This is a genomic window from Spirosoma terrae, from assembly GCF_010435915.1.
GTDB lineage: Bacteria > Bacteroidota > Bacteroidia > Cytophagales > Spirosomataceae > Spirosoma > Spirosoma terrae.
The window spans coordinates 1-115,343 of sequence record NZ_JAAFZH010000003.1 but is presented as its reverse complement, the minus strand read 5'-3'; the positions used below and the strand labels follow the sequence as shown (position 1 = coordinate 115,343).

At 48.3% G+C, this 115,343-nt stretch carries 90 protein-coding genes (1 of these 90 running past the window's edge); 61 read left to right on the top strand and 29 right to left on the bottom strand.

Annotated elements, in window-relative coordinates; all coding sequences use genetic code 11:
- Positions 1–480, bottom strand: partial view of an IclR family transcriptional regulator gene (locus GK108_RS08430; RefSeq protein ID WP_163945787.1) — the 5' portion only. The gene continues 261 nt to the left of window position 1, outside the view; 480 of the gene's 741 nt are visible here — the first part of the coding sequence; the start codon lies at positions 478–480; its stop codon lies off the left edge, out of view.
- 414 nt (positions 481–894) lie between these two features.
- Between GK108_RS08430 and GK108_RS08425 the strand changes: the two genes are divergently transcribed.
- From GK108_RS08425 to GK108_RS08335, 19 genes are all read left to right on the top strand, one after another.
- Positions 895–4,035, top strand: coding sequence for a SusC/RagA family TonB-linked outer membrane protein (locus GK108_RS08425; RefSeq protein WP_163945784.1), 3,141 nt, complete (start codon positions 895–897; stop codon positions 4,033–4,035).
- 14 nt (positions 4,036–4,049) lie between these two features.
- Positions 4,050–5,462: a RagB/SusD family nutrient uptake outer membrane protein gene (locus tag GK108_RS08420; RefSeq protein ID WP_163945781.1), complete on the top strand. Its 1,413-nt coding sequence runs from the start codon at positions 4,050–4,052 to the stop codon at positions 5,460–5,462.
- Between the two features lie 6 nt (positions 5,463–5,468).
- Positions 5,469–6,968 (top strand): glycoside hydrolase family 88 protein, encoded by a 1,500-nt coding sequence (locus GK108_RS08415; protein WP_163945778.1) that lies wholly within the window; start codon positions 5,469–5,471, stop codon positions 6,966–6,968.
- A gap of 3 nt (positions 6,969–6,971) precedes the next feature.
- Positions 6,972–7,667: an SGNH/GDSL hydrolase family protein gene (locus GK108_RS08410; protein ID WP_163945775.1), complete on the top strand. Its 696-nt coding sequence runs from the start codon at positions 6,972–6,974 to the stop codon at positions 7,665–7,667.
- The gene (locus tag GK108_RS08405) at positions 7,664–10,456 is read left to right on the top strand and encodes a GH39 family glycosyl hydrolase (RefSeq protein ID WP_163945772.1); all 2,793 of its coding nucleotides are present in this window, start codon (positions 7,664–7,666) and stop codon (positions 10,454–10,456) included. Before GK108_RS08410 ends, GK108_RS08405 begins: the two co-directional genes overlap by 4 nt.
- A 13-nt stretch (positions 10,457–10,469) precedes the next feature.
- Entirely contained in the window at positions 10,470–11,402 is a 933-nt protein-coding gene (locus GK108_RS08400) for an alpha/beta hydrolase (RefSeq protein ID WP_212592758.1), read from the top strand.
- Positions 11,403–11,448: 46 nt separating this feature from the next.
- Positions 11,449–12,600, top strand: coding sequence for a hypothetical protein (locus tag GK108_RS08395; RefSeq protein ID WP_163945769.1), 1,152 nt, complete (start codon positions 11,449–11,451; stop codon positions 12,598–12,600).
- A gap of 7 nt (positions 12,601–12,607) precedes the next feature.
- Positions 12,608–14,128, top strand: a complete 1,521-nt coding sequence (locus GK108_RS08390; RefSeq protein ID WP_163945767.1) for a GH39 family glycosyl hydrolase — start codon at positions 12,608–12,610, stop codon at positions 14,126–14,128.
- A gap of 21 nt (positions 14,129–14,149) precedes the next feature.
- On the top strand, positions 14,150–15,673 hold the full coding sequence (locus GK108_RS08385) for a GH39 family glycosyl hydrolase (RefSeq protein WP_163945762.1): 1,524 nt from the start codon (positions 14,150–14,152) through the stop codon (positions 15,671–15,673).
- 11 nt (positions 15,674–15,684) lie between these two features.
- Entirely contained in the window at positions 15,685–17,319 is a 1,635-nt protein-coding gene (locus GK108_RS08380; protein ID WP_163945759.1) for a glycoside hydrolase family 28 protein, read from the top strand.
- Between the two features lie 21 nt (positions 17,320–17,340).
- A complete protein-coding gene (locus GK108_RS08375; protein WP_163945756.1) occupies positions 17,341–18,852 on the top strand; it encodes a glycoside hydrolase family 28 protein in 1,512 nt (503 codons plus the stop codon).
- 2 nt (positions 18,853–18,854) lie between these two features.
- Positions 18,855–20,573 (top strand): sodium:solute symporter family protein, encoded by a 1,719-nt coding sequence (locus GK108_RS08370; RefSeq protein ID WP_163945753.1) that lies wholly within the window; start codon positions 18,855–18,857, stop codon positions 20,571–20,573.
- A 31-nt stretch (positions 20,574–20,604) separates the two neighbouring features.
- Positions 20,605–21,306: an SDR family oxidoreductase gene (locus GK108_RS08365; protein ID WP_163945750.1), complete on the top strand. Its 702-nt coding sequence runs from the start codon at positions 20,605–20,607 to the stop codon at positions 21,304–21,306.
- A gap of 77 nt (positions 21,307–21,383) precedes the next feature.
- Positions 21,384–22,013 carry an RraA family protein gene (locus GK108_RS08360; protein ID WP_246224757.1) on the top strand — a complete coding sequence of 210 codons (630 nt, stop codon included), beginning with the start codon at positions 21,384–21,386 and terminating at the stop codon, positions 22,011–22,013.
- Positions 22,013–24,112, top strand: coding sequence for a heparinase II/III domain-containing protein (locus tag GK108_RS08355; protein ID WP_163945744.1), 2,100 nt, complete (start codon positions 22,013–22,015; stop codon positions 24,110–24,112). Before GK108_RS08360 ends, GK108_RS08355 begins: the two co-directional genes overlap by 1 nt.
- A 39-nt stretch (positions 24,113–24,151) precedes the next feature.
- Positions 24,152–24,562, top strand: coding sequence for a VOC family protein (locus GK108_RS08350; protein ID WP_163945741.1), 411 nt, complete (start codon positions 24,152–24,154; stop codon positions 24,560–24,562).
- A 36-nt stretch (positions 24,563–24,598) separates the two neighbouring features.
- Positions 24,599–25,615 carry a zinc-dependent alcohol dehydrogenase gene (locus GK108_RS08345; RefSeq protein ID WP_163945738.1) on the top strand — a complete coding sequence of 339 codons (1,017 nt, stop codon included), beginning with the start codon at positions 24,599–24,601 and terminating at the stop codon, positions 25,613–25,615.
- A gap of 441 nt (positions 25,616–26,056) precedes the next feature.
- Complete coding sequence (locus tag GK108_RS08340) at positions 26,057–27,034, top strand: GlxA family transcriptional regulator (protein ID WP_163945735.1); 978 nt, start codon at positions 26,057–26,059, stop codon at positions 27,032–27,034.
- A 97-nt stretch (positions 27,035–27,131) separates the two neighbouring features.
- Complete coding sequence (locus GK108_RS08335; protein WP_163945733.1) at positions 27,132–28,016, top strand: phosphoenolpyruvate carboxykinase (ATP); 885 nt, start codon at positions 27,132–27,134, stop codon at positions 28,014–28,016.
- A gap of 3 nt (positions 28,017–28,019) precedes the next feature.
- Here GK108_RS08335 and GK108_RS08330 read toward each other — a convergent pair whose 3' ends face one another.
- Positions 28,020–28,994: a zinc dependent phospholipase C family protein gene (locus GK108_RS08330; protein ID WP_394366274.1), complete on the bottom strand. Its 975-nt coding sequence runs from the start codon at positions 28,992–28,994 to the stop codon at positions 28,020–28,022.
- A 217-nt stretch (positions 28,995–29,211) separates the two neighbouring features.
- Here GK108_RS08330 and GK108_RS08325 point away from each other — a divergent pair, with 217 nt between their 5' ends.
- From GK108_RS08325 to radC, 3 genes are all read left to right on the top strand, one after another.
- Positions 29,212–29,610, top strand: coding sequence for a Dabb family protein (locus GK108_RS08325; protein WP_163945727.1), 399 nt, complete (start codon positions 29,212–29,214; stop codon positions 29,608–29,610).
- A gap of 105 nt (positions 29,611–29,715) precedes the next feature.
- The gene (gene rpsT / locus GK108_RS08320; protein WP_163945724.1) at positions 29,716–29,982 is read left to right on the top strand and encodes a 30S ribosomal protein S20; all 267 of its coding nucleotides are present in this window, start codon (positions 29,716–29,718) and stop codon (positions 29,980–29,982) included.
- 123 nt (positions 29,983–30,105) lie between these two features.
- Positions 30,106–30,801, top strand: a complete 696-nt coding sequence (gene radC, locus GK108_RS08315) for a RadC family protein (protein ID WP_163945721.1) — start codon at positions 30,106–30,108, stop codon at positions 30,799–30,801.
- On the opposite strand, the gene GK108_RS08310 is transcribed toward radC, so the two are convergent.
- The 4 genes from GK108_RS08310 to GK108_RS08295 form a co-directional block, all read right to left on the bottom strand.
- Positions 30,802–31,953 carry a site-2 protease family protein gene (locus tag GK108_RS08310; protein ID WP_163945717.1) on the bottom strand — a complete coding sequence of 384 codons (1,152 nt, stop codon included), beginning with the start codon at positions 31,951–31,953 and terminating at the stop codon, positions 30,802–30,804.
- An 86-nt stretch (positions 31,954–32,039) separates the two neighbouring features.
- The gene (locus tag GK108_RS08305; protein ID WP_163945715.1) at positions 32,040–32,654 is read right to left on the bottom strand and encodes an HAD family hydrolase; all 615 of its coding nucleotides are present in this window, start codon (positions 32,652–32,654) and stop codon (positions 32,040–32,042) included.
- A 79-nt stretch (positions 32,655–32,733) separates the two neighbouring features.
- Positions 32,734–33,687, bottom strand: coding sequence for an acetyl-CoA carboxylase carboxyltransferase subunit alpha (locus GK108_RS08300; RefSeq protein ID WP_163945712.1), 954 nt, complete (start codon positions 33,685–33,687; stop codon positions 32,734–32,736).
- Positions 33,688–33,775: 88 nt separating this feature from the next.
- Positions 33,776–35,221, bottom strand: a complete 1,446-nt coding sequence (locus tag GK108_RS08295; protein ID WP_163945709.1) for an MBL fold metallo-hydrolase RNA specificity domain-containing protein — start codon at positions 35,219–35,221, stop codon at positions 33,776–33,778.
- Between the two features lie 143 nt (positions 35,222–35,364).
- Between GK108_RS08295 and dacB the strand changes: the two genes are divergently transcribed.
- Positions 35,365–36,900 (top strand): D-alanyl-D-alanine carboxypeptidase/D-alanyl-D-alanine endopeptidase, encoded by a 1,536-nt coding sequence (dacB, locus tag GK108_RS08290; protein WP_246224756.1) that lies wholly within the window; start codon positions 35,365–35,367, stop codon positions 36,898–36,900.
- A 53-nt stretch (positions 36,901–36,953) separates the two neighbouring features.
- Here the strand turns inward: dacB and GK108_RS08285 are convergent, their stop codons facing one another.
- The 4 genes from GK108_RS08285 to GK108_RS08270 all read right to left on the bottom strand — a co-directional run bounded on the left by GK108_RS08285 (position 36,954) and on the right by GK108_RS08270 (position 40,068).
- Positions 36,954–37,418, bottom strand: coding sequence for a response regulator (locus GK108_RS08285; protein ID WP_163945707.1), 465 nt, complete (start codon positions 37,416–37,418; stop codon positions 36,954–36,956).
- Positions 37,372–38,853 (bottom strand): sensor histidine kinase, encoded by a 1,482-nt coding sequence (locus GK108_RS08280; RefSeq protein WP_246224755.1) that lies wholly within the window; start codon positions 38,851–38,853, stop codon positions 37,372–37,374. Before GK108_RS08280 ends, GK108_RS08285 begins: the two co-directional genes overlap by 47 nt.
- Before the next feature lie 94 nt (positions 38,854–38,947).
- On the bottom strand, positions 38,948–39,487 hold the full coding sequence (gene hslV, locus GK108_RS08275) for an ATP-dependent protease subunit HslV (protein WP_163945704.1): 540 nt from the start codon (positions 39,485–39,487) through the stop codon (positions 38,948–38,950).
- Between the two features lie 101 nt (positions 39,488–39,588).
- On the bottom strand, positions 39,589–40,068 hold the full coding sequence (locus GK108_RS08270) for an Lrp/AsnC ligand binding domain-containing protein (RefSeq protein ID WP_163945701.1): 480 nt from the start codon (positions 40,066–40,068) through the stop codon (positions 39,589–39,591).
- A gap of 556 nt (positions 40,069–40,624) precedes the next feature.
- On the opposite strand from GK108_RS08270, the gene lepA reads away from it, so the two are divergent.
- The 6 genes from lepA (at position 40,625) to GK108_RS08240 (ending at position 47,217) form a co-directional block, all read left to right on the top strand.
- Entirely contained in the window at positions 40,625–42,412 is a 1,788-nt protein-coding gene (lepA, locus tag GK108_RS08265; protein WP_163945698.1) for a translation elongation factor 4, read from the top strand.
- Between the two features lie 145 nt (positions 42,413–42,557).
- Positions 42,558–42,995 carry a nuclear transport factor 2 family protein gene (locus GK108_RS08260; RefSeq protein WP_394366273.1) on the top strand — a complete coding sequence of 146 codons (438 nt, stop codon included), beginning with the start codon at positions 42,558–42,560 and terminating at the stop codon, positions 42,993–42,995.
- A 133-nt stretch (positions 42,996–43,128) separates the two neighbouring features.
- Positions 43,129–43,860 (top strand): OmpA family protein, encoded by a 732-nt coding sequence (locus GK108_RS08255; RefSeq protein WP_163945695.1) that lies wholly within the window; start codon positions 43,129–43,131, stop codon positions 43,858–43,860.
- A 26-nt stretch (positions 43,861–43,886) separates the two neighbouring features.
- Positions 43,887–44,648 (top strand): oxygenase MpaB family protein, encoded by a 762-nt coding sequence (locus GK108_RS08250; RefSeq protein ID WP_163945681.1) that lies wholly within the window; start codon positions 43,887–43,889, stop codon positions 44,646–44,648.
- Between the two features lie 49 nt (positions 44,649–44,697).
- Positions 44,698–46,080: an L-serine ammonia-lyase gene (locus GK108_RS08245; RefSeq protein WP_163945678.1), complete on the top strand. Its 1,383-nt coding sequence runs from the start codon at positions 44,698–44,700 to the stop codon at positions 46,078–46,080.
- Between the two features lie 60 nt (positions 46,081–46,140).
- Positions 46,141–47,217, top strand: coding sequence for an AI-2E family transporter (locus GK108_RS08240; protein WP_163945675.1), 1,077 nt, complete (start codon positions 46,141–46,143; stop codon positions 47,215–47,217).
- Positions 47,218–47,364: 147 nt separating this feature from the next.
- Here the strand turns inward: GK108_RS08240 and GK108_RS08235 are convergent, their stop codons facing one another.
- The 3 genes from GK108_RS08235 to GK108_RS08225 form a co-directional block, all read right to left on the bottom strand.
- Complete coding sequence (locus GK108_RS08235; RefSeq protein WP_163945672.1) at positions 47,365–47,922, bottom strand: hypothetical protein; 558 nt, start codon at positions 47,920–47,922, stop codon at positions 47,365–47,367.
- Positions 47,923–48,087: 165 nt separating this feature from the next.
- On the bottom strand, positions 48,088–50,610 hold the full coding sequence (locus tag GK108_RS08230) for a PspC domain-containing protein (RefSeq protein WP_163945669.1): 2,523 nt from the start codon (positions 50,608–50,610) through the stop codon (positions 48,088–48,090).
- A gap of 21 nt (positions 50,611–50,631) precedes the next feature.
- Positions 50,632–51,039: a PadR family transcriptional regulator gene (locus GK108_RS08225; protein WP_163945666.1), complete on the bottom strand. Its 408-nt coding sequence runs from the start codon at positions 51,037–51,039 to the stop codon at positions 50,632–50,634.
- Positions 51,040–51,711: 672 nt separating this feature from the next.
- On the opposite strand from GK108_RS08225, the gene GK108_RS08220 reads away from it, so the two are divergent.
- The 8 genes from GK108_RS08220 to GK108_RS08185 all read left to right on the top strand — a co-directional run bounded on the left by GK108_RS08220 (position 51,712) and on the right by GK108_RS08185 (position 61,586).
- Positions 51,712–52,107 (top strand): (R)-mandelonitrile lyase, encoded by a 396-nt coding sequence (locus GK108_RS08220; protein WP_163945663.1) that lies wholly within the window; start codon positions 51,712–51,714, stop codon positions 52,105–52,107.
- Between the two features lie 22 nt (positions 52,108–52,129).
- Positions 52,130–52,723, top strand: coding sequence for a sugar O-acetyltransferase (locus GK108_RS08215; RefSeq protein WP_163945660.1), 594 nt, complete (start codon positions 52,130–52,132; stop codon positions 52,721–52,723).
- Positions 52,724–52,972: 249 nt separating this feature from the next.
- Entirely contained in the window at positions 52,973–53,644 is a 672-nt protein-coding gene (locus GK108_RS08210; protein WP_163945658.1) for a response regulator, read from the top strand.
- 86 nt (positions 53,645–53,730) lie between these two features.
- The gene (locus GK108_RS08205; protein ID WP_163945654.1) at positions 53,731–55,089 is read left to right on the top strand and encodes a sensor histidine kinase; all 1,359 of its coding nucleotides are present in this window, start codon (positions 53,731–53,733) and stop codon (positions 55,087–55,089) included.
- Positions 55,090–55,422: 333 nt separating this feature from the next.
- Entirely contained in the window at positions 55,423–55,719 is a 297-nt protein-coding gene (locus GK108_RS08200) for a hypothetical protein (RefSeq protein WP_163945651.1), read from the top strand.
- Between the two features lie 122 nt (positions 55,720–55,841).
- Positions 55,842–56,930, top strand: a complete 1,089-nt coding sequence (locus tag GK108_RS08195) for an efflux RND transporter periplasmic adaptor subunit (protein WP_163945648.1) — start codon at positions 55,842–55,844, stop codon at positions 56,928–56,930.
- A 27-nt stretch (positions 56,931–56,957) separates the two neighbouring features.
- The gene (locus GK108_RS08190) at positions 56,958–60,149 is read left to right on the top strand and encodes an efflux RND transporter permease subunit (protein WP_163945645.1); all 3,192 of its coding nucleotides are present in this window, start codon (positions 56,958–56,960) and stop codon (positions 60,147–60,149) included.
- Between the two features lie 3 nt (positions 60,150–60,152).
- On the top strand, positions 60,153–61,586 hold the full coding sequence (locus GK108_RS08185) for a TolC family protein (protein ID WP_163945642.1): 1,434 nt from the start codon (positions 60,153–60,155) through the stop codon (positions 61,584–61,586).
- 190 nt (positions 61,587–61,776) lie between these two features.
- On the opposite strand, the gene GK108_RS08180 is transcribed toward GK108_RS08185, so the two are convergent.
- On the bottom strand, positions 61,777–63,462 hold the full coding sequence (locus GK108_RS08180) for a sulfatase family protein (RefSeq protein WP_163945640.1): 1,686 nt from the start codon (positions 63,460–63,462) through the stop codon (positions 61,777–61,779).
- A 232-nt stretch (positions 63,463–63,694) separates the two neighbouring features.
- Between GK108_RS08180 and GK108_RS08175 the strand changes: the two genes are divergently transcribed.
- A complete protein-coding gene (locus GK108_RS08175) occupies positions 63,695–64,468 on the top strand; it encodes an NUDIX hydrolase (protein ID WP_163945639.1) in 774 nt (257 codons plus the stop codon).
- 151 nt (positions 64,469–64,619) lie between these two features.
- Here the strand turns inward: GK108_RS08175 and GK108_RS08170 are convergent, their stop codons facing one another.
- The 4 genes from GK108_RS08170 to GK108_RS08155 form a co-directional block, all read right to left on the bottom strand.
- The gene (locus GK108_RS08170) at positions 64,620–66,767 is read right to left on the bottom strand and encodes a molybdopterin cofactor-binding domain-containing protein (protein ID WP_246224754.1); all 2,148 of its coding nucleotides are present in this window, start codon (positions 66,765–66,767) and stop codon (positions 64,620–64,622) included.
- 33 nt (positions 66,768–66,800) lie between these two features.
- Positions 66,801–67,427 carry a hypothetical protein gene (locus tag GK108_RS08165; RefSeq protein WP_163945637.1) on the bottom strand — a complete coding sequence of 209 codons (627 nt, stop codon included), beginning with the start codon at positions 67,425–67,427 and terminating at the stop codon, positions 66,801–66,803.
- 27 nt (positions 67,428–67,454) lie between these two features.
- Positions 67,455–67,934 carry a (2Fe-2S)-binding protein gene (locus GK108_RS08160; RefSeq protein ID WP_163945634.1) on the bottom strand — a complete coding sequence of 160 codons (480 nt, stop codon included), beginning with the start codon at positions 67,932–67,934 and terminating at the stop codon, positions 67,455–67,457.
- A gap of 227 nt (positions 67,935–68,161) precedes the next feature.
- Positions 68,162–68,992 carry a hypothetical protein gene (locus GK108_RS08155; protein ID WP_163945632.1) on the bottom strand — a complete coding sequence of 277 codons (831 nt, stop codon included), beginning with the start codon at positions 68,990–68,992 and terminating at the stop codon, positions 68,162–68,164.
- A gap of 278 nt (positions 68,993–69,270) precedes the next feature.
- On the opposite strand from GK108_RS08155, the gene GK108_RS08150 reads away from it, so the two are divergent.
- The 4 genes from GK108_RS08150 to GK108_RS08135 all read left to right on the top strand — a co-directional run bounded on the left by GK108_RS08150 (position 69,271) and on the right by GK108_RS08135 (position 74,455).
- Entirely contained in the window at positions 69,271–70,317 is a 1,047-nt protein-coding gene (locus tag GK108_RS08150; RefSeq protein WP_163945630.1) for a sensor histidine kinase, read from the top strand.
- A complete protein-coding gene (locus GK108_RS08145; protein WP_163945627.1) occupies positions 70,317–71,030 on the top strand; it encodes a LytR/AlgR family response regulator transcription factor in 714 nt (237 codons plus the stop codon). Before GK108_RS08150 ends, GK108_RS08145 begins: the two co-directional genes overlap by 1 nt.
- An 89-nt stretch (positions 71,031–71,119) precedes the next feature.
- The gene (locus tag GK108_RS08140) at positions 71,120–72,316 is read left to right on the top strand and encodes a PQQ-dependent sugar dehydrogenase (RefSeq protein WP_163945625.1); all 1,197 of its coding nucleotides are present in this window, start codon (positions 71,120–71,122) and stop codon (positions 72,314–72,316) included.
- A 915-nt stretch (positions 72,317–73,231) separates the two neighbouring features.
- Positions 73,232–74,455: a PQQ-dependent sugar dehydrogenase gene (locus GK108_RS08135; protein WP_163945622.1), complete on the top strand. Its 1,224-nt coding sequence runs from the start codon at positions 73,232–73,234 to the stop codon at positions 74,453–74,455.
- A gap of 175 nt (positions 74,456–74,630) precedes the next feature.
- Here GK108_RS08135 and GK108_RS08130 read toward each other — a convergent pair whose 3' ends face one another.
- Together GK108_RS08130 and GK108_RS08125 are read right to left on the bottom strand one after the other, a co-directional pair.
- Positions 74,631–75,497, bottom strand: coding sequence for a DJ-1/PfpI family protein (locus GK108_RS08130; RefSeq protein ID WP_246224753.1), 867 nt, complete (start codon positions 75,495–75,497; stop codon positions 74,631–74,633).
- The gene (locus GK108_RS08125) at positions 75,494–76,471 is read right to left on the bottom strand and encodes a GlxA family transcriptional regulator (RefSeq protein WP_163945619.1); all 978 of its coding nucleotides are present in this window, start codon (positions 76,469–76,471) and stop codon (positions 75,494–75,496) included. Before GK108_RS08125 ends, GK108_RS08130 begins: the two co-directional genes overlap by 4 nt.
- A gap of 263 nt (positions 76,472–76,734) precedes the next feature.
- Here GK108_RS08125 and GK108_RS08120 point away from each other — a divergent pair, with 263 nt between their 5' ends.
- Entirely contained in the window at positions 76,735–78,177 is a 1,443-nt protein-coding gene (locus GK108_RS08120) for a vanadium-dependent haloperoxidase (protein WP_163945615.1), read from the top strand.
- A gap of 175 nt (positions 78,178–78,352) precedes the next feature.
- Positions 78,353–79,924: a M20/M25/M40 family metallo-hydrolase gene (locus tag GK108_RS08115; RefSeq protein ID WP_163945612.1), complete on the top strand. Its 1,572-nt coding sequence runs from the start codon at positions 78,353–78,355 to the stop codon at positions 79,922–79,924.
- A gap of 69 nt (positions 79,925–79,993) precedes the next feature.
- On the opposite strand, the gene GK108_RS08110 is transcribed toward GK108_RS08115, so the two are convergent.
- Together GK108_RS08110 and trxA are read right to left on the bottom strand one after the other, a co-directional pair.
- Entirely contained in the window at positions 79,994–81,331 is a 1,338-nt protein-coding gene (locus GK108_RS08110; protein WP_163945610.1) for a D-arabinono-1,4-lactone oxidase, read from the bottom strand.
- 178 nt (positions 81,332–81,509) lie between these two features.
- Positions 81,510–81,821, bottom strand: coding sequence for a thioredoxin (gene trxA / locus GK108_RS08105; protein ID WP_163945607.1), 312 nt, complete (start codon positions 81,819–81,821; stop codon positions 81,510–81,512).
- Between the two features lie 72 nt (positions 81,822–81,893).
- Between trxA and GK108_RS08100 the strand changes: the two genes are divergently transcribed.
- Positions 81,894–82,532: a DUF1684 domain-containing protein gene (locus GK108_RS08100; RefSeq protein WP_246224752.1), complete on the top strand. Its 639-nt coding sequence runs from the start codon at positions 81,894–81,896 to the stop codon at positions 82,530–82,532.
- Positions 82,533–82,542: 10 nt separating this feature from the next.
- On the opposite strand, the gene GK108_RS08095 is transcribed toward GK108_RS08100, so the two are convergent.
- Complete coding sequence (locus tag GK108_RS08095; protein WP_163945604.1) at positions 82,543–83,316, bottom strand: SDR family oxidoreductase; 774 nt, start codon at positions 83,314–83,316, stop codon at positions 82,543–82,545.
- Between the two features lie 254 nt (positions 83,317–83,570).
- On the opposite strand from GK108_RS08095, the gene GK108_RS08090 reads away from it, so the two are divergent.
- Genes GK108_RS08090 through GK108_RS08080 form a run of 3 tightly spaced genes read left to right on the top strand, consistent with a single transcriptional unit; the run spans position 83,571 to position 89,241 of the window.
- A complete protein-coding gene (locus tag GK108_RS08090) occupies positions 83,571–83,909 on the top strand; it encodes a PadR family transcriptional regulator (RefSeq protein ID WP_163945601.1) in 339 nt (112 codons plus the stop codon).
- Positions 83,906–86,560, top strand: coding sequence for an ABC transporter permease (locus tag GK108_RS08085; protein ID WP_163945599.1), 2,655 nt, complete (start codon positions 83,906–83,908; stop codon positions 86,558–86,560). The genes GK108_RS08090 and GK108_RS08085 overlap by 4 nt, the downstream gene beginning before the upstream one ends.
- Positions 86,557–89,241, top strand: a complete 2,685-nt coding sequence (locus GK108_RS08080) for a permease prefix domain 2-containing transporter (RefSeq protein WP_246224751.1) — start codon at positions 86,557–86,559, stop codon at positions 89,239–89,241. Before GK108_RS08085 ends, GK108_RS08080 begins: the two co-directional genes overlap by 4 nt.
- Positions 89,242–89,295: 54 nt before the next feature.
- Here GK108_RS08080 and GK108_RS08075 read toward each other — a convergent pair whose 3' ends face one another.
- The 3 genes from GK108_RS08075 to GK108_RS08065 are packed head-to-tail and all read right to left on the bottom strand — an operon-like array spanning position 89,296 to position 92,226.
- Positions 89,296–89,649: a DUF5615 family PIN-like protein gene (locus GK108_RS08075; protein ID WP_163945596.1), complete on the bottom strand. Its 354-nt coding sequence runs from the start codon at positions 89,647–89,649 to the stop codon at positions 89,296–89,298.
- Entirely contained in the window at positions 89,646–89,879 is a 234-nt protein-coding gene (locus tag GK108_RS08070; protein ID WP_163945593.1) for a DUF433 domain-containing protein, read from the bottom strand. The genes GK108_RS08075 and GK108_RS08070 overlap by 4 nt, the downstream gene beginning before the upstream one ends.
- A gap of 58 nt (positions 89,880–89,937) precedes the next feature.
- Positions 89,938–92,226: a GH92 family glycosyl hydrolase gene (locus GK108_RS08065; RefSeq protein WP_163945580.1), complete on the bottom strand. Its 2,289-nt coding sequence runs from the start codon at positions 92,224–92,226 to the stop codon at positions 89,938–89,940.
- Between the two features lie 229 nt (positions 92,227–92,455).
- Between GK108_RS08065 and GK108_RS08060 the strand changes: the two genes are divergently transcribed.
- From GK108_RS08060 to GK108_RS08050, 3 genes are all read left to right on the top strand, one after another.
- Positions 92,456–94,111: a hypothetical protein gene (locus tag GK108_RS08060; RefSeq protein ID WP_163945578.1), complete on the top strand. Its 1,656-nt coding sequence runs from the start codon at positions 92,456–92,458 to the stop codon at positions 94,109–94,111.
- Positions 94,112–94,311: 200 nt separating this feature from the next.
- Positions 94,312–95,655: a M16 family metallopeptidase gene (locus tag GK108_RS08055; protein WP_163945576.1), complete on the top strand. Its 1,344-nt coding sequence runs from the start codon at positions 94,312–94,314 to the stop codon at positions 95,653–95,655.
- 67 nt (positions 95,656–95,722) lie between these two features.
- Positions 95,723–97,099, top strand: a complete 1,377-nt coding sequence (locus GK108_RS08050; protein WP_163945573.1) for a M16 family metallopeptidase — start codon at positions 95,723–95,725, stop codon at positions 97,097–97,099.
- A gap of 172 nt (positions 97,100–97,271) precedes the next feature.
- Here the strand turns inward: GK108_RS08050 and GK108_RS08045 are convergent, their stop codons facing one another.
- Positions 97,272–97,496, bottom strand: coding sequence for a hypothetical protein (locus GK108_RS08045; protein ID WP_163945570.1), 225 nt, complete (start codon positions 97,494–97,496; stop codon positions 97,272–97,274).
- A gap of 178 nt (positions 97,497–97,674) precedes the next feature.
- Between GK108_RS08045 and GK108_RS08040 the strand changes: the two genes are divergently transcribed.
- Positions 97,675–97,974, top strand: coding sequence for a helix-turn-helix domain-containing protein (locus GK108_RS08040; RefSeq protein WP_163945567.1), 300 nt, complete (start codon positions 97,675–97,677; stop codon positions 97,972–97,974).
- A 298-nt stretch (positions 97,975–98,272) separates the two neighbouring features.
- On the opposite strand, the gene GK108_RS08035 is transcribed toward GK108_RS08040, so the two are convergent.
- Positions 98,273–98,737, bottom strand: a complete 465-nt coding sequence (locus tag GK108_RS08035) for a DUF3592 domain-containing protein (RefSeq protein ID WP_163945564.1) — start codon at positions 98,735–98,737, stop codon at positions 98,273–98,275.
- A gap of 198 nt (positions 98,738–98,935) precedes the next feature.
- Between GK108_RS08035 and GK108_RS08030 the strand changes: the two genes are divergently transcribed.
- The 9 genes from GK108_RS08030 to GK108_RS07990 all read left to right on the top strand — a co-directional run bounded on the left by GK108_RS08030 (position 98,936) and on the right by GK108_RS07990 (position 114,639).
- Positions 98,936–100,156: an enolase C-terminal domain-like protein gene (locus GK108_RS08030; protein WP_163945559.1), complete on the top strand. Its 1,221-nt coding sequence runs from the start codon at positions 98,936–98,938 to the stop codon at positions 100,154–100,156.
- Between the two features lie 345 nt (positions 100,157–100,501).
- Positions 100,502–101,254 (top strand): RNA polymerase sigma-70 factor, encoded by a 753-nt coding sequence (locus GK108_RS08025; protein ID WP_163945556.1) that lies wholly within the window; start codon positions 100,502–100,504, stop codon positions 101,252–101,254.
- Between the two features lie 13 nt (positions 101,255–101,267).
- Positions 101,268–102,320 (top strand): FecR family protein, encoded by a 1,053-nt coding sequence (locus GK108_RS08020; RefSeq protein ID WP_163945553.1) that lies wholly within the window; start codon positions 101,268–101,270, stop codon positions 102,318–102,320.
- A 13-nt stretch (positions 102,321–102,333) separates the two neighbouring features.
- The gene (locus GK108_RS08015; protein ID WP_163945550.1) at positions 102,334–105,699 is read left to right on the top strand and encodes a SusC/RagA family TonB-linked outer membrane protein; all 3,366 of its coding nucleotides are present in this window, start codon (positions 102,334–102,336) and stop codon (positions 105,697–105,699) included.
- 164 nt (positions 105,700–105,863) lie between these two features.
- Positions 105,864–107,477 carry a RagB/SusD family nutrient uptake outer membrane protein gene (locus GK108_RS08010; RefSeq protein ID WP_163945545.1) on the top strand — a complete coding sequence of 538 codons (1,614 nt, stop codon included), beginning with the start codon at positions 105,864–105,866 and terminating at the stop codon, positions 107,475–107,477.
- A gap of 97 nt (positions 107,478–107,574) precedes the next feature.
- Entirely contained in the window at positions 107,575–108,636 is a 1,062-nt protein-coding gene (locus GK108_RS08005) for a glycoside hydrolase family protein (protein ID WP_163945542.1), read from the top strand.
- A 106-nt stretch (positions 108,637–108,742) separates the two neighbouring features.
- The gene (locus GK108_RS08000) at positions 108,743–110,344 is read left to right on the top strand and encodes an MGH1-like glycoside hydrolase domain-containing protein (protein WP_163945537.1); all 1,602 of its coding nucleotides are present in this window, start codon (positions 108,743–108,745) and stop codon (positions 110,342–110,344) included.
- A gap of 204 nt (positions 110,345–110,548) precedes the next feature.
- Positions 110,549–112,573: a beta-L-arabinofuranosidase domain-containing protein gene (locus GK108_RS07995; RefSeq protein WP_163945534.1), complete on the top strand. Its 2,025-nt coding sequence runs from the start codon at positions 110,549–110,551 to the stop codon at positions 112,571–112,573.
- A gap of 92 nt (positions 112,574–112,665) precedes the next feature.
- Positions 112,666–114,639, top strand: a complete 1,974-nt coding sequence (locus GK108_RS07990; RefSeq protein ID WP_163945531.1) for a glycoside hydrolase family 127 protein — start codon at positions 112,666–112,668, stop codon at positions 114,637–114,639.
- A gap of 123 nt (positions 114,640–114,762) precedes the next feature.
- Here GK108_RS07990 and GK108_RS07985 read toward each other — a convergent pair whose 3' ends face one another.
- Positions 114,763–115,005: a hypothetical protein gene (locus tag GK108_RS07985; protein ID WP_163945527.1), complete on the bottom strand. Its 243-nt coding sequence runs from the start codon at positions 115,003–115,005 to the stop codon at positions 114,763–114,765.
- Positions 115,006–115,343 lie beyond the last annotated feature (338 nt).

The window sequence follows — 115,343 nt, the reverse complement described above, 5'->3', positions numbered from 1 at the left end:
ACCAGGATAACCAATCTTATGGACCAGGTTTTCTCGTTCTTTGGCTGGCATAAAGGCCAGTAATACCCGCCCGGAGGCAGTCTCATAAATATTACGTTCCGTACGGCTACGTACCTGCAGATCCTGATCACTATTCACCAAATGAACAATAAATCGTTTCTGGTTTCGGATAATACCCAAAATCGATGTTTCATTAAGCCGCTGGGTAAGGTCTTCCATTATATCTTTTGCCACCAGAATTAAATCCTGACTATACGATAAATTGTTGGTCAGGTTATAGGCCATTGGCCCCAATCGGTATCCTTTCTTCCGCCCAAGATGTTCCAGATAATTTTTGTCGACGAGCGTTTTTAAAATATTCACGCAAGTCGCCTGATTCATCTGCAGGCTTTCCGCTATTTCCGTTAGCGAGTGTGAACGTGTTGGCTCCTGCGCTATGAGTTCAAGAATGTCCAGAGCCTTAACAATTACTAATACCATATATAGTGTAGAAGACAGAGATTTCGATCCCGTTTTTTAATGCTTTTCACTGTTCCTTTTCCTAGCTCTTCTAATTGCTACGTAGCAAAAGCTGTTTCTTTATCGATATGGCAAGATAGTTACAAACTAGCAATACTGTATCATTGTGATAGTAAATGCAATTTTACTGTATCAGCGTGAAACTACAAACTTACAACTTCTGCTCACTACGCTTAAATTGTACTTTTCCGAGGCAAAAACCAGCTCCTTTCTATTTTCACCAGACAAGCCTATAATTTTCCAAATAACCTATCATCTAAAAATAGTTCTATAAAAAAATTAATTAGTTAAAAAATTTGGCATTCAAACCGCTCACCAATAGTATTGCATTGATAAATTTTTATTTATCAATGATAAATAAAAAACTAAACCCTCATGACTAACCTTTCACTTTATCGAAATCGGATCTGGCTTTTGGCCTTGATCTGGCTCTCCATCACGAGCCAGTTAATAGGGCAACCAACGAACGTAATTACCGGACAGGTATCTGACGAATTAGGACAACCGTTACCTGGCGTTACTGTACTTGTTAAAAACACCACATCGGCGGACCGTAGCAACGGAACAACAACCGACGCCAAAGGAGCCTACCGCTTATCGGTACCATCGGGCAACGAATCCCTGGTAGTCTCCTACGTCGGTTATCTGAGCCAGGAAATTGAAATCAGTCGACGCTCGGTCATCAATGTCCAGCTAGTACCCGACAATAAATCCCTGAATGAGGTAGTGGTCGTTGGCTATGGAACGCAGCAGAAAAAAGACCTGACGGGGGCTGTAGCGTCAGTATCGGCTAAAGACATTCAGCGCCTGCCCGTTTCTGGTTTAGATCAGGCCTTACAGGGACAGGTTCCTGGCTTGCAGATTTCCTCTACGTCGGGTGCGCCGGGTGGCAATACGAATATTCTGGTACGTGGTATTGGTTCGGTATCGGGCGGTAATGAGCCGTTGTTTGTTGTCGACGGATTTCCCATCAATAACTCGGGAGTCGGCAATCCGCTTAATACCATCAATCCGGGCGATATTGAATCCATCGAAATATTGAAAGATGCATCGGCTACTGCTATTTATGGATCACGGGGCTCCAATGGCGTCGTCATTGTCAGTACAAAGCGGGGCAAATCAGGAAAGGCACAAATTACGGTCGATGCGTATGTAGGTATTCAGGAACCGGCTCGACTACTGAAGATGATGAACTCGCGGCAGTTCGCCGAATTTGTGATTGAAGGCCATAACAATGGCTGGCTCGACAATGGTGGCCCGAACGCCAAAATTACCGATCCCAATAGTGTACGGTCTGCCTCCTACCGCATACCCGAAGAATGGCAGAATCTGAATAGCTTACCAAATATTGATACGGATTGGCAGAAGGTTATTTTTCGTACGGCTCCTATTCAAAATTACCAGATTAGCGCCGTAGGTGGAAATGACAAATTACGTTATTCCATGTCGGGTGGGTATTTCAACCAGAAAGGAATTCTGATCAGTTCAGGCTTTGAGCGGTATTCAGCCCGGATCAATCTCGACGGCCAGCTTACACCCCGATTAAAGGTAAGCATGAATCTGGCTCCTACCTATACGAGTACCGACAACGTACCATCGACAGGTCATTACGGCGATTTTAATGTCGTTGCTTCGGCTTTATCAATGCCCCCGCTCATTCCGGTTTACAATGCCGATGGTACGTATGGGAATACCAATGCGCTGACCAACGTAGGCATGGGGGCCATCCCGAATCCGGTCCAAATCGCTAACGAATACAAAAGCACCAACGCGCAGTTTCGGCTGCTGAGTAATCTCTTTGCCGAGTATGAAATCATAAACGGATTGAAGCTTAAAGTGAGCGTAGGAACGGACTTTAACTACTATACTACCAATACGTTCAAGCCCTCTACACTATCATCAAGTGCCTCTGTATCACCCGCTACGTCCAACATCGTTAATACGTCGGATGTGAACTGGCTGAATGAAAATACGCTCAATTACCGACGAACATTCGGAGCCCACTCACTCGATGCGCTGGGTGGTTTTACCATCCAGAAATCAACTACAGCAGCCACCACTACGAATGCGACCAATTTTGCCGACGATCTGCTCGAAAATATTAATGGCGGTCAGATTACGGGCGGAAGCTATGTGGTTGGGCAATGGTCGTTGATGTCGTATCTCGGTCGGGTCAACTATGCATACAATGATCGCTATCTGGTTACAGCTACGATTCGTTCGGATGGCTCATCTCGGTTTGGTTCGGCGAATCGCTGGGGAACATTTCCGTCGTTCTCGGTCGGCTGGCGCTTATCGGAAGAGCCGTTCCTGAAAGGGCTGAATCTGTTTGACGATTTCAAGATTCGGGCGGGTTACGGTCTGTCGGGCAACAATTCCATCGGCAACTATCGCTATCTCGGGCTATTGTCGGCCAGCAATTATGTGCTGGGTAATACGCAGGTGCCGGGTCTGTCGCAGGCTAGTTTTACGAACAATAATCTGGGTTGGGAAACCAGTAAGCAATACGATATTGGGCTTGATCTGGCCTTCTTCAACGGGCGTCTGCAATTCACGGGCGATTACTACAACCGTCGCAATACAGACATGCTCCTCAACAAAGCCATTCCGTCGGTAACGGGTTATACGTCGGCCTGGGTTAATATCGGTGAACTGGAAAACAAAGGCGTTGAGCTGGCCCTGTCCGGAAAACCGTTAGCAACCCGTGACTTCAACTGGACGAGTAGCTTCAACATTACGTTCAACCGCAATAAAGTGCTACGTCTCGGTACCGATGGCGAACAACTTTTCTCCGACGGTGGCCGTGGTGATGTCAGCATTACGCAGGTAGGCCAGCCCATCGGTAGTTTCTACGGCCATCAGGTTGAGGGTATTTTCACCACGCAGGAGCAACTATCGTCACACGCCACCCAAACCGGGGCCAAACTGGGTGACTTCATGTACAAGGACATCGACGGTAACCGGGTCATCAACGATGCCGACCGGACCATTCTGGGCAATCCACAGGCCAGAGCGTTTTACGGCTTCAACAATACGTTCACCTACAAAAACTGGTCATTAAACATCCTGATGAATGGCGTTCAGGGTAAAGACGTATTCTGGGCTGGGGCGGTGTTCGTTCGTGGGTATCACGGTGTACAGAATAACCTAGCCGAAGTGATCAATAATTATTACAAATCGCCGTCGCAACCCGGCGATGGCAACTCACCCCGTATCATTCGGGGGGCGTTGAACAACAACCTGCGATACAGCTCTTTCTTCAATTTCGACGGCTCTTATTTACGGATTCGGAACGTAACACTGAACTACAATCTGTCTCAGAATCTGGCGAAACGGATTGGTATGCAGGGTGGACGGATTTATCTGACGACCAACAACCTGTACACCTTTACGAAATATCCCGGCTACGATCCTGAGATCAGTAACTCCGGCGATAATATGCTGGCTTCCGGTATCGACTACCTGGGGTATCCACCCGCTCGTTCGTACACGCTTGGTTTAAGTCTCACCTTCTAACCAGCCCACTGATCATGAAAGCCAAACACCTTTTTATTACGCTCGTCAGCCTGTTTTCGCTGGCCAGTTGTAACGATCAATTTCTATCGCTTACCCCCGAAACGGATCGCAATACCGTTAATTTTTACAAGACAGCCGCCGATTTCAACAATGCCGTTGTCGGAACCTATAACGCACTGAAGCTGTCGGGCGTGTATGGAACGTCGTTGTACTGGATGGGTGAAGTATCGACCGACAACACGGATTATGGCGTAACAACCCGACAGGCTGTGAACGTCGATAACTTTCAGTTCGTCGATCATACCTATACGTCACTGAATGACATTATCTACGCTGCCTGGCGCGATCATTACCGGGGAATCAGCCGGGCCAACGCCATTCTGACCCGTATTGAGGGGGCTACGATTGCCGATAATCTGAAGAATCAATACAAAGGCGAAGCGCAGTTTCTGCGTGCCTTATTCTACTTCGATCTGGTCCGCTTATTTGGCGATGTTCCGCTGGTAACTACGGAAATTACGACTCCCGACGGAGCCAGTAGTCTGACACGAACCCCGGTAGAAGAAGTTTACAAGCTGATTATCAGCGATCTCCAGAGTGCGGAGCAGACATTACCCGTTACGTATGGTACCGCCGACGTTGGGCGCGTACCCCAGGGAGCCGCCAAAGCGTTACTGGGCAAGGTATACCTGACGCGCAAAGACTGGGCCACAGCCGCAGCCAAGCTCAACGAGGTTATTACCTCCGCCCGGTATCAGTTGTTGCCTAAATATGCCGATGTATTCGGTTTCGCATCACCAACCAATGCCGAAATCCTCTTCAATGTTCAATACAAATCGGGCAATACGGGTCAGGGAAGTGGTTTTGGTCCCGTTCAGGCTAGCGAAGGGGCGCGTATCACTGGTGGCAGCATGCGATACCCAACGGCCGATATGGATGCAGCTTACGAAACGGGCGACCTGCGCAAAAGCTTCTCTATGAAACCGTCCTATACCGATGCAACCGGGCAATTTGTCAATCAGCGCTACGTCAGCAAATACGTTCAGTTTGGCGCACTGGCCAGCGATTCGGACATCGACTTCCCCGTGCTACGTTACGCCGATGTGCTGCTCATGTATGCGGAAGCACTTAACGAAGTGAGCTTCAATCCCGAAGCGGTTACGTCGCTCAATCAGGTTCGTAAGCGGGCCGGGCTGGCAGACACCAAAGCCTCCGATCAGGCCAGTTTCCGACTGGCGATTGAGCAGGAACGTCGGGTTGAATTCGCCTTCGAGAACCAGCGCTGGTTCGATCTGGTACGTACGGGCCGATACGCAGCGGTAATGAATGCCAAGGGGCTTAAAGTGCAGGATTTCCACAATCTGTACCTGATTCCGCAACGCGAGATCGATCTGAACAAAAGCCTGTCTCAAAACCCTGGATATTAAGTGAGCATGAGTCGTCGGGAATTCACCAAGTTGACGTTTGGCGCTACGGTAGCCGTTGCGATGCGTTCGGGCTTAAACCCTGACACGTATTACACGGCCACGCAGGTCAATGCGCCCACATTGCCGATTCCCGACGGCAAACGACTTCCGTTTGGCTGGTCAGCCTTTGCCGTCGATGCATCGACCGAAGGTACCATTCTGACCTTCCCAAAGAACCTTCCTGACGGACCGTTACGGTTACGGCTCACCGTCGCCATTGACACGCGGGAGGCAAAACGAATGGACGTTCAGTCGGCTCAGACCACTACGTTACTAGGTGAATTCGACCTGCGATTTGCCTACGCTACCGAAATCTATGAGTTGCTTCTTTCGTCAGAAAAAGCGCGTTTGCTGAAACAGGAAGGTATTCGGCTGCGGCTGACACAGGCTTCGTCGCCCATCTGGTTTCTGGCTCCCGCTCCTGATAAAACGTATGCGGGTTTGCAGGCTCACGCGATTGCCGATACGAATTCTGCTACGTCCGAAAACGCGTTTTGGAACAATTTCGGATCGATTCGCTCCGTCCAGCAATTTAGCTGGATGGAAGGTTGCGTAACGGATGGGTTACTGGATTGGTGGCAACAAAGCCACTCTCCTATTGCGAAGAAAGCACTGGAAACTCACTTTGGCCTTTTCTTCGATAAGCAGCAACGGCTTGTTTATGAAAACGCCCGTAGCGAGCCTGCCGATGGTACGATTTACGGCATTGAATGCCCGCTACCGATGGCGGCTCTGGCCCAGTGGCAACCCAATCATCCGGCACTCGATCTGTTAATCAGCTACGCTCAACGGAAAGCCCTACCGAATGGACTCATTCATGACGGTGCGCTTACTACTGAAGGGTGCTACACATTAGCCTATCCGCTGGCCGTACTGGCTCGACAACGTAACGACGTATCACTGGCCCGAATCGCACTCGCGCAGTTGCAATACCGACAGGAGGCTCTGGTTACGTCCGACATTATTTACCAACGGCAAAACGCAGACGGAACGGTGAAGGAATACCCCAACTGGGGCCGTGGTGTTGTCTGGTATCTATTGGGCATGGCACGCACGCTTAGAGCACTGGAACCATTTATCAATCAACTCGATACCAACGTAGTGAATGAGTTGCAAGCCCGTTTCAACCAGACGACCGAACGACTGCTGGCGGTACGTAGTGCACAGGGCTATTGGCATGCCTTTGTCGGCGAGCCCGAAACGGGTATCGATACGTCGGCAACAGCCGGAATTGCGGCAGCGCTGGCCCTGGCAACCCGCGCGGGCTGGCTTCCAGCCGAAACGCTGAACCGATTAGCAATCATCCAGCAAGCTCTTTTGACACAAGTAACCCCCGACGGTTTTCTGACGGGAGCCTGTCAATCGAACCGGGGTGGAATTGAGCTGCAACGGAACGGCTATCGGGTAATCTCTCAGTATGCCGCCGGATTGATGGCTCAGTTTCTAATCGCACTCAAATCTGACTAAGGCATGAAAACAAAATCAATCTTCCTCTTTTTACTCACTGGCTTTCTGATTAGCGCAGCTCCCTCATTACCGAAACTCTACGTCATTGGCGATAGTATTTCGATGCGATACGGGCCGTTTCTGGAAAAGTACGTGCAGGGCGTCTGGCAATACGACCGGAAAAGTGACGATGGACAGGCCGCTAAAAACCTGGACATACCAGTCGGAGCCAATGGAGGTGATTCGCGCATGGTACTGGAATACCTGAAGTTGAAAGCCCCCGACAAAACGTTTCAGCCGGATATTCTGCTGCTGAATTGTGGCCTGCACGACATCAAACGAAACCCGGAAACGAGCGCCATTCAGGTCGATTCGGCCAGTTACCGGAAAAATCTGGAAGCCATTTATCAACTATTGCACAAACGGAATATTCGCCTGATTTGGATGCGCACTACGTCGGTAGAGGACGAACGGCACAATTCCCGCTCAAAAGCCTTCAAACGCTACGCCCGCGATCTGGATGACTACAACGCCATTGCCGATGCCGTAATGCGTAAACATGGTGTTTCGATCATTGATCTGTATACGTTCACACGGAGTCTGGGCAGTGAGCATTTTGTCGATCATGTGCATTACGACGATTTCGCCATGCAATTACAGGCGGGCTACATCGCCGGATTTTTACAAGGACTACTTCCCTTAACGCAAAAACGAAAATGAGCCTACTCAATCCCTCTTTTCTCGCTGCGAGTCTACTCAGCATTAGCTCAACCGCTCTTGGTCAAGCCCCTCCTGCGCCAAAAGGTTATCAGGAAATCGGGCAGCTACGTACGCGCTCGGCTAAAGAAATAAACGCATCAACCTGGTCCATTGGGGGCGAAACCCTCGACCGGGATTATACCGATTATCAGTCCTACCGGCACTATTTAGGGCCACTGGGCGCCAAACGCATTCGGTTGCAGGGCGGCTGGTCGAAGTGCGAGAAGGTCAAAGGCACCTATGATTTCGCCTGGCTCGATGCGGTCATTCCAGACGCTTACTCGCGGGGGGTATCGCCCTGGGTCGAGTTGTCGTACGGCAATCCGCTTTATAATGGTGGTGGCGAAGCCAAGCTAGGGGGCCGAATCCCAACGTCGGAAGAAGGGCTGACAGCCTGGGATAACTGGGTTCGGGCAATAGTGACCCGCTACAAAGCGCAGGTGCCGGCCTGGGAAATATGGAATGAGCCTGACCTGAATAAATTGAACACTGGCGAAGAGGTCGCGGCTTTCTACATCCGAACCGCGAAACTGGTACGTTCCATCCAGCCGAATGCGCAACTGATTGCTCTGGGCGTAGCTGGTGTACCCGCAACGGCCTTTATGCGCCCATTTATGGAGCATCTGAAAAAGGAAAATGCCCTCGACCTGATCGATATTTTGACCTACCACGGCTACGCGCCGGTTCCCGAAACCTCCTATCCAAAGATTGAGGAAATGCGGCAATTGGTCTGGAGTTATAACCGGAGCGCCGGCCGCCCAAAAATCACCTTCATGCAGGGTGAGAATGGCGCTCCGTCAACGGCTAGTGCTGTCACCATCGGTGCCTTGCGGCAATTTGACTGGACCGAATTGAGTCAGGCAAAGTGGGATTTGCGCCGAATGTTGGGCGATCATGGACGCGGTATCGCGACGAATCTGTTCACCATCAGCGACATTCACTACGCAGCTGGCGACCACATGACAGGCGTGAATACGAAAGGGCTGCTGAAAACGAATCCTGATAAAACCATCGAACGGCCCAAGATGGCGTATAAAGCCGCTCAACACGTATTCACTACGTTCGATGACCAGCTAGAACTGCTCGATAAAGCAAAACCGACTGTCAGTCAGGCTACTATTTCGGCGTTTCAATATCGCCATAAAAAGAACGGCGGCAGTCTCGTAACGCTCTGGAGTAGTGAAGCGCGACCCGCCGAAACCTACGAACCAAAACCAACCGACGTAACAATTGAGGGCAAATTCACCACGCCCGTTCTAGTCGATCTGATTACCGGAAGGGTCTACGAGATTCCTAAAAGTAGCTGGAAGAAAGCAGGCAACAGCTACACATTTACCGCCATTCCAGTAGTAGATTATCCGGTACTGATCGCCGAGAAAAGTGCGCTTCCGCTAACAACGCCCACTGGTCAATCAGCGAATTCGAGCTTTAAATACCTTGGTAAAATTGCGCCGAAGCATTCACGGGATATTCGTTCGTCTAACTGGTCGGTGGGTGCCGAATATATGGATCGGGATTACACCGTTTATGCCAACTGGAAAGACTATTTGGGCAAACTGGGTGTCAAAAAAGCACGAATTCAGTCGGGTTGGGCCAAGTGTGAGAAAGTAAAGGGGCAGTATGATTTTGCGTGGCTGGACGAGATTGTGAATGACATGGTACGCCAAGGCGTTACGCCCTGGATCAATCTGTCGTACGGCAATCCCATTTATTCGGGTGGTGGCGGTACTACGTTAAATGCGGCTATTCCGTACTCGGGCGAAGCGCTGGAAGGATGGAAGAAATACGTAGCGGCTATCGTCAATCGCTACGGCGATAAGGTAACGGAGTGGGAAATCTGGAATGAGCCGAATTACAAAATCTCCGTTCCTGATTATGCTAACTTCTTTGTTACAAGTGCCGAAGTGGTAAAATCGGTGCGACCAAATGCCAAAATCATTGCCTTTGCGCTTGGCAGTGGCGTCGACTACAAATTCGCCGACAACGTACTGAAAATTCTTCAGGAGAAAGGCAAGCTCGATTTAGTAGACGAAATCAGCCATCACCGCCATATTTCAAATCCCGATAATCGGGAACCAGAAATCGAACTGGAAAAAGTTGTAGCCAAATACAGTTCAAAAATTCGGATTCGTCAGGGTGAAGCGGGTTGTCCGTCGGAGTGGAATAAAAACTTCGCTATGAACAACTATCCCTGGACGGAATTGACGCAATCGAAACACATTCTGCGCCGATTGCTGAACGATCTGGGCCACGATAAAGAGTCGTGCTGTTTCACGATTATGGATGCTAAAACACCGCAGGAGTGGAATCATAAAGGGCTGTTGCAAGCGAACGGGGACATGACCGTAGCCTACCCTAAACCCGCTTATTACGCGTTCCAGAACCTGATTTCCGTATTCGATGATCGCCTGAGTCGGTTAGAAACGTATCCATATTCAGCGAAAAAAGACGATAACAGCAACCTTTCACTGTATGCCTTTGCGGATAAATCCAGTCAGCTTCAGGCCGTAACAGTCTGGATCAAAGACAACGTACCGTCTAACAATAACGAGCAAACGTTGTGCGACTTTACGTTTGCCAATGCGCAGTTCAAAAATCCGGTTTGGGTGGATTTAGTTGCCGGAACCGTCTATGAAATCCCGAAAGAGAGCTGGCAGAAAAAGAACAATGTGTTCCGCCAGATTCCACTCTATGATTCGCCTATTCTGATTGCCGACAGATCAATCATCAGTCTAGCTGAAAACCAATAAGCAGCCGCATTCCATGAGCGCAATAATGGCACAAACAACCTTTCTTCTGCTGGCAGTAACCCTGCTGCCTGGGCAAGCTATGGCCCAGCGGAATATTGAGGTGCCATTGTATCCAAATGGCGTTCCTAACTCCGTGACCAGCACGCAGCCCGAAAAACGGACATTCGATACCGAAGGTCGATTAACGGCCGTATCGAATGTGATTGTTCCACGGCTCATCGTGTATCGGCCTGCTACGTCGAACGGAACGGGCGTAATTATTTGTCCGGGTGGTGGCTACCGAAATCTGAATACTGAAAATGCCCGGTTTATCGCGCAACGCTTAAATCAGTGGGGTATTACGGCTTTTGTACTAACGTATCGTTTACCGGCCGATGGCCTGATGCAGGATCGATCAATAGGGCCGTTTCAGGATATTCAGCAGGCGTTTCGTGTGGTACGTCAACGGGCCGCTGAATGGGGCATTCAACCGAATCACTTGGGTGCACTGGGTTCTTCGGCAGGTGGACACGTAGCAGCGATAGCCGCAACGCAGTTTACGAAGGCGTTTGAACCGGGAAAAGATACCACTTCACTACGTCCTGATTTTCTGGTGCTGTGCTGGCCCGTCGTCAGTTTTCGTCCCGACATCGCGCATCAGGGTTCCGTAAAAAATCTGCTGGGCGATCATCCAATCGATAAGCAATTGGCCGATTTCTCCCCCGAAAAACACGTAACAACGGCTACGCCACCGACATTTCTGGTTCATGCGGGCGACGATCCTACGGTGAAATTCAGCAATAGCATCCGCTTTTACGAAGCCCTCAGAAAAGCCAATGTTCCGGCAGAGCTACACCTCTACGAAAAAGGCGGCCACGGCTTCGGGATCAAACCCGACCTGCCCGATTCCTGGATGACGCAACTGGAAATCTGGCTACGTAACAGAGGATTTCTAACCCGAATCTGATCGACAATAGACATACAATCATTCTCCAAATACAACCAATAACACGATGGAAACACCCGGTTATCAACGTATTAAAGAAACATCGCTGAATTTTGTCAATGCCATGAAAATTGGCGATACGCCCGGCGTGTATCGGAAGGAACGTAGTGAAGGCGAAAGCTTTTACGGCTCCTACCATGCGGCCCACGTACTGGACTTGTTTGGTGAACTCCATAACCGCCCGGCAACTGACCTGGACATTTGGGCCAACCAATTTCAGCGTCGACAGACCGAACAGGGCTTTTTCTCCGGGAAAGCGTCGGAGTTTAGCCGCGTCCGCACCCTGGAAGAACTCGAACCCGTCTGGCATTATACACGCGGAAACATCTGGGCGCTACGTGTCCTCGACCGCAAACCCGAACGTGAACTTAGTTTTCTGGAGCCACTCCTGAATGCTGATCGACTGTATCGCTGGGTGAAACACTACGACTGGCGCAATTCATGGTCGGCGGGCAATCAGGTGCTGGCTGCTGCTACGGCATTATTTGCCTTACGGGATTGGTTTGGCGCTTCGGAAGTAGACGCGCTGATGGAGAAAGCGATGTTTCCGGCTCTCGAAGAATTGCAGGATAGCAAAACCGGATACTGGGGAACACAATTCGGTGCTGACCGCGACAATGGCTTATTTGGAACCATCCACGTAGTGCCCATTTATTTCGCCTTAGGCTGGCCACTCCGGCACCTCGAACGCTCCATCGATTCGACACTGGCTTGCCAGTTACCCGATGGTTCGTTCTGGCCGGGAGGTTCCGACTGCCCCGATTTTGACGGAGCGTATCAGTTGGCCAATCTGGCTGCTTTAACCGACTATCGGCGGGAAGACGTAGAAGCGGCATGTCGTCGGTATCTGGCTCACGCGCTTCAGCACGAAAGTCCGGATGGAGTCGGCTGGTTATTACACCGAAAAGATAGCCAGCCTAAAGACTGGGTTCCACGCCCTCACTGGATCTGGCAGGAGGGCGAAACCTCGGCCCGAGCCGAATTGCGTGATGAAGACCCGAATCGCACCCATATCATGCTCGGTTCCTGGTTTTACCCCCTTTCAATTGCTTTAGTGAGCCATTTGCTTGGCGATACGGGTTACGAAGGGCCTTATCATTTCAATAGCCACTCACTGCACGTCTGCAACGTATTCAACGAGCCCTTGACCAGCTATTAATCAACGCATGGAAAACAACCGCCGTAATTTCCTCAAAACTCTATCGGTGCTCCCGCTTTCGGCATCGCTCGATCAGCTGGAAACCAACGTATCGTCCCCCATTACTCAACCAGCGGATAGTCTAACGGCTGCCCCCTTGAAAAAAATTGGGACAGTGCGTCTCAAAAAACCAAGCGAAATCAAAAGATCGCCTTTTGGTATTGGCTGCGAAACACTGGACCGCGACTTGTGGAAACCCAAAGAAGTCTATCCCTGGGTCGATAGTTTACCCATTAAATGGGGACGACTGCAAACAGGTTGGGGACGCGTAGAACGAGAAAAGGGTAAGTATGATTGGGGTTGGCTGGATGAAAGCGTCGACGGACTGGTAAGCCGAAACGTAACACCATTTTTCAATGTCAGCTACGGCAACACCAATTACATGGCCGGTGAAGTGGGCTATCATCCGCTGGATTCTCCCGAAGCCAACGAAGCCTGGAAACGCTACGTAACCGCCCTCACCAGGCGCTACAAGAATAAGATCAAGCACTACGAAATCTGGAACGAACCTAATCTGGGGGGATTCTGGGCACCCGACAAACCCAATCCTCAAAAGTACGTGCAGCTGGTCCGGGAAACGGCACCAATAATTCGCAAAAACTGTCCCGGTGCCATCATTGTGGGTGGAGTCGTTTCGCAGATGCCGACCTACTACATTCAGGAGATGCTGAAGGCTGGGCTTGCCGATCTGATCGACATTTTTTCGTTCCATCCCTACACAACCATCCCTGAATCGTATTCGGAGCGGACCGTAGCACTCCGGAAATTACTGGACCAGCACAATCCGAAGATCAAAATCTGGCAGGGCGAAAACGGCTTTCCGTCTGACCCAAACAGTACGGGTTATGGCGGAGAGGGGCCCTGGACCGAAACCATCCAAGCCAAAGTCATGCTACGTCGGTTGCTGACCGACTGTTCGCTGGATATCGACATGACGCTTTGGTTTCTGATTGTCGATCTGCACGACTATCCGAAAGGCTCCGGGAAGGTGAACTACAAAGGCATTCTGCGGCAGAAACCCAAAGTCAAACCCAAGATCGCCTATAAAGCCCTGCAACATCTGGGCAGTCTGGTTCACGGTGATGTACGCACCCGCAGCTCGATTGTTCACGCGGTGGCGGGTAGCGAACCAGCCACCGAAAAGGAATATCGGCTTTTCGGTAACGGACTTAAAAAGAGTCTGGATGGAATCTGTTCGGCCGTACTAAATACAGACAACGGAACCGTTTTCGCGTATTGGTCAGGCGCAAAAGCCGCCGATAAACCCGCCGATAGTACCATTCACGCTTTCTTCTGGGATTGGGAAGGTCGAGGTTTCAATGAACCCGTACTGGTCGATCCGTTGTCGGGCGATATTCTCGACTTAACGAATCACGAGAAGATATACGATAAGGATAAATGGCGGGTCGATGCGGAGGCTCAGGTATTCCGGCAATTACCGTTGCAGGACTATCCGCTGCTGATTATGGAGAAAAGTAACGTAGTGTAAAGAATTACACCGAAACCTACTATGGAGAAGAACCGTCGCCATTTTCTTAAAACCTTATCAGTACTCCCACTATCGACTTCGCTCACCGATTTAACACCGGCAGTTGCAGAATCCGTTATTTCCTCGAGTAACGATCGGGCAACTGCGCCCTTGAAAAAAATAGGTACGGTGCGACTCAAGAAACCGACCGAAATTAAGAGCTCCCCCTTCGGTATCGGCTGCGAAACACTCGACCGCGACCTATGGAAACCTAAAGACGTGTATCCCTGGGTCACTGATTTGCCCGTCAAGTGGGGACGTTTGCAGACGGGTTGGGCGCGCGTTGAGCGGGAAAAAGGCAAATACGACTGGGCCTGGCTCGATGAAAGCGTCGATGGACTCGTGAGCCGTGGTGTCAAACCGTTTTTCAACGTCGGTTACGGCAATACGAATTACCAGGAGGGCGAAGTTGGTTTTTATCCATCAACGGCCGATCCCGTGGCCAATGCGGCCTGGCAGAAGTTCGTTGTTGCAGTCGCCAAACGGTACAAAGGGAAAGTTCAGCATTACGAAATCTGGAACGAACCGAACCTGTCGGGCTTCTGGAAGCCCGATAAACCCGACCCGAAAAAATATGTACAACTGGTTCGGGAAACCGCGCCATTGATTCGAAAAAATAACCCCGATGCGATTATCGTCGGTGGAGTGGTATCAAGGATGCCTATTCTCTACATTCAGGAGTTATTTAAAGCCGGATTGGGTGATTTGATCGATATTTTTTCGTTCCATCCCTACACGACGATACCCGAAGCGTATACCGAACGGACGAAAGGGTTGCGCCAGTTAATTGACCGCTATAACCCGAAAATCAAAATCTGGCAGGGCGAAAATGGCTTCCCCTCCGATCCGAACAGCACTGGATTTTCGGGCGAAGGACCCTGGACGGAAACCATTCAAGCCAAAGTCATGCTACGTCGGTTACTAACCGATTGCTCGTTGAATCTGCCCATGACGTTGTGGTTTCTGATCGTCGATCTGCACGATTACCCGAAGGGCTCCGGTAATACGAACTACAAAGGAATTCTGCGGCAAAAGCCGGAAATCAAACCCAAGATTGCGTACAAAGCCCTGCAACATCTGGGCAGTCTGGTTCACGGCGAGGTACATACCCGAAGCGCTACGGTCAATACGTTGTCGGGTAAGGAAAGTGCCACGGAGAAGGAATACCAATCGTTTGGCAACGGAACCGGCAAAAATCGGGAAGGCATTTGCACTGCTACGTTAAACACCGACAACGGCCTTGTATTGGCGTATTGGTCTGACCAGAAAGCATCCGACAATCCTCCGGCAGATAGCATTCATCTATTTCTCTGGGATTGGGAAGATCGCGGATTTGCGGAACCCGTTCTGGTCGATCTGCTATCGGGCGAAATCCTCGAAATCCCGAATCAGGAGAAGCTGTTCGACAACGATAAATGGCGGGTAGGTGCCGAAGCGCAGATTTTCCGTCAGCTTCCGCTGTACGATTATCCAATGCTGATTATGGAAAAAAGTAAAGTGGTTTAATCGCATTCACGATGAATTACACAGTTAAAATTCTTCTTCTCTGGCTCTCGATTCTGACCAGCGGCTTCGCTCAGAAACCACTCGGTGTTTGGGACGTCTTCAGCACGGGCGCGAAAGGCGATGGCAAAACGATGGATACAAAAGCCATTCAGATAGCTGTTGACCATTGCCATGCAGCCGGAGGGGGGAAAGTGTATCTGCACAATGGTACGTTTCTATCGGGTACGATTTATCTGAAAAGCAACGTAACGCTCTACCTCGAAGCCGGTGCTACGTTGCTCGGAAGCACCAAAGCGACGGATTTCCCGGATCAGGCTTCGGACTACCCGACTTACGATGAAAATCCGCTAACCAGCAAAGCACTTGTTTACGCCGAAAACGTCCAAAACATCAGCATCGACGGGCGGGGAATTATTGACGGACGTGGCGATTTACTCGACAATCGTGGCCCCAACGATCCCTATCTGCGGCCTTCGTTCAAATATCGTCCGCGCATACTTCATATTCGGGGTTGCCAGAATGTGCAGATCAAAGGCGTAACGCTTCAGAACTCGGCCTCCTGGGTACAGACCTATCAGGCCTGCAAAAATCTGGTGATCGATGGCATTACGGTCGATAGTCGGGAAAACAAAGACGTTGAGAATCCGAATCGGGAACACGCCGTGAAGCACCGCAATACCGACGGCCTGGATTTGGTCGATTGTGAGTTCGTTCGTATTTCCAACTGTTTCATTACCAGTGGTGATGATGCCATCTGCCTGAAAAGCTTTTCTCCCGATAAAGCTTGCCGAGATATTACCATTACCAACTGCGTCGTCAGCGCTGGTGCCAGTGGCATCAAGATCGGCACAGAAACCGCCGGACGTATCGAAGATATTGTGGTGCAAAACTGTACCGTATTCGACACGTGGGGCGATGGATTAGCGATCATGAGCGTTGATGGGGCTCAGATAAAGCGCGTCACGTTTTCGAATATCAGCCTGCGAAACATCAAACGTTCGGGCATTTTTGTTCGGCTGAACACGCGAAACAAGAAATACGGAGCAAACACCGTCGTCAATAAACCGGCTCTTCAGGACGTAATTATCTCAAATATTCAGGGAAGTCGGCTGGCCGCGCTGGGCTGTTCGGTTACGGGTCTTAGTGAGTATCCGGTCGAGAACGTAGTGCTACGTAACCTGAACTTTATGTTTGAAGGCGGCATCACTGATGGTAAATCAACGCCCGTTCCTGAGAAAGCCGATGCCTATCCGGTCGGAACGATGTTCGGCGCTACGTTACCTGCCTACGGCTTCTACGTTCGTCACGCCCGAAACGTTACGTTCGATCAGGTGCAATTGCGTTTCGTGAAAGACGATCTGCGTCCGGCACTGGTTTTCGATGACGTTGAAGAACTCGACATGCTGGGTTTAAAAGCGCAGAGCGTAGTCCAAACACCGGAATTGATCCGGCTCATCAATGCCCAACGAGTAACGATTGCGGACTCCCGGCCAACGGCAGCCGTTGCCTCGTTCGTGTCTGTTTACGGCGAAAAATCATCCGCTATTGCTCTGACCAATAATACGTTGAGCCAATCGAAACAATCCTGCGTTTTTGAAAACCCAACCTTAAAATCAACGGTCAAGGAATCCGGAACGATACAGTAATCGGCCAAACCCGCTTTTACCATGAATAACCTGATCAACATCTTTTTCCTCTTCCTGACGCTCACGACATCTGGTTTTAGCCAAAAACCGACGGGTGTATGGGATGCTTTTGCGTTTGGAGCGAAAGGTGACGGCAAAACGATGGATACGAAAACCATTCAAACGGCTATTGATCAATGTCATGCAGCCGGAGGAGGAAAGGTTTATCTGCACAACGGTACGTTTCTGTCGGGTACGATTTATCTGAAAAGCAACGTAACGCTCTACCTCGAAGCCGGTGCTACGTTGCTCGGAAGCGCCAACGTGGCCGACTATCCGATTACCCCCTCAAAATATCCGACCTACGGCGGAGATCTGGTGACGGATAAAATGTTCATTTACGCCGAAGAAGCGCACAACATTTCGATTGCCGGACGGGGCACGATAGACGGGCGGGGCGACGACTTTAACGGCCCGTATTTGTCGCCTTCGTTTAGCGGCCGCCCCCGGATACTCCATTTCCGAAACTGTGAGAACGTACAGGTACGCGACGTTACGCTGCGCAATTCGGGGTCGTGGGTCCAGTTTTACCAGTCGTGCCGAAACATGGTTATTGACGGCATTACGGTCGATAGCCGCGAAAACAAAGACATTGAAAAATCGCGCCATGCCGATGCCAAAGGACGTAACACCGATGGGATGGATTTGGTCGATTGTCAGGTTGTGCGTGTGTCCAATTGCTTCATTACCAGTGGCGACGACGGTATCTGCCTGAAAAGTCTGTCCCCCAACGAGAGTTGTCGGGATATTACCATTACGAACTGCATTGTCAGTACCAATGCCTCGGGTATCAAGATCGGCACGGAAACGAGCGGAGCGTTTGAAGATATCACCGTTCAGAATTGTACCGTATTCGATACGCGGGTCGATGCGATCAGTATCATGACGGTAGACGGTGCCCGTATCGAACGGATCAACATCTCGAATATATCGGTTCGCAACGTAAAAGGAACCGCCATTTTCCTTCGGCTGGGTGCCCGCAACCGGACGTACCGAAAAAATGCTAAAGCCGCTACGGGAATCCTGAAGGATATTCTCATTGAAAATGTGCAAGGCACTCGGATTGGCGGCTATGGCTGCTCAATTACCGGTATTCCGGGCTTTCTGGTCGAAAATATAACCCTGAAACAAATCCGGCTTCGGTTCGATGGCAGCAATAAACCCTTACTGAGCGATGATGACACGCGAAAACCAGTACCCATTGCACCACCCGCTGTCAACCATACCGTACCGGAGAAAATCGACGCCTATCCGCGTGGTGAAATGTTCGGTCGGTTACCCGCTTATGGATTTTATATCCGGCACGGCAAGAACATATCGCTGGACAATATTGCACTCGATTATGCCGACGACGAAAACCGGTCGGCTATTGTTGCGGATGACGTCGATACGCTGGAAATCATCGGTTTAAAAGCAAAACCCAGTCCGAACGTATCGGAAGTGGTGCAGCTTAAAAACGTTCGCAATTCACCTAACCTTCCTAAATCAAACTAACCATGCAGACGCTTCAACAACTGGATTACTGGGCCATTGCCATCTATATGCTTCTGATGGCAGGCATCGGGTTGTTTCTGGGCAAATTCGTCAAAAACATAGGCGACTATTTCAAAGGTGGCAACGCCATTCCGTGGGTGTCGGGGGCAATCAGCAACTTCATGACCAAATTCAGTACGTTCATTTTCGTAGCGTACGCGGGCATTGCGTACCAGCACGGATTTGTGGCCCTGACGCTGATCTGGAGTACGGTTTTGCCTGCGCTGGTGGGGGTGGCCGTATTTGCCAAACGCTGGCGTCGGGCGGGCATCATGACGCCGATGGAGTTTCTGGAAACCCGCTTCAACGCCCCCGTTCGTCAGACGTTTTCCTGGATGGGTGTGCTGTTCAAAATTCTGGACAACATGGTTCGGTTGTACGCGCTCGGCCTGTTTGTGAAAGCCGCCACGGGTCTCTCGCTCGAAGCGTCGATTCTGGCCTGTGGAATTATTGTGGCACTTTATACGGTAGTTGGCGGTCTGTGGGCAGTCGTCGTAACCGACGTAGTACAGTTCATTATTCTGATTGTTGCTACGTTGATTCTGGTGCCGCTGACCATCCAGGCTGCGGGTGGTTTACCCAAGATGATGGCCACCATTCCCGATCATTTCACCTGGCTCAATGGCCCCAAAGGCATGCCGTTGTACATGACGGTCTATTACCTGATGATTCTGGTGAAATACAGCGGCAACTGGACCTTCATTCAACGGTTCTACAGCGTCCGCGATGAGGAAGCCAGCCAGAAACAGGGGATGCTGACGGCGGTATTTTTCTTTCTCTTTCCCGTTATTTTTCTCTTTCCATCCATTGCGGCCAAAGCCCTGATTCCGAATCTGGAAAACCCCGAAATGGCCTACGTCAGTGTTTGTCTGAAGTTGCTTCCAGCCGGAATTATGGGTTTGATGGTGGCCGCCATGTTTGCCGCTACCATGTCGGTATTGAGTGGCGAATACAACGTAACGGCAGGCGTTCTGACGCGCGACATTTACCAGCGTCTGTTTAACCCCAATGCAACAGACAAAGAAATGCTTTGGGTAGGTCGATTGATGACACTGGTGCTGGGCGGCCTCATCACGATTGGCGCGCTCTACGTCGGTGGTTTCGGGGGAGCGTTTGAAGCCAATAAACTCTTTACGGGCCTGTTCGCCATACCAATGACCTTACCGCTCGTGCTGGGTATCGTACTGAAACGGCCGCAGCCCTGGGGGGCCTTTGCTACGTTGATTATCGGGGTAGTTCTAGGACTGGCGCTTAATTCGATGCCGCAGGTTTCGTGGGAATGGGCCACGCTCATCGAAATTGTTGCCTGCGTGGTCGTATTCCTACTATCGGGGGTCCTTGTTCAGCAAAGCGCTACGTATCGTCAGCGTGTTGAATCGTTCTTTCGTCGCTTAAGTACTCCGCTGACCGAAGCCGAGAAACCCGCCGAAAATCCGGGCTTCATGCAGACCATGAACCGGCTGTATGCCGTGGCTCTGGTTGTAACCGGCATTCTGTTTATGGCCATGAGCATCCCATCACTCAGCGAAACCAGCGGCCAGGTGGCAATAGGAGCCGGACTGCTCTGCCTGCTACTATCGTGGCTGATGTGGTATCGAGCCAGCCGACCGCTTTCCGCTGCCTCATCTACTAACGTAACACAGCAACAACAGCCTGCCGACACGGCAGTCAACAATCATTAACGTAAAACGACATAAGCGATCTGATCTGACTATGAATTATTTACAGAATAAAGTCATCTTCATCACCGGTGCCTCCAGTGGCATTGGAAAAGCAACCGCCATTGCTTTGCTGGATCAGGGTGCCAGGGTTTTTGACTTCAGCCGAACCCATCAATTAGCCGACGAAGTAAATCACGAAAACCTTCGCTCGTTTAAAGGCGATGTGAGTCAGGAAGCCGACGTAGTAGCGGGCTTCACCGCCTGCCAGGAAATCTTCGGCCCGGTTGATATTCTGCTCAACAACGCGGGGATTGGCTTAACCACAACCGATCTGTCCACGACCGATCTGGAGACGTACGAACAAATGATTACCATCAATATGCGTGGCGTTTTCCTCTGCAACCGTGAAGCCCTCAAACACATGAAACCGCGAAAACAGGGGCATATCGTAACCGTTATTTCGATGGGCGGACAACGGACCAACCCCACGGCACCGGTTTACTGCGCGTCTAAGTTTGGCGCCCGTGGGCTCAGCAGCGGGTTAGCCGATCAGGTACTGAAAGAAGGCATTCGGGTTACGGATGTGAATCCGGGTCCAACCGACAGCAACTACTGGGGCGACCGCAACGTAGCGCGCGAAAAATTCCTGAAAGTAGAAGACGTAGCACGGGTCATTCTGTTCGTACTCAACCAGCCGGATTACGTCCTCATTCGCGAAATCAATTTTGACAACATGAAATTTCTGGCACAATAATGAAATCCAACGGAAAACACCAACCCGACGACAAAACGGTCGTCCCCCCCTTCCCTATTCCAGTGTCAGAAATGCGGATGCGTTATCTACAGCTGTATTCTGGCGCGATCAATGACGTACTGCGTTTCAATTATGGTTCTCATGCCTCCAGTTTACCGTCAGCTTTTGCTCCGCTGCGCGAAGAAATGAAAATGGCCGGTATGGCTTTTACCGTCAAAGGAGGGCCCGACATTACCACGGATGGTGAATTTGAAATGCGGGCGCAGATGCTCGAAGACTTACATCAGGATTCGGTTGTGATCTGGGATTGTACGGGCGATACGGTTACCTCGCAATGGGGCGAAGTCATGACCATGGCCGCACTCAAGGCCGGATGTCGGGGGGCGCTCATCAACGGCATTCGCGATACCAAAGCCATTCTGGACCTGAACTTTCCGGTTTTTCACAAGTATAAAACCAGCACCGGAATGCTCGGTCGTTTCCGGATGTACTATTACCAGAAACCGGTACAGATCGGTGAAGTCATCGTGCGGCCCGGCGACTGGATTTTCGGCGACATCGACGGGGTTATTGCGATCCCACAAGCGATTGCATATGATGTGCTGATCGCTGCTGAAAAGATCGTTCACAAAGAAGAAGGCATCAAGGAAATGGTCGAAAGCGGCATGACACCAACCGAGGTTGTCCGCAACGGAGGGTATTTCTGATGGAAGCCATAAAAACAGCAGCCTTGTTTCTGACCGAAGCCGAAAAGTCCGCCATTCTGTCTAGCAACGACACCGTTATCCAACAGTTCAGACGGGCGTTGGCACTGCGCGTGACGCAACGGCTGGCCACGCCGGGACTTCAGACCGAGAGTTCGGAGCCTGTTAAAGCCGCGTTAGGCTGGTGGTATCCGGCGGCTGAATATCTGTCGGATGCGGCCATGCAGTACGCGCTCGAACCGACCGATGCGCTGGCTTCGTGGCTCCGATATACGACGCTCCAGATTGCCCGATTACCCACAACCGAGTGGGTTGGTCCCTGGTTTCGTAATCATACCGAGCCTTTTACGGGGCATCTGGAAACAGCGCACGTTTGCTGGGGTGTATCGGCCGTGCTGACCTTAGCGGGCGAGGTCTTCACGGAAACGGAACGAACGGACGTTCGCGAGGCACTACACGAAAAGGGAGTTGTTCTCTGCCAGCGCTGGCTAACTAAAAATGCGCATTTAGCTAACTGGCGGGCTATTATGGCATCCGGCGCCCTGGTGGCTTCAGCGGCTCTGGGAGACGAAGCGTTGCTCATCGAACTACTTCCCGACCTAGTACGTATGGCCCAGGCTTTCCAGCCCGATGGATCGTACGGCGAATCGCTGCAATACGGCAACTATCTGGCTAATGCACTGATGCTGGCTTATGAATCACTGATACGTTCATATCCAGATCTGGCCTGTCAACTGGCTGTTGATGCGTATGGACGTGGAATGAACTGGATGGCGCAGAGCATGCTCTATCGGAAGCCAATGCCTGGCTGGGGCGATTCACCACGGGCGCGAGCCGTAAATTTCAACGACTCAGCCGCTTTGTTTCGTCCCTCAGGTGACTTACTGCTACACGTAGCGGCTCGCTCTATTGATTCCGTCCAGGCAGGATTAGCCCGTTGGCTTTTTCAGGAATATTACGAACCTGAGCCGACCCAGGGGCCGCACGATCTTGCTACGTTTGGGATGGTAAACGACTGGGGGTTTCTGACATTGCCCCTATTGCTACGTTCGCCCAGGGCCATTTCGCCAGTCGATACCAATTTGCCGCTAACGGTTTCGTTCTCAAATGGCAACGTATTGGTACGTGACGACTGGAATGGGCAATCTGTACTAGCCATTCAGGGAGGGAATGCCGATGGCGTTTATGCTCCCGGACATTTGCAGGGCGATCTGAACAGTTTCATGCTGGTGTATAACCGCGAACGACTTTTGGTCGACCCTGGCCACAGCTGTTACCGCAACCTGATTCACGGACTGGAATGCGCTACCCAAACGCATAATACCTGCACGTTTTTGCTCGAACAGGATACGCTGGGTTTGCAGGAAGACCTCGCAAAAATCAAACTGCTCGAGCAACGTAACGTATTGGCTCGACGGCAGATTCGCCCTGATGGTTCTGTTGGCCCCGCTGTTGAGCGAGGTGGTCGACTGCTTACCGTCCAGCGCGTTGATGACGTATCGTTGGTTGTATCGGAAGTAGCGGCTTCCTATGGCCCACCCATTCAGGAGTTTACACGTTGCTGGATTCAGGCTGGCGCTCACATTACGTTCGTGATCGACCGCATTCAGGCCAGTGAACCCGTACGTACCGTCTGGAATTGGCTCCTGAATAATCGGAACGGCGAATCCATTATTCAGACAGAAGGAAATAGTCTGACGATGTATCGTCACCAGACGGGGCTAAAACTCTGGCATATTGGTCAGGCAACATTAGCAGGTCCTATTTATGCCTATCTGCACGATGCCTATCACCCTGAACCGGCTCAACAAGGAGAAGGACGGCCTGGAAGCGGGTTGCTTTTCCGTCACACAGCCTCTCAAAAAACAACCAGCCTCAACAAGCTACATATTCTGGCGGCTGACGATCATACAGCAATTAATCATTGGGAAATGCAGGCTGACGCAAACCAATGGACGGTCTATAAACCAGGCGCTTTCATTCAATTGTCGGGTTCTTACGAAGACGACGTATCGCTCATTCTGACGATCAATAAAAAGACGTATACCCTGACTGAAAACGAAGGACGTTTCACTCTTGACATCACCAGCCAGTCACTGTAAGCCTACAACTCAACTCTCGAAAACCCTTACTTTCTCTTTATGAACGAATCCCTTTTTCTGGGCGTCGATCATCCTGCCGTTGCCGCCGATGATGTAGAATCGCTAACCAACTGGTACTGTGAGGTACTTGGTTACCAGCGTTGGTTTCGCCACCAACCCGTCGGACCGCTCCAACCGGTCTGGATGCTACGTGCCCCCGACCAAACCCTACTGGAAATCATGCCGAAAGATCAAACGCTACGTCCCATGCGTACTACGTGGACTCCCGGCTGGTCGCACGTAGCGTTACGTGTCGCCGACATCGATCAGGCGATTCGCTGGCTCGACTCGCACGGGGTAACCTGGGGCGGTGAATTGACCAACGCGATTGGTGGCGGTCGTGTCCGCAATTTCTTCGATCCAGAAGGAAATATGCTACAAATTCTTCAACGAGCGACTACCATTCAGTAAGCTCATTCTCTCTTTCGCTCATTTACGTTTAACACTATGAAAGCGGCATTTTATTCTGGTAATCAAACATTTGAATTAAAATCGAGTCAGCCAGAGCCAGTTCTTCCCGGTATGGTTCGGTTAAAAGTGGCCTATTGTGGGGTCTGCGGCACCGACATTCATATTTATCATGGCAAAATGGACCATCGGGTTCAGATGCCGCAAGTGATCGGACACGAAGTGTCGGCCGAAATCGCTGAGCTGGGGCCCGATGTTTCGGGCTGGCAAGTTGGTGATAAGGTGTCCGTAAGACCACTACAGCCCGGAGCCGATGACCCATCGGACAATGGGCAGCGGCACATTGGCAAAAACCTCAAATTCATTGGTATCGACACACCCGGCGGCATGCAAACGTACTGGAACGTACCGGCCTATACCCTGCACCGCTTACCCGAAACAATGTCTCTTCAGCTTGGCGCTTTAACCGAACCACTGGCTGTGGCCTGTCATGATGTTCGGCTCAGTCGATTACAGGCTGGCGAAAATGCGGTAATCATTGGCGGTGGACCGATTGGCGTGCTGATCGCGCTCGTTGCTCGCCACAAAGGTGCTAACGTGCTCATTTCTGAACCGAATGCAACTCGGGTAGCCTTATGTCAGGAACTGGGTTTAGCGGCTGTAAATCCAACAGCTACTGATGTAGTTAAGGAAGTCGAAGTGTTTACCAAGGGCGCGATGGCCGATGTCGTTTTTGAAGTATCGGGGGTGACTGCGGGTGTACAAACCATGACACAGCTGGCACGGGCACGCGGTCGGATTGTGATGGTTGCGATTCACAGCGAACCAAGGCCTGTCGATCTCTTCCGTTTTTTCTGGCGGGAACTACAGCTGATTGGCACGCGTGTTTATGAACCCGAAGATTTTGACGAAGCGATAACCCTGGCAGCTTCAGATGAGCTCCCTCTCGATCAATTTATTACCCAAATTTCGCCACTAGACGCCATTCAATCTGTCTTTGAGACCATCGATAATAATCCAGCAGGCTTGAAGTATTTACTTCAGTGTACTGATTAGATTTAACTTTGTCAAAGTTTTGAACTTTGACAAAGTTGATATTCTCCAAAAAAATATGCAATAAAATTAATCAGAAAAGCCAACCGATAAATCGGTTGGCTTTTCTGATTAATAAACAAGAAAAAGCAATAAATATTTAAAAGAAATCCTATAAATTACTTATCAAATAATCCAACAATACGATAGTGAAATTTCCTCAAAAATCAACTATTTCAATAAATTAAATCAAAAATAATTTTCCAAAAAAAAATAATTCTTTTAAAAACATTTACTTTTATCATAATTAGAAAACCCAAAACAATCATAAATTCAGATATAATTTCCCAGACAATCAATCGGCCAAATAATATCTTTTTTCAGAACAAAATATCAACCAAAAACCTCTACAAGAAAGATATTCCTTAAGCTTGCATATGCTGATTCTTTTTGTATTTTTGAATTATGAAGCATATATCAATTCTAGTCCCGGAAGGTGCCATTTTAGGGAGTTTAGAAGGGTCCCGCCAACTTATGACGCAGGTAAACGAGTTCTTTAAAGTAAAAGGGCAACAGCCCCTCTTTAAGGTACAACTGGTAGGCCTGTCAAAAGAAACCAAGTTAAGCGGGGGATTATTTACGGTTAATACGGACGTAACAATCAACGATGTAGAGAGGACTGACCTGATCATTATACCCGCCCTGGATGGCGAGATCACAAGCGCTCTGGAAATTAATCGAGATTTCGTTCCGTGGATTATAAAGCAATACAAAAGTGGCTCAGAAGTTGCCAGTTTATGTCTGGGAGCATTCTTACTGGCATCAACGGGCCTATTGAAAGGGCGCAAATGTGCTACGCACTGGATGGCGACCAATACGTTCCGACAGATGTTTCCAGATGTAGATCTGGTTACTGAAAAGATTATAACCGACGAACAAGGCATCTATTCAAGCGGGGGAGCGTTCTCCTACCTGAATTTGATTTTATACCTGATCGAAAAATATGCGGGGCGGGATATCGCCATTCTAGCAGCCAAAGTCTTTGCGATTGAAATTGATCGGGAAAGTCAATCTCCTTTCACTATTTTTCAGGGGCAGAAAAGTCATGAAGATGAATCTATTAAAAAGGCACAGGAATTTATTGAAGCAAACTTCCAGGAAAAAATAACGGTCGATCAATTAGCTTCTATGTTTGCGATTGGACGGCGAAATTTTGAAAGGAGATTCAAAAAAGCGACCTCCAACACAATTTCAGAATACATTCAGCGTGTAAAAATAGAGGCAACCAAAAAAGGGCTTGAAACCAGCATGAAAACAATTAATGAACTCATGTACGATGTTGGCTATAACGACACAAAAGCCTTTAGAACTGTCTTCAAAAAAATAACTGGTATTTCGCCTATCGACTACAGAAATAAATACAATAAGGCATCACTAAATTAAGTAAATCTGTTTGTTTATTTCTTCTGGTTCGTCAATATCAACTCCGTCAGAATACGTATCGTTTTTTTGATCTCTATTTACTTTAGTATCAACACTTATGAATTACTGGGCGTTTGGCCTCACTCTTCAATCAGACATTTCATTCGATACAGTTCTTCAGCCATCGTCTACACCTGTCGACATTGTAATTTCTGAAAACCTAGTTCCCGAAAAAGCGAATCAGCAAACTCGTATTTATAGGCGGGGAGTACAGGCTAAGTTTGGCCTATCAAACCAGGACTTTTTGCTTAACTGGGCCGGAATCGGTCGTTTCAAGTCATCGGAAGGAAAACGAATTGACTATCAGAATCTCGGTGCTGACGAAGGAACACTACGTCTTTTTCTTCTTAGTGAAGTAATTGGCCTTACATTATTTCAGAGAGGATTATTTCTGCTACATGGTAGCGCCGTTCAGGTTGGCGATGAGGCATTAGTTTTTCTGGGAATACCAGGCGCTGGAAAATCAACAACAGCAGCCGCCTTTGCCAAAGCTGGACATATTGTTTTAAGCGATGATTTAGTGGCTATTCAACTCATCGATAATAAAGCACACGTCATTCCAGCGTTTGGTCAGTATAAAATCTGGCAGGCAACGATTGATGGTCTGGGTATCAACAATTTGGTTCTTGAACCTTCTTTTGAGGGAGCTACGAAATATCTGGTAAACCAGCCATTTGACAAATTCCCTAACCAGCCAATTCCGCTACGTGAAATCACTCTCCTGTATCCGCCAAAATCGCGTATAGCAGATGGGGTCATTAACCCACTACATGCGCCGGTAGAGCTTATCAGGCATTTTCCACTACCCAAGCAATTAGTAAAGCCATCCTATCTGCCAAAACATTTCCAGGATGCGATTTCCATTGCCCGATCGGCCCGGCTTACACAAATGAAACGGAAAGCCACGTTCAGTTTACTGGAAGAATGGGTTAATTCATTCTAAAACCTATTCTTCGGGTCTTACCGAAAATAACCGTTTCAGCCAGCTTTTTTGCTCTTCGACCTCCTCGCGCTTTTCCTGGTCGGTGGGTTCATAGTTTGCCAGCATTCTTAAATCAGGCTGGCCAGCGTCGACCCAACAGGTATACCAGAAATCGCCCACCATTTTGACCGATGCCCGCATTTGTCGCTCAACCTGCCCTTGCAGTCGTTCGTGATACAACCGCGAAAAATCGGAAGCATACATTTTTGACGTAACGCCATTTCTCTCATCAAAACTATACTTTTTCCCTTCGCCAACTTCGTCAGTCAGTGCCTGCTCAAATCGTAACACTGAATCCAGGGCTGCATTTGCTTTGAAAACAGCTTTCCAGGCGGCTTTTTGTGGCGAATACACGTACTCGGCCTGACCGGTTAAAAAATCGTAATCGACACTGAAGAGTTCAGGCAGACGCGATTCCCAAAAACCGTGGATACCCTGTTGATTGGTTAGCTGTCCGTTGTAATTACGGGTTGTATGAAGCGGTACATTAGCATCTGCGATATAATGCCCCAGATCGGCGGCCACTCGTAAAATACGGCGAACGTTACGTTGTTTGAACGCTTCTGTGAGCTGATATTTCGTCAACTGAATTTGCCAGGGTACAATGCCATGTAAGGCCAACGTATCTTCTCCGTAACGATTAACGGCCTCTTTATAAAACCGAGGTAATGTCGTGAACGACGTATCAGCATAGGCGTCAAGATCAATAAAATGTCGCGGAGCCTCACCTACTACAGCATACCGGCGTTTATCGGGATTCACAGCATTATCGGTCAGGAAAACGATATGTTTTTTGAAAAAGGCAATCATCTCGACCGGCAATGTAAACACAGCCAGACGATTTATCTGCTGATGGGCATAGAAACCCCAGACAAGTCGACACGCCAACGTATTGCTAGGTTGTTCATCTCTCTGAATAGTATTTTTCCGCGAAAGCATCGGAGTCAATTGCCTTTTCTCCGGCACTTGTTCTGCTCTACTAGCGATACCATTCAGTAAACTTCCCACAAAAAAAATGCAGCAAACAGGAAACCAAATATTTCTATTGTAGTTTTGATAAAACATGGTACTTAAATAGTAATTAATTTAACTATTTTAAAATTCAGCCATGATAAACAGAATAATATTCTAAATAAAGAACAAAATACGAATAATCATGAATGCTAAGTCTCGGGGTTATGCCCTAATTGTTGTGCTGATGTGTGCCTTTGCTTTGACAATCTATGGTGCCTACACACCGACTAGAAAAGCTCAAAAACAGCAAATCGTATGCATTAAATTTAAAAAAGACGTTGAAACGGCTGCTGTAGAGAAGCATATGAATGGTTTTGCGACTCTAAAGCACGATATACCACAAATCGTTAATTATGCGTCCGGCAAGACGATCTTGCCGAATCAGGCAGTTTCAGACTATGATGTGGTTCACTATTTAACATTTCAGAGTGAAGCTGACATCCGAGCCTTCGAACAAAGCGACGCCTACAAACAGTTTGTTGAACAAAATCAAGGAGTATGGGATAAAACCTTGATCGTCAACGCTGATATTCGGCAATAATTCGGTGAAACTTATAGAAATTCGGTAGAGATCATTTGTTTTCTCTGCCGAATTTCTTATTTTTGCGCCCTCTTATCGCGACAACGATTTTCACAATACATACAAATGGCAAACCATAAGTCAGCAAAAAAAGCAATCCGGTCTAGCGCAAAGAAGCGGTTGTTGAACCGTTATCAGCACGTAACGACTCGGAACATGGTGAAAAAACTACGTACCACCACCGACCACGTAATGGCCGTTGAGCTATTCAAATCTGTTTCTTCTGCATTGGATAAACTTGCAAAACGCAACATTATTCACAAAAACAAAGCAGCTAACAACAAATCGAAACTGGCTCGTCTGGTAAACGGTTTGAAACAAGCTTCTGCTTAGTGCCAGACGAAGTTCAGATCATTAAGTAACGAATTTATCATTTAAGAAACCTTATCTTTTTGCAGATAAGGTTTTTTTATGCACCTTGGGAACGAAAATTACCACCGTAACCGACTCGTTTTCATGGATTACACCACTTCAGGCACCATCCAAAGCTGGGCCGAAGAAGATCGCCCACGCGAAAAATTGATGCTGAAAGGCAAAGCAGCCCTTTCTGAGGCTGAACTAATTGCTATACTGATCAACTCAGGCACCGTTGACTTAACAGCCGTCGACGTCGCTAGAATTATCCTTAAAAGTGTTGGCAACAATCTCAATGAATTAGCCAAACTGAGTATCAAGGATCTCTCAAAATTTAGAGGAATTGGCGAAGCAAAGGCCATCAGCATTGTGGCAGCGCTGGAATTAGGACGCCGACGCAAAGAACAGGATCGTCCACAACGAGCCCGCATTACGTGTTCCCGCGATGTTTATAATGAGATGATTCCCCATCTGTTGGATAAACCCCACGAAGAGTTCTGGATCGTACTGCTGAATCGGGCCAATGAAGTGCTACGGCCTATACAGATCAGTACGGGTGGCGTATCAGGCACAGTTGCCGATGCCAAAATTATTTTCAAGCAGGCGCTCGAGCACCTGGCCTCAGCCATCATTCTGCTGCATAATCACCCCTCTGGCAATCTGCAACCATCACAGGCCGACAAAGAGTTGACCCGAAAACTCAAAGAAGCCGGAAAACTGCTGGAAATCCCGGTTCTCGATCACGTTATTTTTACTGATAAAGCCTACTTCAGTTTTGCCGATGAAGGCATTCTGTAATCAGGAGAACAAGAAAGGTTTGGGACTGAAACACAGCACAAAAACAACCAGAGCCAACCAGCCCAATAGTTTACGTTTGGCATCCAGAGGCTCCTGAAGCTCCGTTTCAGGATGGTAAATACCCAGAAAGCGGCCAAGCACGAATACAAAAACAAGAAACCCGGAATAGCCTTCCCAATCCGGTCTAATCCAGGAAAACACTAACTGAGCGGCCACAACGCTTAACGTAATAAGCCACGATGTGGTACGGTTCTCGCTGATTCGGGAAAAAGCCAGATATAAGAAAACAATATACAGTCCGAAATTACCGAGTTCGGAGAAAAACGCTTCGTCGGTAGGAACCGCGAAATCCGACGGCTTGAATAGACCCAAACCGGCATAAAAGGCAAACAGGATAAACAAGGATGGTGCCACCCAACGATACAAACCCCGACCAATCAACGCATACAGAATATGTCCGCCATCGAGCTGCCCAATTGGAATCAGGTTCAGCGACGTAAAAAATAAAGCCAGATAGCCTGCCATCAGATATGGATAATGGATCATCTCATACGGATGGGGTAATCGTGCCGGATCAGCAACGTAGTTTTTGAAGAACGAAAACAGCAGGTTATCGCCTAAAGCAACCGCGCCACCTTCAGGCAGATTTTCGTAGGCGAACTGACCATAGGCCAGCCCCCACTTCTGATATTCAGGATGAATGGTAAATATGAATTCAGGCGGTGGCAGGTGCGTAAACCCATACCATAACACAACAAGTGCTAGTGCAAAGCCAGCCAATGGGCCAGCAATGCCAATGTCGAAATACTTTTTCCGACTATTGATATAATCCTGAATACGAATGAAGGCGCCTAACGTACCGATACTCTGTCCAATACCAAGCCAGAGCGGAATGTAATAAGGTAACGTAACGCGCACCCGATTGGCCTTGGCTGTAAAATAGTGTCCAAATTCGTGAACCGTTAGAATAGCCAGAAATGGTAGCGAAAACTGAAATCCAGCAACAAACTCCTCCCAACCCAACCGTTTCATTCCTTTGACTGGAATAAACAAACGACCAAACATCCATTCGGCCCCAGCCATTGTTGTGGTAATCAGTGTAATTATAAAAAGACCTCCATGAAGGAGGTACGTTTTAGTTCGCTGGCTCATGTATACTGATGTATAATATAGTATGTATGATGTATGATGTATGCTGTACGACCTGTCAAAAACGATGGTACGTCATCCATCTATCGCTACATATCTTGTAAATAGTCCAAAATCGTTTTGGGTGGCTGAACATGGACAGCCTGTATGCCTAACGCCTTGGCAGCCGTTATGTTTGCTGCGTTATCGTCGAAGAAAGCGGTTTCCTCTGCGTTTATGCCTACTTCAGCTAAAACATGGTTATAAATAGCGGGAGACGGCTTCGCCAACTGTACGTCATAGGAATAAAATACGCGTTCAAAGAGTTCCTCCAGCGTAGGCTGTCCCATACCAGCGAGCACCTGATTGACCCGTCGGATATGGATCGGGCTGGTATTGCTCAGTAAGAAAAGCCGGTACTCTTTCTTTAATTCTTTGATCCGCTCAATACGTTCAACGGGCAAATCCAACAGCACCGTATTCCACGCAGTATCGATAACCTCATCGGCCCAGGCATCATTCTTCAGCAATTGCCGCACGTGTACCCGAAAGGCCGAATCATCAATTAGTCCTGTTTCGTAATGATTAATGAAATCGTGTTGTTTCCAGAGCGCCCGCACTTCCTCTTCTGATACGTCAGCCATAATGGCGAAATTGCGAATAGGAGCCGTCAGATCGATGGGAATAATAACATCACCAAGGTCAAAAATGAGATTACGTATCATCAGGATATAAACTAAGATAACTGACTATTTACACTGATAGCCAAATCAATGTAGACTACCAGCATAAACAAAGCTTTATTTATTCAACAACAACGCCCATCGAACAGAACTTATCAATACGCTGATCAATACGTTCCTGAGGGGTCAGTTTGTCTAAGTCGGCGATTGCGTCAAGAATTACCTTTTTGAGGATATAGGCCATTTCCTGATGATCGTTATGGGCTCCTCCTACCGGTTCTTCCACAATGCCGTCAACCAGTTTGTAAAGCTCCATGTCCCGAGCGGTTAGCTTCATAGCTTCGGCAGCCTGTTCTTTGAAATCCCAGCTGCGCCAGAGAATTGTCGAGCAGTTTTCGGGAGAAATCACGGAATACCAGGTGTTTTCCAGCATCAGCACGCGATCGCCGATAGCAATACCGAGGGCTCCACCTGATGCACCTTCACCGATAACGATACAGATTACGGGCACTTTCAGCATGAACATTTCCTTCAGGTTGCGGGCAATAGCCTCGCCCTGCCCACGCTCTTCGGCCTCTAAGCCCGGAAAAGCGCCCGGCGTATCGATCAACGTAATGATTGGCTTATTAAACTTCTCGGCCAGTTTCATTAGACGCAGCGCTTTCCGATAACCCTCGGGATTAGGCATACCAAAGTTGCGATACTGCCGCTGTTTGGTGTTACGTCCCTTTTGCTGGCCAATAATCATGACAGTCTGATCGCCAAGATCACAAAAACCACCCACCATAGCCGGATCATCGCGAACCGTACGATCGCCGTGCAACTCAATAAACTGATCGCACATGAGCGAAATATAATCGAGTGTATAGGGACGGTCTGGATGACGGGACAATTGAACGCGCTGCCAGCGGGTAAGATTCTGGAAGATTTCGCGACGTAGTTTATCGATACTTTGCTCCAGTATGGTAACCGCTTCACTAACGTCAACGTTACTATTCTGGGCTAGTTTTTTCGTTTCTTCCAACCGGGTTTCCAGGTCGGCAATAGGCTTTTCAAAATCAAGGTATGTTCTCATCACAATCGTGAATTATGAATGACAAATGATACATGATACGCTACGTAAGTCAGACACAACGTATCATCCAGCACCCATCATTCATCATTTATAACTCAAATCGTTGTCCTTTTTTTGGAATAACAACCTGCGGATAGCCTTCTTCGGCTAACGTTGCCTTAAACGCTTCCATGCTTTCGTATTCTCCATGAACCAGGAAAATATTTTTAAGCGTTTCCGGCGATTGCGCCCCCACAAAATGCAGCAGGTCGTCGCGGTCGCCATGACCACTAAATACGTCTACTTTTTCGATATTGGCCAGTACCTGATGGTCTTTTCCTTTGATGCTCAGCGTTTGCTGGCCATTCAGCAAACGCCAGCCCAAGGTACCTTCGGCGCAGTAGCCGATAATCAAAATAGTTGAATAAGGATTGCTGATATTCTCGGCTACGTGGTATTCCACCCGACCGCCCTGCACCATTCCCGATGAGGAGATAATGATGCACGGTTCCCCGTAATTAGATACAGCTTTGCTGGCCTTGGATGATTCCAGGAACTGGAAATTCTGGAAATCAAACAGGGTTTCGTTATCCTCGTAAAATTCCCTGGCTTCCTTATTCAGCATTCGGATATGCTGTAAATAAATTTTGGAGCTTTCAAACGCCATCGGGCTATCAGAAAACACCCGGATAGGCGGAAAATTGCGTTCGGTATAGAGCCGGTTAAGTGTATACAACAAAGCCTGCGTACGTCCAACGCTAAAAGACGGAATGATCAGTCGGCCCGGAATATCGATACAGGTGCGTTGAATGATGTCGGCCAGCGCATCTTCCGGCGACATATGGTTCTCATGCAAGCGATTTCCATATGTACTTTCGCAGACCAGATAATCGACCGCCGGAACAGGAGCCGGATCAACCAGAAGCGGATAGTTTTTCCGTCCGATATCGCCCGAAAAGCAAATACTTTTCCGCTCCCCATTCTCCATTACGTTGATAACGATGTGGGCAGCGCCGAGCAAATGACCGGCCGGAATGAACGTAACATCGACGCCTTCTGTCAGTCGAAACCGACGATTGAAGGCAATCGGCACTACGTTCTCCATCGTTTCCCGAACCTGTTTGTCCAGAAAGAGGTCCTGCTGCATCTTTGCCTGCCGAGCTTTCACTTTCTGTTTCCGACTGACATTCAGCTCATTGATTCGCTTTTGATTCAGCGATGCTGCGTCTTTCAGGAGTACGTTCGTTAACGCAAAGGTTGGTTCCGTGCAAATAATTTGTCCTTCATATCCCTCACGATAGAGATTCGGCAAATTACCCGAGTGATCTACGTGAGCATGCGTTAGTAATACTACATTTATACTTGAAGCCTCAAACGGAAAAAATCCCATGTGAGGGCTCATTGGGGCGGGTTCGTCGGCCCCCGATTGACTAGTTGCTTTGGGTCGCTCCATATCCGACCCACAGTCAATCAGGATGCGGTAGTCATCCTCCAGTTCCAGCAGATACATACTACCTGTTACCTGCCGGGCCGCCCCCAGAAACGATAATTTCATGCGTACAGCTTAATAATCTGATTTCGTTTGTTCGATGTCTCGTAAAGGGTGGAGTTCAACACAAGTCAGGTGGTCGGTATTGTGTAAGTTTGCAAAAGTACAAAATAGACCTCGAATCGCCTAACCGTCTCCAGATGCACTTCATGCCTCGTTTATTCGGCTATTTATTCCTTTCACTTCTTCACGTATTGTCGTACCAGGCTGGTTTATGCCGGCCAACTATCCAGCAGTCAGACTCCTCCGATTCCTTAGCCATCCAGCGCTTACTCGCTCGCGTTGAGGCATTTCAATCAGGACCAGCCGCCCGTTTTGGTACGGTTGCCCTATCAGTTCGCCGGGTCAGCGACGGGGCTGAGATTATTGGTTATAATGCGCATCAAAGCCTTCCTTCGGCTTCAACCCTAAAATTAATAACAACGGCCACGGCCCTATCGGTTCTTGGACCTTCTTACACATATACAACAACCCTGGAGTATGATGGCATCATTAAAGACAGTATTTTAACAGGTAATATTTACATACGTGGATCGGGCGATCCTTCGCTGGGAACTTGGCGCTTCCCTAATTATTATGATTTAAGCAATCTGTTAAGCTATTGGTCGACAGCCATCAGAACTGCTGGTATTCGCCAAATCCAGGGGACTATTGTAGGTGATGCCAGCCTGTACCCTCAACTAACAACACCCGGCACGTGGCCCTTTGGTGATCTGGGCAATTATTATGGCGCTAGCTTAAGCGCGCTCAATATTAATGAGAATTTGTATCGCGTTTTTTTCAAGACTGGCAAAGCGGTCAATGTTCCTGCCAGCGTACTACGTACCGACCCGACAATTCCTTACGTAAACTTCTACAATAACGTAGTGACCGATGCGGCTAATACCGGCGATCAGGTTAACATTTATGGCGCTCCTTTCATCAATCAGCAATGGCTAACCGGAAAAGTACCCATCGGAGAACCCGCTAATGAGTTTAGCGTGAAAGGTGCTCTTCCAGACCCAGCCTATTTCGCAGCATTCGCCTTGAGCGAACAGCTTCGGCAGGATAGCATTCGTATTAGTGGTCCGCCCGTGTCGGTTGGTGGTGGGCTCCCCACCACTGTACTAACCAGCGGTAAACGTATCCAGTTAAATCAGCATCGCTCCCCTACATTGGTGGAGCTGGCTCAACAGACAAATTTTCAAAGCATTAATCTATATGCAGAAGCCCTGCTACGTACTACGGCGCTTTCACTGGATAAAACAGTACGTACTACAGAAGCCAGTATCGATGTGTTGTCTACCTTCTGGCGAAATAAGGGAGTGAATCTGGACGGCTTTCGTATTCGCGACGGAAGTGGTTTATCGACAGTTGGGGCTCTCACCGCCGATAACATGACCGGCATTTTAACGGCCGCCAGCCGCGAGAAAGCCTTTCCGCAATTTTACGAAACCATTCCTATTGTCGGGCAGACAGGAACGGTAAGAACGCTGGCTCGCGGAACAGCCGCAGCCGGAAACATCAGAGCGAAAAGCGGGTCGATTGAAGGGGTACGAGCCTATGCCGGTTACTTTACCGCTACCGATGGCGAACGGATGAGCTTCTGTGTTCTGGTCAATAAATTTACGCCTGGCCAAAACCGCACCGTAACCGCTGAACTGGAAAAGATTTTTGTTGGCCTGGTTGGCTTACGCGGCAAATAAGAACCCGGTAAACGTGATTTGGCAGTTGGTATGCCAAATCACGTTTAAAACAACTATACTTCGGACTCGTGGTCACACACCGTTACTACGTTAAACCAGTATTGTCCAATAGCCTGCGTAACCTCACTAAGCCGCTGAAAGGTGGGAGGTTTCGTAATAAAGCTATTGGCTCCATTGAAGTACGATGTTTCGATATCCTCTTTGGCATCGGACGTTGTCAGGACTACGATCGGAATATGCCGCAGCTGTTCACTGGCTTTGATTTCCCGCAATGCTTCACGTCCATCCTTGCGCGGCATATTCAGGTCGAGCAGTATTAACTCTGGCAACGTATGAGCAGCTCCTGTATATCGTCCCTGATAGTTCAGAAAATCGAGCAGGTCCTCTCCATCTTCTGCGAATGAAATACGACTGGCCGGATAATGTTGATGAAATGCTTCGCGAGTGAGGTAACGATCGTCCTCATCATCGTCAACTAGCAGAATATGAATAGGTCTCGGTTGGGTTTGATCGATCATAATCTTGTAGTGATTGGCTTTCGGGCAGAATCACAATAAATGTGGTTCCTTGTCCAGGTTGGCTACGGGCCGTAATGTAACCGTGATGAGAAACGGTTACGCGTTTACAGATCGCTAAACCGATTCCTGTGCCTTCAAATTCACTCTTACCGTGTAATCGTTGAAAAACTTTAAAAATATGCTCTAAATACTTCTCATCAAAACCAATTCCATTATCCTCAACCACAATCTCAAAGTATCGTCGACCAGAAATTAATTCAGGATAATCGGCGCCGTCAACGGGTCTGGATTGAATCCGCAACAGTGGTTTTACATCGGGTTTTGTAAACTTCAATGCATTTGAGATCAGATTGGCAAATAAATGATCCATCTGACTACTTATGGCATCAAGGACGGGCAACTCTCCAATTTCCACATCCACATCCAACCCTTTGATACGTAGCTCCTGATCATCTAAAATCCGTTGAATGATAGTGCCCAGCGCTACAGGTCTGAATATCTCCTGATGGCTTGAGATCCGGGAAAAATTTAACAGATCTTTAATTAGTTTTGACATTCGCTCCGCCGAATGAACAATTTTGTCCATGAACATCAGGCTATCGCCATCAAACAAATTGCCATAGCGATCGGTAATTAAATTCGCAAAGGACTGGATTTTACGAAGTGGCTCCTGCAAGTCATGACTGGCCACAAACGCAAATCGTTCCAGTTCTTCATTAGAGGCTTCCAACTGACGAATTTGTTCTTTTAATCTGGCTTCGTAGGCCCGAAGCTGGTCTTCATTTCGCTGCCGCCGAGCCAGTTCCTGTTCGTGCAAACGATAGGAAATTACCAGTGCCAAAAATGTAAGCAGCGATAAAGAAAAAATAATGATCAGCGTATTACGAAACGACCGGGCAGCCTGCCTGTTCCGTATTTCCATGAGTGTTCGTTCGGTATCAACCATCACGGAAATATGCCGACGTAATGCTTCCATCCGTTTCCTTCCCTCGCCACTCAGCTTCCGCTCCGAGATCTTATCAGTAGAAAGGGTTTTAACCCGCATCTGAGCGATCTCCAGCTTGGCACCTACCAGTGAGTCAAGGGTTTGTATCCGTCGAATCTGCAGTGCATTTTCACCCATCAATGTGTGCAGCTGGCTTAATCGACCGGGCAAAAGAGCAATAGCAGTTTGATAGGGTTCCAGATAAACGGAATCGTGGGTGATAATATAACCTCTTGATCCGGTTTCGACATCTTTCACCAGCGAAAGAATATTTTCCAGAGAGCCAACCACCTCGTATGTATGTCTGACACGCTCGGTATCTTCCCCGTACTGATTATAGCTATAAAAGGAAAGCGTAAAACCTGACGCAATAAGAACCATGGCGACAAAGAAACCCAACGCAATACGTCGGTTCATAATCTTCGGAGCAGACTGGTTTATAAACTTCATAACGCCAGGAAATCGATTGTCACAAATATAAAAAGAAACAAGCAAACCTATCTTTCCGATCGGTTATCCACACCATTCAGGAAAGATTAGTTGCTTACAAGGTTTCAACCACCAGATTATGGTTTGTATAGATGCACACATCGGCCGCAATATGTAAACTTTCGCGGACCATTTCTTCAGCCGATAGCGTTGAAGCGTGCTTTTTAAGGGCAATGGCAGCCGATTGGGCGTAAACTCCACCCGAGCCAATAGCGGCAATCTCACTGTCGGGTTCAAGAACATCACCCGTACCGGATACAATCAGTAAATCATCTTTGGAGGCCACAATAAGCATGGCTTCCAATTTACTCAGATAACGATCGGTTCGCCAATCTTTCGCTAATTCGATAGCAGCCCGCTTCAGGTTGCCACCATACGCATTTAATTTTTCTTCAAACCGCTCGATCAATGTAAACGCATCAGCAGTAGACCCCGCAAAACCCGCCAGAATCTTCCCTCCCATTAAAACGCGTACTTTACGAACATTACTTTTGGCAATAGTATTACCCATCGTCGCCTGTCCGTCGGCGCCAAGTGCTACCTGACCATTGTGGCGAATGCCAACGACCGTAGTAGCATGAATTTTCGGTTGCATGAACTTTAAGTTAGTGGTTTTTATAACGTACAAAAAGTCATTTGTGGTTCATGACCCTGCACTTTATAGTGGACTGTCTTTCCAACAGCTGATCAGATCCGCTATTCTTTTACCTCGGCAAACGGTATTGAGCGACTGATGCTTTCTTCCAGCGATATGAATGTTTCAGTACGTTGAATACCCGAAACTTTCTGGATTTTATCGTGCAGAACCTCCCGCAAATGTTGAGTATCGCGACAAACAATTTTTGCGAAGATGCTATAAATACCCGTTGTGTAATGGACGTTCACCACCTCCGGAATTTTTTCCAACTGTTCTGAAACTTCTCCGTACAGCGAACTTTTATCCAAATATATTCCCAGGTACGCGCTAATATCCCAACCTAGCTTTGTATGATCAATGACCAGTTGAGAGCCGCGTACCACGCCCATCTGTTTCATTTTGTTCATCCGCACATGCACTGTCCCCCCCGAAACAAAGATTCGTTTACCGATTTCTGTATAGGGCATATTGGCATCCTGCATCAATAAGCTTAAAATTTTCAGATCAGTATTATCAATTTCTAAATTTTTCTCGCTCATTCTTAGTTTGTCTTTGACGTTTATCAACAAAAATAGCTCTATTTTGAAGAGATTGTAAATTTTTTGAAATTTTTATATGAAATTTGCAATCAACAAGATCGACTTATTATATTTGCATTGTCAAGTTGATCGAGCGGGGTCACACGCCGATCTTCTTGATGTTTTTTTCCTCACACTGTAGGATGTCGAAATTGGCAGACGTGCCCTCCTGTCTCGGGGGTGGTGATAAAGGATAAACGCAGTATAATGCCGCCCGCAAGGGCGACTGGGGTTGACCACCAGAGTTGTATTGTGGCTAACTGCACCGTGGGCGGTTCGAGTCCCCCTCCTACAGCATTTGGTTTTTAGTTTGTTGATGAAGTGTAATTGAACACGCCGGCTCCAAGATGAGTCCGGCGTTTGTTTTTTTATGCGTATTTTTGCCGGTAAATTCGTTTGTGGGTTATTGTCTGGTTTATTATTTCAGCAGGTTGGTTTACTGAGCAACTAACGCCGACTTACTTTGAGCCAAAAACCATAAACATCAAGCATAATCTCTAAATAGCAATTCACCTACGTGAAGCATATCCGTAATTTTTGCATTATTGCTCACATCGACCACGGTAAAAGCACTCTGGCCGACCGATTATTAGAGTTCACCAAGACCGTAGGTGCCCGCGATATGCAGGCCCAATTGCTCGACGATATGGATCTGGAGCGTGAACGTGGTATTACCATTAAGAGCCACGCCATCCAGATGGAATACATGCACAAAGGCGAGCTTTACACGCTAAACCTGATCGATACGCCAGGACACGTTGACTTTTCGTATGAGGTGTCGCGGTCGATTGCCGCCTGCGAAGGCGCATTGCTGCTGGTAGATGCCTCACAGGGGACGGAGGCACAAACGATTTCGAATCTGTATCTCGCCCTGAACAACGATCTGGTCATCATCCCCGTCCTGAACAAGATCGACCTGCCCGGCGCCCGACCTGAAGAGATAAAGGATGAAATGGTAGACCTTCTTGCCTGCGACCGTGATGACATTATTCCGGCATCGGGGAAAGAGGGTATTGGCGTTCCTGAAATCCTGGCCGCCATTGTTGAGCGGATTCCAGCACCTCAAGGTGATCCATCAGGCCCGTTGCAGGCATTGATCTTCGATTCACACTTCAATTCATACCGGGGCATCGAGGTTATTTTTCGCGTTAAGAACGGCCGCATTCGCAAGGGCGATAAGGTAAAGTTCATGAACACTGGGAAAGAATATTTTGCCGATGAAGTAGGAACGCTCGGCTTAGACCAGGTTCCTAAAGATGCAATCGAATGTGGTGACGTAGGATATCTTATTTCGGGTATTAAAGTTGCTAAAGAAGTAAAGGTTGGCGATACCGTTACAACGATCGACAACCCAGCTAAGGCAGCCATCCAGGGGTTTTCTGAAGTAAAACCAATGGTGTTTGCCGGTATTTATCCAGTAGAGACCAGCGAATTCGAAGACCTTCGCGATGCGATGGAAAAGCTCCAGCTCAACGATGCTGCTCTCGTATGGGAACCCGAAACATCGGCCGCTTTGGGCTTTGGATTTCGTTGCGGATTCCTGGGCATGCTTCACATGGAAATTGTGCAGGAGCGCCTGGAGCGCGAATTTGACATGACTGTCATTACGACAGTACCATCGGTACGGTTCGAAGTAGCCACCACGAAAGGCGAGGAAATACAGGTATCGGCTCCGGCAGAAATGCCCGAACCAAATCTGATCGATTATATTGAAGAACCCTTCATCCGGGCGCAGATCATCACGAAATCGGAATATGTCGGTGGTATCATGAGCCTCTGTATGGATAAACGAAGTATCCTGAAAAACCAGGTTTATCTAACATCCGAACGGGTTGAACTTCAATTCGAAATGCCGCTAGCCGAAGTCGTATTCGACTTTTTCGATAAACTCAAGACGATCTCCCGTGGTTATGCCTCCCTCGACTATGAGTTTATAGACAACCGGGAGTCGGACATGGTAAAACTGGACGTAATGCTTAATGGCGACAAAGTCGATGCGCTCTCCGCCATTGTTCACCGGTCGAAGTCATACGAGTGGGGTAAAAAACTGTGTGAAAAGCTCAAGGAATTAATTCCTCGGCAGCAATTCGAAATTGCCATTCAGGCAGCCATCGGCCAGAAAATTATTGCCCGCGAAACGCTCAGTGCGCTACGTAAGGACGTATTGGCCAAGTGTTATGGTGGTGATATTTCGCGGAAACGAAAACTGCTTGAAAAGCAGAAAAAAGGGAAGAAACGGATGAGACAGGTCGGTAATGTCGAAATTCCTCAGGAAGCCTTTATGGCCGTTCTAAAAATAAACTAACCCGAAAGCCAGCTCCCACCAGGGCTGGCTTTTTTGCTTTTACTCGATACCGCTTGCAAGTAACATTATTCTTCATCTGCCTTTAAAAGCCACTAATACTTACTATTCTGACAAGCAGAACGTAGCCTAAAACCCTAAAAGCAGCATGATGTACCTTAAGAGACTGACCTTTGTAGTTGTTTCCCTTTTCACACTGATCACCGCTACCTGTTTTGCTCAGAACCAGGAACAGGCTGTTAACCAGGCAGTCGAAAAACTCCGGAAGCTGATGATCGACCCCGACAAGGCTGGTCTTTCCGCCATTGCATCGGATAAACTGAGCTATGGGCACTCTAGTGGCAAAATTGAGGATAAAGCGGCCTTTATGGAAGCCCTGCTCAGTGGCGAATCAGACTTTAAAACCATCGAATTAACGAACCAAACGATTTCAATCGTCGACAATACGGCGCTTGTCAGACACAACTTTTCGGCCGAGACCAATAATCAGGGTAAGCCCGGCCAGGTTAAAATATCGGTTTTGCTCGTATGGGTCAAACAAAAAGGAGACTGGAAACTCCTGGCTCGCCAGGCGGTGAAACTATAAGTAAAGTCTACTAGCGGTTAAACATCGAATTCGGATGAATCCTTTATTCGGTTGTTTAACCGCTAGTAGCCAATAAGAAAGCAATTCGGCATTCAATTTGCGGTAAAGTAATCAGCCCCACGATCGTACTGCAATGCGTATTCTAACCGTTATTATTCTTTTTCTGGGTTTTGTGATCCCTGCCCACAGCCAACTACGGGTCACGCCAATAAAAGCGCAGAAAACCGTATTCTCGATCAATGCCGCCGATGAAAAAACAGCCGCAGAGCTACCCGCAAAATTTACGGTAAAAGCGCATCAGGCTCGTAAAACATTCGAAGGGAAAAGCACACCGGGGCAGCCATACGTATTTATCCTAAACCGCACTGATACGTTAACCATCGTCACCCAAGTGTCAGGTTATTACGAAGCCGAAGAAGTGATGGTTGTCACCTGTGACACCTGCCCCGACTATGGGTACACGGTATTGCTGGAAAAAGAAGACCCTAAAGCCGATAGTATTTTCAGAAATCTACAGGTTAACCAGTCCTTCCGGCTCGACAATGTCTACTTCGATCAAAGCAGCTATGTTCTTCGCCCGGAGTCTTTTCCTCAGCTCAACAAGCTGGTCAAAACGCTGACAACAACCCCCTCGCTGGTTATTGAAATTGCGGGCCATACCGATAATGTCGGCGACCGTCGACTTAACTTATCGCTGTCCGAAAACCGGGCTAAAGTAATTCGCGGTTATCTCACCCGGCAGGGTATTGCCGAAAATCGACTGCGGGCCAGCGGATATGGCGACACACGTCCGGCCGCGCCTAATGACTCCGAAGACAATAAACGAAAGAATCGTCGTGTCGAATTCGTTGTTTTAGCGTTATAATAGCTGACATAACGAACAATGTACCGATGGCTTTTTTTGTTAAACCAGACTCTATAGTTCGCCGAATCTGGGGAGATGCCGATGTAATCTTATTGGTTTTTGCGGGCTCGGCCGCTGAATTTGCGCTGAACAAAGCCGTAGACTGGCTTTTTTTTACGGGAAAGCTACCAGCCGATCCCATTGGCCGTTTATTCTCGACGGTACGTTACGCCCAAGAGATCGTTTTTGCCCCCGAGCAACAGGCTCGTCAGGCCATTGCCCGCATGAGCGCCATCCACGGCGGTGTCGAAAAAAAGAGAGGCTATCAGATTCCCGACTGGGCCTATCGCGATGTGCTCTATATGCTGATCGACTATTCAGAACGCGCCTACCAAACGCTCCACCGCCCACTTACCGACGCCGAACGTACCGAATTATTCCAGACATTTCGTGCAGTCGGCGCTGGCATGAACGTACCAGATTTGCCCACCAACTACGCCGACTGGGCCATCGACCGGAAGGCCCACCTCGACCAGGATTTGGCACAAAGCGAATTCACGCATAAATTGTTTCGGCGGTATCGCGAGCAACTCGGTAACTGGCGCTATAATTTACTCAGGAGCGTACAGGCTATTTTGGTGCCAGAACAGGTTAACAGGCTATTAAATCTACCCCAAAAACCTTGGTTTACGGGTTCGTTCAGCTTGTATAAAATTCTGAATAGACTTGGCTTACGATCAATGGTACAACGAGCCTTATTACCAACCGAATACTTAACCCAAATTAGGAATTTAGATATAAAGCACTGATTTACGATGCGTTACCGATACGTATCATTGTTTTTCAGCACTCATCATCATGACTAATCAACCGATTACGACATCTGTTTTTGATTTATTTAAAGTCGGGCCGGGCCCATCGAGTTCACATACCATTGGACCGATGAAAGCTGCCTTCGACTTTCGGCAACGACTTTCCAGCTTAGAACCGTCCATTCAGCAACAGGCAGATGCCGTTCATGTACTCCTTTATGGCTCATTGAGCGCTACTGGCAAAGGTCATGGTACCGACCGCGCTATAGTAGCCGGTTTGTTGGGCTGGCAACCTGAAACGACAGATCCTGACGCTCTCCTCGATTTACTACGTGATTCGTCGGTTTCTTACCCCATACCGGTTGGCGAGAAAACACTGGAGTTAGAACCACAACACATTCATTTTGAGCGAAAACGGTATGATTCACCGTATGCAAACACGATGGTACTTCAACTCCGGCAGGGAGAACAGGTTCTGTATGAAGAAGAATACTATTCCGTTGGCGGTGGTTTTATTATCCGAAAAGGCGAACCCGACGTAGCGTCCGATAATCAGGACGTACCATTTCCCTATAGCTCAATGGCCGAACTGAAAGAACAGCTAAAAACCAATAATCTGACGCTCGACGAGTTGATGATACGTAATGAAATGGCCATCACAAACCGGAGCCGAGCCGATATCAACCAGCGTATCGATCAGATTCTTGAGTTTATGCACAAGGCTGTTCGGCGGGGGCTTCGTCATAAAGGTACATTACCCGGTTCCATTAAACTGACCCGAAAAGCCCCCATTCTCTACCAAAAAGCGAAAGGCATGAGCCAATCGTCAGACAGCTTTCTGATCTTTCTAAACGCGTATTGTCTGGCGGCCTCAGAAGAAAACGCAGCGGGCGGCATTGTCGTTACGGCACCGACCTCAGGGGCTTCGGGCGTTATTCCGGGTCTAACGTATTTAGCTAAACATCATTTTCACCACGATAAGCTAACTCTTCGTGGCGGTATGCTAGCCGCGGCCGCCATCGGCTTTCTGGTAAAACATAATGCCAGTATTTCTGGTGCCGAAATGGGTTGCATGGGCGAAGTGGGAACCGCTTCGGCGATGGGTGCCGCTTTCCTGACCCGTTGTGCCCAGCCCAATGGCTCGATCAGCGCCATTGAAGCTGCCGCCGAAATAGCGATTGAACACCACTTGGGCATGACCTGCGATCCGATCGGTGGTTACGTTCAGATTCCATGTATTGAACGGAATGCTATGGGGGCCGTGAAATCTTATAATGCCTTTTTGCTGGCCACCTCCGGAGCGGCTTCCGTACAGAAGATTTCGCTTGATGCAGTAGTGAAAGTGATGAAGGCTACCGGCCGCGATATGTCGACAAAATATAAGGAAACATCCGAGGCCGGGCTGGCGCTGAGTGCAACAGAATGCTAACTAAACAATTGTTGCATTCCGGTGTTCTTATGCTCAGTGCATTATTAAGTAAAAATTCTCATGGCAACTATTTATACACCACAGCAGCAGCGCGTCTTACTGATAACCAGTATACTCATCATTGCGGGTTTTATCATTGTTGGGCTAAGCGGCTATGCGTCTGCTTTTCTGGGTGCTGGTATTCTATACGTCGTTTTTCGTCCGTGGTTTACGGCACTAACCATTAAACGTAACTGGAACAAAACGCTGGTAGCTGCTTTGCTGATTCTGTTTTCGCTGGTCGTTATTATTCTCCCGTTTCTGACACTCAGTCTGATGCTTGTAGGACGCATTCAGTACTATAGTCAGCATACCGACGAAATTCTGAATCTGGTAAAAAAGGCAGAAGACATGACTGGCTACCAGATCACCAGTCAGCAAAACATACGTACCATCACGCAGCAGGCAGGGGGCTATGCCAGTCGACTGTTACCGTCTCTGGCGGGTGGAACACTCGACTTTATCGTGATTCTGGGCCTTATGTTCTTCACGATGTATTATATGTTCGTGCAGCAGGAAGATTTTCAGAAGGGCCTACAAAAATACCTACCTTTTAAGCGGGATACCCAGCGACAGTTAGGCGAATCGTTGAAGAACAATGTTAACGCCAATGTGCTTGGTCAAGCTCTGGTTTCCTTTGTTCAGGGTCTTCTAACGGGTATAACCCTGTGGATTTTCAACGTACCGGATGCGCCCTTCTGGGGCGTGGTCGGCTTCTTCCTGGCGTTTATTCCCCTACTGGGTACTCCGCTGGTATGGGGGCCAGCCGGCTTAATAAAACTCTCGCAGGGCGATACGGGCGACGCGATCGGAATACTGCTGGTTGGGGCTATTGTGATTGTCAATATCGACAATCTACTACGTATCATGCTCGCCAAACGTATGGGCGATATTCACCCGCTTATTACGTTAACCGGTATTGTACTTGGTGTACCAATTTTTGGAATACTGGGGTTAGTAATTGGGCCTTTACTACTCTCCTACTTCATTGTCCTGATTCAGGTTTTTGAACGGGAGAACAAAAAGCAGCGCGAAGAAGTCGCTCAGGACGAACAACGCGTAGAAGCTGCAGCCGAGAAACAAACGATAAGGCGATAGTTTTCTCCAATTAAAAACCAGCCTGCTACGTAGCGCAAAAGAGATTTGCGCTACGTAGCAGGCTGGTTTTTTTCATGTTAGTATTTTACTACTCATAGAAGCAGTAGTAATTAGTGTTTCGTACTGTATGAGTTCAAACTATACGTTTTATTTCCCTAAATACAGGTTAACCGACCATTGAAGACTTGGTTGCACCCAATCGGCACCAGTAAGCTTCCCTAGTTTTCCAACTCCTTCAAAGGATATACGTCGTCCTAAAGCATATTCAAGTCCAATTGCAACACTGTATTTAGCGGAATAATAGACAGGGGGACTTGGATATTCGTTGTCAAAATCCCACTCCCACACCTGAAAACGCCCATACGAAACCCCTATTGCCGAGAATCCCGACAGCAAGCCACCGTTCCACAAATAATAGCGCGCAAAAACACCTGCTTCCTGCCGATCAGAAAAAAAACTGTGATTTTCACCTTCTACACCCAACCAGGTACGATTAGCAATAAAATGGCCTGCTTTGGCAGTTACGCCTAAGAAGGTTGGCCCCGCGCCTAATAGCCACTTCCCTCGCAAATGCTGATTCACAGAAACAGCTTTCCAGTCATCAACTTTCGTTTTTGCACCAATCTGCCCCCAAGACACATTTACGGACAAGCCAGCCAATAAGACGACGAAATAGTATCTGTGAAGCAAAGATGACTTATTCACAATATGTATACTTTTTTTATCCGAATACAACTCAATGGCAAAGTTACCCGTATACTGTTAATTGAAAACATTCCGCAACCACAAGTCAATAAAAAAGCAAGGCTTGGGTAATTGTTGTCAATGCAACCAATTACCCAAGCCTTGCTTTTACCACGTATTGCCAGCTTACTGTCGCGTTACTTTGCTGGCCCCTGATGTTTCAGAATCGAGCGACCTAACCTGTCCTAAATTAACGTGGCTGGCCCCAGAAGCATCAACAGATGCCTTCTCGATATTCATGCTGGTGGCTTCGACTTTGCAGGCGCCACTCAGATCGGCATCGAACTGGTTGGCATGACCACGTAGCACGGTATTGGAAGCACCCGACATATCGAGGGATAACTTGTTAACTCTTCCGTCGAACACGGTCCGGCAGGCACCGCTCATACTGATAGACAAATCGTCGTACTTTTCGAACTCGGTGAGATTCGCTTTCGACGCACCCGATAGCTTTAGTTCGTCAATTGCTTTTGGCACTGTGATTGTCAAACCAATACGCTTGCGATTGCCCCATTTAAATAAGCCTTTGCCATCCAATGAAACGACCAGTTCATTACCATCAACCTTTACGCTGATATCTTCCAGATCCTTCTCGCGGCCATCAGCAACAACCTTATACGTATCGCCCTTCCGGAATCGAACCACAAACGCCCCGCTAACATCTACTTTCGAAAAATTGCTGGCATTAAACTGACGGGTATGATCGCCAATACGATCAAAATCATCGCCTAGCTCATTTCTTACGGCATCCTGAACATTATCCGTCAGGTCGGTTACGTCATTATCTTCATCGTTGTCCCGACGATCTTTTTCCCGAGGATAGTTTATACAGACCAAACCATCCTCCCGAGTGAACTTCCAGAGGCTGGACGCCATCCGGTCGATTTCTTTGCCGCCGAATTCATTGCGTATAAACCGGGCAAACTCTTCAGTCATGCGGAATGGTTTTTCGTAAGGAATCATCAGATCCATATCCAGATCCTGCGCCCGAAAATGCGCCCCTGGCCGAAGTTCAAGCGTATTATCGAAACGAACTACTGAGTCCTGAACGGCATACGAATAGTTGATCTGACGAGCATTGGCCTGTGCTTCTGCCCGGCTTGATCCCTGCGCCTTGAAGCGCTGCACCAGATTGATGGTTGTGCCATTGTAGCCCTGCAAATCAATGGATGGACGCCAGTTATCATTATCCAGGTCATTAATCGTGAATGTTGGAACGGCAGCTGGAACGGTTATCACTTTTGTTTCTTCTACCGTACCTCTGCGTTGGAAGCTGCTGATCAACGGCGTAACCGTGCCGCCAAATATAGCCAGAGCTACCAACCATACTCCGCCCACTGTCAGCGCGGTTCGGCTGCTTATTACGTTACGTGTGGTAATCAGCATAACACCCAGAATAGCCAACCCGAAGGCAGGAATAAAGCCAACCAGAAAAGCCGATAAAACCATTGGAAACGTAATATCGGACCGTATCAAATTAAACGGAACACTGCCAAAATTAGCACCAGTCTCAATGCCGATGGCAGCGCCCAGCACGGCCAGACAGGCAACCATAAAGGCAAAAGCAACAACCAGCATCAGGATTCCGGCAAAGACCCGGATAATGGTCAGTGTACCACTCATTAAAGGGCCAAGTGCGCTACCCAGGCCACTAATAATCATAGCAATAGCCCGAAATGGAAACAACAGAATGCGAGTCAGCGTACTTTCTGTATTGGGCGTGTCGGTAATATTCAGATTCTGCTTGATACTATGCTCAATGTTCGACAACGTAATGGGTTGCCCCTGCATTTCCATTTTTTCGGTCAACGTATTAGCCTGGGGTGATATAATCCACAAAACCAGATAGAGCAGAAAACCAACGCCAAAGAAGACAATACCCAGCACGAATAATAGTCGTATTACGCCCGTATCAACGCCAAAGTATGCGGCAATACCAGAAGCTACTCCACCGAGAACTTTGTCTTCGGGGTTGCGAAAAAATTTCTTGACGGTTTTATCCTCTTCAATCGTGGTAATACCCGGCAACGCAATCCACATAGCGATGTAGACGACGACGGCAAAACCGCCCAGGCCTCCGAAAAACTCATTATTCGACGAACCGCCCAAAGCAGGCAGACCTACTACCAGCAGAACGAAAATTAACCGGACCCATACTACGTCCATATTAAAGTAGTGGGCTAATCCGGCAGCAACTCCACCTAACGTTTTACGGCGCAGGTCACGAACCAACCGGCGAGGCCCGGTGTACGTAGCACCACCCGATGGCTGAGTATAAGCGCCCGTAGTACGTGATGCGTTCGGATCGGTGGCCCGAGGTCCCTGTCCTTGATTCTGGGCTGAATTACGGCCACCGGTTGTCACCAATACTTCTTCCTCTTCCACCGCTTCGAAGTCGGCAACCGTACCCATAGCGGCTACGAGTTCATTGACATCTTCCAGCGAAACGGCCTGCTTATCAGCCGCTTTTAGCTTGGCAAGCAGTTTTTCCGCAATCCGATTTTCGATATCGGTAACAATCTCCTGGCTGTCTTCGTAGCTTGAAAAGTACTGCTGGACAGATACCAGATAGTTTTTCAGTTTGTCGTAGCCATCCTCTTCTATATGGAAGATGACCCCACTTATATTAATACTTATGGTCTTTTTCATGGCGATAGAGAAGAGAATAGGCTAAGCGTTGGTAGATGGATTTGTAGGATCGGGAGAGCTACTAACAGCGACACTCCCATTGGCTGGTTTAGGATTCTGCTCGGTTTTGGTAACGATAGCGTTTACGGATTCGGCCAGTTCCTGCCAGGTTTCATTTAATGCACCCAGCGAGTTCTGGCCGAGTTCAGTGAGTATGTAATATTTACGCGGAGGCCCGGAAGTCGACTCCACCCATTTATAATCGAGCAGACCTGCATTTTTCAGGCGGGTAAGTAGTGGATATAAGGTTCCTTCCACCACCATAATCCGGGCAGAAGTTAGTTCATCAAGCATATCGGACGCGTAAACCTCGCCCCGCGATATGATGTGCAGTATGCAGAATTCCAGAATCCCCTTTCGCATCTGCACCTGGGCGTTTTCAATATTCATCGGTGTTTTGATGTTACGTATAATCTGCGGTAGCAGTTACGAATTTCGGAGTTAACAACTGGTAAAGCGGATTAACCACCGACGGGTAATTACAGTCCGAAATTCTTACATCAAAGGTAGCATAAGGTACTATGCGATGCAAGGTACCTTTTTAAAAAACTTATTTTTACCGGATCAATGGCAAAATAGTACGGATGAATGGTACGTAAGGTGCTGGAACGAGGAGCTGATTACCAAATAGGAATGCCTAATCTTACTCTTCCATCTACTTAACTATAAAGGACTTGGTAGGATATAATCTAGGAGCGCAAGAAATTACCCTCAACAACATGGAATCCACCAAGATTATTTTTTTTTGCTCTTCTACTAGTGCCCTTGAGTAGTATAGCTTGAAAATAGATCAATTCCGATGGTCGAAAAGAGATCGATTAAGCTAGGCAGTGCTGACGACGTTAGTAAGGCAATGGGAGTTAGTAAAGTCCGTAGTTAATGTACTCTTCAATACTAGGGTCTCTTTCTATCCAATAAATTGATGCAAAATTAGGTTTAGGATAGAATGGACATTAAATCGTATTCATGAAACTAACACAGGATTCGTCTACCTTCATTGATACATCCCAAAAATGGCTACACTAATTACAGTGTGCCCATTGACGTAACAGAAAAGAAAGTATGAAAATCAGTAAAAATGGATCACAGCCATCGACTATTGGCCCCGAGGCCTGGTTTACGGGTGCGGTGCGAATCGATCCTCTATTCTCGACAAAAGAATCAACGAAAGCAGCTGGAGCGCTGGTAACCTTTGAACCCGGAGCCCGAACCGCCTGGCACACGCATCCGGTTGGGCAAACGCTCATCGTTATTTCGGGTTTGGGGCGGGTGCAGCGCGAAGGCGGTCCCATCGAAGAAATTAATCCCGGCGATGTCGTTTGGTTTGAACCTAACGAAAAACACTGGCATGGTGCTTCGCCCACAAAAGCCATGAGTCACATTGCCATTCATGAAGAGTTGAATGGAGAAGTAGTTACCTGGCTGGAAAAAGTGAGCGATAGCGACTATTCTAAGTAAACAGGAAAGAGCGATAACAAAGATGAATAAGTCAAATAATCAATCACCGGTAGCCCATTCGGACATTTTCGAGCGGTTAAAAGCGGGGGAGCTTTTACGAAAAGACGATCCAGCGTATGACAAGTTTGCTGCCGTTGTGGCGCGAACCATCAAACTCTGTGTTCAGATGAATGCGACTGCCACCGATGTTGATCAGATGCGAAGTCAGCTGAGTGAAATCATTGGGGTTGAGATTGCCAGCTCAACGGCGATTTTTCCACCGTTCTACACCAACTTTGGCCAGTTTATTTCGCTGGGAAAAAATATTTTCATTAATCACGCCTGTTCATTTCTGGACATTGGCGGCATTACCATTGAAGACGACGTTCAGATTGGCCCCCGAGTTAATATTACCTCTGAAAATCACCCATTAGACCCCACTGATCGGCAAACACTCATTCCCAGGCCAGTCGTAATCAAACGTAACGCCTGGATTGGAGCGGGAGCAACCATTCTGCCTGGAGTAACCGTTGGCGAGAACGCTATTGTGGCTGCCGGGGCAGTGGTTAGCCGGGACGTACCACCAAACACCGTAGTTGCTGGCATTCCCGCCAGAGTAGTTAAGGATGGCCTCTGATGAATAGTCTACTATTTCAATCAGACATGGTAGTAGTCTCCCCCCAACTATCCTTATATCTTCTTCACCACAATAACTGCCTAATCCGTTTCAGGCATCGATACTCGTTGCCGTCAAAACTGGTTTTGATGGCATACCAAACGTACCCCAAATTAATCTTGAGTATCTTTGTTTCTGCTACCACAGCCATTAATCTGTCACCTGCCAGTAGCCTGACCCAACGTAGCACATAAATTGAGCAGTTTATTGATGAAAATCCTGTTAGTTGAAGACGAAGAACGGCTGGCTTCTTTTATCCGCAAAGGAATGTCGGCCGAAGGGTACGATGTCGAGATTGCTTACGATGGACGTATCGGACTGTCTTTGTTTCATAAGGATAGCTACGATACGATTATACTGGACGTCAATTTACCGCACATCAATGGTTTCGAACTCTGCCGGTTGATACGCTCCGAAAACGAAACTGTACCTGTACTCATGCTGACGGCACTAGATAGTCTGGCCGACAAATCGGAGGGTTTCAATGCCGGTGCCGACGATTATCTGGCTAAACCGTTTGAGTTTCAGGAGCTACTGCTACGTGTCAGGGCTCTGACACGCAGGCATACATCCAAACAAAAGCAACTGCTTCAACTGGCCGATCTGGAATTAAATCTGGATACCCAAACCGTTACGCGTGCGGGCAAACGTATTGATCTGACCACCCGCGAATATGCGCTCATGGAATACCTGATGCAGAACAAAGGGAAAATAATTTCCCGCGTGGATATCAGCGAACGGGTCTGGAATCTGAATTTTGACAGCAATACCAACGTTATTGACGTATATATCAGTTATCTGCGCAAAAAAATTGATAAAGGTTTTTCACCCAAATTACTCCATACTATCGTAGGTATGGGATACGTACTTCGGGAAGGGTGAGAAAAAATGTATGATATATGGGGTATGATGTATTCCATTATATCTCATACATCATACCCCATATATCATACATTCTATACACTTCCATGCTTATTCGGAACCGCCTGACAATCATTTTCACGTTGCTGGCTACGGCCATTCAGGTCATGCTATCGTTGTTGGTGTGGTACTTCTATTCACTCTATCGGCAGGAAGAATTTTATAGCCGGCTGGAAAGTAAAGCCCGCGTAGCCGGACGAGTGCTTATTTCCCGACGTCATCTTCACGACGATTTCTTTAAGAACATGGTACGTACTGATTTGCTGACCATCGTTGAAGAGCAAATCAGCATTTACGATATCCGCCATAAACTCGTATTCACCAACCGAACCTTAAAAGAATCGGACTACTATAAAGAGAAAATTCCGTTACTATCGTCAACCGATTCGCCATTTGAGTTCAGAAGCGGCCATCTTGAATCGATTGTAATGCCTTATAAAGACCGAGGTCAATTGTTTTACATTTTTGCTTCGGGTTACGACCGAATTGGCTTTGCCAAGCTGGGTACGTTACAACAGATTTTACTGCTGGCTAACCTACTCGGTTTTGCGTTGATCGTTCTGGCGGGTTGGTACTTTTCGGGGCGGGTGCTAAAACCCATTTCACGGATTGTCGATGAAGTGGAGCAGATAACAGCCCGACACCTGCATATGCGGGTGAATGAAGGAAACCGTCGTGACGAAATTGCCCAGCTCGCCATGACGTTCAACCAGATGCTTTTTCGACTGGAAGATGCCTTTGTATCGCAGCGTAGCTTCGTCTCGCATGCCTCTCACGAGCTACGAACGCCACTAACCAACACGCTGGGGACTCTGGAAACGTCTGTCCGATACGATCAAAATCCTGCCGACTGGCGCGAGAGTATGGAAGTTGCCATCGAAGAATTAAAGAAAGTGATTGCCTTAACGAATGGCTTACTTGGTTTAGCCAAGGTTACGGATGCTGCTGTTGCGCTGACTGCCGTTCAGGTCGATGATTGCCTACTCTCCGCCATTGGACAGGTTCAATCCAAATACCCGGATCGAAGTTTACCACTTCGGTTCATGACCAGCGAAGACGAATCCTTTACCGTAAAAGGCAATGCAACCCTGTTAACAACGGCTTTTTTGAATGTGCTCGATAATGCCTGCAAATACTCCAGCGAGGCCGTTTCGGTACAACTTCAGACCAAGAATGAGCAAATCACCGTAGTTGTTACGGATAAAGGGCGCGGCATTTCGCAGCACGATGCGGCTCACATTCTGGACCCACTTTATCGAGGAAAGAACGTAGAAGGTGTTCCAGGCTATGGTATTGGTTTAGCCGTAACCCAGAAGATTATCGAACTCCATCAGGGAACACTTCAAATTGCCTCTAAAGAAAACCAAGGCACTTCGGTAACGATTGATTTGCCCGGTCAGCTATAAGGTTTTTCATCCCTTTTTAATCTTAATTAATTACTCGCCTACTGGATTATCTAATAGGTTGTCAGTACACAACAGCCGGGCACGCCGGCATTTTATGCCTAAACTGCAAAAAAATATAACATTTACAACAAACCTTTCATCCGGAGAATAGATTTTATACTGCTGCGAGCAATCAGATGTGGCCAACCAAGAAATCTAGCTTAAAAACAGATTAAATATGCTCCTAATGGCCAGAAAGAGCATTTGAACTTTTCTAATATCTTCTAATTTCCTTTTTACACTGTTTTAATGTTGTTACGCTTGCTTTGTCTCAAGGCAAAACAGACACAAGCGATGCAACGACGGAATTTTCCTTCGATTTTGCTTTTCGGCTTTGGGTTGGCACTGGCCCTTTCACTACTGTTCAACGGTTATCTGTTGTACGAGCAAAGCCACCAGCGAAACCTATATGAATACGAATTAGGCACGATTAGTCATCCAACCGATCTCGATCTGGTATTCTGGCAACAGCAGCTTTCTGACTGTAAGCGGGCTAACCAGCAAAAAGATAGCTTGATTCACCGATTAGAGCAGGCTCCTAATGCTCCTCCCGAGCAGGCGATCACCGCTCAGCATAAATCATCAAACTAACACAACTCCCGAACTCGGACGGGACAAGGCCAGATTACCAAATAGGCCAGCAGTCAATAAACAAGCCGAGACCTACCTCTTACAATCTATCAAACCAGGTGCGAGTAAACATTAAGATCCTTATGAAGAAAATCCTCATGCTCATGCTGATGAGCTTATGTGCTTTGTTTGGCTATACCAGCTGTTCACACAAAGAAGAAGAAAAAGAAGAAGAGGTTAAGTTTTCAGTAACTAGCCCGCTGCAGAAAGACACGACGATTACGAATCAGTACGTATGTCAAATTCGCTCTATCCAGCACATCGAAGTAAGAGCGCTGGAGAAAGGTTATCTACAGAAAATTTTTGTCGACGAAGGTCAATACGTTAGAAAAGGACAGATCATGTTCCAGATTCTGCCGATTCAGTATCAGGCCGAATTACAGAAAGCGGAGGCCGAAGCCAATTTCGTAGCTGTTGAATACAACAACACGAAATCGCTGGCCGATAGCAACATTGTTTCGAAAAATGAACTAGCCCTGGCAAAAGCTAAACTGGACAAAGCTAAAGCAGAAGTATCGCTGGCCAAAGTACACCTTGGTTTCACCGAGGTGAGAGCCCCTTTCGATGGTATTATGGACCATTTCCAGGTTCGGCTCGGAAGCCTTGTGAACGAAGGCGATCTGCTCACTACGTTGTCGGACAACAGCAAAATGTGGGTATACTTCAACGTACCGGAAGCCGAATATCTGAATTATAAAACCCACGCCCAGCAGGAAAACCTGAATAACGTAAACCTGCTGATGGCCAACAATCAGGTGTTTGGTCATCCAGGTGTCGTGCAAACCATTGAGGCCGATTTCAACAACGAAACCGGTAACATCGCTTTCCGTGCTACGTTCCCCAACCCCAATGGACTGCTACGTCATGGCGAAACTGGTAATATCCAGATGACATTGCCGCTCAAAAACGCCATGATTATTCCGCAGAAAGCCACCTTCGAAGTGCTGGAAAAGAAGTATGTGTATGTGGTGGATAAGGAGAATAAAATCCGCTCCAGAGAGATCACCATTGCCTCTGAACTACCTCACATTTTTGTCGTAAAGAGTGGCCTGGAACCAACAGACAAAATCCTGCTGGAAGGCTTACGCCAGGTTAAGGAAAACCAAAAGATAGACTATAAATTCCTGGCGCCTGCTTCTGTCATCTCGCACCTAGATCTGTACGCTGAATAATTAGCTAGTCCCCAAAACAGAAGACTGATGTTCACACAATTCATTCGCCGACCCGTATTTGCTATCGTGATATCGATCATGATAGTCTTCATCGGGGTACTGGCAATCAAACAGTTACCGATTTCCCAATTCCCGGACATTGCGCCTACCACTGTAAACATATTTATTGATTATCCTGGCGCCAGTGCTGACGTACTGGTTAAATCCACGCTGATTACGCTGGAACAGGCCATCAACGGGGTTCAGGATATGCGATACATAGCCACCGATGCCACCAGCGCCGGTGAGGCTACCCTTCGGATCATTTTTGAGCCTGGAACAGACCCGAACGACGCCGTTATCAGGGTTAAAACACGGGTTGACCAGGTGATGCCGCTTCTACCTGAACTAGTTCAGCGCGAGGGGGTTATTATTACGCCTATTCAGCCTAGTATGCTGATGTACGTCAACCTGTACGCTAAAGAAAAAGGGATTGACGAAAAATTTCTCTTCAACTACGCTACGGTTAAAATGATCCCCGAAATTCAGCGGACCAAGGGGGTTGCCCGGGCGCAGATATTGGGTAGCCGCCGGTACGCCATGCGGGTTTGGTTGAACCCCGATCGTATGCGGGCTTACAATATTTCGGTAGAAGAAGTGATGAAGGCCATGGGTGAGCAGAGTATCATCGGGCGGCCGGGGCGGCTTGGTCAAAGCTCCGGTATAGCTGCTCAGTCGCTGGAGTACGTATTGACCTACAAAGGACGATATAGCGATCCCAAAGAATACGAAGGAATCATTATTCGCGCCAACTCATCGGGGGAAAGTATTCACTTACGCGATATTGGACGAGTTGAATTGGGTAGTGAATTCGTTAACATCTACTCCAATCTGGATGGTCATCCCTCAGCGGCTATCGTCCTGCGTCAAAACTACGGTAGTAATGCCAGCGATGTTATTGAGCAGGTAAAAGAGAAGCTCGAAGTGATGAAAGAATCGTTCCCTCCGGGCGTAGATTACAAAATCAGCTACGACGTATCGAACTTCCTGGATGCCTCCATTGAGCAGGTAATCGATACGTTGCGCGATGCGTTTATTCTGGTAGCATTCGTTGTATTCATATTCCTGGGCGACTGGCGGTCCACGCTGATTCCGATCCTGGCGGTTCCTGTGTCGCTGGTTGGGGCCTTCTTTGTGATTCAGGCATTTGGACTTTCCATCAACTTAATTACGCTGTTTGCGCTGGTACTCGCCATCGGTATTGTGGTCGATGACGCCATTGTGGTGGTGGAAGCCGTACACGCCAAAATGGAGGAAAAGCCCCATCTATCGCCTTTTGGGGCGGTGAAGCAGGTACTGGGTGAGATCAGCGGTGCTATTATCGCTATTACGCTGGTGATGGTGTCGGTATTCCTGCCGATCTCGTTCATGACGGGTCCCGTTGGTACGTTCTACCGCCAGTTCTCCATTACGATGGCAAGCTCCATTGTTATTTCAGCGCTGATCGCGTTGACGCTTACCCCGGTCTTATGCGCCATGCTGCTGAAAAACCATCATGGCCATGAGCAGAAGAAAAATTTCCTGACCAAGGCAATCGACAGCTTCAACCGGGGATTCGATAAAATGACGGGCCGCTACGTGAGCCTGCTACGTCTCATCGTGAATCGACGGGTTGTTACGGTTCTGGTACTGGGGGCTTTCTGTTTAGGTATCGCCTATGAGAATAAGATTCTGCCAGCGGGCTTCATTCCAAACGAAGACCAGAGCACGATTTATGCCATTATCCAGACCCCTCCGGGTACTACGCTGGAAAAAACCAACCAGGTTTCTCAGTCGCTCCAGAAAATTTGTGAAGAAGTACCGGGTATCGAGTCGGTGTCTTCGCTGGCTGGTTATGAGATTATGACGGAGGGCCGGGGTTCCAACGCTGGTACCTGTCTGATCAACCTGAAGCCCTGGGGAGATCGCTCTAAAAACGTGAAAGAAATCATGGAGGAGCTGGAAGGTAAAACCAGAGACCTGGGAGCGACCATCGAATTCTTCGAACCACCCGCCATTCCTGGCTTCGGTACGTCGGGCGGTTTCTCGATGCGTTTGCTGGATAAAAACACCGAAACAGATTACCATGAGTTTGATGTAGTGAACAAAAAATTCATGGAAGATCTGGGCAAGCGTAAAGAGCTGATGGGCTTGTTTACCTTCTTCGCGGCCAACTATCCACAATACGAGCTGGAAATCGACAATAACCTGGCCATGCAGAAAGGCGTATCGATCGGTAAAGCGATGGATAACCTCAACATCATGATCGGTAGTACGTACGAGCAGGGCTTCATCAAGTTTAACCAGTTCTTTAAAGTATACGTACAGTCCGACCCTAGCTTCAGACGGTTACCATCGGATATTCTGAAGCTGTTCGTTAAAAACGACGCGGGCGAAATGGTTCCTTACTCGGCCTTCATGAAACTGAAGAAAGGACAGGGGCCAAACGAGATTACCCGGTTCAATTTGTACAATTCAGCGGCCATTCAAGGGCAACCAGCCAAAGGATACACCACAGCAGATGCCATTGCCGCCATTCGGGAAGTGGCAGCCAAAACGTTACCGAAAGGCTATGACATCGCGTTTGAAGGTCTTTCGTACGACGAATCGATCCGGGGTAATGAGACGCTGATTGTCTTCCTGATCGTAGTATCGTTCGTGTATCTGGTGCTGGCCGCTCAATACGAAAGCTTCATTATTCCACTGGCCGTATTAACCTCGTTACCAGTTGGGATTTTTGGATCGTTCTTCCTGCTCAAAGCGATGGGACTGGAGAACAACATTTATGCGCAGATCGGCCTGATTATGCTGGTGGGTCTGCTGGGTAAAAACGCCGTACTGATTGTGGAGTTTGCCGTTCAGAAGCGACAGCAGGGCGACACGATTCTGAATGCAGCCATCGAAGGAGCCAAGGTTCGTTTCCGGCCTATTCTGATGACTTCGTTCGCTTTCGTGGCGGGTCTGATTCCGCTGATTGTTGCGAAGGGTGCCGGTGCCATCGGAAACCGTACCATTGGTGCTTCGGCTATGGGTGGTATGCTGTTCGGAACCATATTTGGCGTCATCATCATTCCCGGTCTGTATTACATATTCGGGAATATGGCCGATGGTCGTAAGCTGATCAAAGACGAAGACGAAAGTTCGTTAAGCGAGAATCTGGTACACTCGGTAGACAATTTCTCCCAACCTGAAGAAAGTTAGACAATGAGCAATAAACGAATAGTAAGCAGTTTAGGGATAACGCTTATCACCCTGATCACTGCCGGTTGTAGCGTTCCGCTTCTGGTTCAGAAAAAAGTCAATAAAACAGTACCTGCGAGTTATAACACCTCGCAGGATACTGTCAACACAGCGAAAACAGCGTGGCGGTCCTACTTTACCGATCCCTACCTGACAGCGCTGATTGACACCGCTCTGTACAACAACCAGGAGCTAAACATTACGTTACAGGAAATTCAGATAGCTAATAATGAAATCCAGGCTCGGCGGGGGGAATATCTCCCCTTCGTCCGGGTTGGTGGTGGAGCCGGTGTCGACAAAGTATCCCGCTACACTAGCCAGGGAGCCAGCGACGAAATCAGCGAAATCAAACCGGGCAAAGCAACGCCTTCAGTTTTGCCGAATACGTATTTCGGGGCTTTTGCTACCTGGGAAGTCGATATCTGGCACAAACTACGTAACGCCAAAAAGGCTGCGGTAGCGAGTTACTTCTCGTCTATTGAGGGGAAAAACTTTACGGTTACCAACCTGGTGGCCGAAATAGCTAACTCCTATTACGAACTGCTGGCTCTTGATAATCAACTGGGTATTATCCGCCAGAATATTGATATTCTGAGTAACGCGCTCAAGATAATCAAGCAGGAAAAAGAAGCCGCCAAAGTAACTGAACTGGCCGTTCGTCGATTTGAAGCGGAAGTTTACAAAACGCAGAGCCTTCAGTACGAAATTCAGCAGCGAATTATTGAAACAGAAAACCACATCAATTTTCTGGTAGGGCGTTTCCCTCAGCGGGTTCAACGCAATTCGCAGACTTTCGGTGATCTCACACCGGCTAAAGTATACGCTGGTGTTCCATCGCAGTTACTGGAAAACCGTCCTGATGTTCGGCAGGCAGAGTTGAAGCTGGAAGCAGCCAATTTGAGTGTCAGTGTAGCGAAGGCTAATTTCTATCCTTCACTGGGTCTTTCTGCTTCGCTGGGTGTCATGTCGTTTAGCCCGCTCTACTTAGGCAACGTACCCGAATCGCTGATTGCGTCGCTGGTTGGCGACATGATCGGGCCCGTGATCAACAAAAACGCCATTATTGCTACGTATAAAAGCGCCAATGCCAAGCAAATTCAGGCCGTTTACGATTACGAACGAACGGTCTTGAACGCCTATATTGAGGTGGCAAATCAGCTAGCTAACATTGATAACCTGGAGAAAAAATACACCATGAAAAATAACCAGGTGGATGCGTTAACCCAATCGACTACCATATCGCTCAAGTTATTCACCTCCGCCCGGGCCGATTACATGGAAGTATTGCTTACGCAGCGCGATGTACTCGAATCAAGAATGGAGTTGATCGAAACCCGTATGAAACAAATGAATGCTGCGGTCAATGCGTATCGGGCATTGGGTGGCGGCTGGCGCTAAAACCAGACTACCTCCAAAAAAGAAGAATCCGTTCAGGCCATCTACCTGAACGGATTCTTCTTTTCTCAGCCTATGGCACACTACGTAGCATCAATATCTGGCGCACTACAGTTACCTCCCGTAAAATTCTATAGTCCAGGCTACGTCTGCTTGCAAAAAAGCCTTTCTACTTCGACAATGATGTAGCAGGCTATTCAGAGCTGTTCTCGAAGAGCTTCAGTGCTTCATCATCCTTGTTGCGTACAATATGCTCCTTAAGCTGTGTTTTCAAGGTCGCAGTTATTTTTTCATACCCTTTCTGGCCGTATAAATTTTTCAGGTTGTGTGGATCTTTCTGAATGTCATACAACTCCCAGAAACTATCGGGTCCGTAAAAGCGCGCCAGAGTGTACCGCTCTGTTCGTAGTCCAAAATGAGGGGCTACACGATGCGGCTCCGGATATTCATAGTAGTGATAATACGCCTGATCCTGCCAGTTGGCGTTCTGTCCCTTCAGTACCGGCAGAAACGATTTCCCCTGCAGTTCCTTAGGAATAGCCGTACCGGTCATACTTAGTATCGTAGGAGCCCAGTCGACGTTCGAGACTACATTATGTACCTTCGTACCAGGTTTAATGACGTCTGGATAGCGGATCACGAACGGTGTTTTCAGCGATTCTTCGTAGATCCATCGCTTATCGAACCAACCGTGTTCACCCAGATAAAAACCCTGATCAGACGTGTAAATAACTACCGTATTTTTGGCCAGCCCGGTTTTATCCAGATAATCGAGCAGCTTACCAATATTGCGATCAAGCGAATTTGCTGTCGCTAAATAATCCCGCATATACCGCTGGTACTTCCACTCCACCAGGGCTTTTCCGCTAAGCTTCTTCTCATCAAATTCCCGACTTATACGGTTGTAATAGCCAGAAAAGGCTTTTTTCTGCTCAGGCGTGAGCCGACGATACGAACCATTTCTGACAAAATTTTCCAGTTGTTTATCCAGCGCTGGCGTCATCTCCTGCCCCCGAAAAAAGGCTTTGTGTAACTCCGCTTTCTCCTGGGCAACCTTGGCTTCATCAAGATCATAATCGACATGCACCTTGAGGTCTTCTTTTAGGCGCATGGTCTTATCGATCGTCATATCCTGCTTCTGGGCGGCCAGACGACCGTCATACTTGTCGTAGAAGGTGGGCGGTATCGGAAAGGTGATGTTATCGTAAGCCCCTAAGTCTTCAATAGCGGGCAGCCACTCCCGGTGTGTTGCTTTATGACCGACTACGAGAAAGAAAGGTTTGCTGGTGTTTCGCTTATCGAGCCACTCGGTCGAGAGTTGGGTTACTACGTCCGTCACGTAGCCTTCATACCGTTTGGTCTCGTTCTGTGAGTTAACAAAATCGGAGTTGTAGTAGCTACCATGACCGGGTAGAATATTCAGATAATCGAACCCGTGAGGCAGACTTCCCAGGTGCATTTTACCAACCCAGGCCGTCTGATAGCCATTTTTCTGTAGTTCTTCGGGGAAAACCGGCTGGTTGACATCGAAGACTTTCTCATTGAACTTATAACCGTTTGTGTGACTAAACTTTCCCGTTAGCAAGGTTGCCCGGCTAGGTCCGCAAATTGAATTGGAAACAATATTATTATGAAGAATAGCCCCTTCCCGGGCAATCCGGTCAATGTTCGGCGTTTTAGCCAGTTTACTCCCGTAGGCACTTATAGCCTGAGCGGTGTGGTCGTCGGAGATAATAAAAATAATGTTGGGTCGAGCCGATGGTGGCTCTGTTTCTGAGGCATTAGCTATGGGTTTAATTACATAGCTGGGCAACGTCAACGACAAACCCGCCAGCGCAGCAGAGCCAAGCAAGATGCGAACAATAAACGGTCGAATCATAGTTTACTAAGGGTTATGGAATGCAATAGCAACAGACAGACCCATCAAAAAAACAGTTATACCAGCCGAGGTAAACGCTTGGATTTACGTCCAGGCTTCACCTAAATTGACAGCTTGTGGCTTTTCACTTTACCTTTGCCTGATTAAGGCTTTAGATCAACCTGTTTCCTATTGAGTCATTTCGACACAATATACAGTTAAATTGAACTGCTCCCAAGGAAAATAATCATTCATGACAAATCATTCCTTACCCAGCAACGACCTGCAGGATGGTTCCGTCCATTTATTGCCGGCTGTTTCCATCGACAATGTCATTTTTGGCTTTCACCAAAATGCGCTGACGGTGTTATTGCTACAGGCTAAGAGTAATCAGAAATGGATGCTTCCGGGTGGTTTTGTGGGTAAAGAGGAAGATTTGGATACAGCCGCCATACGAATTCTAAATGCCCGTACTGGCTTAACCGATGTATTCCTGCAGCAATTTCACGTCTTTGGCAGTGCTAAACGGAATCGCAAGGAACATCTACGGGGCGTATTACAAACGCTGGGGATTGAACTGACGCCAGAAAGCTGGTTCATGCAACGCTTTATTACGATTGGCTATTATGCGCTGGTTAATTACGAGCAGGTGATTCCTCAGGCCGATGTTACCTCGCTTACCTGCGCCTGGCAGGATGTCAGTCAACTTCCTCCTATGCTGTTTGACCACGAAGCGATCATCGACAAAGCGTTGCAAGCCTTACGATTACAATTGAATTATCAGCCTATCGGCTATACGTTGCTACCGAAGGAATTTCCGCTGAAGAGTCTGCAAACCATATATGAAACCATTCTGGGCCGAAAACTGGACCGGAGTAATTTTAGTCGAAAAATCCTGTCCTACGGTATCTTAGAGAAAAAAGAAAAACACTACTCTGGTGCCGCCCACAAAGCGCCTTTTCTGTATTCATTTAAGGAAGAAACCTACTTCAAGGCATTGCAAAACGGCCTGAAAAAAGAATTTTAAGCCGCTAGCAAAAGCCGCCGTTGAAAACGACTAGACGGGTATTCAGCGAAACACCGTCCCCACAAACTCTTGTACAAATCGTTTCAGTCGATCCTTTATCCAGGCAGTAACTGACAAAAAAACGCAGGTTATAGGCCTGCGTTTTTGTCAATTATACCGTGGCCATATCAAACGGCAGTTTGCGAATCCGTTTGCCGGTTAGATCAAAAATAGCGTTGGTCAATGCCGGAGCGAAAGCGGGCAGACCGGGTTCGCCAACACCACCCGCATCGGCATCGTTTTCCATGATGTAGATATCGATGGGCGGAATGTCGGTGATACGTGGCAGTTGATATGAATAGAAATTCTTGTCGACCGGAATACCGTCTTTGAATGTTACCTGATGATGCGTAGCGGCTCCCAACGCCATCACAATCGACCCTTCAATCTGGGCTTTAATGGTGTCGGGATTAACGTACCAGCCGCAGTCCATAACCGCCCAGACGTGATCAATTTTCAGCTTACCATCGGCAGTACGCGACACTTTCACAACCTGCCCAACCGTGCTGGCGAAACACTCCGTAATAGCCGTACCGTAGCCTTCTTTTGCCTTCCGATTTTTCCAGCCCGATACGTCTTCCATTTTGTCGATGAGCTTGTTTAGCCGCTCTTCTTTCAGATGTTCGCGACGAAACGTTAGCGGGTCTTTACCGGCTTCAACGGCCAGTTCATCCAGAAAACTTTCGTAGGCAAAACCATTGGTCGACGCATACACCGACCGCCACCACATGGTTGGAATCGGCGTTTCGAACGGTACGTCCTGAATACTCAGGTTTTTGATGGTATCGAAATACGGCTTAAGAAAACCTTCAGACGCACTCCGATTGGGGGCATCTTTTTTACCGCCCTGCCAATGGCTGACATTTTGCCCAGCCAGCTTGACCTTAAAAGCGCTGATTTCACCATTATCCACAACGCCCTCGCATCGGTACGTAATACCGGGCCGATACGGTCCCTGCGTTGCGTCATCTTCGCGGGTCCAGATTACCTGTATCGGCGCGCCCACTTCTTTCGAAATCACCGACGCTTCGTGCGGGTAATCCATGAACGCTTTTCGACCGAAGCCGCCCCCCAGAAAGGTCATATTCACAATGACTTTTTCGCGGGGAATATTCATCTCCTTACTAATGTAATCCTGCACCCAATCCGGCGCCTGAATTGGGCCCCATATTTCGAGCTTATCCGGCTGATAATGAGCTACACAATTCAGTGGTTCCATGCAGCTATGGTACTGATAGGGCGTTTCGTACATCACGTCGAGTTTCTTCGGAGCCTGCGCAATAATAGCCGCCGGATCACCCTGCTTCTTGAACGATAAGCCTTCCTGCGTCTGGAGGGCTTCGCGCTGGCGTTTGTAGATTTCGTCGGTGCTCAGGTGTTCGAAACCGCTGTCGTCCCAAACCACTTTCAGCGCTTTTTTACCCTGCAAAGCCGCCCAGGTTGAATCGGCCACCACGGCGACACCTTCGCGATATGTATTGAAAACACCCATTCGGGTTTTTACTACGTATTTCACGCCGGGAATTTTACGGGCGGCACTATCGTCGAAGCTTTTCACTTTGCCGCGAAGCCGGGGATTTCGTTCAACAGCCGCGTACAGCATGCCAGGAATCTGTTTATCCAGTCCGAACGTAGCGGTGCCATTGGTTTTCAGCTTAGTATCCTGACGTAGCATCGGCTTACCGATGAGCTTATATTCCGACCGCTTTTTCAGCACTACGTTCTTCGGGGTTTCCAGCTTAGACGCATCGACAACCAGTTCGCCATAATTGGCTTTCTTGCCAGAAGGTTTGTGTATGACGTGTCCGGCTTCGGCGTAACAGTCTGCTTTTGCTACGTTCCAGTTGGCCGCAGCTGCCTGAATAAGCATTTCGCGGGCGGTGGCGCTCAGATTCAGCAGGTTTTTATACGAACCACGTACCGTTGAGCTTCCGCCGGTTATCTGATTACCGTATTTTTTCTGATCGCCTTTGGCAAAGACGATATTCACCTCATCCAGATTCACCTCCAGCTCTTCGGCTACCATTTGCGGGATGGCCTGATAAACACCCTGCCCCATTTCGGCGCGGTGACTGAAAATTGTAACCTTACCCGACGTATCAATGTGAATCCAGGCGTTCATCTCGACACCAAAATTCTCCGCTTCAGCGGCCTTAACTATTTTAGCGCCTTCACCGTGTTTGGGTACGTAAAAGCCCAGCGAGAAAACCGCTCCGGCCATGCCCGATATTTTCAGAAAATTTCTTCTGGAAACTGTCATCGTTTCGTTAATTAATAATGATGAATGGAGAGTTTATGGCTTCGGCGCATAAGCACCGGCTTTAATCCAGGTAGTCCAGGCCTTCGCGAATTCGGCGTGACTCATCGGCGGCAACGTCCGACCTTCGCCGGGATTCCAGCCAGCCAGCACTAACTCATCGTTGGCATGTTCCAATAACTGCTCCATGTTTTTGCCACCGTTCTGTTTAGGGTCAGCGAGTTGTTTGGCCAACTGATGCGGAGTCCGTCCCTCAAAAACCATTTTCATGGCTGCGGGTGGCAGATGCCAGTTCGGGTTACCCGGTGGCGTATGTAAACCCGGCGTATTGGTCGGCTGATGACAGTTCGAGCATTTCATCGCGTAAAGACCTTTGCCGTCCGTTCCTCGTCGCGGAGCCATTGTGTGCAGGTGACTATCGTCGCCCTGCAACGGTACGTCGCCCGCTGGGTGGCAGTTCATACAACGTGGGCTCATCAGTACTTTATACACATTGGCAAACGCTTTTACCGACGTAGCACTGTCTTTTTTGACGGGCGCATCCGTAGCGGATTCTGCGGCAGACGTAGTGCTACGTAGCGTAGCATTTGTGGTAAACGTAGTAGCCAGAATACCCATCGCCGATAGCAGAATGGCCAGCAAATAAATTGTTTTAAAAGGCATAACTGATGCATTTTTTCTGTCTAACCCTTACTCGTTTCTGCCAACTTTCCTGTCCATTCCGGCGGCCAGATGAATGGCTTTTCGGATGCGCAGATAGGTGCCACAACGGCAAATGTTACCCGCCATCGCCGTGTCAATATCCTCGTCGGTCGGGTTTGGATTTTCACGAAGCAGCACGGCGGCCGACATAATCTGGCCGGAATGACAATAGCCGCACTGCGGTACGTCGATTTCCTGCCACGCACGCTGAACAGGGTGGTCATTGTTAGCCGACAACCCTTCAATCGTCACCACCTTTTGCCCGCTAATCCGGCTCACTTTGGTAACGCAGGAACGTACCGCTTCGCCATTCAGGTGTACGGTACAGGCTCCGCACTGAGCTACTCCGCAGCCATACTTCGTACCCTTCAGACCAACCACATCGCGGATTGCCCAGAGTAGTGGCATTTGTGGATCGACATCGAGCGATTGCTCCCTGCCGTTGATGTTACACTTGATAATGGCCATACGTATAATCGTTAGAAAGTAAAACCCATTTTATGCTTTAACTCAGCCTGTTTAGTTATTCTTGATAAGGCCACCAACTAGGCCAGAACCTATTCGTTTCTGACCAGCAAAGCATTCATTACAACCAAGTCTCCAGCCGTTTGTTGTTCATACCAGCCTTTGCCCCTATTTGCCAGGCGAGAAAACACTCGATAGCCTATAAACCGGAGCACCATCTTCTCATTAACTCACAACTCAATAGAGACCGGCGCCGGTGAGACTTTATTATCTTCTTTATAATACTCCGCATTAACCTTCTTACTATCAATCACTTCAGGAGGAACAACAAGAGCAAAACGGTTATCCTGCCGTTTTACCGTATAGACAAATGGCTTATTCCTGATCGTTACAACAACCCGACACAGATCATGCGGGAGCGCCGACAAATCCAGTTTCCGCCGATATTGATCATGGTTGGTAAACTCCTCATACAACAACGACCTATCCCGCTGATCAATTACTTTGATGGAATAACGTAACCGGGTGGGGTTGTCCACGATCAGATATAGCCGACCCGTTGGATTAACATACGCATGAACCAGATATGGTTGGGCGGCAGAATCCGACAATTGCACTGTTGAGGACGCTTTTCGAGCATTTTTAACTAGAGTCGGGGTTGGTGGCAGATCTTCTATCGTGATTCTGGAACCCAGGAGCTGATTAGCCAGCAGTTGTTCCAACAAACGGTCAAACTGCTTCTCGTTTTTCGGCGTTAGTCGAATCCATTTCTCCGGCAGGATCTCCTCGTATAGGAGTTTGCTGCTGGGTCCAAAGAACTGAACCACCGTACTACGTGTCGTGGCCTGCGTTTTAAGCTGCCAATAGCCCCGGTTTATGTCGGCAACTTTACCATTTTCTACCACCGTTCTTTCCTGAAACTGCGACAGCCCCGGATACGCCTGCAGCAGGAGCAGAACCAGCCAGGCAAGCATCCGACAAGACTTTGTAGGCTTTAGCGAAAACCAGACATCCGTAGCTAATAAACAGCCAATAGCAGCGATCGTTTTAATGAATTGCATAGTCAAAGAGTGGGTTGTATTAGTTGAGACCGGATTACGTTACTAGTCAGCAAATCAACGGATTGACTCAATACAAACTATAGATTTTAGCCTAACAACGGTCTTGTTCATTCATACAACCGTATTGGCTTTGCCAGTGGTGTTGGACGAGAAAATCGGTTGTTTGTCGAGAACGATGCTCGTTGAGGTGTCCGGAACAGTAGTTAGTCAAGCAGGTACGTTTTTATCCGGAAAGAAGCTGTAATTTTACTAGTACATTGTCCGATTCTTCGCTGCCAATGGCTCGTTATCGTTTTCCCAATGCCTACCGGGAAGTCTGGGCTCAGGGCTTATTCTGGCTAGGCTATTTTTTATTCGAATGGCTTAATACGGGGGCTTACATGGATAATTTCCAGCAAAGTCTTTGTTTCATTACGCTCAATCTACCTTTGTTAGTTATAGCGGGTTACTGGCATTTGCTGGTTACGGTACGTCGTTTTCTGCTAAAAGGTCGCCTAACCGAATTCTGGCTGAGCTTATTGGCAGGAATTCTGGTATTTGGTCTACTCCGCCGGGGCATTAACTACAACTGGTATTATCCGGGTTATTATCCGGAGGCTCTCCATAAACCATACCTTTACTGGCCCAAGATTCTGGCCGAATCGATGCAGTTGCATTTAGTCATCGCGCTGTTCGTGGCGTCGGATCTGGTTCGCCATGCGCTTAACCAACAGCGATTAAGTGATACGTATCGCCGGGAAAAGCTCTCGGCCGAATATCGTCTGCTTCAATCGCAGGTTCAGCCCCATTTCTTATTCAATACGCTGAATAACCTGATTTCGGTGTCGATCCATCAACCGGCTCAGATGCCTCATTTACTCCAGCGACTGGCCGGTTTGCTTAGCTATCAGCTACACGAAAGCCACCGTCCCGAAGTATCCATTACGAAAGAAATGGATTATCTGTCGGACTATATTTCGCTGGAGCAAATTCGGTACGGCGATCGGCTCGACGTACAGACGAACTTTACGGATCTCATGAGTTTGTCGAACGTAATGATTCCGCCGATGCTACTATTACCCTTTGTGGAGAACGCGTTTAAGCACGGAGCTGCTCAAACGGAAACCAGTTGCTGGATTCAACTACACCTGTCGCGCAACGGCGATCGGCTGGTTTTCTCGGCCGAAAATTCTGTCCCGGACTGCTCAACTAATTCGTCCACAACGGGTTTAGGGTTAGCCAACTTAAAGAAGCGACTGGAAATTCTATTCCCCGACAACCACGAGCTGGTTACCTTGCAGGAAGATGGGCAGTTTCTGGCGGTCTTAAAATTTAATGTAAACTAATGGCTATCCGCTGTTTTGTGCTGGACGATGAACCCCTGGCAACCGATCTCCTTCAAGATTACATAGGCCGCTTACCCGATCTGGAACTGGCGGGCGTAACGAATAGCCCTACGCAGGCGCTACGTTTCCTACAGCAAACGCCAGTCGATGTTCTGTTTCTCGATATTCAGATGCCTCGTCTGACTGGTTTTGATTTGCTACGTCCACTAGGCTACCGGCCTAAAGTAATTTTCACAACCGCCTTCCGCGAGTATGCGCTGGATAGCTACGAATTTGACGTACTGGATTTTCTGGTAAAACCCATTTCGTTCGAGCGATTTTTGCAATCAGTGGGCAAAATTTATCGATTTTCGCCCAGCGCTCCCCCGCAGGCCGACGTACCGGAAACGCCAAAAGCGGGTAAAGACTACCAGTATTTCAAGGTCAACAAGGAGATGGTTAAGCTCTACCTGGAAGATATAGTATGGATTGAGAGCATCAAGGATTACGTACGAATCCATACTGTTTCGGGCCCGCTGGTATCTTATTTACGAATTAGTTATATGGAAGAAAAGCTACCACCGAACCAATTCGTACGGGTTCACAAATCATTTATCGTATCACTGGATCATATTCAGGCAGTTAGCGCTACGTATATTCGGGTCAACAATACCGAAATTCCGATTGGTCGTATTTATAAAGCCAAACTGGACGAAATACTTCAACGTGATTAAGCCAGACAGGTTTTATAAATAAAGCCGGACAGGTTTACTTTGTATTTATAAGTATGAGTACCTTACACAATCTATATCAGGATTAAAAAATGAGTATCAGAACCTTACTAGGTTTAGCTGGCCTTTCGCTGGCACTCCCATCATTTAGCCAATCGACATCGGCCTCGGTAGAAACGAAAGAGCCTAATTCGGCCTACAAATCGGCCTATACAGGACAAACCCGAATTGGTGCTATCAAATCAACAACAAACTACGAAGGCAAGGTCTTATCTGAAGCCCTTAAAAGCCCCTGGGGTATCACCAGCATGCCCGATGGGCGGCTCCTCATCACCGAAAAAGAAGGAACGATGCGGATCGCTACGGCTGACGGAAAACTCAGTGCCCCCATCACAGGAATTCCCAAAGTAAATCCATCAGGACAGGGTGGTTTGCTGGGCGTTCGGGTCGATCCGGCTTTCGCCCAGAACCGGATGATCTTCTGGGTGTTCTCAGAACCACTCGCCGACGGGAATTTAACGGCTGTAGCTAAGGGCAAACTCTCCGCCGACGAGAAAAAAATTGAAGGTGCTACGGTCATTTACCGGGCTACTCCGGCTTACAAAGGCAATCTGCACTATGGCGGGCGCATTCTGTTCGATAAGCAAGGAAACCTACTTATCAGTACGGGCGAACGGTCCGACAAAGTAACACGCCCACAGGCTCAATCGATCAACTCGGGTCTGGGGAAAGTGATTCATATCACGAAAGAAGGCAAACCGGTTGCCGGAAATCCATTTGCAGGCAAAGCCGATGCGCGGCCTGAGTTGTATTCGTATGGGCACCGGAACGTGCAGGGTCTGGCTTTCGATCCTGCCACGGGCGATCTGTGGGAAACAGAGTTTGGCCCACGTGGTGGTGATGAGCTGAACCGGGTTGAAGCGGGTAAAAACTATGGCTGGCCAACCATTACGTATGGTATTGAATACAGTGGCGAAAAAGTGGGGGAAGGCATCCAGCAGAAAGATGGTCTCGAGCAACCTGTTTACTACTGGGACCCGTCGGTATCGCCCAGCGGCATGACGTTTTATAGTGGCGACCGGATTCCGGAGTGGAAAAACAACCTGTTTATTGGTACGTTGAGCGGCATGCACATCATCCGGCTCGTGATTGAAAACAACAAAGTAGTCGGCGAAGAACGGCTACTAAGCGACCAATATCAGCGCTTCCGCGATATTACCCAAGGCAAAGATGGCGCTTTGTATGCCGTTACAGATCAGGGCAGACTCTACCGGATCGACAAGAAATAATAGCTTTCCGTCTGTCGTCTGACAGCATATAAAATTGGCTACCTGACCTGATGAACGCAAGCCTGGTAGCCAATTTTGCATTTAGAACGGCTTCCTGACAGAATCAACGTAACACTACGGTCAGGGGGGATATGATATCGTTTGCTTCCGATCTCGACAAACGACCGATTTTCTCGACAAACAGCACTAAGAAAGCCAGTACAGTTGTATGAACGACTGGTTTAGTCGTTAGGCTAAAAAGCAGAATCCGTAGCGATACGATGCGTTGATTTGTTAATCAATACCTGGAATTGACTCATGGGGAATACGACAAAATACCTCACAACTTGTAAAGTCCGTGTAGACAGAAGCATTTGGTTTATCGTGTTCATCTGCCTGCTGACCCTTATCGTTATGCTGCTGGGCAGTTGACAGAACTTTCACATACGTAATGGAAGCCCTCATTGATTTCAGTACTCAACTACCTACGTAGCTATGCCAAACCGCAGAAAATATCCGCTGAGACTGTATATAAACGGTACGCCTATTCAGGTCAGATTGATTGAAGGCGATTTATTCCAGTCAAAAAAGACGTATTACCGGGCTCATTATGAAGCGTCGGGGCAACTAATTGGCCAAACGGTCCATCAAGACGTTCATCGTCCCCAAAGAAACCAAGAATAAGTAGTTTGGAAAGCAGATACAGGATTTAGTATCTGCTTTTTTGATACGTATCAAATCAGTCTCCTATCGGATTTACTGAGCGTTTTTATGCCAAGAGAACGCGCTCTTTTACCTGGTCATTATTCTGCCGTTTCGTCCCTGTCAATCTTTTTGTAAATCAAAAATCAGAAACAGGCCGTTGTATAACTGGCAGACCCGTCAATTTTAAGGCTACTCTGCCAACAGGAATCTGTATATAAACGAACACTTGCCATGATCAAGAACATCCTGACACTCCTGACAGGTGCAACGCTAGCACTAACCTCCTGCACCCAGAATCCTTCAGAAGAAGCGTCGGCTATCGACACGGGAGCGCCGGTAGAAACGAATGATCCGAATACGGCCTACAAACCCGCTTTTGCCGGGCAAACCAGAATAGGCAGTGTAAAATCATCCACCAGCTATGAAGGCAAGGTACTGACCGATGCCCTCAAAAGTCCCTGGGGAATCACCAGTCTGCCCGACGGTCGGCTGCTGATTACGGAAAAAGCCGGTACCATGCGAATTGCTACCGCCGACGGTCAAATCAGCAATCCAATTACTGGCATCCCGCAGGTAAACTCGGCGGGGCAGGGTGGTTTGCTGGGTGTTCGGGTCGATCCGGCCTTTGACCAGAACCGGCTTATTTATTGGGTATTCTCCGAACAAGTTACCGGGGGCAATCTGACCTCCGTAGCGAAAGGCAAACTGTCAACGGATGAGAGCAAAATTGAAGGCGCTACGGTCATTTACCGGGCTACTCCGGCTTATAATGGTACGTTGCACTACGGCGGCCGGATACTGTTTGATCCACAAGGCAATTTATTTGTCAGTACGGGCGAGCGGTCCGATAGAGTCACGCGTCCGCAGGCTCAATCCCTTAATTCGGGTTTAGGGAAAGTGATTCATATTACCAAAGATGGCCAACCCGTTACCGGAAACCCGTTTGCGGGTCAGGCTAACGCCCGCCCTGAGTTATACTCGTACGGACACCGGAACGTACAGGGTCTGGCGTTCCATCCCGTTACGGGCGATCTGTGGGAGAATGAGTTCGGCCCACGAGGAGGTGATGAGTTGAACCGTATTGAAGCTGGCAAGAATTATGGCTGGCCAACCATTACGTATGGCCTGGAATACAGCGGTGAAAAAATTGGCGATGGCATCCAGCAGCAGGAAGGCCTCGAACAACCCGTTTATTACTGGGACCCTGTCGTATCGCCCAGCGGCATGACGTTCTACAGCAACGATAGCATTCCCGAATGGAAGAATAATCTGTTTATCGGGGCTTTGAGTGGTATGCACATCGCCCGGCTAGTAATTGAGAACAACAAAGTAGTCGGCGAAGAACGATTATTATCGGGCGAAGGACAGCGTTTCCGCGATATTACGCAGGGTAAAGATGGTGCTTTGTATGCGGTTACAGATCAGGGGCGATTGTATCGGTTGTTTAAAAAGTAATCGCGTTGCTCGCATTATATATGCGTATTTCTCGTGTGTAGACGAATTATCAAACAGCATTTTGCAAGCGTTTAATAATTGCCCGTCTAGTGTGACTCACGTTCAGTTTGCTTAAAGCGATGGCTAAGACGTTGGTATTCCTAACGATACAAAAATACCAACGCCTTAGTCCTGTCTATTTATTCTCTGCCGCAACTTTACCTGATGGCTTCACGATTAAGCCTTCTTCGGGTTTCCACTTATCGTACTCCATATAGCGAGCGGTTTGGGTAGCTACAGCCTGTCCTTTTAATTTCGCTACTACGTGCAGTGCCCCATCAATACCCGCCGAAACGCCCGCCGTGGTGATAACTTGTCCGTTGTCGACAAAACGAGTATTGGCCAAGATCTCGGCTTTGGGCGTTGCTCGCTGGAGGGGTTCAATGTAGGAATGAAAGGTAGTTGCCTGTTTCCCATCCAGCAGTCCCGCTTTTGCCAACAGCCCGGCACCGGTACAAACCGATAGCATGACCTCTGCCTGAGCTGCCGTATTTTTTATCCACTCAATCAGTGGCTTATTCTCGATGAATGGTCCGGTCTGGCCACCAGGCAAGACCAGAATATCAGGCTTCGGGCAATCGGCCAGGCTATAGGTCGGGGTTATTTTAATAAATCCCTGACTAATGATCGGTTCTTTGGTGAGCGATACTGTATAGACATTAAATCCCTCTGTAGAAGCAAAGACCTCACTAGGACCAGCGAAATCCAGAATTTCAACGCCATTGTGAATAAAAATAGCCACATTCCGCTTTTTAGCTTGCTTCTGGTTTTGTGTCAGGGAGTCCATCAGGGCAACGCTACGTTGGATGAGGGGCATACCACAATGCTGACAACGGCCGGGCTTTTCGTGTCGTTCTAAATCACAAGCACTGCCACAGGGTTCGCAATAGTAGGCCATCAGCGCTTCTTTCGGAATCACTTTTTGCGCCAAAAGAGGAGTACCTGCTAAAAAGAGCCAACCGGCAAGAAACAGGTAAAAACGGCAAGGAAGTATGACGTTCATACGTTTATGAATTGAGTTGAGTGAAATGACCTGGTACTGTTTTTAGATTCAACTTTCTGCCAAATTCGGCGTAGCTGGCGGGCATTCTGAAAACCACACTGTTCGGCAATAGCCTCCATGGTCATCCCAGGATTATGTCGCAGCGTATGGGCCAGTTCCAAGCGCAGTAACGTAGTATAGTCGTGAATGGAAATCCCCGTCTCTTTCCGAAACATCCGGGTTAGGTTACGGGTGCTCATGCCAGCCACCTCGGCCAGTGTCTCCAGCGTAGCCCTCGTTTTCAGATTAGCAATCAGCCAATCCTGCAATTGGTGAACAGCCACGTTCATGTGATTGCGGTAATCGAGATAAATACTTTTTTGCGAATGCTGTGGACCGCGACGTACATAGACGACTAGTTCACGGGCTATCTTGGAGGCAAACAGAGGTCCTTGTTGCTCTTCCAGAATCGCTAGCGCCAGATCAATACCAGCTGTTATACCCGCACTGGTATAAATACTCCCATCCTGCACGAATAATCGATCTTGCTGAGTATTGATCCGTGGATAGGTTGTTTGCAACTCCTCAACGCGTTTCCAGTGGGTCGTACATTTTCGGCCATCCAACAGACCTGCCTGAGCTACTACAAATGCGCCCGTACAAACAGAGCATATGCTGACGCCCTGACGATACTGCTCCCGGAGCCAGGCCAGGAAATCGTGCTCCGCCCTGAATTCAGCCGACCGGATATAGGCCATATCTATACCCGGTATAAAGATCAGGTCACCGGCTTGAAGCGTCATCTCCGTAAAGGGCTGCACAGGCCCAATAGCCAGGCCAGCAGAGCTGACAACCTGGTTTTGGAACGAGCAGTACCGTAATTGATACGAAGCACCATACTCAACCGCTTCGTAAAAAACCTGAATCGGTCCTGTCAGATCCAAAACGTGTACATACGGTGGTACAACAAAAACGACTTGTTGAATGGGCGGCATGACCAAGCTGATTCAGGCAGTAAAAGTAGGCGATACGTAGCGCTTACACGAGCCAAACATCGGACATTTTGGGCCAAAAACGAAGTAGCTCATCTACTACTGTTACGCGCCCATTGAGAAACAACAAATAACTACTCGGCGTGATTGTCCTGCTACCCCATTATTCAACGAGCAGCTCTTTTACAGCCAATTTTTACCAGTAGGAAAGCAAATGGCAAACAATTTGCTAGACAGTTATTATCTCAAGGTAACGCACTGATTATATGAGACCCGTAGGAAAGATTACATACGTATTGCTGTGCTTCTATCTGTTTACAAGCCATCTCAGCTATTCTCAGAAAAAGAAAACCTCACCAGCGGACGTAGCAACGCAATGGGCAACTATGACCACTCAGGTAATGACCGCTGCACCTAAAAATTCGCCTACCTATGGGTCAAGAGCACTGGGTTATTTAGGACTAACTATGTATGAAACCGTGGTTTGGTCAAATCCCAGCTATCGATCAATCGCAACTAGCCTATGCGATACCTTGTCTATGCCTAAACCCATTGCCCAAAAAGCATATTGTTGGGAATTAGCGCTTAATGCGGGGCAAGCCTACCTACTAAAACAGCTCTACGGCTATACCAACAAAATGAATCCGGTTGATTCATTAGCGAACGTAATCCATACTCAGTACGCAGCTAAAAAATCAAAGAGCGTCGTACAACGATCAGAGGAGTTTGGTAAAGCCATCGCTGAAACCATTTATAACTGGTCGAAAAGCGATGGTGGATACGAAGGGTATACGCGTAATTTCCCGCCCGATTTCGTAAACCTAGCAGGAACGGGCCTGTGGGTACCGCCTATTGCAGGACAGTCGAGAAGCGAAATTCCGCTCCATCCAGCCTGGGGCAAGAACAGAACGTTTATCCGGCAAAACGGCCTTTTACCCAATCCTGAGCCTATGCAGTATTCAGTAGACTCTACCAGTCGCTATTACAAAGGATACAAGGAGGTATATGACCGTAAAAAAACATTGACCGCAGCCGACCATGAAATTATTTATTGGTGGGGCGATGATCCTTCGGAAACCTGCTCACCTCCGGGTCATTCGTATAATTTGGCAACTATTGCCATCAAGAAGAGCAATGCCAGTCTCCCATTGGCCGCACAAACCTATTGCCGGGTAGGCATGGCAGTGGCCGATGCCTTTATCATGTGCTGGAGAACTAAATATGCTTATAACGTTGAACGCCCGTCTACCTTTATTCGAAAGCATCTGGACACCATACAAAACTATATTGATGGAGGGTGGCGTTCTGCTTTCCCAGAACCGCCATTCTCCGCTTTTTATTCGGGCCACGCTACTCAGTCAGCAGCAACTGCCACTGTTTTAACGGATATTTATGGAGATAACTTTTCGTTTGTCGATGACACCCACATTAATCGGAAAGGCGGTTATGCGTATAAAAATTACTATTACTATCTAAAATTTAAACCCCGCCAATTCGCATCGTTTTGGGAATCAGCCAAAGAATGCGCCGAATCCAGACTGCTGGGAGGTATTCACACACGCCACGATAACGATACGGGGTTAGCAGAAGGCACAAAAATCGGACGTAACGTAAACGCGATACAGTGGACTAATCAGCCTAACCATTCGCGTAAACAGGCTTCTTCCAGAACCTACAAAAGAACGAGTCGAATCGTAGCCTTGCACTAGTTCACGTAACTCAATGTTGTTTTGGCTGGTTTAACTTAATTAGTAAGGAGCAACTAAAATTTCATCTTTATTGCATTAATACAGTTTTTATATTCATAAATCTTACAGCTTCAGTAGGTTCGTTGGCATTTTAAAACAACTTGTCTTATTTAGTGAACGAGACAATAAGCTAAATATGCCTGACCAATCAACCTCTTCATCCTCCAAAACGCGTGTATTCCTGTCAGCTATAGGCTGTACAATCCTTATTCTTGCCCTTGCGCTACGTACGTCGGCGCAGAAAATGACACCCCAAAAGCTAGACGCGTTGGTCGAAAAGCAACTATGGTCCACGATCGATGAGCTTAGCGCTTACGTAGCGCTACCCAATGATGCCGTCAATCCGGATGACATCGCTAAAAATATTGCCTGGACAGAAAAGGCGTTAGCAAAACGAGGGTTTCAGACCAGCGTGTTAAAAACGAATCAATTGCCGCTGGTATTAGCGGAGAAAACCGTTCCGAAGGCCACCAAAACCGTTCTGTTTTACTTTCACCTGGATGGTCAGCCCGTACGAGCCAATGAATGGCAACAGAAAGATCCGTTCGTTACGGTCTTAAAAGAAAAAACAGCGAATGGCGACTACAAAGAGTTTGCTAACGTAGCCAAAGCAGCGGTTAACGACGAGTGGCGGTTATTTGGTCGTTCAACCTCAGACGATAAGGGTCCTATTATTATGATGCTCAATGCGCTGGACATTGTTCAGGCTGAGAAGCAAACCCCGCCTTTCAACGTCAAGATCATCATCGACACGGAGGAAGAAAAAGGTTCTCCGGGCTTAAAAAGTGCGTTGGCGTCTCACAAAGACAAGCTTAAAGCCGATTACATGATTGTGATGGATGGGCCTATGCACTCGTCCAATCTACCAACACTGACATTCGGCTGTCGGGGCAATGCTGGCTTCACGATCACTACGTATGGCCCTGTTACTCCGCAGCATAGCGGTCACTTTGGCAATTATGCGCCCAATCCGGCTTTCCGCCTTGCCCGACTTCTTACATCCATGAAAGACGAGCAGGGACGCGTATTGATTCCTGGCTTCTACGATGGCATTACGTTCGACCCGGAAACCCAGAAGATCATGGCTGCCGTTCCAGATAATAAGTCCGCTATCAACAAAGGATTGCTGATTGTTGATGAAGAAAAAGTCGGCACCAACTACCAGGAATCACTCCAATATCCATCGCTCAATGTCCGTGGTATGAAATCGGCTGAGGTTGGCAAAGGAGCCGGAACCATTGTACCGGCCGAAGCCGTCGCTATGGTCGATATTCGACTGGTTCCCGAAACCGACGGCAAACGCATGGTCGACCTTGTCCGGCAACATATCGAAAAACAGGGTTTTACCGTACTGGATCACGAACCCACCCCTGACGAGCGACTAAAATATCCGCAGATCGCTTATTTCCAGGGAAATGCCGGAACGCCTGCCTTCCGTACCAACATCAATGATCCAATGGGTGTCTGGCTTCGAAAAACCGTTACGGATAGTTTTGGGAAAGACCCGGTTGTGGTCCGGATTATGGGCGGAACGGTGCCTGTTGTTCCCTTCATTCAGGAATTAAATATTCCGGCAGTCATCGTGCCGTTGGTCAACATGGATAACAACCAGCACAGCCCCAATGAAAACCTGCGCCTGGGCAATCTACGAACCGGCCTTAAAATGTGTCTGGCCATTTTAACGTCTCCGATTCAGAAAGCTCAGTAAGTTTTTAGAGGTAATAGTCCAAATTGAGATGCCATGTCTACAAGACATGGCATCTCAATTTGGACTGATTTATCCGTAAATCGTTGAATCCAGAAAGGCGTTTCGGAATTTACCATTCGGATCATACTCCTTTACGAGTTTCTTAAAGTCGTCCAGCTTTTCGTAGCGCGATTGAAGTGTCTTTGCCGAAAGTGTAAATAGTTTACCCCAGTGTGGCCGGGCCGCAAACGGAGCCAGTTCTTTTTCAATCATCGGCAATACTTTTTTGACCGATGCCCAATCCTGTTTCCAGGTAAAGTGAATAGCCAGACTTGGCTGTTTATAACAAGGGCTCATCCATAACGTATCGGCATCGATCGTACGAAGTTCCGAAATAAACAGATGCGGACTGATATGATCACGTAGCTTCTCTATCGCCAGAATGGCCTCAACGGCGTTCTTGCGGGGCACAAAATACTCCGACTGTAATTCCTTGCCACTACTGGGTGTGAAGCCCATTTTAAAATGCGGCAGTCGGTCATACCAGGGCCCTGGCTTGCCCATCTGCTCCGTACAATTCTCTGCCGACAGCTCCGCAATTGGATGCAGATTCTTCGTTGCCAGCTTAGCCCCGAAAAACTCAGGAACTGCTTTCGCTCCCTCCGAAACACGGCTTTTTATCCAGACTTCATTGATACGTTTCTTCTGCCAATCGGTAAACAGACTAACGCTATACCCACTCGACACGATAGCCTCAAAGTGCTCTTTCAACTGCGCCAGCGGTAAATTTTCATAGACGTATTGCCGAACCTGATACGTCGGTACGATGTCGAGCATAATTTTTGTTACGACGCCCAATGCGCCCAGATGCACAACAGCCGCCCGGAACGTATCACCATCCTTTTTACGGGACAGCGTTCGCACCTCACCAGCCGCCGTAACGATCTCCATACCAGACACAATTGTGGACAGGTTACCGTTTTTAACGCCAGATCCGTGCGTAGCGGTAGCGCAGGCACCCGCCACTGAAATATGCGGCAACGAAGCCAGATTATGCAACGCAAACCCCTTGCTTTCCAGGTATGGGCTCAACTGACCATAGCTCAAGTTCGCATCGACAGTCACGGTACGCGCTTTGGTATCCAATCCAATAACCTGATCCATCTGACGTAGCGAGATCAGATTATTAACGCTATCCGCAATGCCATTGAAACAATGGCGTGTTCCAAGCACTTTAAGTTTGCTGTATTTTTTCACCAGTTCCTGAACCTGCCCCAGCGACTTAGCCTGATACAGACGATCAGTACTATACGTGTAATTGCCTGCCCAGTTTTTTAATTTTTCATCGGCCGCCAAACCAGTCAGTGGTGCTAATACGGGAGCGCTCATTAATACGGAAGATAGCTTTAAAAAAGTTCTTTTTTTCATGGTTACAGGGTTTCCGCTAAACGAATCGAACGCATTGATTCTACACTACATACGAACTCAAATCAATGGATTACGTAACAAGAAAGCAGTAAACGCCTATAACTACTAACAACCCCAAAACGAAAGCCCGGTTGCTACGTAGTAACCGAGCTTTATCACAAACTATACATGACTTATTTTACGATCCAAACTGCTTAACCAGCCCCTCCAGCGTATGCAACGACTGAACACCCGACTGCCGCCAAACGATCTTACCGTCCTTGAACATAATCATGGTCGGAATACTTCTGATCTGATACTGGTTGGCAGCCGCCTGCGCCTGATCGACATTGATTTTAATAACCCGAACTTTATCACCCGACCGGTCGGTCAGTTGTTTCAGAATGGGAGCCTGCTGTTTACAGGGACCGCACCAGTCTGCGTAAAAATCGACAAGTACCGGCTTGTCGCCCTTAATTATATCGTTGAAAGATTCTTTAGCCTGACTCATTGTCTTGTTGCGTTTATTGACCTGATGTGGTTCTTTCGCATGATTATAACACCGTCCGCACGCTGCCAGTTCATGAATATACAACCGGTTATCGTTGAAAAAGTTATGCGTATTCGACTACTTATCCTGGCCATTTTTCTGGCAACAAATGCCATCGCGCAAACCGCTTTTACGGATTCGATCAATAAGCATCGGGATGCGTACCGGGCTGATTTCCTGGCCTCTTCCAATAGCCCGCTGAAGTCGAAAGAAGACCTGTCTTATCTGCGGTTCTATGAACCAGATTCAACGTATCGGGTTGAGGCTACGGTTCAGTTAACGCCCAAATCAGAACCGTTCGAGATGCCAACCTATAACGGCCAGACGCGTCCCCATGTCGACTATGCGGTTCTGTCGTTTACACTGCATGGGAAGCCACAACAACTCACCATCTACCGGAACCTGAACCTGATTCGTTTACCGCAGTATCGCGATTATTTATTTCTTCCGTTCAAAGACGCTACGTCCAGCTTTGCCACCTATGGCGGTGGCCGCTACATGGACCTGCGACTGAGCGACATCAAAAACGGACGTATCACGCTCGATTTCAATAAAGCCTATAATCCCTACTGCGCTTACCACGAGGGTTACCCCTGCCCTATCCCACCCAGAAAAAACACTCTGAACGTAGCTATAGAAGCCGGAGAGAAAACGTACGGGAAAGCGCATTAACATGGCGGTCTTAATACCCCCAGGCCAGCAAACCGCCATCAGCCGCAATAATCTGCCCTGTTACGTATCCCGAAGCAGGCATACTCAGAAACGATACCACCGACGCTACTTCCTGCGGCTCACCAACTCGGTTCATGGGCGTCCGTTTTAAGATGGCGGCTAATTTTTCTGGATTAGTCAGTACCGGCGAAGCCAGGGGCGTTTTGATGTACCAGGGCGCTACGGCATTAACCCGAATCGAATCAGGTGCCCACTCAACCGCCAGGTTACGTGTTAGCTGGTGCAGAGCCGCTTTAGTCATACCATACAGCGAACCGCTACTCGTGTGGGTCATGCCCGACACCGATGAGACAAACACGATCTTCCCGCCCGTTTCAGAACCTTTCAATAATGGATAAGCCGCCTGACTCAATTCATAAGCCGACCGCAAATTGGTATTCAGAATATGATCGAACTCAACCGGGTTATAGTCCACGGTCGGTTTCCGAATGTTCGTTCCTGCATTGTTGACCAGAATATCCAATCCGCCCCATTTCGATTTTATATTATCAATAATATGCGCTGATATGCCGGGCTGACTTACATCGGTTGCCAGACCTTCCACTACGTGTCCCTGGGTTCGGTAAGCCAGTAATTGCTTTTGAAGGAGGTCATTGTCGCGGGCAATAATAAATACGGATGCGCCCAGGTCCAGAAACTGGCGAACAATGGCTTCACCGATTCCTTTAGTGCCACCCGTTATAAGCGCGCGTTGGCCACTGAGCGACCAGAGAGGTAGGTTCATAACTTATATAGACTACTGTTGGTACTATCTCTTGCTGAGAAGTGCGAAACTAAACGCCAGCCCGAGCAGAACAAAGTGTTCCTGCAGATTTCTAATACGGCACTCGTCGGTACTAACCTGTTCGGCTTCGGACAACAGCAGTGTCCGAAATCGTACAGCATTACGTAGTATAAAGCGCTATACGCAGCGAAAATCCCCTTTTTTGATTTTGGCAAAGCATTTGTTCTACAAAACTTAATTATATCTGATTGCTGATGAGAAGATCGTATTTGGGCGAATTCGAGGAGTTGGTTTTATTGACAGTAGCCGTACTGGGCGAAGGGGCTTATGGTGTTGCTATCACTGATGAACTGGACCGGCAGACGGGACGATCGGTCAGCATCAGCGCCGTTCACGCGGCCCTCCATCGACTGGAAGAAAAGGGTATGTTATCCTCCCGCATGGGCGAGTCCACAGCCGAGCGGGGAGGCCGTCGGAAACGATTATTCACGGTTACTGCCCTGGGAAGCCGTACACTACACGACATCCGCTCCATGCGCGACCAGTTGTGGCATTCCATTGCGCCTAATTCACTCCCAGCCATCAGCCTATGAAACCCATTCAACCCAACCGACCCGCCGAACCTCCCCGTTGGGCCAATCGACTGCTCGAATGGTTCTGCGCTCCTCACCTGCTGGAAGAAGTCCAGGGCGATTTGCACGAACGCTTCGAACGTAATACCCGCCAAGCTGGACAACGACAGGCCAGGCGTCAATACGTCCGGGAAGTTATTAGCTTCTTACGGCCATTTGCCATCAAACGGAAACCGAGTCAATACCCATCAACTCCTTTATTCAGACCTGCCATGCTGGAAAACTATTTTAAAATTGCCTTTCGAAACCTGAGCCGTAATAAAGCTTATTCGGGCATCAACATTATTGGTCTTAGCATTGGGTTGGCGGCTGCCATGCTGATTATGCTGTACACCAAGGATGAGGTTAGTTATGATCGTTTTCATACCAACAACCCCAACATCTACCGCATCGTAAGCAAAGAATACGGGACTGGCGGATCACTGGAAGGAAAAAACCCCTATACCGGCCATTTTCAGGGTCCGAAATTTAGTGCTGGTATTCCAGAAATTCAGCGCTTTGTCCGGTATCAGGCGAATAGAGTCGATATGAAGCAGGGCACCGACATTCAGAGTCAGGAGGTGTTTTTTACCGACCCTGATTTCTTCCAGATTTTCTCACTGCCGCTACTCAATGGCAACCCCAAAACAGCCCTACGCGAGCCAAAATCAGTCGTTATTTCCGAAGAAACAGCCGAAAAACAGTTTGGCACAACCAACGCGCTTGGCAAGGTTATTTTCCTGAAAGAAAAAGGGCAGTTCGAACCGTATACCGTAACTGGTGTGGCCCACAAATCACCCCAGAATTCATCCATCAAATTCGACGTATTGCTGCCATTGATCATTCCGAAAGAAGAGCTGGCCAATAATAGCAACTGGTTCAGCTTTTTCCAGAATACATTCGTGCTGCTTACTCCTCAGGCTAACGTACGCTCGGTGGAAGCAAAAATGAATCGGATTTATCAGGCCGATGCCAAGGAAGGCATGAAAGAAATGGCGGATAAATACGGGTTCAAAAACAGAACAGACTATTCGCTCCAGCCTTTCACGGACATGCACCTCAGCAAAGACTTTCCAGCCAGCAACGGGCTAGTCGATGAGAGCAACCCTATGTTTTCGTACATTCTGACTGGAATTGCGCTGTTTATTCTGGTGATTGCCTGCATCAATTTCGTAAATCTGACCGTAGCACGTTCACTGAAGCGAGCCAAAGAGATAGGCGTCCGGAAAGTGGTGGGCGGGGGCCGATCTCAGCTGACGATTCAGTTTCTCGGCGAATCGTTTATCCTGTGTTTTATCGCGTTCATAGCGGCTATCCTGATCGTTTATGTGGTGCTCCCGACGTTCAATCAGTTGTCGAACAAATCCCTGGCCCTTTCCTATTTGTTTGACGCCCAGCTGGTAATCGGCTACCTGATTCTGTTTGTGGTGACAGGGCTGCTGGCCGGTTTTTATCCAGCCATGGTTCTGTCGGGCTATAATCCGGTTCAAACCTTGTATAGTCGATTCAACCTTTCGAGTAAAAACTACCTACAGAAAAGCCTGGTCGTCCTGCAGTTTTCGCTGGCTTCTTTCCTGATCGTTATTACGTTAACCATCTATTCTCAGTTCAATTACCTGACCACCAAAAGCCTGGGTTATGACGATAAAAACCTGGTTATGATTAACAAATCGCCGATGAAACGGAGCGATTTCCGGCACCTGAAAGACGAACTGATGAAATCCCCGTCTATTGCCGACGTATCGCCCAAGAACGGGGGTTTCTGGGCGACCATCGCCAAAGTCAACAACGGCGAAAAACAGCTGAATTTTGCCTACGAAACCGTCGACGAAACCTATCTGCCGCTGTTTAAAATCCCGATTCTGAAAGGGCGTAATTTCTCAGCGAGTTTCCCCAGCGACTCCACAAACTCAGTATTGGTCAACGAAAGCTTTGTGAAAGATGCGGGCTGGAAAAACCCGATTGGGCAGATCGTGGACTTTTCCTACGATGCACCTGAAAAATATACCGTAATCGGCGTTGTAAAAGACTATCATTTCGCACCTTTAAATCAGGCTATCAAATCGCAATTGTTTACGATGAAGCCGAAAAACGACTACGGCCGATTCTTTGTCAAAATCAAGCCCAATACCGAAACGGAGAGTTTACAGTATATCGAGAAAACCTTCAAACGGTTATTCCCAATCAGCCCGTACGCCTATAGTTTTCTGGATCAGGACAATCTAAAAAAATACGAATCGGAAGCAAAGTGGAAACAGATTATGCTCTTCGGCGCTATTCTAACCATTTTTATCTCCTGCATTGGCCTGTTTGGGCTGGCTACGCTCTCGGCCGAACGACGTAACAAAGAGATCGGCATTCGCAAAGTGCTGGGCGCTTCCGTATCGAGCATTGTTCAGTTACTTTCCTCCGATTTTCTTAAACTGGTTGGCGTATCCTTTTTGTTTGCCTTCCCGGCAGCCTACTACGCCACCGACCAGTGGCTCCAGGGGTATGCCTACCGGATCGATGTCAGCGTATGGATGTTTGTCGGGACCGCCATCCTGGCCATTCTGATTGCGTTTTTCACCGTCAGTTTTCAATCGATCCGAGCCGCTTTAGCCAATCCGGTCAAGAGCCTGAAATCGGAATGAAACCTCCAACGCAACGAACCAACCCTCCTCGCTGGGCCGAGTGGCTCCTCGAGTGGTTTTGTGCACCTCACTTGCTGGAAGAAGTGCAGGGCGATTTACATGAACGATTTGAACGTAATGCTCGACAGTTTGGTGAGCCCAAAGCCCGACGTCAGTATGCACGGGAAGTACTCAGCTTCTTACGCCCATTTGCCATTAAGCGTCAACCCAATGCTTATTCACCACCTTTTTTCGCCAGTCCTGATATGCTACGCAACTTTTTTAAAATCGCCTTTCGCCATCTGACGAAGCACAAAGTCAGTACGTTGATCAACTTATTGGGTCTGACGCTCGGTGTAACAGCCTGCCTGGTCATTTACCTAATCACTAATTATGAACTGAGTTACGATACGTTCCACCCCAACGGAGAACGCATCTATCGGCTCGTTGGCGACATTAAGTATGACGCTACGTCCGAGCGGCATTCGGTTGGCTTCATCCCAAACGCGGTTCCGGCAGGCATGCGGAAAGAAATCGCCGGACTAGAAACGGTGGCCGCTTTTCACAATCTCGAGACCGATGTTTTAATTCCGAATGGCGAGGAAAAGCCAACCCGGTTTGAAAGCCGCCGACGAACGGGAGGAAACGCCGACATTATCGTTGCCGATCCGCAATACTTCGACATTTTTACGTATCAGTGGCTGGCAGGTAACCCCAAAACGGCGCTGAACAAACCATTTAACGTAGTCTTATCCGAGAATAAGGCCCGTAAGTATTTTGGTAACCTGCCACTCTCAGAGATACTGGGCAGGGAAGTCATTTATCAGGACTCAGTACGGGCCAGCGTATCGGGCATTGTAAAAGACTGGACGCAGCCAACCGATTTCACGTTTACCGATTTCATCTCGATGGCCACCGTTCGGGCCAGCCATTTAAAGAAAGAAATCAATCTCGACAGCTGGAACGATAACTGGTCGGCCTCCCAGGCTTACGTAAAACTTCCCGCTGGCACAACACCAGCGAAAGTAGCACCTATGCTTCAGCAATTTGCTCAACGGCATTACCCGAAAGAGATGAAATTCTGGCCCGCTTTACAACCCCTATCCGACCTCCATTTCAACGCTGACTATCGGGACAATTACTCTCGAAAAGCGCACTTACCAACGTTATATGGCCTGATGGGCGTAGCGGCTTTCATTCTGATCATTGCCGCCATCAATTTTATCAATCTCTCAACGGCTCAGTCGATGCAACGCGCGAAAGAGATTGGTATTCGGAAGGTTATGGGGAGCAGTCGAAAAAGTCTGGTTCTGCAATTTCTTAGCGAAACCGCACTATTGACTTTTCTGGCCATACTGATTGGTTTACTGATTACGAGTCCAATCCTTGCAGCCATGCAATCGCTGACTCCCAATGGGTTAACCTACAACCTGTTCAGCCCGCAAAACCTTCTTTTCCTGGTAAGCCTAATCGTCCTCACCTCCTTATTAGCCGGTCTGTATCCATCCTGGCTTTTATCTTCCTATTTACCAGCCCTCACGTTAAAAGGTCAAAATAGCCTGAAGATCAGCCAAAAAGGTTATCTGCGTAAAGGTCTGATTGTCTTTCAATTTACGGTCTCCCTGGCTTTCATTATTGGTACGTTGATGGTTGGTCGGCAGCTTAGTTTCATGCGAAATAAAGATCTTGGTTTTTCAACAGATGCCATTATCGACGTTCACGCTCCCTGGGGAGATAAGGGGCAGGTATTGGCCCAAAAGATCAAACAACTGTCTGGAGTAGATCAGGTTACGATGCAGTGGTTTCCACCGATGGGCAGCAGCCACATGGTAACCAAGCTAACGTATCGCGGCAAGAAGACGATCGAAACGGACGTATCGGCCAAAATTGGCGACGCAAATTATATTCCTCTCTATAAACTTCGCTTACTGGCTGGACGCAACTACTTACCCAGCGATTCACTACGTGAATTTGTCATCAATGCTACGTATGCCAAAGTGTTAGGGTTCAAAAAACCAGCTGACGCTCTGAATCAATTTATCGAATTTGGCGACAAAAAGCTCCCGATCGTCGGTGTGGTAGCCGATTTTCACGAACAGTCGTTCCACGAAAAAATCAGTTCCGTCTTCATTGCCAATATGCCCGACCGAGAAAAACAAATTGGTGTCAAACTGGCAACGAAAGGCAAGCAGGCGGACGACCTAAAAGCAACGCTAACCAACATTGAAAAAGCTTGGGAGGAAGTGTATCCCGATAATAAGTTCGACTACACCTTCCTCGATGATGCTATTGCCAAACTCTATGAAAAGGAGCAAAAAACGGCCCAGCTGGTTAACCTGGCCACGGCCATCGCCATTCTGATTTCCTGTATGGGATTATTCGGTCTGGCTACGTTCACCGCCGAGCAGCGAACCAAAGAGATTGGTGTTCGGAAGGTATTGGGAGCCAGTGTTGTCAGTATTGTTGGCCTGTTATCAACGGACTTTTTGAAACTGATTGTCGTTGCCTTACTGATTGCGTCTCCACTTGCCTGGTGGGCCATGAATGAATGGCTGAAAAGCTTTGCCTATAAGGTTGATCTGGAGTGGTGGGTCTTTGCGCTGGCTGGCCTGCTGACTATTGTCATTACGTTAATCACGATCAGTTCACAAAGCGTAAAGGCTGCGTTGGCCAACCCAACCAAGAGTTTACGAGCGGAGTAGAATCGAACGGGCTTCGGGCTAGTCAGCCCGAAGCCCGTTCGACAAAAGTCTTTACTAAAATAGCGTAATCAGAAAATGTTGATTCATCTCAACGACAGAGCTGCGTTCAAGAACAGCCATGAGATGACCTAAATTTTTATCGAATAGATGCAAAAGGTCTTTATTACTTAGATTACCAATAGTTAAATAGACCAGCTTATAAGGCTCCTGCTTTGCCGTATAACTATCATAAAAATCTGCATCTTTAGAAATAACGATCCGTTCATTGGCCATCGATAGCATCCTTATTTCACTATCTTTTGTCGCATTTCGATTTGGCAACTCGAGCGTATGAACGGCATCGATACCTTTTTCACGCATAAAAACAGCCAGTGCTTTGGGAAGCTGAGCATCAATTAAAAACTTCACGCAACTAACCGACTAATGTGTTTTACTTTTGTCAATTGAGCCGCAAACAGAAGACAAGCCAGTAAGTCCTGTTCTTCCAGATCTTCATAATCATCTAAAATTTCCTGATGAGTCATTCCAGATGCCATCAACTCAAGCATTGTTTCAACGGGATAGCGTAAGCCCCGAATTACAGGCTTGCCGTGGCAAATATCCGGATCGGTTGTTATTCGATTCAGCAGGTTTTCCATACATAGAGCGTTCTACAAATCACTTCTTCGCAAATTACAGATTAGTCTTCAAAGACCCTTACTTCTTCACGGGCTTATTCGTCATATAAAACGTCAGTTTGCCACCTTTCTGAATGTCAGCATGAGTGATAACTGGTTGTGTTAACAACTTGCCGTTTAACAGTACTTTCTGCACATACACATTCTTATCGCTCTGATTAATGGCTTCTACCGTAAAGGTCTGACCGTTCTCGAGTTGCAGACGAGCACTTTTGACGGAAGGGCTACCCAGCGAATACTCGTCCGATCCAGGTGCTACCGGATAGAAACCCATCGAAGAAAATAGATACCAGGCACTCATCTGACCACAATCGTCGTTTCCTCCCAACCCATCGGGCGTGGGTTTATATTGCCTAGTGAGAATCATCCGAATACGCTCCTGCGTTTTCCAGGGCTGACCGGCCCAGTTGTATAAATACGCTACGTGGTGGGCCGGTTCATTCCCATGAATATAGCCGCCAATGATGCCTTCGCGGGTGATATCTTCCGTTTCGGCAAAGAACTTATCCGGCAGGTTCATAGCAAAAAGCGTATCGAGCCGAGCCGCAAATTTCTTTGCCCCGCCCATATACTGCACCAACGTAGCAGGGTCCTGCGGCACGAAAAAACTAAAATTCCAGGAGTTCCCTTCAATAAAACCTTGCCCGTGTGTACTGTATACATCGAACTCCTTTTTATACGTACCGTCATCCAGACGAGGACGCATAAACCCAATCGATTTATCGAACACGTTCTGCCAGTTTTCGGAGCGTTTGCGATACGTATCATACACATCCTGCCGATTCAGTTTCTTCGCCAGTTGCGCAATACACCAGTCGTCATAGGCATATTCAAGCGTGTTCGACACCGACGTACCATTCAACGTAGCAGGAATATACCCTTTGTCGATATAGGCGCCAATTCCTTCGTAATCGCGATGATTCGACGTAGCAATGCAGGCATCCAGTGCTTTCTGCGCATCGCCTTTGTAGACACCTTTTATAATTGCATCGGCCAATACCGATACACTGTGATAACCACTCATACACCAGTTATCGTTGGCGTAATGCGACCAGATTGGCAGCATTTTTAACGTACTCTGGTCATAATGCTTCATCATAGATTCTACCATATCGCTATTGCGCGACGGCTGAATCAGATTAAAGAACGGGTGCAGCGCCCGATACGTATCCCACAACGAGAACGTAGTATAGTTGGTAAATCCAGTCGCTTTATGTATGTCCTGATCCAGTCCTTTATAGTCACCATTAGCGTCCATGTAGGTTGTTGGATTGACGAATGTGTGATACAGCGAGGTGTAAAAGTTAATCTTGTCCTTGTCCGATGCATCGATCTGAATTTTGTTCAGTTCCCGATTCCAGTCGGCCTGCGCGTTGGCTTTCACCTGATCAAAATTCCAGTGAGGTACCTCGGCCCGCATGTTAGCCAGCGCATTTTCCTGACTAACCGGCGATAACGCCATTTTCAGTTTTATCTTTTCCCCTTCCTCCGTATCGAAATCAAAATACATCCGAATACGCTTACCGGCTATTTCCGGGAAGTTACGGGTTTGATCAAACTTGCGCCAGAACCCTTTGTAGACCTGTGCTTTATCCAGATTCTTCTGTCCGTACGATTTAAACGGTTTCGAGAACGACAGAGCGAAATAAACCGTCCGGGTGCGCGCCCAGCCATTGGTTTGCCGATAGCCCGTTATCAACGTATCGTTCACGACCCGCACGAACGTCCAGACCACTTTATCGTCGTAGTTGTAAATACCGTGGGTCAAATCCAGAATAATGTGCGACTGATCGGATTTGGGAAACGTGTATTGATGAACCCCAACCCGATTCGATGCCGTCAATTCCGCCGTAATGTTATGATCGTCGAGCTTCACTTTGTAATAGCCCGCTTCGGCCACTTCGTTGGCGTGCGAGAATGCCGACCGATAGCCACTTTTCGGGTCCGACGCTACGCCCGGATTCAGTTGCAGAGCGCCCTGCGTAGGCATAATCAGGAAGTCGCCCAGATCCGAATGGCCCGTTCCGCTAAAATGGGTATGGCTGAATCCAACAATTGTTTTGTCTTCGTATTTGTAACCCGCGCAATAGTTGTAGACATTGCCGTTATACTTCCCGTTGAACTCGTACGATAACGTATCCGAATCAGGACTTAGCTGAACAGCGCCAAATGGAACAGTAGCCCCCGGAAATGTATGACCCATTTTTTCGGTCCCAATTAGTGGATGGACGAAAGGAACAAGGTTTTGCTGAGCAAAGGCAACGAGACAGAGAAGTTGAAAAAAGATGGTAAGGCTAACGTTTATCATGTTTTACGAATAGACTCTTTACGGACAATCAGGGCTAAAAGGTACGAAAAGCTAACCGAAACGCCTACCGATCTGCCGTTAGAGCCCGTTTACTCTATTCCTTCCTATTCACACTGGGCCGGGTTTGGCAATCCTTACCGGGGCCACTATTTTTATTGCCAGTAATTATCGAACAAACGAATCAGGAGATGCCAGAGTCTGTGTAGAATCATCGTTTGTCTTCCTACGTATGAAAAAAAACTCCTTTGTTAGTGCCGCTTTGCTGATCGCTGTATTATTGGTTGGTCTATGGAATTGTAAGGATGCCCCCCTCCCCGATCCGGTAATTGGCGGGGGAGGGGGAGGTCCTGGCGACGGCAACGGTACCACTCCGCCCGTCACTACGTTGCCTCCAGCGACTACGGTTTCCTCCGCCACGGTTGGCCCGTTCACCTACACCGTTCCCGACCAGCCCGCTAACTGGCTCAGCTACAACGGCACCCAGATTCTGGGACTAACCATTGGGTCCACCACCGTTCAGGAATCGGCTACGCTTCGGCTCGAAGTCCGCAAAGAGTATGGGGGCGCTATTCAGATTTACGACAAAACTACGGGGCAATATCTGATCAATTTTCGTGATAAAGGACGCGAATCCGGACTGGCTTCTTACGCTGGTCCACGCTCGTTTGCCGACGACTCACCCCGCTGGAAAGGAATCGGCTACAACCCATTACAGCCCGGCGACGACGGCGGGAATCCGTCCCCTATCTTATTTCATGGACTGATTAACGGATACGTTTATACGAAAGTACAGTGCTTTTCGTGGGCTCATCAGGACGCACGACTGCTCCCATTCTTCTACGAGCAATGGGTTCGGCTCGACGACAACAAAGTACACGTTAAAGTCCGGCTGACGCATCAGCGGCCCGACAAAACATTCTACGACTTTATGGAGCAGGAATGGCCATTTATGATGATCAACGGAGCCCGATCTGTGCGTTTCTACAACGGCTCTGCGCCGTTCACATTCGGCCCTACCGTAACGAGCGACGGTATCGAACAGATTCAGAATGGTAACCCGGTTGCTCAGCAGTTTACCCCTTTCCACATCACCGAACCGTGGCAGGCCGTTGAGATTGGTACTAATCGATATATTGGTCTCTGTGCACCGTATTATTATCGGGTCAACCATCTGCTGGGAGCCAGCACGGCCAAGGAAAACTGGGAAGGTGGCGATACGCATACCTACGTGGGCGGCCGGCTTTTTAGTCCGCTCGACAGCGATAATATCATTGAGAAAGAATACACCATTCTGGTCGGCACTGAAAATCAGATTCGGGAATTTGCGTACACCCAACCCCGCTCAACCCGACCAGACTTCCGGTTCGACGTAGCGCACGGACGTAACAACTGGTATATTTTTGATGGTGGACATGACCAGAAAGAGCCTTTCAAGACCGACAACTGGAAAATTACGTACGACGGCAAAATGGACAATGGCCCCCTTAATGCCCGTGGCACCAAACTACTCTCCCCCGCCGGGAGCTGGAAAGCGTCTGACATAGACACGCTGTATATTCAGATGAGTTACAGCGGCCCTGAGAATCAACTTAACCTGGTCTGGTTATTGAATGGGCAGCAGGGCGATGCCATCGACCCGTCCTTCCCTACGCAGAATGCGGTACGTTTTCCACGGGGAGAACGCCCCTACAACGGACAATACGTTCCTATTCCAGTCGTGAACGACGGTAAAATACGGACGTATCGAGTATCCATGAAAAGCCATCCGCAATGGATCGATATCATTCAACAGTTCGAAATCACGCACGTAGTCGGATCAGCAGTCATTCCACCGGGCGAGAAAATTGAAATGGTTTATTTTGGTGCAACGAATCCCGGTAATTAACCATCTTTCACAATAGGCCGCTGATTTTTATGACTCTTATGGCGTATAGCGATTTTAATACACGTACGAACAGGTAGTAACAATCCATTTTAGCTACAGTAAACCTTAAAAATCATACCAATCAGCGTTCAAGCCGATTCAGCAACCTTATTGTCAAATCCATCGTATCGTACTTTTTTCAGATCTAATAAACCATTCTCATGAACAAACGAATTGGGCTGCTTGCCGGAGCTATTCTTTTGGCAGGTGTTGCACTGGCTCAGAATAAGCCCAAGCCAGAAGATGTACAGACATTCACGCTCAAAAATGGCATGAAATTCATGGTGCTCGAAGACCATTCGATCCCTAATGCCAACTTCTACACCTTCTGGAAAGTGGGAGCCCGCAATGAAGTGCATGGCATCACAGGATTATCGCACTTCTTTGAACACATGATGTTCAACGGTGCCAAAAAATACGGTCCCAAACAGTTCGACCGTGTCATGGAAGCCAACGGTGGCTCTAACAATGCTTACACGACCGAAAATACTACGGTTTACACCGACTGGTTTCAAAGTGGAGCGCTGGAAACTATTTTCGATCTTGAATCGGACCGTATCCGCGATCTGGCCATCGACCCCAAAATGGTGGAAAGCGAGCGGGGCGTCGTACTGTCAGAACGTAGCACCGGCCTGGAAAACAGCAACTACCGTGTTTTGAGCGAACTGGTAAAGTCGGTAGCGTTTGTCGAGCACCCGTATATGTTTCCGGTAATTGGCTTTGAGTCTGACATTAAAAAATGGACCCAGGCCGATCTGGAAAAATACTTCAAGACGTATTACTCGCCCAATAATGCCGTAGCGGTGGTCGTTGGCGACGTAACGGCAGCTCAGGTCAAAAAACTGGCCGAACAATATATTGAACCCATACCGGCGCAGAAATTACCCGATAGTCTCCGCACGGTGGAACCACCGCAAAACGGCGAACGGCGCGCTACAACCTACAAAGACATTGCCACACCCAATATTCTGATGGCCTATCATACCCCCGAAGCGCGCCATCCAGATTACTACGCCCTCGACCTGTTGAGCGGCATATTGAGTGGCGGCAATTCGTCGCGACTGGTGAAATCGCTTGTTCTTGACTCAACTATTGCATCGCGCGTATTCACCAACTTCGGCGAATCCTTCGACCCAAATCTGTTTTATGTTTATGCCATTGCCGCCAGTAACGTAACGGCCGAACAACTGGAACGGTCGGTGTTGAACCAGATCGATAAAGTGGTCAACGAGGGAATTACCGACGTTGAATTACAAAAGCTGAAGAATCAGAAGCTGATGGAATTTTACCATACCATGGAAACCATCAACGGCAAAGCCAATTCGCTCGGTACGTATGAGTTGTTTTTCGGCGATTACAAGAAACTCTACGAAGCGCCGACTCTCTACGAAAAAGTGACGAAAGAAGATGTGCAGCGCGTCGCCAAAACCTACCTGACCGCCCGCAATCGTACCGTCGGCTATCTGCTTCCGGAGCCCAAACCGAACCCCGTAAAAACGAATTAATTACCCACCGGAGGTCGTCTTGACACATCTCCCACTCACTAACGTACTTCTTAAAAAGACTTTATCAATGAGATCTATAACTGCGGTGCTACTGGCATTGCTTATCAACGGAACGTTGCTGGCGCAGACGTTTAAAGTCCCCCCCTATCAGAAATTCAAGCTCAAAAATGGCCTTACCATCTATTTGATGGAACAACATGAGGTTCCCCTGATTAACGTATCGGCGGTTTTTGACGCTGGCGCCATTCAGGATGGTAACCGCTACGGCCTGGCCAACATGACTGCCGATGCACTCCTGTTTGGCAGTTCGAAGTATACGAAGGCGCAGCTCGAAGAAAAAGCCGAATACGTAGGTGCTTCCATCGATACGTATGCCGGTAAAGAGGTGGCCAAACTCACAGCCTCATTTGCCGTAAAAGACCAGGATTTGCTTTTCGACATTCTCCAGGATGTGATCACAAAACCAACCTTCGACCAGGCCGAGTTCGATAAATACAAACAACGCCAATTACTGCAACTGACCCAGCAAAAGGAAAGTCCGCGTGGGGTTGTTAACTCGTATTTCAATCGATTTGTGTTCGAAAACCACCCCTATGCGAATCCTGTTTCGGGTACACCATCAGCGGTTTCGGCCATTACGGCAAACGATGCCCGACAATTCTATCAGAAAAATTATACCACCGATCGGGCAGCCATTGCGATCGTGGGCGATTTCAATACAGCAGCGATGAAAAAGCGCATTACCGACCTGTTTGGCAACTGGAAAACAGCCGCTGCTACGTCGCCGAAATTAACCGAACCTACGGTTAATTTCAGTCAAAACCGGGTTCTGCTGGTCAACAAAGACGATGCTCGTGAAACTACGTTCCTTATTGGTGGTAAGGGAATTACGCAGAACAATCCGGATTACATCCCCGTGGTAGTCGTGAATACCATTCTGGGCGGCCGCTTTACGTCCTGGCTCAACGACGCGCTACGTGTCAACTCGGGCCTAACCTACGGAGCAGGCAGCCGTTTTGGTACGTACCGCAATAGTGGCACTTTCGCCATTTCGACCTTTACCAAAGTCAGCACCACAACCGAGGCTATCGACATGGCCCTGCATGTACTCGACAGTCTGCACCGTACGGGTATCGACGAAAAAACGCTCCTATCGGCCAAGAATTACGTTAAGGCCGATTTCCCACCGAACTATGAGTCTGCTGGTTCGCTGGCCAACCTGCTGACGGATATGTTTAGTCTGGGTTTCGACGAGTCGTTCATCAATAATTTTCAGAAAAACGTAGATGGCCTGACCGTGGCCAAAACCCGACAAATTATAGATCAGTATTTCCCTAAAAATAACCTTCAGTTTGTATTGATTGGCAAAGCCGAAACGATTCGGGAGAAAGTTAAAAAGTATGGTGCAATCACTGAAAAAGAAATAAAAGCCGACGGGTTTTAACTAAACCCTCCTTTTTACAAGCCAAATCCCCGATTGACGGATAAATCGCGTCAATCGGGGATTTTTTGTTACGTCACTCCTGGCACGTTACTACGCCAATCTACCAGTATAATAAACCAGCCTTACCAATACTACGCTTCCAGTAGGTTGGTCCAGAAGATCAAAGCCTCCCTTATCGACTAAAAGCCGATACTGACTCAGCTCTATGTCTGAGCACGGGCGGAAAGCATTGTTTGGGCTCTACCCACTTCACCAGCCGGGTTTTATAGCCCGGACTGCTTTCTGACTTAATCCGATGTGTGATGGATTTGCGGAGAGTAGCCCGGCATTCGCTCACATCAATTCGACCCGATACCATTCCATTAATTTCATGAAACTGCTCAACGTAGTGATGCATAGTAGTCGTGTTTTAGCGATAAATTCTGTTTGGATAGTGGACGATATTTTGTTAGGTCTAACAAATATTTCGTATTAAAATTACGCATAACTAACAATTTTTGCAAGTGTTTTTTGTTAGATTTGCGTAAAACTTATTCAGTAACACTACTTTTTCACCTTCTTAATTTGTTACAAGTGTGAAAAGCGACCCTGAAATTCGACGTAGGCTGAGGCAGGAATTTAAACGGATCGGTGTCTCCATCGAAGAGGTGTCGATAGCCTCTGGCATCGCCAAAGGAACCCTGGATAACATCATGATTGGCCGGGTATCTTCCATGAAAGATGTCCATCTATCAGCACTCTGCAGGGCCTATCCCGATTTGCCCCTGCTCTATATTCTGACGGGTCATCTAAAAGAAAATATCGATTTGAGAAATGACGTAAAAGCCGCTTTTGAAGCGAGTGCCCGCGCCTTAAATCGACTACGAGGAGAATAGCTTAATTGATCATTAACAAATAAGCCAGACCCTAGTGAGCCTGGCTTACCTATCTAACCTAAACATTGTAATCATCTATACTACGCCAATAGCCTACAAAAAGACTATTCACGAATAAGCCAGGACGTATAAACACCCTGGCTTATTGAGCTTGAAAATTGCCTATTGTATTTAATCAACCGGCAGCCCACGCGTATTGTTATCATATTTAACTTACCAGTAACAAATCATCATTTTAGAGTACCGACGGCTCGGCTAGTAGCTCATACGCAAGCTAGCAAGCGAATACAATTACCATTCAGCCATTATTTGACACTTGAAACAGCTTACTGACAAGGTCAATTTTATAGAGAAAAGCTACGCTACCAACCGCTAAAAGAACGCCAACGAGAATTAGAATAACACTGAACGTCAGGGTTTTTCGCCAGGTGTATTCGGTTGGACTTTCCGGTAGAAAGCGTAACGGCATTTCCTGACCTACCGTAAAATTTTCAAAAAATAGTGGATGCGCTTCCACTTCGTAATGCTGTCCATTTACCTGATAGGAGAAAACCGGATAATACGTATCGGACGAATCGTAGCCGCCATATTCCGTTCTTATTCTGACTATTTTACCCATAACCGTCTGCCCCCGGCGGTTCAACTCCTTATAGAACAGGAGTTGCTTGTAGGACTGTATCGCCATTACCACACCCAGAATGCCTATCGCAGCCACTAAAACGAAAACAACAAGTGGCCAAATCATCTCCGCATTAATTTCCATCGTTTTGCCTGTAAGTACCCGACAAAATTGGTCAATGAAGAAACCCGCCAAAACGGAGGGATTCCTGTATTTACGCTACAGGAATCCCTATATTATTCATCTTTTCAAGACAATCAATTCGTAATCAGGTATAAAGTTGATCATGAGTTTTTTTCGTTTTCTGCCTTATTCAGCCATCACATAGCTGTTCCAAACCCGATGAAACGAAGAAAATTTCTTACTCAACTATCGCAGGGCACCGCATCGGCCATAGCGTTGAGTTCGCCACTGGCTGCGCAGACAACCGACTGGGCTACCCACTACGCGGATTCAAACGAGCTTGCTACGCATAAGATCGCCGATGTCAGTTATACGAAAGTACAATTGAAATGGCCCCGCTTTGTCGGCAAAAATGGTCGGCGCGATATTCATGGATATGGCCCAAACGTAGGCGTTTGTGTACTGACCACCGATCAGGGCGCGGTTGGCTGGGGTATGCACGGCAAACGGGAAGACGAGTTAACGGCTTACCTGAAAGGCAAGCGCGTATCGGAGGTGTTTATACCGTCGGAGGGCGTTACGGATGCCAAAGCACTGGGTTTCGACGTACCGCTTCACGATCTGGCCGGGGTGATTCTCAAAAAGCCGGTCTATGAACTGCTCGGCCGGAAAAAACCAATTCTGACCAAGTGCTATAGCGGCATGATTTATTTCGATGAGCTGGAACCTAAAGAAGGCTCTGTTAAAACGCTTGCCAATGGATTAGACAAGCTCCTCGACAATTGCAAACACGATTATGATCTTGGCTATCGGCAGTTGAAACTTAAAATTGGCCGGGGAAATATCTGGATGCCCAAAGACGAAGGCCTGAAACGCGACATTGAAGTGACCAAACTGGTGGCCAAAACTTTTCCGGATTGCGAAATACTGGTTGATGCCAACGACGGGTTTACTATCGATACAGCCATCAACTATCTGGAAGGGGTTCGCGATATTCCGCTATTCTGGATTGAGGAGCCATTTGCCGAAACCGTAGCCGATTACCAGAAGCTACGCGCCTGGACCAACGTGAACATGCCGAAAATGCTTCTGGCCGATGGCGAAGCCAATCCCGATCAGAAATTGCTACGTGAACTGGAAGAGAAAAAACTCCTCGACGTACATCTTACCGATATGATTGGTTATGGCTTTACGCCCTGGCGGAAACTCATGCCCGAACTCAAAAAGATGGGCATTCTGGCATCACCACACGCGTTCGGCGAATTACTGAAATCATATTATTGCTCCCACCTGACCGGAGCCCTTGGCAACACCGCTACCATCGAAGGTGTACCTGCTACGTGTGAGGAAGTGGATTTCGGCGCGTATAAAATCGAAGGCGGTAAATTCATTCCATCGCCAGCACCCGGTTTTGGTATGAAGCTGCTCAAAAAAGTGTAGTGGTTGCTACGCAGTGTTTTTGGAGAACGTAGAAACCACCCCCAACCCCCTCCTAAAACAGGAGGGGGCTAAAAAAAAGCTCTTGAGTCTAAAGCCCCCTCCTAAAACAGGAGGGGGTTGGGGGTGGTCAGGTCAAATCCGACAAGATTATCCTATTAAAGTCTTGTCAATGTCCACAGCTACGTAACGGGCTTTCAACTTGTTCAGAAAATCTCCCACAAAAAACGCCCGCTACGTAGCAGATTAGCACAATTCGTAGAAATTCTTAAAAATAATTGCATTCACACCAAGGGTTACCCCAGCCAAAAATACTCTTATAGATGAACCCCTCTGACTGACCCTTGCATGAATAGCCAGTCTTTTAGTGAACGTACCAATCCGTCCGAGCAACCGCGCTGGACATCGTCTGATGCGTCTGATTCGGACGCTCCGTCGCCGGCTTTCGTCGACTCAGAACTATTTATCCGACAGACGTTTGAGAACGATCCACGGAAAGGCTACGAGCTGTTATTCAAGCGGTATTATCAGCCTCTGTGCAACCACGCCGTTCGGTTTGTGTACTCCCGCGATCTGGCCGAGGATTTAGTGATTGACCTCTTCAGTCAGTTCTGGCAAAAGCAATTGCATACGGTTGTTACTACGTCGTATCGGGCTTACTTGTTTACGTCGGTCAGGCATGCTGCTTTTGCCCACTTACGGAAAGAATTTGGCCGTGAGGTGCCAGTAGCTGATTTATCGGAAATCGTTACCGAATCGACGCCCACAACACCCCAGCAGGAACTGCAATTCAACGAGCTTTATCTCAACATCGAAAAAATTGTTCGGGCCTTACCTCCGCAAAGCCAGAAAGTATTCATGATGAGTTGGTTCGAGGGGAAACGTAACGCGGCCATTGCCGATGAATTGCAGATGTCGGTCAAAACCGTAGAAGGGCACATCACCAAAGTATTTGCCATTTTACGAAAATCACTTCAGGATTACGGCCTGATAACGCTGCTGATCGGGTTTGGCGGCTGGTCGCTTGAACAGGGAATAAAACAGTTGGGCGGCATTCCGCTGGGCGGCACCCCGCTGAGCGCCCTTTTACTCAACGTCTAACCCTGCTCAACCTATGAAAACGACACTATCCCGGCAAATCATCTGGAATTTTTTTGAAGGTAAAACCACTCCCATGCAGAATACACTGATTCAGGAGTGGCTTGCCGACCCCAACAGCCAGGAGCTATATTTCCAATGGCTCGAAGAGTGGGAGCGCGACAATCCGCAGTTTACGCCCAATGTAGAAGCGGCCTACGCTCGTTCGCTACAACTTGTTCAGGAAATCGAGCCTCAGACCGACGATATAACTCTGACTGAAGAGCCTGTCGTTCGCTCGTTTGTCAGCCGATTTCGATTTGTTCAGTGGGTAGCCGCAGCCTGCGTCATGTTGGTGGCGGGGGCTTATCTGCTACGTAACGAATGGTATTACAAACGCTACGAAACGGGTTACGGCGAGGTTAGAACGATACGTCTGCCCGACAATAGCCGCGTGAGCCTGAATGCGCATTCGGTGCTGACAGTCCCTCGTTTCGGATTCGGCAGCGGTCAGCGGGAAGTGCAACTAACGGGCGAAGCCGAATTTGCCATCCAGCACATGCCCGATCATCGGCGGTTTATCGTTCGCACACCCGACCAGCTCGAAGTGCAGGTGCTTGGTACTGAGTTTATTGTCTACAGCCGGGAGCGCGGCTCAAAAGTGGTGCTGAGTCAGGGGAAGGTACAACTGCGCCAGTTGAGAGACCTTACCGCCAAACCCGTTATTATGTTGCCGGGCGATATTGCTACGTTGAGTCAGGAAGGTCATTTTTCGCTACGTCATCAGCAACAACTACCTACTCATCAGGCCTGGAAACACCGCCGGTTTATGTTCGAAAATACATCGGTGGCCGAGATTGCTTATCAAATCAGCGAACATTTTGGCGTGAACGTAGTGGTGTCTGATCCGGCCTTGTCCCGACGGACGCTGGGTGGTACGTTTCAGGCCAATTCAGCGATGAGCGTGCTTCAGGTACTTGCCGATATTCTAAACGTACAGATTACCCAAACCAAACAGCCCGATCCGACCGTAGATCGGGATTCGGTGCCAACCTATGTGCTAACCTCCTTACCTAAGTCAATCCCTTAACTTCCTTTTCCTTATGACCCAACTCATACGAATTCTCGTAACCGTAGCGGGAATAACGGGGTATCTATTTAATATTCCACCCCTGAAAGCCCAGTTACTAGCGCAAAATCGCATCAAAAACGCAGACAAGGCCGGTTCGTATTCGGCCCCAGGCACGCTTACGCTACGTGACGCGCTGATGCAGGTAAAAAAACAGTACAACATTGATATTCTTTTCGAAGAGAAACTGTTGGAAGGCATCTCGGTATCGTCGGGGCAGGTTCAGTCGGGCAAATCGCTGGAACGAAATCTGTCGAACCTGCTCCAACCGGTTGGTCTGCGTTTCAAGAAAGTGAACAAGGCTACGTATGTGATCCTGACGGTTCGCGAAGAATCGAAGCTGACGGATAAAGAACTCGTGGAAACGCTGAGCTCAAACGTATCACCCCAACAGTCAACCATTAATCTGTTACAATCGCTACCGGCTCAAACGGCCAGTACAATCCAGACAGCCGACCGTGCTATAAGCGGGGTGGTTACGGGCGAATCGGGCGAAGTGTTACCTGGTGTGAGCGTGGTCATTAAAAGTACAACGCGGGGCACCACCACCGATGCCGATGGGCGTTACCGGCTCAACGTACCGGATCAGAATACTACGTTGGTATTCTCGTTTGTCGGTTATCAGAATAAAGAAGTGGAGGTAGGCAACCGATCGACAATCGATATGCAGTTGCTGCCTGATCAGAAAACACTGAATGAAGTAGTCGTTGTGGGTTACGGTACGCAGAAACGGGAGCAGATTACGAGTGCCATTGCCAGCGTAAAAGCCGAAGATTTCGTGAAAGGCCCCGTTCAGGATGCGGCCCAACTGATACGTGGCAAAGTGGCGGGTCTGAGCGTGATTACGCCCGACGGCAACCCCACCTCAACGGCTCAGATTTCGCTACGTGGTAACGCGACCATCAACGCCAGCTCGGCTCCACTGATTCTGATCGATGGTGTACCGGGCACACTGAACACCGTAGCGCCCGAAGATATTGAATCCATCGACGTACTGAAAGATGGGTCGGCGGCAGCTATCTACGGAACGCGCGGCACCAACGGGGTTATTCTGATTACAACTCGGAAAGTGAAAGGCGAAACACCGCCAACCATCGAAATCAATTCCTACGTAACAACCCAGCGGCAAACCCGGCAACTCAGTTTTATGAATGCCGACCAGTATCGGCAACTGGTGGCGCAGAAAAAACCGGGCGCTATCGACTACGGCAATAACACCAACTGGCTCGATCAGGTGACGCAAAAGCCACTGTCGCAGGTGCATAATATCAGTCTGCGGGGTGGTTCCCGAAGCACCAACTACATCATGAGTCTGGAATATCGGGGTCTCAACGGGATTATGAAAAAGTCGGATAACATGACCTTGTTTCCGCGTCTTGAGGTCAACCACAGCATGTTCAACGGCATCCTGAAAATTAACGCCAACCTGAGTGGTTACCAGCAAAAATACTTTTCTATTGATGGTGGTACGTATTCAGGACTGGTTTATCGGAATGCGCTAACCTTTAACCCCACGGAAGCGATCAAAGACGCCAACGGCAACTGGACCGAACGTACTGACAAAACCGATTACATGAACCCGCTGGCGGCTATTGAAGAATCGCAGGGCGAAAACCGGAACAACAACTTCCGGACCTACGGCACCATTTCGCTGGCACCGATTGACGGACTGGAAATCAAAGCCTTGTTTGCCCGCGATCTGTTCAACAGCACCCGTGGTTATTACGAAACCAAACGACACTACTCAACGGCACGGAGCGGACGTAACGGTTTTGCCTCGCGTGGCACCACTCGCACGCAGGACGATTTATTTGAGCTGACCGCCAATTACAACAAGACCCTGAAAGACCACAATTTCACCCTGCTGGCTGGTCATACCTGGCGCCGATACAACGCCGAAGAGTACTGGATGCAGAACTGGGATTTTCCGACCGACAATTTCTCGTACAATAACATCGGTGCCGGTCTGGCTCTCAAACGAGGTCAGGCCCCCGAAAGCTCGTTTCAGGAAGAAAATAAGCTAATCAGTTATTTCTTTCGGGTCAATTACAGCTTCATGAACAAGTATTTGCTGATGGCCAGTATTCGTCATGAAGGGTCGTCGCGGTTCGGGGCAAACCATAAGTGGGGAAGTTTTCCGGCTTTTTCGGTGGGCTGGAATTTGCAGCGCGAATCGTTTCTGCAAAACATCAGAGCTATATCGAACCTTAAACTGCGGGCCGGTTATGGCGTAACGGGCACCGAGCCGGGCAGCTCATACTTATCGCCGAACAAAATCAATTTCAATACGTATGCGCTGATAAACGGGCAATGGATTCAGGCCATCAACCCATCGAACAACGCCAACCCCGATCTGCGCTGGGAGCGGAAAGAAGAAATCAATCTGGGCATCGACTATGGTTTCCTGAACGACCGGATTTCGGGTTCGATTGACCTCTACCAACGTACCACGCGTGATCTGATCGCCAATTTTCCGGTGCCTACGCCCCCTTATCTCTACAACACCATCACGGCCAATGCGGCTTCGATGCAGAACAAAGGTGTAGAAGTTCAGGTGAACGTGATACCCATCCAGAAACAGTCGTTTCAGTGGTCAACATCGGTCAACTTCTCGACCAACGCCAACAAAATTCTTTCGTTATCGAACGACAAATTCGCACTCGCCAGCGGCTATTTCGACACGGGCAACACGGGCGAACCCATTCAGCAAACTACGCACCGCGTGCAGGTTGGGCAACCCATTGGTAATTTCTGGGGCTTTAAAACGGTCGATATCGACGAAGCGGGTCGCTGGATTATCGAAGGCAAAGACGGCAAACCCAAACCCATCGCGCAGCAGCAGGCCGACGACAAACAGGTTATTGGCAATGGTTTACCAAAACGGTATCTGAACTGGAACAACACCATTACGTATAAGAATTTCGATTTGAACGTAACGATGCGGGGTGCGTTTGGTTTCCAGATTCTGAACATGACCGAAATGTTCTGGAGCGCGCCCGTTATGCTGACGCGCGGCAACCTGCGTACCAACGCCTACGATCCAATCTACGGCAAACGCCCACTGGCCGACGATCAGTCGCTGAACTACGTGAGCTATTACCTCGAAAATGGTAACTACTGGAAGATCGACAACGTAACGCTGGGCTATAACCTGAACCTGAAAAGCAAGTACGTAAAACGCGGACGGGTTTATCTGTCGACGGCTAATTTATATACCATCACTGGCTATAAAGGTATCGATCCAGAAGTGGGTATAGGTGGTCTATTCCCGGGTATCGACGATAAGAATCGCTATCCGGCTACCACGAGTTATACCGCAGGAGCCATGTTCACGTTCTGACAAACTGCCCAAAACCCCTAAATCCCCTGAAGGGGACTTCCTCTCGGAGCGGGCACAGTCCCCCTTCAGGGGATTTAGGGGTCCTCAGGTTAAACAAACCTAATTTCCAGGCAGTTTTTAGCCGTTTTCTGATTTGAGTCATTTATTTCCTAACATCCGAACTTATGAAATTCCTTAAACCATATCTCTTTACGGTTACGCTGGTGGGGCTTACCTTGAGTGCCTGCAACAACGATCTCGACGAGAAAATCTATTCTGAAGTAACGGAGGAGTCGTATGCGTACACCGACGCATACAAAGCCATTAGCATCGTTTACGCCAACATGCGGGGGCTGATGTCGCACACCAATTACTACATGGCGCAGGAGTCGACTGCCGATGGCATTGTGATGCCCGCCAATGCGTCGGGCTGGGACGATGGCGGTATTTACAAGCGGATGCACCTGCACACCTGGAACTCCGAAAATCCACAGATGAACAGCATGTGGAATAGCTTTTTTGCTGGCGTCATTAATTCAAACCGTATCATTGACCAGCTCAACAGCGGTAAAATTGCCATTCCAACGGGCGTTACTAAAGAGGCTCTTGTGTCGGAAGTGCGGTCGGCCCGTGCGTTCTTTTACTGGCTGCTGTGCGACAACTTCGGCGACGTACCACTCATTGCCGACCGCTCCGATGAGTTGAAAGGCAAAACGGCTCGCAAAGACATTCATGAGTTCATTGTGAAAGAACTGACCGAATCCATCCCGAATCTAAGCGAAGAACGTAGTACGCTGACCTACGGCCGATTCAACAAATGGGCGGCTAAAACGCTGCTGGCCAACGTGTATCTAAACGCCGAAGTGTATACAGGGACGGCCAAATGGCAGGAATGCCTGACCCAATGCCAGGAAATTGTTGCCTCCGGGAAATATCAGCTCGAAACCTCACTCAGAGCGCCGTTTGTCACCAACAATCAGAACTCGCCTGAAATCGTTTTTGCCATTCCGTTCGATGAAAATCTGGCGGGTGGTTTCAACGTCGAGATGTTCTCGTGGCATGCCTCGCTGAAAAATAAGTTCAATATGCTCGATACGCCCTGGGGCGCTGGTTCGGCCAAAGGTGTTCCGCAGTTTATCAATACGTATGATCCCGCCGATGGCCGATTGGCCGCTACGTGGATGATGGGCCCGCAGTTTGCCGCCGATGGCGTAACGCCCCTGAAAGGCTCTTACGATCAGGCCGGTAAAGACATTGTGCTGACCAAGGAAATTCCCGACGGCCTGTATACGGGCGAAGCTGAAGGGTACCGCATGAATAAATTTGAGGTAAAAAATGGCGCGTTGGCCAGCCTCAGCACCGACTTCCCCTTCTTCCGGTATTCGCAGGTTCTGATGATGCAGGCCGAGTGTCTGCTACGTACCGGCAAAGGTGCCGATGCGGCTACAATTGTGAGCCAGATTCGTAGTCGTGCGTTCACGTCGGCTCCGGCTAAAGCAACCGTTACGGGCGCCGATCTGGAGAAAAACAGCAGCTACCAATACGGCTACGTAGAAAATTACAAAGTGGTTGATCCAGGCGATCAGACAGCCATTAAATACGGACGTATGCTCGATGAACTGGGTTGGGAGTTTGCCTGGGAAGGTTTCCGGCGTCGGGATATGATTCGCTACGGTATTTATACCACCAAAAGCTGGCTATCGCACAAACCAAGTGGTACGCATCGGGCCGTTTTCCCACTTCCGCAAATTGCGATTAACTCCAACCCAAAACTGGAACAGAATCCGGCTTATAAATAGCTTTCTTTACGTCAATAGAACGCAGATTTTTAGGATCGTTATGATTCGTTAAGATCTTGCAAATCATAAAAATCTGCGTTCTATCAACAACTCCCGTATGATACGTCTGATTACCAGTGCATTTCTCCTACTTATCAGCTTCACTACGTTCGCACAATCGGTGTCGAAAGAAGCGATGCAACGAGTCTTTGACAAGATAAAAACACCTTACAAATACGGTATCGTATTGCCCCAACCCGACAAAGGCCGGATGGTCGATAGCCCGACCATTTTTCGGAAGGGTACTAACTGGTACATGACCTACATTATTTTCGATGGCAAAGGCTACGAAACATGGCTCGCCAAAAGCGCTAATCTCCTGCAATGGACTATGTTAGGCAAACTCATGTCGTTTACCAACAATACGTGGGATGCGACGCAGAAAGCCGGTTACGTAGCATTGGTCAACACGGACTGGGGCGGTACGTACGACGTCGAGAAATACCAGAATAAGTACTGGATGTCGTATCTGGGTGGTTCTGAAAAAGGCTACGAAGCGGGTCGTCTGGGCATCGGTATCGCTACGTCCAGCGACTTGACCAAGCCCGACGAAGTCCAGCGATTGCCTGACCCTGTGCTGTCGGCAGTCGACAAAGACGCGCGCTGGTACGATGACAAAACCATTTATAAAAGTCTGGTTATCCGGGATAAAGCGAAGAAAACGGGCTATCCGTTCGTGATGTATTACAACGCCAAGGGCACAAAGCCCGATGCGAAAGGCAACGGTTTCGAAAACATTGCCATGGCCGTTTCCAACGACATGACGCACTGGAAACGCTACGGTCAGGAGCCGCTGATTACCCGCAAAACCGGCATCTGTGGCGATGCACAGATTACGAAGATTGGTGATCTCTACGTCATGTTTTACTTCGGCGCATTCTGGAAACCCGGCGCATTCGAGCGGTTTGCGTGCTCGTATGATCTGGTGAACTGGACCGATTGGGACGGAGCCGATTTAATTGCCCCAACGGAACCGTACGACAAAACCTACGCGCACAAACCCTGGGTCGTAAAATGGAAAGGCGTAGTATATCATTTCTACAATGCCGTCGGCGATAAAGGCCGCGTCATTGCCGTTGCTACGTCCAAAGATCTGGGCAAGAGTCCATTAGGCAACTGACATTTATTTTTTTAGTAGCCTGGACGTCCACGTCCGGGTGAGCAAAGAAGCGTTTTTCTACACCCGGACGTGGACGTCCAGGCTACTAAAAACAAAAGACTCATCAATGAAAAAGCAAGTACTTCTCTGGAGCCTGTTGCTGGGTTTTCTGTGTGGAAATCGGTTCGTCAATGCGCAGAATGTTGTGTTGAAAACCGATACGTTCAAACCCTACATAACAGCGTTTAATAAAGATGACGACGAGCTATACAAGCAACTGATTCCGAACGACAAAGCCTGGGATTTTCTCTCGCAGAACATTCCACTGTTCGAATGCCCGGACAAGCAACTGGAGCAAACGTACTATTTCCGGTGGTGGACGTATCGGAAACACCTCAAACAAACACCAGCGGGCTACATCATCACGGAGTTTTTACCCGACGTAAACTGGGCGGGTAAGTACAATTCCATCAATTGTCCGGCTGGTCATCATTTCTACGAAGGGCGTTGGCTTCGCGACACTACGTATCTGAAACAGTACGCCCGATTCTGGTTTCGGGGTGGAGCCAGTCCGCGCTCCTATAGTTCCTGGGCGGCCGATGCCATCAATTCGTTTGCCAAAGTTCATCCCGACACTACGTTCCTGACCAATCTGCTTCCTGATTTACTCAACGATTTTAAGGAATGGGAAAAAATGCGGCTCGACTCAACCGGGTTATTCTGGCAAACCGATAACCGCGACGGCATGGAAATTTCTATCGCAGGCCTGATTGGCCAGAAAAATCAGGGATACCGAGCCACTATCAACAGCTATATGTATGGCAATGCGAAGGCGCTGGCAACCATTGCGCAAATGGCCGGAAACCAGTCCGTTGCGAGTGAATACACCAAACGGGCAGCCGTGATACGTAGTCAGATTCTGACGAAACTCTGGGACGACAAAGCCAAATTTTTTAAGGTCATTCCGCGCGGAACCGGTACGTTGACCCGCGCTGATGTACGCGAACTGCACGGTTTTACGCCCTGGTATTTTTCGATTCCCGACGAAAAACACGCCATTGCCTGGGTACAGCTTACCGACGAACAAGGTTTCTGGGCACCGTATGGACCAACCACCGCCGAGCAACGGCATCCCGGTTTTCGGCTGGCTTACGAAGGGCACGAATGCCAGTGGAATGGCCCGAGCTGGCCTTTTTCAACCGCCATTACGTTGACCTCGCTGGCTAATCTGCTCAACGACTACAAGCAGAACGTAATGACCAAACGTGATTTCTGGAATTTGCTCACAACCTACAGCCGTTCGCAGCAACGCTTTTTGCCCGATGGCGAGCGCGTTCCCTGGATCGACGAAAACCTGAATCCGTATACCGGCGACTGGATTTCACGCACGCGCCTGTCGACTATGGAAAACGGAAGCTGGTCTACCAAAAAAGGCGGTCAGGAACGCGGCAAAGATTATAACCACTCGTCGTTTTGCGATCACGTGATCTCGGGCCTGGTCGGCATTCGTCCGCAACATGGCAATCAACTGGTTATCAATCCACTTTTGCCCGATACTACATGGGATTATTTCTGTCTGGACAACGTAGCGTATCACGGCAAAACCATTACAGTTCTATACGATAAAACCGGGCAGAAATATGGCAAAGGCACTGGCTTTCGGGTCTTTGTGAATGGAGTAGAAAAGGCTTTTACGCCCACTTTACAACGAGTTGCTATAAACATTTAAACGAAATCCTGCGAAAGATATTCACCACCCCCTGCCCCCTCCTAAAACAGGAGGGGTTCGTGAGCAGGGTCGTTTCTGTACGTTCCCCTCCTGTTTTAGGAGGGGGCAGGGGGTGGTAAACAACAGTACAACAGTAATCCAGGCCAGTTGGCCGTTACCATTTCGATTTAATCAATTAGCAATTAACCTAGTTAGTACGTCTGCATGAACATTAGACTTACGCTTCATCTGCTTTTAACCAGTTTGTCGTTAACGGCGATTGGGCAGGGAAACACCAGTAAAACGCAGCCAGTTGCCTACACCGGCAGCCGGGCTCCTTTGCGTCAGAATCCATATAGTGAACTGCCATTGGGTGCTATCAAACCGCAGGGCTGGCTGAAAGAAATGCTGGTACGTCAGAAAAACGGCGCTACGGGTAAGCTCGATGAGTTGTATCCGCTGGTGATGAATCAACGGAATGGCTGGCTCGGTGGCGATGGCGATCAATGGGAACGCGGCCCGTACTGGATTGACGGACTGTTGCCGCTAGCCTATATTCTTGACGATCAGGCATTAATCGCAAAAACCAAACCTTGGGTGGAATGGGCCTTGAACAGTCAGCAGCCCGACGGTTATTTTGGTCCGTCGAAAGATTACGGCCCTGAACCCGGTATTCAGCGCGACAACAGCCGCGACTGGTGGCCTAAAATGGTGATGCTGAAGATTTTGAAACAATACTATTCAGCTACGGGCGATAAGCGCGTCATTACGTTGATGACCAATTATTTCAAGTATCAGTTGAAGGAATTGCCGAAAAAACCGCTCGATCACTGGACGTTCTGGGCGCGCTATCGGGGTGGCGATAATCTAGCCGTTATTTACTGGCTCTACAACATCACGGGCGACAAATTCCTGCTTGACCTCGGCGATCTCGTTCATAAACAAACATTTGATTACACCGACGGTTTTCTGAACACCGATTTTCTATCAAGAGCCGGTAGCATTCACTGCGTGAATCTGGCGCAGGGCATCAAGGAACCAATTATTTATTACCAGCATCACCCGGACAAAAAATACCTCGACGCTACGAAAAAAGGCTTTGCCGACATTCGGAAATACAACGGCATGGCGCATGGTCTTTACGGTGGCGACGAAGCGTTGCACGGCAATAACCCAACGCAGGGTTCGGAACTCTGCTCGGCGGTAGAAATGATGTTTTCGCTGGAAAGCATTCTCGAAATCACTGGCGACGTAGCGTATGCCGACCAGCTTGAAAAAGTGGCGTTTAACGCGTTGCCGACACAAGCGTCTGACGATTACATGACCCGTCAGTATTTTCAGCAGGCCAATCAGGTGATGGCAACGCGGCATACGCGCAACTTCGATGTCAATCACGGCGGCACTGACCTTTGTTTTGGGCTTTTGTCGGGTTATCCGTGCTGTACGTCGAACATGCATCAGGGCTGGCCTAAATTCGTACAGAATCTCTTCTATGCTACGTCTGACAAAGGCATTGCCGCGCTGGCTTATTCGCCCAGTGAAGCGAAAATTGACCTAAGTAACGGCCTAAACGTAGCGGTAAAAGAAGAAACGGGGTATCCGTTCGAGGAAACAATTCGGTTCACCGTCAATCCGTCGAAAAACGCCACGTTCCCCTTCCATCTGCGCATTCCGGCCTGGTGTAAGAAAGCCACTATAAAAATCAACGGAAAAGTCGTGCAGGAGCCAGCAGGGAATCAGGTGGTAAAAGTCAATCGGGAATGGAAGTCGGGCGACGTAGTAGAACTGGAACTACCAATGCACATTTTCAAAAATACGTGGTACGAGAACTCGATGTCGGTTGAGCGTGGGCCTATTACGTATGCACTGAAAGTTGGCGACGAAGTAACGACCGTAAAAAATGACAAAGACCCTATTGAATACGGCGCTACGTACAACGAACTTCGCCCAACAACGCCCTGGAATTACGCGCTGGTTCAGGTGCCGGAGAACAAACTGGAAGACCAGTATACGGTCGAAAAGGTGAAGCCGGTTTCTGATTATCCGTGGAATCCGGAAAGTGCGCCGTTGCAGATCAAAACCAAAGGTCGCCGGATTCCGTCGTGGGGCATTTATAACGAAATGACGGGGCCGATTCCGTATAGTCTGACGTATCAACTAGAGACAGCTAAAGAACTGGAAGACATTACGTTAATTCCGTACGGATGTACCAATCTACGCATTTCGCAATTTCCGGTGGTAAGAAAATAATAGGCAAAATAGAACGCAGATCAGTATGATCGTTTAAGATTCTTTAAATCATATTCAATCATAATAATCTGCGTTCCAAAGCGATAACTAAAATGAAGAAGATAAATAAAGTTGCCTTTAGTGTAGCCGCACTCACTTTCGCTACGTTATCAGCCAAAGCGCAGTTGATGGTTCGCCGGTTTGAGCCGGTTGGTTTCTCACAGGTTACAATTACCGATAATTTCTGGAAACCGAAACTCGACAAAGTGGCGACTGCTACGTTGCAGGCCTGCATTACGCAGACCGAGCAGAAAACCGGACGTATTCGCAATTTCGAAAAAGTAGCCCGCAAACAGGGCGAAAAGCACGAGGGTATTTACTACGACGACAGCGACGTGTATAAAGCCATTGAAGCGATGGCCTATTCGCTCAAAAACCTCCCTGATGCCGCCGTTCAACAGAAAGCCGACGAATGGATCGACAAGATTGCAGCCGCTCAACAGCCTGACGGCTACCTCAATACCTATTACACGCTGACCGGCCTCGACAAACGCTGGACCGATATGGAACGGCACGAAGACTACTGTGCGGGGCACCTCATCGAAGCCGCTGTTGCGTATTACAACACCACCGGAAAACGGAAACTGCTGGACGTAGCGATTCGCTTCGCCGACCATATTGACAATATGTTCCGGGTTAAAAATCGGCCGTGGGTGAGCGGTCACCAGGAAATTGAGCTGGCTTTGATGCGTTTGTATCACCTCACCAAAGAAGAACGCTACCTGAAACTGGCCGACTGGTTTCTGGATCAGCGCGGACGCGGCTACGGCAAAGGTAAAATCTGGGACGAGTGGAAAAACCCGAAATACTGTCAGGACGACGTACCGGTGAAGCAGCAGAAAGAAATTACGGGTCACGCCGTTCGGGCCATGTACCAGTACACGGGTGCCGCCGACGTAGCGTCGGTAACGAATGACCCCGGCTACATGAACGCCATGACCACCGTTTGGGAGGACGTAGTACATCGGAACATGTACCTGACGGGTGGCATTGGTTCATCGGGCCATAACGAAGGCTTTACGGATGATTTCGATCTACCCAACAGCTCGGCTTACTGCGAAACCTGTGCCTCGGTTGGTATGGTATTCTGGAATCAGCGCATGAACCTGCTCACGGGCGAAAGCAAATACATCGACGTGCTTGAACGTAGCTTATACAACGGCGCGCTGGATGGCCTAAGCTTGAGCGGAGATCGTTTTTTCTACGGAAATCCATTGTCGTCGGCGGGTAATTACGGACGTAGCGAATGGTTCGGCACGGCCTGCTGCCCTTCCAACATTGCCCGACTCGTGGCCTCGCTGGGCGATTATGTGTATGGTCGGTCGGAGAATGGAATCTGGGTAAATCTGTTTGTAGCCAGCAACACGACGTTCAAGTTTGGCAAAACCGACGTACCGCTTCAACTTGATACCAATTATCCGTGGGATGGTACCGTGAAAATTTCCGTCAATCCGGCAAAGAAAGTGGCGTATGCGCTGCACGTCAGAATTCCAGGCTGGGCCAATAATGTACCGGTTCCGGGGAAACTGTATGAATTCACGAACGCCAGCAATGCGAAAGTCGAAGTTTTGGTGAATGGCAAACCTGCTACGTATCAGGTAGAAAAAGGATACGCCGTAATTGACCGGACATGGCAAAAAGGCGACGTAGTGGAGGTAAAATTACCGATGGATGTACGGCAGGTAGCGGCCCGTAGTGAAGTGAAAGCCGACCAGGACCGCATTGCGTTGCAGCGTGGCCCACTGGTTTACTGCGTAGAAGGCGTTGACAATGCGGATAAAGTCTGGAATTTACTCGTTCCGGCCCAGCCAACATTCGAAACCAAACAGCACCAGGTGCTCGACGAACCCGTTGTGGCAATTCAGGCTAATCTGTCGGTTGTCGAAGCGGCTCCTGATGGGCTCAGTATTCAGACGAAACCACAGACCATTACGGCCATTCCCTATTATACGTGGGCCAATCGCGGTAAAAGCACTATGCAGGTCTGGTTACCGAGCCGGATAAAAGCAATAAAGATTTCGGAGTAGGACAGACAACATACGATTCCTATCAATAGGTTACGACACAAAAAAGGCCACTTACCAAGGGTAAGGGCCTTTTTAATTAAATACTTACTCAAATAAAATAATAGTTGAGGCTTTAGACGATTCCTACACAGCTAGACTTACCAAAAATTGGTCATCGTGTAAGTGGGCGAATACACGAGCCCTTACCTGAGGTTTTTCTAATTTTTGCCAACGTCTTCCGTTTTTATCAATCATCTTTTTGGCCCGGTCTATATCAGTAAATGTACCTAATACAAAGCCAGTTCTTGAAATGACCTGAAAGGCTACATCTTTGCCAACGATATGGTAATTAATATCAGTACCTTTGGTAACAAGTACATCTATCATACGAATTGTGAATCCCCTGTAGTCCATACATGCAGTCTTTTTGTCGACTCAGTTTAGATCCGAAAGGTAGTACTAGCAGTTAAAGAACAAATTAAATTTCTAGTAAAAAGTACTTAACGAGGGATTAAATGATCATTAATAAAAATCCATCGACTCCTATAAGCGGATTTTATGTGCCTGTCAATCTATTGATTAGGTCTACGACTGATTTTCCCAAGACACAGTTTCGGCACTGAATGGTCTGTCTATTCGTGCTCAATGAGTTGACTCTATCCAGTTTACATACTCATTACAATACATTAGGCTCATTTATTATCCTAACGATAGTATTAGCTCCC

What these genes read in the sequence shown, in the direction of transcription:
- GK108_RS08010 (WP_163945545.1), top strand. Translation starts at nt 105,864, where the DNA reads ATGAAATTCCTTAAACCATATCTCTTTACGGTTACGCTGGTGGGGCTT.
- GK108_RS08150 (WP_163945630.1), top strand. Translation starts at nt 69,271, where the DNA reads ATGGCTCGTTATCGTTTTCCCAATGCCTACCGGGAAGTCTGGGCTCAG.
- GK108_RS08030 (WP_163945559.1), top strand. Translation starts at nt 98,936, where the DNA reads ATGAAACGAAGAAAATTTCTTACTCAACTATCGCAGGGCACCGCATCG.
- GK108_RS08125 (WP_163945619.1), bottom strand. Translation starts at nt 76,471, where the DNA reads ATGCCGCCCATTCAACAAGTCGTTTTTGTTGTACCACCGTATGTACAC.
- GK108_RS08305 (WP_163945715.1), bottom strand. Translation starts at nt 32,654, where the DNA reads ATGATACGTAATCTCATTTTTGACCTTGGTGATGTTATTATTCCCATC.
- GK108_RS08250 (WP_163945681.1), top strand. Translation starts at nt 43,887, where the DNA reads ATGGCTTTTTTTGTTAAACCAGACTCTATAGTTCGCCGAATCTGGGGA.
- GK108_RS08220 (WP_163945663.1), top strand. Translation starts at nt 51,712, where the DNA reads ATGAAAATCAGTAAAAATGGATCACAGCCATCGACTATTGGCCCCGAG.
- GK108_RS08395 (WP_163945769.1), top strand. Translation starts at nt 11,449, where the DNA reads ATGGAAACACCCGGTTATCAACGTATTAAAGAAACATCGCTGAATTTT.
- GK108_RS08230 (WP_163945669.1), bottom strand. Translation starts at nt 50,610, where the DNA reads ATGAAAAAGACCATAAGTATTAATATAAGTGGGGTCATCTTCCATATA.
- GK108_RS08210 (WP_163945658.1), top strand. Translation starts at nt 52,973, where the DNA reads ATGAAAATCCTGTTAGTTGAAGACGAAGAACGGCTGGCTTCTTTTATC.
- GK108_RS08120 (WP_163945615.1), top strand. Translation starts at nt 76,735, where the DNA reads ATGAGACCCGTAGGAAAGATTACATACGTATTGCTGTGCTTCTATCTG.
- GK108_RS08085 (WP_163945599.1), top strand. Translation starts at nt 83,906, where the DNA reads ATGAAACCCATTCAACCCAACCGACCCGCCGAACCTCCCCGTTGGGCC.
- GK108_RS08410 (WP_163945775.1), top strand. Translation starts at nt 6,972, where the DNA reads ATGAAAACAAAATCAATCTTCCTCTTTTTACTCACTGGCTTTCTGATT.
- GK108_RS08185 (WP_163945642.1), top strand. Translation starts at nt 60,153, where the DNA reads ATGAGCAATAAACGAATAGTAAGCAGTTTAGGGATAACGCTTATCACC.
- GK108_RS08130 (WP_246224753.1), bottom strand. Translation starts at nt 75,497, where the DNA reads ATGAACGTCATACTTCCTTGCCGTTTTTACCTGTTTCTTGCCGGTTGG.
- dacB (WP_246224756.1), top strand. Translation starts at nt 35,365, where the DNA reads ATGCCTCGTTTATTCGGCTATTTATTCCTTTCACTTCTTCACGTATTG.
- GK108_RS08060 (WP_163945578.1), top strand. Translation starts at nt 92,456, where the DNA reads ATGAAAAAAAACTCCTTTGTTAGTGCCGCTTTGCTGATCGCTGTATTA.
- GK108_RS08190 (WP_163945645.1), top strand. Translation starts at nt 56,958, where the DNA reads ATGTTCACACAATTCATTCGCCGACCCGTATTTGCTATCGTGATATCG.
- GK108_RS08310 (WP_163945717.1), bottom strand. Translation starts at nt 31,953, where the DNA reads ATGAGCCAGCGAACTAAAACGTACCTCCTTCATGGAGGTCTTTTTATA.
- GK108_RS08245 (WP_163945678.1), top strand. Translation starts at nt 44,698, where the DNA reads ATGACTAATCAACCGATTACGACATCTGTTTTTGATTTATTTAAAGTC.
- GK108_RS08100 (WP_246224752.1), top strand. Translation starts at nt 81,894, where the DNA reads ATGAATATACAACCGGTTATCGTTGAAAAAGTTATGCGTATTCGACTA.
- GK108_RS08280 (WP_246224755.1), bottom strand. Translation starts at nt 38,853, where the DNA reads ATGAAGTTTATAAACCAGTCTGCTCCGAAGATTATGAACCGACGTATT.
- GK108_RS08360 (WP_246224757.1), top strand. Translation starts at nt 21,384, where the DNA reads ATGCGTTATCTACAGCTGTATTCTGGCGCGATCAATGACGTACTGCGT.
- GK108_RS08020 (WP_163945553.1), top strand. Translation starts at nt 101,268, where the DNA reads ATGAAAACGACACTATCCCGGCAAATCATCTGGAATTTTTTTGAAGGT.
- GK108_RS08180 (WP_163945640.1), bottom strand. Translation starts at nt 63,462, where the DNA reads ATGATTCGACCGTTTATTGTTCGCATCTTGCTTGGCTCTGCTGCGCTG.
- GK108_RS08175 (WP_163945639.1), top strand. Translation starts at nt 63,695, where the DNA reads ATGACAAATCATTCCTTACCCAGCAACGACCTGCAGGATGGTTCCGTC.
- GK108_RS08425 (WP_163945784.1), top strand. Translation starts at nt 895, where the DNA reads ATGACTAACCTTTCACTTTATCGAAATCGGATCTGGCTTTTGGCCTTG.
- trxA (WP_163945607.1), bottom strand. Translation starts at nt 81,821, where the DNA reads ATGAGTCAGGCTAAAGAATCTTTCAACGATATAATTAAGGGCGACAAG.
- rpsT (WP_163945724.1), top strand. Translation starts at nt 29,716, where the DNA reads ATGGCAAACCATAAGTCAGCAAAAAAAGCAATCCGGTCTAGCGCAAAG.
- GK108_RS08135 (WP_163945622.1), top strand. Translation starts at nt 73,232, where the DNA reads ATGATCAAGAACATCCTGACACTCCTGACAGGTGCAACGCTAGCACTA.
- GK108_RS08045 (WP_163945570.1), bottom strand. Translation starts at nt 97,496, where the DNA reads ATGCATCACTACGTTGAGCAGTTTCATGAAATTAATGGAATGGTATCG.
- GK108_RS08080 (WP_246224751.1), top strand. Translation starts at nt 86,557, where the DNA reads ATGAAACCTCCAACGCAACGAACCAACCCTCCTCGCTGGGCCGAGTGG.
- GK108_RS08345 (WP_163945738.1), top strand. Translation starts at nt 24,599, where the DNA reads ATGAAAGCGGCATTTTATTCTGGTAATCAAACATTTGAATTAAAATCG.
- GK108_RS08200 (WP_163945651.1), top strand. Translation starts at nt 55,423, where the DNA reads ATGCAACGACGGAATTTTCCTTCGATTTTGCTTTTCGGCTTTGGGTTG.
- GK108_RS08005 (WP_163945542.1), top strand. Translation starts at nt 107,575, where the DNA reads ATGATACGTCTGATTACCAGTGCATTTCTCCTACTTATCAGCTTCACT.
- GK108_RS08285 (WP_163945707.1), bottom strand. Translation starts at nt 37,418, where the DNA reads ATGATCGATCAAACCCAACCGAGACCTATTCATATTCTGCTAGTTGAC.
- GK108_RS08370 (WP_163945753.1), top strand. Translation starts at nt 18,855, where the DNA reads ATGCAGACGCTTCAACAACTGGATTACTGGGCCATTGCCATCTATATG.
- GK108_RS08160 (WP_163945634.1), bottom strand. Translation starts at nt 67,934, where the DNA reads ATGGCCATTATCAAGTGTAACATCAACGGCAGGGAGCAATCGCTCGAT.
- GK108_RS08015 (WP_163945550.1), top strand. Translation starts at nt 102,334, where the DNA reads ATGACCCAACTCATACGAATTCTCGTAACCGTAGCGGGAATAACGGGG.
- GK108_RS08255 (WP_163945695.1), top strand. Translation starts at nt 43,129, where the DNA reads ATGCGTATTCTAACCGTTATTATTCTTTTTCTGGGTTTTGTGATCCCT.
- GK108_RS08295 (WP_163945709.1), bottom strand. Translation starts at nt 35,221, where the DNA reads ATGAAATTATCGTTTCTGGGGGCGGCCCGGCAGGTAACAGGTAGTATG.
- GK108_RS08335 (WP_163945733.1), top strand. Translation starts at nt 27,132, where the DNA reads ATGAATTACTGGGCGTTTGGCCTCACTCTTCAATCAGACATTTCATTC.
- GK108_RS08055 (WP_163945576.1), top strand. Translation starts at nt 94,312, where the DNA reads ATGAACAAACGAATTGGGCTGCTTGCCGGAGCTATTCTTTTGGCAGGT.
- GK108_RS08340 (WP_163945735.1), top strand. Translation starts at nt 26,057, where the DNA reads ATGAAGCATATATCAATTCTAGTCCCGGAAGGTGCCATTTTAGGGAGT.
- GK108_RS08330 (WP_394366274.1), bottom strand. Translation starts at nt 28,994, where the DNA reads ATGCTTTCGCGGAAAAATACTATTCAGAGAGATGAACAACCTAGCAAT.
- GK108_RS08065 (WP_163945580.1), bottom strand. Translation starts at nt 92,226, where the DNA reads ATGATAAACGTTAGCCTTACCATCTTTTTTCAACTTCTCTGTCTCGTT.
- GK108_RS07990 (WP_163945531.1), top strand. Translation starts at nt 112,666, where the DNA reads ATGAAGAAGATAAATAAAGTTGCCTTTAGTGTAGCCGCACTCACTTTC.
- GK108_RS08170 (WP_246224754.1), bottom strand. Translation starts at nt 66,767, where the DNA reads ATGACAGTTTCCAGAAGAAATTTTCTGAAAATATCGGGCATGGCCGGA.
- GK108_RS08325 (WP_163945727.1), top strand. Translation starts at nt 29,212, where the DNA reads ATGAATGCTAAGTCTCGGGGTTATGCCCTAATTGTTGTGCTGATGTGT.
- GK108_RS08145 (WP_163945627.1), top strand. Translation starts at nt 70,317, where the DNA reads ATGGCTATCCGCTGTTTTGTGCTGGACGATGAACCCCTGGCAACCGAT.
- GK108_RS08400 (WP_212592758.1), top strand. Translation starts at nt 10,470, where the DNA reads ATGAGCGCAATAATGGCACAAACAACCTTTCTTCTGCTGGCAGTAACC.
- GK108_RS08375 (WP_163945756.1), top strand. Translation starts at nt 17,341, where the DNA reads ATGAATAACCTGATCAACATCTTTTTCCTCTTCCTGACGCTCACGACA.
- GK108_RS08405 (WP_163945772.1), top strand. Translation starts at nt 7,664, where the DNA reads ATGAGCCTACTCAATCCCTCTTTTCTCGCTGCGAGTCTACTCAGCATT.
- GK108_RS08115 (WP_163945612.1), top strand. Translation starts at nt 78,353, where the DNA reads ATGCCTGACCAATCAACCTCTTCATCCTCCAAAACGCGTGTATTCCTG.
- GK108_RS08155 (WP_163945632.1), bottom strand. Translation starts at nt 68,992, where the DNA reads ATGCAATTCATTAAAACGATCGCTGCTATTGGCTGTTTATTAGCTACG.
- GK108_RS07985 (WP_163945527.1), bottom strand. Translation starts at nt 115,005, where the DNA reads ATGATAGATGTACTTGTTACCAAAGGTACTGATATTAATTACCATATC.
- GK108_RS08140 (WP_163945625.1), top strand. Translation starts at nt 71,120, where the DNA reads ATGAGTATCAGAACCTTACTAGGTTTAGCTGGCCTTTCGCTGGCACTC.
- hslV (WP_163945704.1), bottom strand. Translation starts at nt 39,487, where the DNA reads ATGCAACCGAAAATTCATGCTACTACGGTCGTTGGCATTCGCCACAAT.
- GK108_RS08270 (WP_163945701.1), bottom strand. Translation starts at nt 40,068, where the DNA reads ATGAGCGAGAAAAATTTAGAAATTGATAATACTGATCTGAAAATTTTA.
- GK108_RS08165 (WP_163945637.1), bottom strand. Translation starts at nt 67,427, where the DNA reads ATGCCTTTTAAAACAATTTATTTGCTGGCCATTCTGCTATCGGCGATG.
- GK108_RS08415 (WP_163945778.1), top strand. Translation starts at nt 5,469, where the DNA reads ATGAGTCGTCGGGAATTCACCAAGTTGACGTTTGGCGCTACGGTAGCC.
- GK108_RS08365 (WP_163945750.1), top strand. Translation starts at nt 20,605, where the DNA reads ATGAATTATTTACAGAATAAAGTCATCTTCATCACCGGTGCCTCCAGT.
- GK108_RS08025 (WP_163945556.1), top strand. Translation starts at nt 100,502, where the DNA reads ATGAATAGCCAGTCTTTTAGTGAACGTACCAATCCGTCCGAGCAACCG.
- GK108_RS08350 (WP_163945741.1), top strand. Translation starts at nt 24,152, where the DNA reads ATGAACGAATCCCTTTTTCTGGGCGTCGATCATCCTGCCGTTGCCGCC.
- GK108_RS08355 (WP_163945744.1), top strand. Translation starts at nt 22,013, where the DNA reads ATGGAAGCCATAAAAACAGCAGCCTTGTTTCTGACCGAAGCCGAAAAG.
- GK108_RS08390 (WP_163945767.1), top strand. Translation starts at nt 12,608, where the DNA reads ATGGAAAACAACCGCCGTAATTTCCTCAAAACTCTATCGGTGCTCCCG.
- GK108_RS08420 (WP_163945781.1), top strand. Translation starts at nt 4,050, where the DNA reads ATGAAAGCCAAACACCTTTTTATTACGCTCGTCAGCCTGTTTTCGCTG.
- GK108_RS08225 (WP_163945666.1), bottom strand. Translation starts at nt 51,039, where the DNA reads ATGAATATTGAAAACGCCCAGGTGCAGATGCGAAAGGGGATTCTGGAA.
- GK108_RS08260 (WP_394366273.1), top strand. Translation starts at nt 42,558, where the DNA reads ATGATGTACCTTAAGAGACTGACCTTTGTAGTTGTTTCCCTTTTCACA.
- GK108_RS08240 (WP_163945675.1), top strand. Translation starts at nt 46,141, where the DNA reads ATGGCAACTATTTATACACCACAGCAGCAGCGCGTCTTACTGATAACC.
- GK108_RS08380 (WP_163945759.1), top strand. Translation starts at nt 15,685, where the DNA reads ATGAATTACACAGTTAAAATTCTTCTTCTCTGGCTCTCGATTCTGACC.
- GK108_RS07995 (WP_163945534.1), top strand. Translation starts at nt 110,549, where the DNA reads ATGAACATTAGACTTACGCTTCATCTGCTTTTAACCAGTTTGTCGTTA.
- GK108_RS08205 (WP_163945654.1), top strand. Translation starts at nt 53,731, where the DNA reads ATGCTTATTCGGAACCGCCTGACAATCATTTTCACGTTGCTGGCTACG.
- GK108_RS08090 (WP_163945601.1), top strand. Translation starts at nt 83,571, where the DNA reads ATGAGAAGATCGTATTTGGGCGAATTCGAGGAGTTGGTTTTATTGACA.
- GK108_RS08215 (WP_163945660.1), top strand. Translation starts at nt 52,130, where the DNA reads ATGAATAAGTCAAATAATCAATCACCGGTAGCCCATTCGGACATTTTC.
- GK108_RS08110 (WP_163945610.1), bottom strand. Translation starts at nt 81,331, where the DNA reads ATGAAAAAAAGAACTTTTTTAAAGCTATCTTCCGTATTAATGAGCGCT.
- radC (WP_163945721.1), top strand. Translation starts at nt 30,106, where the DNA reads ATGGATTACACCACTTCAGGCACCATCCAAAGCTGGGCCGAAGAAGAT.
- GK108_RS08095 (WP_163945604.1), bottom strand. Translation starts at nt 83,316, where the DNA reads ATGAACCTACCTCTCTGGTCGCTCAGTGGCCAACGCGCGCTTATAACG.
- GK108_RS08050 (WP_163945573.1), top strand. Translation starts at nt 95,723, where the DNA reads ATGAGATCTATAACTGCGGTGCTACTGGCATTGCTTATCAACGGAACG.
- GK108_RS08385 (WP_163945762.1), top strand. Translation starts at nt 14,150, where the DNA reads ATGGAGAAGAACCGTCGCCATTTTCTTAAAACCTTATCAGTACTCCCA.
- GK108_RS08070 (WP_163945593.1), bottom strand. Translation starts at nt 89,879, where the DNA reads ATGGAAAACCTGCTGAATCGAATAACAACCGATCCGGATATTTGCCAC.
- GK108_RS08000 (WP_163945537.1), top strand. Translation starts at nt 108,743, where the DNA reads ATGAAAAAGCAAGTACTTCTCTGGAGCCTGTTGCTGGGTTTTCTGTGT.
- GK108_RS08300 (WP_163945712.1), bottom strand. Translation starts at nt 33,687, where the DNA reads ATGAGAACATACCTTGATTTTGAAAAGCCTATTGCCGACCTGGAAACC.
- GK108_RS08195 (WP_163945648.1), top strand. Translation starts at nt 55,842, where the DNA reads ATGAAGAAAATCCTCATGCTCATGCTGATGAGCTTATGTGCTTTGTTT.
- GK108_RS08035 (WP_163945564.1), bottom strand. Translation starts at nt 98,737, where the DNA reads ATGGAAATTAATGCGGAGATGATTTGGCCACTTGTTGTTTTCGTTTTA.